The organism is Variovorax sp. PBS-H4, assembly GCF_901827205.1.
Classification (GTDB): Bacteria; Pseudomonadota; Gammaproteobacteria; order Burkholderiales; family Burkholderiaceae_C; genus Variovorax.
On the sequence record NZ_LR594675.1, the window covers coordinates 1,897,157 to 2,009,060 of the forward strand.

General features: G+C 66.7%; 108 protein-coding genes and 2 pseudogenes (2 of these 110 cut by a window edge). 66 read left to right on the plus strand and 44 right to left on the minus strand.

Going from position 1 to position 111,904, the window contains the following annotated elements; genetic code table 11:
* Positions 1–958: the 3' portion of a hypothetical protein gene (locus E5CHR_RS09070; protein WP_162579376.1), read on the plus strand. The gene continues 236 nt to the left of window position 1, outside the view; 958 of the gene's 1,194 nt are visible here — the last part of the coding sequence; the start codon falls outside the window, past its left edge; it ends in the stop codon at positions 956–958.
* 46 nt (positions 959–1,004) lie between these two features.
* Positions 1,005–2,141, plus strand: coding sequence for a zinc-binding dehydrogenase (locus E5CHR_RS09075; protein ID WP_162579377.1), 1,137 nt, complete (start codon positions 1,005–1,007; stop codon positions 2,139–2,141).
* An 85-nt stretch (positions 2,142–2,226) separates the two neighbouring features.
* Here the strand turns inward: E5CHR_RS09075 and E5CHR_RS09080 are convergent, their stop codons facing one another.
* Together E5CHR_RS09080 and E5CHR_RS09085 are read right to left on the minus strand one after the other, a co-directional pair.
* Positions 2,227–2,961 (minus strand): response regulator, encoded by a 735-nt coding sequence (locus tag E5CHR_RS09080; RefSeq protein WP_162579378.1) that lies wholly within the window; start codon positions 2,959–2,961, stop codon positions 2,227–2,229.
* A 159-nt stretch (positions 2,962–3,120) separates the two neighbouring features.
* Positions 3,121–6,093, minus strand: coding sequence for a PAS domain S-box protein (locus tag E5CHR_RS09085; protein ID WP_162579379.1), 2,973 nt, complete (start codon positions 6,091–6,093; stop codon positions 3,121–3,123).
* 205 nt (positions 6,094–6,298) lie between these two features.
* Between E5CHR_RS09085 and E5CHR_RS09090 the strand changes: the two genes are divergently transcribed.
* From E5CHR_RS09090 to E5CHR_RS09140, 11 genes are all read left to right on the plus strand, one after another.
* Positions 6,299–6,805 carry a hypothetical protein gene (locus E5CHR_RS09090; RefSeq protein WP_162579380.1) on the plus strand — a complete coding sequence of 169 codons (507 nt, stop codon included), beginning with the start codon at positions 6,299–6,301 and terminating at the stop codon, positions 6,803–6,805.
* An 18-nt stretch (positions 6,806–6,823) separates the two neighbouring features.
* Positions 6,824–7,018: a hypothetical protein gene (locus E5CHR_RS09095; protein WP_162579381.1), complete on the plus strand. Its 195-nt coding sequence runs from the start codon at positions 6,824–6,826 to the stop codon at positions 7,016–7,018.
* Between the two features lie 319 nt (positions 7,019–7,337).
* Positions 7,338–7,979, plus strand: coding sequence for a hypothetical protein (locus E5CHR_RS09100; protein ID WP_162579382.1), 642 nt, complete (start codon positions 7,338–7,340; stop codon positions 7,977–7,979).
* Positions 7,980–8,045: 66 nt separating this feature from the next.
* The gene (locus E5CHR_RS09105; RefSeq protein ID WP_162579383.1) at positions 8,046–8,963 is read left to right on the plus strand and encodes an NAD(P)/FAD-dependent oxidoreductase; all 918 of its coding nucleotides are present in this window, start codon (positions 8,046–8,048) and stop codon (positions 8,961–8,963) included.
* 192 nt (positions 8,964–9,155) lie between these two features.
* The gene (locus E5CHR_RS09110; RefSeq protein WP_174255708.1) at positions 9,156–9,944 is read left to right on the plus strand and encodes an ABC transporter substrate-binding protein; all 789 of its coding nucleotides are present in this window, start codon (positions 9,156–9,158) and stop codon (positions 9,942–9,944) included.
* A 49-nt stretch (positions 9,945–9,993) separates the two neighbouring features.
* Positions 9,994–10,632 carry an ABC transporter permease gene (locus tag E5CHR_RS09115; RefSeq protein WP_232062010.1) on the plus strand — a complete coding sequence of 213 codons (639 nt, stop codon included), beginning with the start codon at positions 9,994–9,996 and terminating at the stop codon, positions 10,630–10,632.
* A 4-nt stretch (positions 10,633–10,636) separates the two neighbouring features.
* Positions 10,637–11,314 carry an ABC transporter permease gene (locus tag E5CHR_RS09120; protein ID WP_162579385.1) on the plus strand — a complete coding sequence of 226 codons (678 nt, stop codon included), beginning with the start codon at positions 10,637–10,639 and terminating at the stop codon, positions 11,312–11,314.
* Between the two features lie 18 nt (positions 11,315–11,332).
* On the plus strand, positions 11,333–11,920 hold the full coding sequence (locus E5CHR_RS09125) for a hypothetical protein (RefSeq protein ID WP_162579386.1): 588 nt from the start codon (positions 11,333–11,335) through the stop codon (positions 11,918–11,920).
* 59 nt (positions 11,921–11,979) lie between these two features.
* Positions 11,980–12,684: an amino acid ABC transporter ATP-binding protein gene (locus E5CHR_RS09130; protein WP_269474043.1), complete on the plus strand. Its 705-nt coding sequence runs from the start codon at positions 11,980–11,982 to the stop codon at positions 12,682–12,684.
* 151 nt (positions 12,685–12,835) lie between these two features.
* Positions 12,836–13,384 (plus strand): helix-turn-helix domain-containing protein, encoded by a 549-nt coding sequence (locus E5CHR_RS09135; protein WP_269474078.1) that lies wholly within the window; start codon positions 12,836–12,838, stop codon positions 13,382–13,384.
* A gap of 120 nt (positions 13,385–13,504) precedes the next feature.
* Entirely contained in the window at positions 13,505–14,212 is a 708-nt protein-coding gene (locus tag E5CHR_RS09140; protein WP_232062011.1) for a chorismate mutase, read from the plus strand.
* A 14-nt stretch (positions 14,213–14,226) separates the two neighbouring features.
* Here E5CHR_RS09140 and E5CHR_RS09145 read toward each other — a convergent pair whose 3' ends face one another.
* Entirely contained in the window at positions 14,227–14,967 is a 741-nt protein-coding gene (locus E5CHR_RS09145) for a class I SAM-dependent methyltransferase (RefSeq protein ID WP_162579389.1), read from the minus strand.
* A gap of 216 nt (positions 14,968–15,183) precedes the next feature.
* Between E5CHR_RS09145 and E5CHR_RS09150 the strand changes: the two genes are divergently transcribed.
* Positions 15,184–16,089, plus strand: coding sequence for a protein NO VEIN domain-containing protein (locus E5CHR_RS09150; protein ID WP_162579390.1), 906 nt, complete (start codon positions 15,184–15,186; stop codon positions 16,087–16,089).
* Between the two features lie 10 nt (positions 16,090–16,099).
* On the opposite strand, the pseudogene E5CHR_RS09155 reads toward E5CHR_RS09150, so the two are convergent.
* Positions 16,100–17,137: pseudogene (locus E5CHR_RS09155) on the minus strand (VWA domain-containing protein).
* A 183-nt stretch (positions 17,138–17,320) separates the two neighbouring features.
* Complete coding sequence (locus E5CHR_RS09160) at positions 17,321–18,232, minus strand: serine hydrolase domain-containing protein (protein ID WP_232062012.1); 912 nt, start codon at positions 18,230–18,232, stop codon at positions 17,321–17,323.
* Between the two features lie 341 nt (positions 18,233–18,573).
* Here E5CHR_RS09160 and E5CHR_RS09165 point away from each other — a divergent pair, with 341 nt between their 5' ends.
* Both E5CHR_RS09165 and E5CHR_RS09170 read left to right on the plus strand, forming a co-directional pair.
* Positions 18,574–18,873, plus strand: a complete 300-nt coding sequence (locus tag E5CHR_RS09165; protein ID WP_162579392.1) for a hypothetical protein — start codon at positions 18,574–18,576, stop codon at positions 18,871–18,873.
* A gap of 101 nt (positions 18,874–18,974) precedes the next feature.
* Complete coding sequence (locus tag E5CHR_RS09170; RefSeq protein ID WP_162583643.1) at positions 18,975–19,304, plus strand: DUF1090 family protein; 330 nt, start codon at positions 18,975–18,977, stop codon at positions 19,302–19,304.
* Positions 19,305–19,341: 37 nt separating this feature from the next.
* On the opposite strand, the gene E5CHR_RS09175 is transcribed toward E5CHR_RS09170, so the two are convergent.
* The 3 genes from E5CHR_RS09175 to flgA all read right to left on the minus strand — a co-directional run bounded on the left by E5CHR_RS09175 (position 19,342) and on the right by flgA (position 20,890).
* Positions 19,342–19,800: a flagella synthesis protein FlgN gene (locus E5CHR_RS09175; RefSeq protein WP_232062013.1), complete on the minus strand. Its 459-nt coding sequence runs from the start codon at positions 19,798–19,800 to the stop codon at positions 19,342–19,344.
* Between the two features lie 5 nt (positions 19,801–19,805).
* On the minus strand, positions 19,806–20,102 hold the full coding sequence (gene flgM / locus E5CHR_RS09180) for a flagellar biosynthesis anti-sigma factor FlgM (protein WP_162579393.1): 297 nt from the start codon (positions 20,100–20,102) through the stop codon (positions 19,806–19,808).
* 86 nt (positions 20,103–20,188) lie between these two features.
* Positions 20,189–20,890 (minus strand): flagellar basal body P-ring formation chaperone FlgA, encoded by a 702-nt coding sequence (flgA, locus tag E5CHR_RS09185; RefSeq protein ID WP_162579394.1) that lies wholly within the window; start codon positions 20,888–20,890, stop codon positions 20,189–20,191.
* A gap of 161 nt (positions 20,891–21,051) precedes the next feature.
* Here flgA and flgB point away from each other — a divergent pair, with 161 nt between their 5' ends.
* The 17 genes from flgB (at position 21,052) to flgL (ending at position 40,589) form a co-directional block, all read left to right on the plus strand.
* Positions 21,052–21,459, plus strand: a complete 408-nt coding sequence (gene flgB / locus E5CHR_RS09190; protein ID WP_162579395.1) for a flagellar basal body rod protein FlgB — start codon at positions 21,052–21,054, stop codon at positions 21,457–21,459.
* A gap of 9 nt (positions 21,460–21,468) precedes the next feature.
* The gene (gene flgC, locus E5CHR_RS09195; RefSeq protein ID WP_162579396.1) at positions 21,469–21,885 is read left to right on the plus strand and encodes a flagellar basal body rod protein FlgC; all 417 of its coding nucleotides are present in this window, start codon (positions 21,469–21,471) and stop codon (positions 21,883–21,885) included.
* Between the two features lie 16 nt (positions 21,886–21,901).
* Positions 21,902–22,585 carry a flagellar hook assembly protein FlgD gene (locus E5CHR_RS09200; protein WP_162579397.1) on the plus strand — a complete coding sequence of 228 codons (684 nt, stop codon included), beginning with the start codon at positions 21,902–21,904 and terminating at the stop codon, positions 22,583–22,585.
* A gap of 71 nt (positions 22,586–22,656) precedes the next feature.
* A complete protein-coding gene (gene flgE / locus E5CHR_RS09205; protein WP_162579398.1) occupies positions 22,657–23,868 on the plus strand; it encodes a flagellar hook protein FlgE in 1,212 nt (403 codons plus the stop codon).
* 22 nt (positions 23,869–23,890) lie between these two features.
* The gene (locus E5CHR_RS09210) at positions 23,891–24,634 is read left to right on the plus strand and encodes a flagellar basal body rod protein FlgF (protein ID WP_162579399.1); all 744 of its coding nucleotides are present in this window, start codon (positions 23,891–23,893) and stop codon (positions 24,632–24,634) included.
* A 40-nt stretch (positions 24,635–24,674) separates the two neighbouring features.
* Positions 24,675–25,457 carry a flagellar basal-body rod protein FlgG gene (flgG, locus tag E5CHR_RS09215; RefSeq protein WP_162579400.1) on the plus strand — a complete coding sequence of 261 codons (783 nt, stop codon included), beginning with the start codon at positions 24,675–24,677 and terminating at the stop codon, positions 25,455–25,457.
* The gene (locus tag E5CHR_RS09220; protein ID WP_174255709.1) at positions 25,454–26,146 is read left to right on the plus strand and encodes a flagellar basal body L-ring protein FlgH; all 693 of its coding nucleotides are present in this window, start codon (positions 25,454–25,456) and stop codon (positions 26,144–26,146) included. Before flgG ends, E5CHR_RS09220 begins: the two co-directional genes overlap by 4 nt.
* Before the next feature lie 5 nt (positions 26,147–26,151).
* Positions 26,152–27,258, plus strand: coding sequence for a flagellar basal body P-ring protein FlgI (locus E5CHR_RS09225; protein WP_162579401.1), 1,107 nt, complete (start codon positions 26,152–26,154; stop codon positions 27,256–27,258).
* Positions 27,259–27,276: 18 nt separating this feature from the next.
* The gene (gene flgJ / locus E5CHR_RS09230; protein WP_162579402.1) at positions 27,277–28,248 is read left to right on the plus strand and encodes a flagellar assembly peptidoglycan hydrolase FlgJ; all 972 of its coding nucleotides are present in this window, start codon (positions 27,277–27,279) and stop codon (positions 28,246–28,248) included.
* Positions 28,249–28,308: 60 nt separating this feature from the next.
* The gene (locus E5CHR_RS09235) at positions 28,309–29,910 is read left to right on the plus strand and encodes a methyl-accepting chemotaxis protein (protein ID WP_162579403.1); all 1,602 of its coding nucleotides are present in this window, start codon (positions 28,309–28,311) and stop codon (positions 29,908–29,910) included.
* 65 nt (positions 29,911–29,975) lie between these two features.
* Entirely contained in the window at positions 29,976–30,494 is a 519-nt protein-coding gene (locus E5CHR_RS09240; RefSeq protein WP_232062014.1) for a chemotaxis protein CheW, read from the plus strand.
* A 34-nt stretch (positions 30,495–30,528) separates the two neighbouring features.
* A complete protein-coding gene (locus E5CHR_RS09245; protein ID WP_162579404.1) occupies positions 30,529–32,280 on the plus strand; it encodes a methyl-accepting chemotaxis protein in 1,752 nt (583 codons plus the stop codon).
* A 15-nt stretch (positions 32,281–32,295) separates the two neighbouring features.
* A complete protein-coding gene (locus tag E5CHR_RS09250; protein ID WP_162579405.1) occupies positions 32,296–33,861 on the plus strand; it encodes a methyl-accepting chemotaxis protein in 1,566 nt (521 codons plus the stop codon).
* A gap of 27 nt (positions 33,862–33,888) precedes the next feature.
* Positions 33,889–35,613: a methyl-accepting chemotaxis protein gene (locus E5CHR_RS09255; RefSeq protein WP_162579406.1), complete on the plus strand. Its 1,725-nt coding sequence runs from the start codon at positions 33,889–33,891 to the stop codon at positions 35,611–35,613.
* Between the two features lie 89 nt (positions 35,614–35,702).
* Positions 35,703–37,280, plus strand: coding sequence for a methyl-accepting chemotaxis protein (locus E5CHR_RS09260; protein ID WP_162579407.1), 1,578 nt, complete (start codon positions 35,703–35,705; stop codon positions 37,278–37,280).
* Between the two features lie 103 nt (positions 37,281–37,383).
* A complete protein-coding gene (flgK, locus tag E5CHR_RS09265; RefSeq protein WP_162579408.1) occupies positions 37,384–39,342 on the plus strand; it encodes a flagellar hook-associated protein FlgK in 1,959 nt (652 codons plus the stop codon).
* A 35-nt stretch (positions 39,343–39,377) separates the two neighbouring features.
* Positions 39,378–40,589 (plus strand): flagellar hook-associated protein FlgL, encoded by a 1,212-nt coding sequence (gene flgL / locus E5CHR_RS09270; protein WP_162579409.1) that lies wholly within the window; start codon positions 39,378–39,380, stop codon positions 40,587–40,589.
* On the opposite strand, the gene E5CHR_RS09275 is transcribed toward flgL, so the two are convergent.
* Positions 40,576–41,292, minus strand: coding sequence for a hypothetical protein (locus E5CHR_RS09275; protein WP_162579410.1), 717 nt, complete (start codon positions 41,290–41,292; stop codon positions 40,576–40,578). The genes flgL and E5CHR_RS09275 overlap by 14 nt on opposite strands.
* Positions 41,293–43,474: 2,182 nt before the next feature.
* Here E5CHR_RS09275 and E5CHR_RS09280 point away from each other — a divergent pair.
* Complete coding sequence (locus tag E5CHR_RS09280) at positions 43,475–43,843, plus strand: TraR/DksA family transcriptional regulator (RefSeq protein WP_162579411.1); 369 nt, start codon at positions 43,475–43,477, stop codon at positions 43,841–43,843.
* On the opposite strand, the gene mddA is transcribed toward E5CHR_RS09280, so the two are convergent.
* The 5 genes from mddA to E5CHR_RS09305 form a co-directional block, all read right to left on the minus strand.
* Complete coding sequence (gene mddA, locus E5CHR_RS09285) at positions 43,840–44,598, minus strand: methanethiol S-methyltransferase (protein ID WP_162579412.1); 759 nt, start codon at positions 44,596–44,598, stop codon at positions 43,840–43,842. The genes E5CHR_RS09280 and mddA overlap by 4 nt on opposite strands.
* A gap of 155 nt (positions 44,599–44,753) precedes the next feature.
* The gene (locus E5CHR_RS09290) at positions 44,754–46,922 is read right to left on the minus strand and encodes an alpha/beta hydrolase (protein ID WP_162579413.1); all 2,169 of its coding nucleotides are present in this window, start codon (positions 46,920–46,922) and stop codon (positions 44,754–44,756) included.
* The gene (locus tag E5CHR_RS09295) at positions 46,919–47,623 is read right to left on the minus strand and encodes a TetR/AcrR family transcriptional regulator (protein ID WP_162579414.1); all 705 of its coding nucleotides are present in this window, start codon (positions 47,621–47,623) and stop codon (positions 46,919–46,921) included. The genes E5CHR_RS09290 and E5CHR_RS09295 overlap by 4 nt, the downstream gene beginning before the upstream one ends.
* Positions 47,624–47,758: 135 nt before the next feature.
* Positions 47,759–48,112: an HPF/RaiA family ribosome-associated protein gene (locus E5CHR_RS09300; RefSeq protein ID WP_162579415.1), complete on the minus strand. Its 354-nt coding sequence runs from the start codon at positions 48,110–48,112 to the stop codon at positions 47,759–47,761.
* Positions 48,113–48,245: 133 nt separating this feature from the next.
* Positions 48,246–48,668 (minus strand): secondary thiamine-phosphate synthase enzyme YjbQ, encoded by a 423-nt coding sequence (locus E5CHR_RS09305; RefSeq protein WP_162583647.1) that lies wholly within the window; start codon positions 48,666–48,668, stop codon positions 48,246–48,248.
* A 179-nt stretch (positions 48,669–48,847) separates the two neighbouring features.
* Between E5CHR_RS09305 and E5CHR_RS09310 the strand changes: the two genes are divergently transcribed.
* The 3 genes from E5CHR_RS09310 (at position 48,848) to E5CHR_RS09320 (ending at position 50,176) form a co-directional block, all read left to right on the plus strand.
* Complete coding sequence (locus E5CHR_RS09310; protein ID WP_162579416.1) at positions 48,848–49,303, plus strand: beta/gamma crystallin domain-containing protein; 456 nt, start codon at positions 48,848–48,850, stop codon at positions 49,301–49,303.
* A 6-nt stretch (positions 49,304–49,309) separates the two neighbouring features.
* A complete protein-coding gene (locus E5CHR_RS09315) occupies positions 49,310–49,606 on the plus strand; it encodes a hypothetical protein (RefSeq protein ID WP_162579417.1) in 297 nt (98 codons plus the stop codon).
* Between the two features lie 282 nt (positions 49,607–49,888).
* Positions 49,889–50,176 carry a hypothetical protein gene (locus E5CHR_RS09320; RefSeq protein ID WP_162579418.1) on the plus strand — a complete coding sequence of 96 codons (288 nt, stop codon included), beginning with the start codon at positions 49,889–49,891 and terminating at the stop codon, positions 50,174–50,176.
* Positions 50,177–50,311: 135 nt separating this feature from the next.
* On the opposite strand, the pseudogene E5CHR_RS09325 reads toward E5CHR_RS09320, so the two are convergent.
* From E5CHR_RS09325 to E5CHR_RS09345, 5 genes and pseudogenes are all read right to left on the minus strand, one after another.
* Positions 50,312–51,034: pseudogene (locus tag E5CHR_RS09325) on the minus strand (cytochrome c biogenesis CcdA family protein); the annotation flags it as partial.
* Positions 51,031–52,329, minus strand: coding sequence for an ATP-binding protein (locus E5CHR_RS09330; RefSeq protein WP_162579420.1), 1,299 nt, complete (start codon positions 52,327–52,329; stop codon positions 51,031–51,033). The gene E5CHR_RS09330 and the pseudogene E5CHR_RS09325, both read right to left, overlap by 4 nt.
* A complete protein-coding gene (locus tag E5CHR_RS09335) occupies positions 52,326–52,886 on the minus strand; it encodes a thioredoxin family protein (protein ID WP_162579421.1) in 561 nt (186 codons plus the stop codon). Before E5CHR_RS09335 ends, E5CHR_RS09330 begins: the two co-directional genes overlap by 4 nt.
* Positions 52,887–53,362: 476 nt before the next feature.
* Positions 53,363–54,157 (minus strand): DUF899 domain-containing protein, encoded by a 795-nt coding sequence (locus tag E5CHR_RS09340; protein ID WP_162579422.1) that lies wholly within the window; start codon positions 54,155–54,157, stop codon positions 53,363–53,365.
* A 207-nt stretch (positions 54,158–54,364) separates the two neighbouring features.
* Positions 54,365–54,757 (minus strand): hypothetical protein, encoded by a 393-nt coding sequence (locus tag E5CHR_RS09345; protein ID WP_162579423.1) that lies wholly within the window; start codon positions 54,755–54,757, stop codon positions 54,365–54,367.
* 185 nt (positions 54,758–54,942) lie between these two features.
* Between E5CHR_RS09345 and E5CHR_RS09350 the strand changes: the two genes are divergently transcribed.
* Positions 54,943–55,290 carry a hypothetical protein gene (locus E5CHR_RS09350; protein WP_162579424.1) on the plus strand — a complete coding sequence of 116 codons (348 nt, stop codon included), beginning with the start codon at positions 54,943–54,945 and terminating at the stop codon, positions 55,288–55,290.
* Between the two features lie 57 nt (positions 55,291–55,347).
* On the opposite strand, the gene E5CHR_RS09355 is transcribed toward E5CHR_RS09350, so the two are convergent.
* Complete coding sequence (locus E5CHR_RS09355) at positions 55,348–55,848, minus strand: glycine zipper domain-containing protein (RefSeq protein WP_162579425.1); 501 nt, start codon at positions 55,846–55,848, stop codon at positions 55,348–55,350.
* Between the two features lie 269 nt (positions 55,849–56,117).
* On the opposite strand from E5CHR_RS09355, the gene E5CHR_RS09360 reads away from it, so the two are divergent.
* Positions 56,118–58,226, plus strand: a complete 2,109-nt coding sequence (locus tag E5CHR_RS09360; protein WP_162579426.1) for a hypothetical protein — start codon at positions 56,118–56,120, stop codon at positions 58,224–58,226.
* 22 nt (positions 58,227–58,248) lie between these two features.
* On the opposite strand, the gene fliR is transcribed toward E5CHR_RS09360, so the two are convergent.
* From fliR to fliF, 13 genes are all read right to left on the minus strand, one after another.
* Positions 58,249–58,998 carry a flagellar biosynthetic protein FliR gene (fliR, locus tag E5CHR_RS09365; RefSeq protein ID WP_162583648.1) on the minus strand — a complete coding sequence of 250 codons (750 nt, stop codon included), beginning with the start codon at positions 58,996–58,998 and terminating at the stop codon, positions 58,249–58,251.
* Positions 58,999–59,987: 989 nt separating this feature from the next.
* Positions 59,988–60,257 carry a flagellar biosynthesis protein FliQ gene (gene fliQ, locus E5CHR_RS09370; RefSeq protein WP_162579427.1) on the minus strand — a complete coding sequence of 90 codons (270 nt, stop codon included), beginning with the start codon at positions 60,255–60,257 and terminating at the stop codon, positions 59,988–59,990.
* 10 nt (positions 60,258–60,267) lie between these two features.
* On the minus strand, positions 60,268–61,023 hold the full coding sequence (gene fliP, locus E5CHR_RS09375) for a flagellar type III secretion system pore protein FliP (RefSeq protein ID WP_162579428.1): 756 nt from the start codon (positions 61,021–61,023) through the stop codon (positions 60,268–60,270).
* The gene (fliO, locus tag E5CHR_RS09380) at positions 61,023–61,508 is read right to left on the minus strand and encodes a flagellar biosynthetic protein FliO (RefSeq protein ID WP_162579429.1); all 486 of its coding nucleotides are present in this window, start codon (positions 61,506–61,508) and stop codon (positions 61,023–61,025) included. Before fliO ends, fliP begins: the two co-directional genes overlap by 1 nt.
* Positions 61,505–61,948, minus strand: coding sequence for a flagellar motor switch protein FliN (gene fliN / locus E5CHR_RS09385; protein WP_162579430.1), 444 nt, complete (start codon positions 61,946–61,948; stop codon positions 61,505–61,507). Before fliN ends, fliO begins: the two co-directional genes overlap by 4 nt.
* Positions 61,941–62,942: a flagellar motor switch protein FliM gene (gene fliM, locus E5CHR_RS09390; protein ID WP_162579431.1), complete on the minus strand. Its 1,002-nt coding sequence runs from the start codon at positions 62,940–62,942 to the stop codon at positions 61,941–61,943. The genes fliN and fliM overlap by 8 nt, the downstream gene beginning before the upstream one ends.
* An 18-nt stretch (positions 62,943–62,960) precedes the next feature.
* A complete protein-coding gene (fliL, locus tag E5CHR_RS09395) occupies positions 62,961–63,449 on the minus strand; it encodes a flagellar basal body-associated protein FliL (protein WP_162579432.1) in 489 nt (162 codons plus the stop codon).
* 98 nt (positions 63,450–63,547) lie between these two features.
* Positions 63,548–64,891 carry a flagellar hook-length control protein FliK gene (locus E5CHR_RS09400; RefSeq protein ID WP_162579433.1) on the minus strand — a complete coding sequence of 448 codons (1,344 nt, stop codon included), beginning with the start codon at positions 64,889–64,891 and terminating at the stop codon, positions 63,548–63,550.
* A 10-nt stretch (positions 64,892–64,901) separates the two neighbouring features.
* Positions 64,902–65,357 (minus strand): flagellar export protein FliJ, encoded by a 456-nt coding sequence (fliJ, locus tag E5CHR_RS09405; protein ID WP_162579434.1) that lies wholly within the window; start codon positions 65,355–65,357, stop codon positions 64,902–64,904.
* Between the two features lie 16 nt (positions 65,358–65,373).
* Entirely contained in the window at positions 65,374–66,774 is a 1,401-nt protein-coding gene (gene fliI, locus E5CHR_RS09410; protein ID WP_162579435.1) for a flagellar protein export ATPase FliI, read from the minus strand.
* A gap of 133 nt (positions 66,775–66,907) precedes the next feature.
* On the minus strand, positions 66,908–67,678 hold the full coding sequence (gene fliH, locus E5CHR_RS09415; protein WP_232062015.1) for a flagellar assembly protein FliH: 771 nt from the start codon (positions 67,676–67,678) through the stop codon (positions 66,908–66,910).
* The gene (gene fliG, locus E5CHR_RS09420; RefSeq protein WP_162579436.1) at positions 67,665–68,660 is read right to left on the minus strand and encodes a flagellar motor switch protein FliG; all 996 of its coding nucleotides are present in this window, start codon (positions 68,658–68,660) and stop codon (positions 67,665–67,667) included. Before fliG ends, fliH begins: the two co-directional genes overlap by 14 nt.
* A 58-nt stretch (positions 68,661–68,718) precedes the next feature.
* Positions 68,719–70,422: a flagellar basal-body MS-ring/collar protein FliF gene (gene fliF, locus E5CHR_RS09425; protein WP_162579437.1), complete on the minus strand. Its 1,704-nt coding sequence runs from the start codon at positions 70,420–70,422 to the stop codon at positions 68,719–68,721.
* Between the two features lie 265 nt (positions 70,423–70,687).
* On the opposite strand from fliF, the gene fliE reads away from it, so the two are divergent.
* The 18 genes from fliE (at position 70,688) to cheZ (ending at position 87,336) form a co-directional block, all read left to right on the plus strand.
* On the plus strand, positions 70,688–71,008 hold the full coding sequence (gene fliE / locus E5CHR_RS09430; RefSeq protein WP_162579438.1) for a flagellar hook-basal body complex protein FliE: 321 nt from the start codon (positions 70,688–70,690) through the stop codon (positions 71,006–71,008).
* Between the two features lie 169 nt (positions 71,009–71,177).
* Positions 71,178–72,731 (plus strand): flagellin N-terminal helical domain-containing protein, encoded by a 1,554-nt coding sequence (locus tag E5CHR_RS09435; RefSeq protein WP_162579439.1) that lies wholly within the window; start codon positions 71,178–71,180, stop codon positions 72,729–72,731.
* A 155-nt stretch (positions 72,732–72,886) separates the two neighbouring features.
* Positions 72,887–74,335, plus strand: a complete 1,449-nt coding sequence (gene fliD, locus E5CHR_RS09440; protein ID WP_162579440.1) for a flagellar filament capping protein FliD — start codon at positions 72,887–72,889, stop codon at positions 74,333–74,335.
* A 21-nt stretch (positions 74,336–74,356) separates the two neighbouring features.
* Positions 74,357–74,773, plus strand: coding sequence for a flagellar export chaperone FliS (gene fliS / locus E5CHR_RS09445; protein WP_162579441.1), 417 nt, complete (start codon positions 74,357–74,359; stop codon positions 74,771–74,773).
* Positions 74,774–74,810: 37 nt separating this feature from the next.
* A complete protein-coding gene (locus E5CHR_RS09450; protein WP_232062016.1) occupies positions 74,811–75,134 on the plus strand; it encodes a flagellar protein FliT in 324 nt (107 codons plus the stop codon).
* 22 nt (positions 75,135–75,156) lie between these two features.
* A complete protein-coding gene (locus E5CHR_RS09455; protein ID WP_162579442.1) occupies positions 75,157–76,482 on the plus strand; it encodes a flagellar hook-length control protein FliK in 1,326 nt (441 codons plus the stop codon).
* Complete coding sequence (locus E5CHR_RS09460; protein WP_162579443.1) at positions 76,479–76,766, plus strand: EscU/YscU/HrcU family type III secretion system export apparatus switch protein; 288 nt, start codon at positions 76,479–76,481, stop codon at positions 76,764–76,766. Before E5CHR_RS09455 ends, E5CHR_RS09460 begins: the two co-directional genes overlap by 4 nt.
* 294 nt (positions 76,767–77,060) lie before the next feature.
* Positions 77,061–77,411: a flagellar transcriptional regulator FlhD gene (gene flhD / locus E5CHR_RS09465; protein WP_232062282.1), complete on the plus strand. Its 351-nt coding sequence runs from the start codon at positions 77,061–77,063 to the stop codon at positions 77,409–77,411.
* Positions 77,412–77,428: 17 nt separating this feature from the next.
* Positions 77,429–78,058 carry a flagellar transcriptional regulator FlhC gene (flhC, locus tag E5CHR_RS09470; RefSeq protein WP_162583651.1) on the plus strand — a complete coding sequence of 210 codons (630 nt, stop codon included), beginning with the start codon at positions 77,429–77,431 and terminating at the stop codon, positions 78,056–78,058.
* 46 nt (positions 78,059–78,104) lie between these two features.
* A complete protein-coding gene (gene motA, locus E5CHR_RS09475; RefSeq protein WP_162579445.1) occupies positions 78,105–78,968 on the plus strand; it encodes a flagellar motor stator protein MotA in 864 nt (287 codons plus the stop codon).
* Between the two features lie 255 nt (positions 78,969–79,223).
* A complete protein-coding gene (motB, locus tag E5CHR_RS09480) occupies positions 79,224–80,165 on the plus strand; it encodes a flagellar motor protein MotB (protein ID WP_162579446.1) in 942 nt (313 codons plus the stop codon).
* Positions 80,166–80,198: 33 nt separating this feature from the next.
* The gene (cheA, locus tag E5CHR_RS09485; protein WP_162579447.1) at positions 80,199–82,235 is read left to right on the plus strand and encodes a chemotaxis protein CheA; all 2,037 of its coding nucleotides are present in this window, start codon (positions 80,199–80,201) and stop codon (positions 82,233–82,235) included.
* A 20-nt stretch (positions 82,236–82,255) separates the two neighbouring features.
* The gene (locus E5CHR_RS09490) at positions 82,256–83,563 is read left to right on the plus strand and encodes an EAL and HDOD domain-containing protein (RefSeq protein ID WP_162579448.1); all 1,308 of its coding nucleotides are present in this window, start codon (positions 82,256–82,258) and stop codon (positions 83,561–83,563) included.
* 55 nt (positions 83,564–83,618) lie between these two features.
* Positions 83,619–84,476, plus strand: coding sequence for a CheR family methyltransferase (locus tag E5CHR_RS09495; protein ID WP_162579449.1), 858 nt, complete (start codon positions 83,619–83,621; stop codon positions 84,474–84,476).
* Positions 84,477–84,582: 106 nt separating this feature from the next.
* Positions 84,583–85,194 carry a chemoreceptor glutamine deamidase CheD gene (cheD, locus tag E5CHR_RS09500; protein WP_162579450.1) on the plus strand — a complete coding sequence of 204 codons (612 nt, stop codon included), beginning with the start codon at positions 84,583–84,585 and terminating at the stop codon, positions 85,192–85,194.
* Positions 85,191–86,270, plus strand: a complete 1,080-nt coding sequence (locus tag E5CHR_RS09505; RefSeq protein WP_174255710.1) for a protein-glutamate methylesterase/protein-glutamine glutaminase — start codon at positions 85,191–85,193, stop codon at positions 86,268–86,270. Before cheD ends, E5CHR_RS09505 begins: the two co-directional genes overlap by 4 nt.
* 27 nt (positions 86,271–86,297) lie before the next feature.
* A complete protein-coding gene (cheY, locus tag E5CHR_RS09510) occupies positions 86,298–86,696 on the plus strand; it encodes a chemotaxis response regulator CheY (protein WP_162579451.1) in 399 nt (132 codons plus the stop codon).
* Between the two features lies 1 nt (position 86,697).
* Positions 86,698–87,336, plus strand: coding sequence for a protein phosphatase CheZ (gene cheZ / locus E5CHR_RS09515; RefSeq protein WP_162579452.1), 639 nt, complete (start codon positions 86,698–86,700; stop codon positions 87,334–87,336).
* Between the two features lie 40 nt (positions 87,337–87,376).
* Here cheZ and E5CHR_RS09520 read toward each other — a convergent pair whose 3' ends face one another.
* Both E5CHR_RS09520 and E5CHR_RS09525 read right to left on the minus strand, forming a co-directional pair.
* The gene (locus E5CHR_RS09520; RefSeq protein ID WP_162579453.1) at positions 87,377–87,748 is read right to left on the minus strand and encodes a type II toxin-antitoxin system VapC family toxin; all 372 of its coding nucleotides are present in this window, start codon (positions 87,746–87,748) and stop codon (positions 87,377–87,379) included.
* The gene (locus tag E5CHR_RS09525; protein ID WP_162579454.1) at positions 87,735–87,944 is read right to left on the minus strand and encodes a type II toxin-antitoxin system VapB family antitoxin; all 210 of its coding nucleotides are present in this window, start codon (positions 87,942–87,944) and stop codon (positions 87,735–87,737) included. Before E5CHR_RS09525 ends, E5CHR_RS09520 begins: the two co-directional genes overlap by 14 nt.
* Before the next feature lie 190 nt (positions 87,945–88,134).
* Between E5CHR_RS09525 and flhB the strand changes: the two genes are divergently transcribed.
* The 8 genes from flhB (at position 88,135) to E5CHR_RS09565 (ending at position 98,257) form a co-directional block, all read left to right on the plus strand.
* The gene (gene flhB / locus E5CHR_RS09530) at positions 88,135–89,280 is read left to right on the plus strand and encodes a flagellar biosynthesis protein FlhB (protein WP_162579455.1); all 1,146 of its coding nucleotides are present in this window, start codon (positions 88,135–88,137) and stop codon (positions 89,278–89,280) included.
* Positions 89,277–91,373: a flagellar biosynthesis protein FlhA gene (flhA, locus tag E5CHR_RS09535; RefSeq protein WP_162579456.1), complete on the plus strand. Its 2,097-nt coding sequence runs from the start codon at positions 89,277–89,279 to the stop codon at positions 91,371–91,373. The genes flhB and flhA overlap by 4 nt, the downstream gene beginning before the upstream one ends.
* Complete coding sequence (gene flhF / locus E5CHR_RS09540; RefSeq protein WP_162579457.1) at positions 91,370–93,937, plus strand: flagellar biosynthesis protein FlhF; 2,568 nt, start codon at positions 91,370–91,372, stop codon at positions 93,935–93,937. The genes flhA and flhF overlap by 4 nt, the downstream gene beginning before the upstream one ends.
* A gap of 16 nt (positions 93,938–93,953) precedes the next feature.
* Positions 93,954–94,790, plus strand: coding sequence for a flagellar biosynthesis protein FlhG (locus tag E5CHR_RS09545; RefSeq protein ID WP_197893844.1), 837 nt, complete (start codon positions 93,954–93,956; stop codon positions 94,788–94,790).
* A gap of 33 nt (positions 94,791–94,823) precedes the next feature.
* Complete coding sequence (locus E5CHR_RS09550; protein WP_162579458.1) at positions 94,824–95,564, plus strand: RNA polymerase sigma factor FliA; 741 nt, start codon at positions 94,824–94,826, stop codon at positions 95,562–95,564.
* Positions 95,565–95,708: 144 nt separating this feature from the next.
* On the plus strand, positions 95,709–96,884 hold the full coding sequence (locus E5CHR_RS09555) for a DUF3182 family protein (protein WP_162579459.1): 1,176 nt from the start codon (positions 95,709–95,711) through the stop codon (positions 96,882–96,884).
* Positions 96,884–97,684 carry an alpha/beta hydrolase family protein gene (locus E5CHR_RS09560; protein WP_174255711.1) on the plus strand — a complete coding sequence of 267 codons (801 nt, stop codon included), beginning with the start codon at positions 96,884–96,886 and terminating at the stop codon, positions 97,682–97,684. The genes E5CHR_RS09555 and E5CHR_RS09560 overlap by 1 nt, the downstream gene beginning before the upstream one ends.
* Before the next feature lie 129 nt (positions 97,685–97,813).
* Complete coding sequence (locus E5CHR_RS09565) at positions 97,814–98,257, plus strand: FHA domain-containing protein (protein ID WP_162579460.1); 444 nt, start codon at positions 97,814–97,816, stop codon at positions 98,255–98,257.
* A gap of 69 nt (positions 98,258–98,326) precedes the next feature.
* Here the strand turns inward: E5CHR_RS09565 and E5CHR_RS09570 are convergent, their stop codons facing one another.
* A complete protein-coding gene (locus E5CHR_RS09570; protein WP_162579461.1) occupies positions 98,327–99,850 on the minus strand; it encodes a sensor histidine kinase in 1,524 nt (507 codons plus the stop codon).
* Between the two features lie 192 nt (positions 99,851–100,042).
* On the opposite strand from E5CHR_RS09570, the gene E5CHR_RS09575 reads away from it, so the two are divergent.
* Positions 100,043–101,230: a sensor histidine kinase gene (locus E5CHR_RS09575; protein ID WP_162579462.1), complete on the plus strand. Its 1,188-nt coding sequence runs from the start codon at positions 100,043–100,045 to the stop codon at positions 101,228–101,230.
* Between the two features lie 133 nt (positions 101,231–101,363).
* Here the strand turns inward: E5CHR_RS09575 and E5CHR_RS09580 are convergent, their stop codons facing one another.
* The 8 genes from E5CHR_RS09580 to E5CHR_RS09615 form a co-directional block, all read right to left on the minus strand.
* Positions 101,364–102,347, minus strand: coding sequence for a hypothetical protein (locus E5CHR_RS09580; protein ID WP_162579463.1), 984 nt, complete (start codon positions 102,345–102,347; stop codon positions 101,364–101,366).
* A 231-nt stretch (positions 102,348–102,578) separates the two neighbouring features.
* The gene (gene istB / locus E5CHR_RS09585) at positions 102,579–103,349 is read right to left on the minus strand and encodes an IS21-like element helper ATPase IstB (protein WP_068682752.1); all 771 of its coding nucleotides are present in this window, start codon (positions 103,347–103,349) and stop codon (positions 102,579–102,581) included.
* Positions 103,346–104,911, minus strand: coding sequence for an IS21 family transposase (istA, locus tag E5CHR_RS09590; protein ID WP_068682754.1), 1,566 nt, complete (start codon positions 104,909–104,911; stop codon positions 103,346–103,348). The genes istB and istA overlap by 4 nt, the downstream gene beginning before the upstream one ends.
* Positions 104,912–104,998: 87 nt before the next feature.
* On the minus strand, positions 104,999–108,817 hold the full coding sequence (locus E5CHR_RS09595) for a hypothetical protein (protein ID WP_162579464.1): 3,819 nt from the start codon (positions 108,815–108,817) through the stop codon (positions 104,999–105,001).
* Positions 108,818–109,082: 265 nt separating this feature from the next.
* The gene (locus E5CHR_RS09600) at positions 109,083–109,607 is read right to left on the minus strand and encodes a CesT family type III secretion system chaperone (protein ID WP_162579465.1); all 525 of its coding nucleotides are present in this window, start codon (positions 109,605–109,607) and stop codon (positions 109,083–109,085) included.
* Positions 109,608–109,646: 39 nt separating this feature from the next.
* Positions 109,647–110,093, minus strand: coding sequence for a CesT family type III secretion system chaperone (locus E5CHR_RS09605; protein WP_162579466.1), 447 nt, complete (start codon positions 110,091–110,093; stop codon positions 109,647–109,649).
* Positions 110,094–110,264: 171 nt separating this feature from the next.
* Complete coding sequence (gene sctN / locus E5CHR_RS09610) at positions 110,265–111,578, minus strand: type III secretion system ATPase SctN (RefSeq protein ID WP_162583653.1); 1,314 nt, start codon at positions 111,576–111,578, stop codon at positions 110,265–110,267.
* Between the two features lie 59 nt (positions 111,579–111,637).
* Positions 111,638–111,904 carry the end of an HrpE/YscL family type III secretion apparatus protein gene (locus E5CHR_RS09615; RefSeq protein WP_162579467.1) on the minus strand. It continues 471 nt past the right edge of the window, so 267 of the gene's 738 nt are visible here — the last part of the coding sequence; the start codon falls outside the window, past its right edge — the gene reads right to left on this strand; the stop codon is at positions 111,638–111,640.

The following is a 111,904-nucleotide window of genomic DNA, read 5'->3' on the forward strand; positions in this document are numbered from 1 at the left end:
TTATAGACCAACGCCGGGGATATCAGGACGCATTGCCCTGGAGGAAATGCGTGCAAAAGGTATTCCCGCCACGCCCCTTTCGGCAACGTTGGCTCTCCGGTTTTCGCGTAGCGGCCGGTTGAGCGACGAGGAAAAAATCGCCATGCCTTCCATCCTTTTCTCGCTCTATAACCGCGAGAATACATCCGGCGCAAACCAGGACATCGCGCTCGAATTAAAAATTCTCGCTGCCGACTCGAACAAGCAGGTCGCAGCTTATGCGGCAACGGATTACGCGAGATTGGGCTATCTCCCAGACACCAAGTACGTACTCGATCAGGCCCTTCAAAGCGGCGCCCTGCCTACCGATGCCTACTTTCGGGAGATGGCGCACTTGATTCCCAGTGCGCCACTGGAAAAGCAAAAGGAATTCATGGCGGAAATCAGAGCATCCTCCAATCGACTCGCTTCCGACATCCTGGCAGACGCACTCAACAGCGGCCAAGACTTCAGTGCCGCGCCTTTCCTGAAGTCCTCGGAGGACATGGCCAAGTTGTTGCGCGCTACCGAACCCGACTTCGGTCAGGAGGTCGGCCAGTACGGCGGGACGGACGGCCTGCGCTACGAAACCTGGCTACGCGCGAGTGCCACCATCGAGAGCGCGAAGACGGGTCGCAGCATGAACGAGATCATCGTTGCGAAGCTGAGCGAGCCAGGCACCGATCCGCGCAAGGTCTTGGCATATCTCTCGTCGTGGGAAGCGATGCCGCTGCTCACGGAGGCAGCGCCGGATTCGCAGGTGCAGAAGCTGGCGGCCATCGCACGGCGTCACTCCGATCAGAATCCTGGCAACAGCTATATGCGTTTTCTTGCAGAGACGATCGAGGTGCGGATGAAGCACCCGCCGCCTGCCGCTCCAAAGCCCGTGTTCACGATGCCCACCGGACCTGCCGTGCCCCCGGCGCCGAAGCCTCCTTGAACGAAGCGACTCCTATACTGGCCGCCCTCAACCCGGAGACACCCACATGACCCAGCCCCATACCGCCCTCCAGCTCCGCTCGCTGATCAAGCGCGGCGGCGAACTCGAGCTTTCGCTGGTCGAGGAGCCGATTGCCGAACCCAAGCCCCACGAAGTCGTCGTGCGCGTTGAGGCCTCGCCGATGAACCCTTCCGACCTCGGCCTCCTGTTCGGCGCAGCCGACATGAAGACCGCCAAGGCGAGCGGGACGCCCGAGCGCCCCGTGATCACGGCGACCGTTCCCGAAGCCGCCATGAAAGCCATGGCCGGTCGGCTCGACCAGTCGATGCCGATCGGCAACGAAGGCGCCGGTGTGGTGGTGGCGGCCGGCAGCTCGCCCGAGGCGCAGGCGTTGCTGGGCAAGACGGTCGCGATGCTCGGCGGCGCGATGTACACGCAATACCGCTGCCTGCCGGCGGCGCAATGCATGCCGCTGCCCGAAGGCACGACGCCTGCCGAGGGCGCGTCGGCCTTCGTCAATCCGCTCACGGCGCTGGGCATGGTCGAGACCATGAAGCGCGAAGGCCACAAGGCGCTGGTGCACACCGCCGCGGCCTCCAGCCTCGGCCAGATGCTCAACCGCATCTGCCTCGCCGACGGTATCGAACTGGTGAACATCGTGCGCCGGAAGGAGCAGGGGGACATCCTGCGCGCCATCGGCGCCAAGCATGTGTGCGATGCCAGCGCCCCGAGCTTCATGGAGGATCTGACCGATGCCCTGGCCGCCACCGGCGCCACGCTGGCCTTCGACGCGATCGGCGGGGGCAAGCTGGCCGGGCAGATCCTCAACGCGATGGAGGCCGCCCTGCTGCGCAAGGCGACCGAGTACAGCCGCTACGGGACGCCGATCCACAAGCAGGTCTACATCTATGGCGGCCTGGACCGCGGCCCGACCGAGTTCACTCGCGGTTTCGGCATGACCTGGGGCATGGGCGGCTGGTTGCTCTTCAACTTCCTGCAGAAGGTCGGCGCCCAGGACGCGGCGCGCCTCAAGGCGCGCGTGGCGGCGGAGCTCAAGACCACCTTCGCGAGCCGCTACACCAAGGAGGTGTCCCTGCGCGAGGCGCTGCAGCCGGACGAAATCGCCGTGTACGCGAAGCAGGCGACGGGCGAGAAGTACCTGCTCAACCCGAATCGCGCTTGAACCACGTCCGAGACGTGCCGCAGGGCATTGGCCGGCCTCCCGGGCGCATCCGGGCCCGCATCATCGCGCCGAAGCTGGGCCGCGATCAGGCGTCCGGCACGTACATGTAGCCCGCGTTGCGCACCGTCCTGATGCAGCGCGGTTCGCCCGCAGGGTCGGGCTCCACCTTGCGCCGCAGCCGGCCGATGCGGATGTCGATCGAGCGATCGAAGGGCTCCCACTCGCGGTTGCGGGTGTGCACCAGCAGCTGGTCGCGCGAGAGCACGCGGTTGGGATTGGCCAGGAAGACGCGCAGCAGCTCGAACTCCATTGCCGTCAGGGCGAGCTCGGTGCCGCCCTGTTCGAAGAGGCGGCGCGCCTCCATGTCCACCTCGCAGCGGCCGAAGCGTTGGCGGCCGCCGCCGAGCGGCGCGGGCGCGGAGGCCGGCGGCTCGGGCGCGCCGGTCCGCGCCCGGGTGCGACGCAGCACGCTCTTCAGTCGCGCCAGCAACTCGCGGGGATCGAAGGGCTTGGCGATGTAGTCGTCGGCGCCGATCTCCAGGCCGACCACGCGGTCGATCACGTCGCCCGATGCAGTCACCATGATGATCGCCACGTCGTGACGCTCGCGCAGGTACTTGGCCAGGCTCAGGCCATCCTCGCCGGGCAGCCGGATGTCGAGCAGCACAAGGTGCGGGGGCTCGCGCTCGAGGCATTCGCGCATCTGCGCGCCGCTGGAGGCCTCGCTCATCGCGAAGCCGTGCCCACCGAGGTATTCGCGCAGCATGGCGCGAACCGACGCTTCGTCGTCGACGATGAGGACGCGGGTGGGCTCTTCCATCCGCGGGATTCTGCGCGACAGCCAAGGGCTGTACAACCACACCTAGGCCATAGGCCGAAGCGCACTCGTTTCCGTTGGTTTCAGCGCGCCCCACCGTCCTGAGCCCGTCCCAGCCTGTGCTCGCCCGTGCAGGACGTCCCGGATCGGCAGCCCGTCTCTTCACCTGGCGCCGCCGAGCACCTCCCGCAGCACCGCACGCAGGCGCTCGGCATCGATCGGCTTGCGCAGCAGCGCATGCACGCCGCAGCGCGCCAGCTCCTGCGCGTCGAAGCCGCCGGCGTTGCCGCTGATCAGCACCACGGGCAGGTCCGCGCGCAGCGCGCGGGCGTGGGCCGCCAGCTGCAGGCCGGTCATGTGCGGCATGGTCTGGTCGGTGACCAGCAGGTCGGTCTCGTGCGCCGGCTCCTGCAGCCAGGCCGCTGCGGTCTGCGGCTCGCGCTGCAGCCGCACGCGCAGTCCCCAACTGGCCAGCCGCTCCACCAGGAAGTCGCCGACCATCGGATCGTCCTCCACCACGAGCACGCTGCCGCGCAGGGCGGGTGCACCGCCCGCGTGGCGCGGCGGCGGAACGGGGGCGGCGGCCGGGGCGGTCGCCGCCCGCGGCAGCATGACGGAGAACACCGAGCCGACGCCGCGCGCGGTGCGCAAGCGCAGGTGGCCGCCATGGCCGTGCACGATGCCATGCACCATCGCCAGGCCCATGCCCGATCCGCTGCCCGGCGCCTTGGTGGAGAAGAAGGGGTCGAAGATGCGCTCCTGCAGCTCCGGCGCAATGCCGCTGCCGCTGTCGACCACGCTCAGCTCGACCCAGGGGCCGCCGTCCACCGGCGCGCGGCAGGAGGCGCACTGCCAGCGCTCCTGCGCATGCGACAGCAGGTGCACGCTGATGCGGCCGGCACCGTCCAGCGCGTCCCGCGCGTTGATGCACAGGTTGAAGAGCACCTGCTCCAGTTGCACCGGATCGATGGCCACGCACAGCGGCGAGGTCGGCACGTCGTCCACCCCGGCATTGCCGTCCAGCGTGACCGAGGAGGGCAGGGTCGCGCGCAGCAGGCGCAGCGTCTGGTGCACCAGCGGCGCCATGTCGAGCACGCGGGCCTCGCCGCGCTGCCGCCGCGCGAAGGCCAGCATCTGCGCGATCAGATCACGCGCGCGCTGGGCCGCGAGGTGGGCCTGGCCCAGCTGGCGCAGCAACACCGCGTCGCCGGTGGCCTCAGCGCGCTCCTCGCCCAGCACCAGGTAGCCGATGACGCTGGTCAGGATGTTGTTGAAGTCGTGCGCGATACCGCCGGTGAGCTGGCCGATGGCCTCCATCTTCTGCGCCTGGCGCAGCTGGGCCTCCAGGGCAAGCCGGGCCGCTTCGGCCTCGCGCCGGGCGCTGATGTCTCGCACGTGGCCCACGAAGATGTTGCCTTCGGGCGCCTCGGCCACGCTCACCGCGAGCTCGACCGGGATTTCCGCGCCGCTGGCGGTCAGCGCGGTCGACTCGACCAGCCGGCCCAGCATGGGGCTGCTGCCGGTGATCGGGAACTCGCGCAGCCAGCGCATGTGCGCCTGGCGCCGGCGCTCGGGCACGATCATGTCGGCCACCTGGCGGCCCATCACCGCCTCTCGCCGGTAGCCGAATACGCGCTCGGCCGCCGCATTGAACTCGACGATGCGGCCGTCCGCGTCCATGCCGATCACGCAGTCGAAAGCCGCTTCGACGGTGGCGCGCAGCCGCGCCTCGCTGCGCTGCAACGCACGTTCTCGCTCGCGGCGCTCGGTGATGTCGCGGCTGAAGGCCAGGATGTGGCGCCGACCGTTGAAGGTCGCCTGCTTCAGCCGGACCTCGTCCCAGTGCAGGCTGCCGTCCTTGTTGCGCCGTTGCCATTCGAACGAGGGGCAGTGGCCCTGCTTGGCCAGCTCGATCCAGCGCAGCGCGTCTTCGGCGGTGTAGGGCGGCACGCCCGAACTGACGTCGCCCACCGACAGGCGGGTCAGTTCGTCGTGGGTGTAGCCGTAGGTCTCGCAGGCCCGGCTGTTGACGTCGATGAAGCGGTCCGAGTCCCAGTCGTGGACGAAGATCGCATCTTCCGCGGTTTCGAAGATGGTGCGGTAGCTCGCTTCGGAATGCTGCAGTGCCTCGCTGGCGGCCAGCCGCTCGACCTCGGCCGCGGCGCGCATGGCGAAAATCTTGAGCATGGACTCCACACGGTCCATTTGCGTCAGCGGGCGGCGCGACGCCACCGACACCACCCCCAGCGGCGTGCCGTCCAGCGCGGTGAGCGGATAGCCTGCGTAGCTCACGGCACCTTGTACCTTCGCGACCTCGTTATCGGGAAACAGCGTCTGCAGATCGTTGGGGAAGGCGCGAAATTGCTGCCCCAGCACCGTCGCGCACGGCGAGCCTGCAATCGCGAAGCGAGCGTCGTGCAGCACCTGCCCGTCGCACTCCATGGCGAGCATGATCAGCTGATCGGGGTCGTCCTCGGCACGGCGGGCGATGATGGCCATCTCCACGCGCAGGATGGTCGCCAGCAACCGCACCAGCTCGTCGAACACGGTGCCGCTGCGGGCGCCCGACACCGCTAATGCCGCCGAGCGCAGCGCCTCGTCGGTGCGGGTGCGCTCGACCTCGGCGGCGGCGCGGCCGGCGACGATCTTCAGCATCGCTTCGGCATGGTCGGCATCGCCGCCGGCGATCGGCACGCGGTCCATGGCCACCAGCAGGCCCAGCGCTTCGCCCTGGCTGTTGCGCATCGGGAAGGCGGCATACGAATCCATGCCCTTGGCGGCAAACAGCGAGCCGCGCGGGAACTCCGCCGCCACGCCGCTGGCCACGTACCGGAACTCGCGCCCGATGACCTGCGCACAGGGCGTGCCCTGGAGGACATAGTCGAAGTTCTTGAGGGCCTTGCCGTCGAGCCGCACCGCCACCGTCTTCATCAGGCTGCAGACCTCGTCGGAGAACACGGCGATGAAGACGGTGGGCACGGCCAGCGCCTCCGCCAGCTCGCGCACGAGCACATCGAACAGCCCCGGTCCGCCGGGATGCGCGACGGCCAACGCCACCCGTCGCAGCGATTGGAGTTGCGCCGAGAGACCGGCGAGCGTGGTGCCCTCGCTGGGGGTCGGTGCGATGGCTTGCATGGCGCCAGTCTAGGACGGCTTGCCGCGCGGTGGCCTTCATTGCCTGCTCGATACACGCCGGATACATGGCGATTGCAGTGGCCGGGCCGCGCAGCGAAACGGCTACGGATGCGCAGGCGTGGGATATCAGGCAAATACCGGCGGCGGCGATTCTCGGGGCATCGGCCTTGCCATGAGGCCGCCGTTGAGCACCTGAGGAGTTGTGATGTTCGAGCCGCCCCTTGCCCCGTCCGTTGCCCGCGCCGCCGCCTGCCTGGTCTGCCTCCACGAGCGGCTGCAGGGGCTGCTGGTGCTGCTGCACTGGCAGATGCGCGGGCCACTGGCACGCGAGCTGCGTCGGCTGCGGCCCGGCCCGGCCTCCCTGCTGGGACACGCCCTGGCGGCCCTGCTGAGCACCGGCTGCGCCAGCCTGCCGCCGCCGGAAGCCGCGCGTGCGCCCTCGACGGCGCTGGAGGAGGTGGCCCATGCCCGCCTGGCCCAGGTGGCACGCGCTTCGGCCGCGGGCGTCGACCCGGCGCTGTCCGGCGTTCGCCTGCGGGCCGACGGCGACCAAGTCTCGCTCGACGTCCAGTACTACTGCATCAACGGCAGCTGCCGCCCCAAAGACCGTTGCGACGCCCAATTGGCCGCTCAAAGTGTGGCGTTTGCCCGCATGCCGCACTCCTCCGGTGTTCCAGGTTCAACTGAGCTGAGTACCTTCGGTAACATTTGAGGGCCACAGAGGGACACCATGAATACCTACCGCACGCTCAACCAGGCCATCGGCGTTGCCCGCACGCTCAGTGCGCAAGACCGCACCGTGGTCGTGTACCGGACCTCCGATGAGCGATACGTGACGGCTTCACCCAAGGACCGCGTCGCGGGCACGATCGAGGGCGTGTACCGCAACGGCTACGCAGTCCGGACCGTGCTGACGCGGGGGTAGGTCCCTTTCTGGTTCGTGGCCACTCGCCTTGTGCAAGCGTGGTCCCGGTATCGCCTCAGCGAGATCCTCGTCCGGTCGCTGCAGCGCAACGTACTGCATCGGCGCCTTCCTACATCGCCTGTCCGCCCACTCCGATCAGCCATTTGCCATCCAGGCTTTTTGATCGACGCTCGATCCAGGCTTCGGACGGGAGCAACCCATGGCGCAGACCTGTGGCGCATGCCAGACCCTCAACAGGGATGCAGCGATCTACTGTCGCTGCTGTGCCAGAAAGCTTTCAACCTCTTTTTGTGATCCGGGCGCGCACACTGAGACGCCCATGCCGCGCCCGGTGATGCAGGCGGCGCAGCACCCCGGGCCGCGTGCAGGCTTGAGCCTTGCTTCGTTGGCGAAGTGGCTGGACCCTCCCGCGATGTGGGTATCGCTCCTACTGCTCCTGTGGTCCGCCGCTTTCGTGCTTTGGCATGTGAGCCGGACCCATGCGCAACGCCCTGTACCGGCGCGACCGGCAGCGGTCACCGTCGCGCACCCGCCGGCCGAGCCCCAGGTTGCGGCCGTGGCAATGCAGGCGCCGCCTCGCCGCGATGCCATCGGCATCACCATCGCCGCAGAGCCCGCGAACATCGCTGCGGTGCCGGCGAAGGAGGCGGGCGATGTTTCCCTGCAAACTGTGGCGAAGTTCTACCGGGCGCTTTCCGCCGGCGACGGCCATGCTGCAGCGGCGCTGGTGACGCCGGCCAAGCGAGGGGTCGGGGCGTTCGACGAAGCCAGCATGTCCAGGTTCTACGGGTCGCTGCGGCAGCCGCTCGTGCTCCGATCCGTTCGCCGCCTCGATGGCAGCCGCATCGAGGCCCGCTACAGCTACAAGGCCAGTGCCGCACGGTGTGAAGCGACTGCGATCGTGGAGACCGAACGCGTCCGCGATGCGGCAGTCATCCGCAGCATTCGCGCCAACTGCTAGCGGCCGTCGTGCAGGCACGCCGCGTGCCGTGCATGGAGCATCCTCGTTGTCATTCCAGGAGCTCCGATGGCTACCCGAACGTCCCTGCCGGCGGTAGACGCCGCAATCATCGGCGGCGGCCCCGCCGGTCTTGTTGCCGCCGTCTATCTCGCCCGGCTGCGGCGATCCGTGGCGATCGTGGATGCGAGCCAGAGTCGGCTGGCCACGATTCCGCGCGCCCGCAACTACCCCGGCTTTCCGGACGGCATCCCTGGCGCGGCGCTGCTGGGGGCCTTGCGCGAGCAGGCCGACCGATACCCGATCGAACGCGGCGCTGGCCACGTCGATGCGCTGGAGCGCATCGAGAACGGCTTTCGCCTCGCCTGGGAGGGCGGCGATCTGACGGCGCGCCTGGTGCTGCTCGCGTCCGGCACCAGCGACGTCGTGCCTGCAATGCCGCACCTGTCGCATTCGCTGCGCAAGGGACTGCTGCGCTACTGCCCCGTGTGCGACGGCTACGAGGTCATCGACCGCAAGGTCGGCGTGCTCGCCAACGGGCCGACAGGCGTGCAGGAGGCCCTCTACCTGCGGCATTTCACGCCGGACCTCACTCTCTTCATGACGCCTGACGCGCAGGCGCTTGCGCCGGCCGAGCGCGAGCGGCTGGCACGGGCCGGCATCCGGCTTGCCGTCGGAGCCGTCGAAAGCATCCGGGATTGGAACGGGCGCATCAGCGTGCGCCATGGCGGCGCGGACACCGCCTGCGAATCGCTCTACAGCGCGCTCGGGCTCGAGGTTCATTCGACGCTCGCCAAGCAAGTTGGCGCGCGCACCGACGAGAGCGGCTATGTGCTGACGGACCGGCACCAGGAGACCGATGTTCCCGGCCTGTATGCGGCGGGCGATGTGGTGCTCGGGCTGAATCAGATCGCCGTCGCTGCGGGCACGGCGGCCATCGCCGGTGCGGCCATGCACTTGGCGCTGCACCGGCGCGAGCCGCGTTGAGCGCTGGTGGTCGCGGCCGCTCGTGTGCCTGCCACGGACTTTTTTGCTTCTCGCGCAACAATTTCATCCTTGGCCCGCAGCCAGGAGAGCACCGCGGAAGTTGCGGTTTGCGTGTGGATCAACGCTTGTCACGCAGGTGAAATGCGCAAATCATCCGTCCCGCCGCACCTCGATCCACTCCACACAAACGCGATGCCGAACACGATCCTCTCGTTCAAGAACGCATGCATGCTGGCCTGTGCCTTGTTGCTTGCTGCCGCAGTCACTGCCACTGCCTCCGCGGAGCCCGCGAGCTTGCGCATTGCGACCGAGGGCACGTACCCGCCATGGAGCTTCAAGGATGCGCAAGGCGCCCTGCAGGGTTGGGACGTCGACATTGCCAATGCCATCTGCGAGAAGATGAAGGCCCGGTGCGAGATCGTCGCGCAAGACTGGGACGGCATCATCCCCGGCCTCATGGCGCGCAAGTTCGACCTGATCGTTGCAAGCATGGCCATCACGGAGCAGCGCCGTCAGCGCGTGGACTTCTCGGACAAGTACAAGGAGACCATCTCGCGCTTCATCGCAAAAAAGGGAACACCGGACGACGTCTCACCTGCGGCGCTGAAGGGAAAGACCATCGGCGTGCAACGAGGGTCGATCCAGGCGAGCTACCTGACGCAGAACTACAAGGAGTCCGAGATCAAGTTCTACGACACGCCGCAGGCCGTCGAACTGGACCTGGTCGCAGGACGCGTGGACTACGCAATGGGCAACATGGTCACGTACTTCGTCGGCTTCCTCAAGACACCTGCATCGGCCAGCTTCGGCTTCGTCGGCCCCGAGCTCAAGGGCGGCTTGCTGGGCGATGGCAACGGCATTGCAGTGCGCAAGGGCGATGCCGACATGCTGCGCAGGGTGAACGCTGCGCTTGCTGCCATCCGCGCGGACGGGACCTACGACAGGATCACCGCGAAGTACTTCCCTTTCAAGCTCATGTAGTCCGCTGGCAACTGCAATGACGCTTCTTCAGGGATTCGGGAGGCAGCTGATGGTCGGCGCGCTCTTCACGCTCCAACTCGCTGCCGTCTCCCTGGTGCTGGGCTCGGTCTTCGGTGCCCTTGGCTGCTGGCTGCAGCTCTGCAAGAACCGCCTGCTGCGCGGAATCGGGTATCTCTATGCGGCGGTGATCCGGGGCATTCCCGATCTGCTGGTGGTCTTTGCCGTCTACTTCGGCGGCGCGCTTGCCTTGGGCAGCATCACCGGAGCCTATGTAGAGGTGAACGCCTTCGCTGCCGGTGTGTTTGCACTGTCGCTGTCGTTCGGCGCGTATGCCGCCGAGATCGCGCGCGGGGCCTTGCTTGCCGTACCGCAATCGCAGCGGGAGGCCGCCACCACGCTGGGCCTCTCGAGGCCGCAGGCCCTGTGGACCGTGGTCGCGCCCCAGGCAGCGAGGACTGCGCTTGCGCCGTTCGGCAATCAGGCGATCGTTCTCGTGAAGCAGACTTCGATCGTTTCGATCGTGGGCTGCGACGAGCTCATGCGCAAGGCCGCCGAGGCATCGGGCGCCACCCGCCAGCCGTTCACGATGTATCTGGCGGCGGCCTGCATCTATCTCGTGCTGACCGGCATCGCCGCATTGCTGCTGGAGCGAGCCGAACGCCGCTCCTGCCGGCATCTGGCCGGCTGAGCCGATGTTCGATCTTTCCATCGTCTGGTCTTCGCTTCCACTGCTTGGGAGGGGAGCCGTTCTGACCCTCGAGCTGACAGCCATCATCGTGCTGCTCGGATCTGCCCTTGCGCTCCCGTTGGCCTTGGCCAGGAACGCACGCAGCGCACTGCTGCACCTGCCTGCGCATGCTTACATCCTCTTCTTCCGGGGCACGCCGTCGCTGGTCCAGGTGTTTCTGCTTTACTACGGCGCAGGCCAGTTCGAGCTGATCCAGCGCTCGTTCCTCTGGCCGGTACTGCGGGATCCGTTCTGGTGTGTCGTGATCGCGCTCGCATTGAATTCGGCCTCCTACACCGGCAAGACGCTGGCTGCTGCTTTGGCGGCCGTGCCGAAGGGTGTGCGGGAAGCTGCGTTTTCGCTCGGCCTGGCGCGCTATCAATCGTTCATCACCATCGACCTGCCGCTCGCGGTTCGCACGGCGATGCCCGCCTTCGGCAACGAGATCATCCTTACCTGCAAGGCCACGTCGCTGGCGAGCACCGTGACGCTCATGGAACTGACCGGCAGCGCCCGTCTGCTGAGCTCGGAGACCTATGCACCGTACGAAGTGTTCCTGAGCGCCGGGCTCATGTATCTCGCCATCAACTACGGCCTCATGTTTGTCATGCGACGGGTCGAACTCTCTTACAGCCATCGTTGAATCATCGGACCCACTGAAATGAAGTTCATCACCCTCGGCCCTCCGGGAAGCAATCATGAATACGTGATGCGCAACTACCTCGCCTTCCACGGCATCACCGGCAAGTCGACCATCGGACTGGCGGTGGACTTCGAAGCGGGCGCACAGGCCATCCTGCGCGGCGAAGGCGACTTTCTGTTGCAGTGTGCGGTGCACCCGGCCACCATGGCAACGGTCGCCAAGTATCTCGAGGGCCTCTTCGTGGTCGATACCTTCATCGCTCCGAGCCAGGACCTCGCAGTGATCCGCCGCAGGGGTGTGGCGAAGCCGACAACGCTCGCGGTGATGCGGCCCACCCTCGACTACATCGACGCAGCCCGCTGGGAAAACATCGAGTACGTCGACACGGTGGCCGAAGTCACGGCCGGCCTGGTCAGCGGCAGATTCGACGCGGGTCTGGGCTTCGTCTCTGCAGCGGAGGCGCATCCCGAAAGCCTCGAGATCGAAGCCTTCATCGGCACGGTCGATGACGCGTGGATCGTCTATGGCCGGGAACAGGTGAGCAATGGCAAGTTGCTCGCCTGGCGCGAGAGCCCGGCTGCAGCGCTCTACCACGCGAGAGACTGAGCGTGGCCGGGAACGCACCCGCCCCATCGCGGCGGCAGGCTGTCGTGGCGGTCGATTCGGTGTCCAAGCACTTCGGAGCGCTGCAGGTGCTCAAGAATGTGAGCCTCGACGTCCACGCATCGGAGCGCATCGTCGTCTGCGGCCCATCAGGCTCGGGCAAGTCCACGCTGGCACGCTGCATCAGCGGGCTCGAGCCCTATCAGAGTGGAAGCGTGACGGTCAACGGCGTGCGGATCTCCCCGGACACGCGGCACGCCGAACGCGTGCGCGCGAGCATCGGCATGGTGTTCCAGCAGTTCAACCTGTTTCCTCATCTGACGGCATTGCAGAATTGCACCTTGGCGCAGCGCTGGGTGCTCAGGCGATCGAAGGCAGAAGCCGAGGCAACGGCGATGGCGCACCTCGCGAAGGTCCGCATGGCAGACAAGGTTTTGTCGTATCCGTCCCAGCTGTCGGGCGGACAGTTGCAGCGCGTTGCCATCGCACGCGCGCTTTGCCTCGGCCCTTCGGTGATGCTGTTCGACGAAGCCACGTCGGCACTGGATCCCGAGATGGTCAAGGAGGTGCTCGACATCATGCTCATGCTGGCACGCGACGGGATGACAATGGTCTGCATCACGCACGAGATGGGCTTTGCCAAGGCCGTGGCAGACAAGGTTGTCTTCATGGAGGCCGGCGAGATCGTCGAAGTCGCGCCACCCTCGGAATTTTTTGGCCCGCGAGGGGATGGGCGAGTCCGGCGGTTCCTGAGCCAGGTGTTCTGACTCGCTGCACGATCCCGTACCTCACGGGCCAACGCAGAACATGGTCAAACCCAAGGTCGCATCCCCTTTCCCTACCGCCGGCAAGACGCGCGCCCCGCGACTTGTGAGAAAGGTAGAGGCCAAGCCGCAGCGCAGCACGACCTCCGCCCGCGTGGGTGCGCAGATCCAGTCTCAGCGAATCGCCATCGACTTGTCCGCCGGCGCGCTGGCGACGGCTGCTGGAATCTCACGATCCATGATGTCCCGCATCGAACGTGGGCTGGTTTCGCCGTCGATCGAAGTGCTGGACAGCATCGCGACCGCGCTCGACGTACCGATGTCCCGCTTCTTCGTCGATCAGGTCCGGCGTCTCGACATCTCCTTCGTGCCCGCCGGCAAGGGCCTCAAGGTGGAACGCGAGGATGCGGTCAAGGGCTACCACTACGAGCTCGTCGGCCATCTGCTTTCCGGGAATCTGTTCGTCGAGCCCTACCTGGTCACGCTCGCAGCGGACGCGAAGCCCTACACCGCGTTCCAGCATCCCGGCACGAAGCTCATCTACATGCTGAGCGGGCGCATGAAGTACCGCTACGGCAACCAGACGCTCGACGTTCGTCCGGGCGACACCCTGCTCTTCGACGCGCTTGCGCTTCATGGCGCGGAGGCCTTTCGTGAAGGGCCGATCTCGTACCTGTCCATCATCTTCACGCTTCGCGAATAGCCCTCGCGGAGTCGCGCCGGGTCCGCTGCCGCGTTGTGTTGCATGGCATGCAGCAATGGCGGCTGCCGTGAGTGGTGTGCGAAGCAGGTGACACCCCCGGATTTGCGCGGCGAGCAAGACTTGTTCGTCGCAGACAACGCCGATAGCCTACGGCGCAGGGGAGTCATGGCGAGTGAATCGCAGGTCGCTGCAAACGGACGATCTGCCGATGACGGGATCTGGAAGATCGAATTGAAAAGCAAACTCTTGAAACTATGTCAGGCCGCGGTTCCGGTCGCAGTGAGCGCGCTCGGTGGCCTTCCCTTGGCGGTCGCCCATGCCGCCGGAGCCGACGCGAAGGACTTCTCGCGGCTCGTCGAGCTGAGCGCGACACGGCTGGAGATTTCCCGCAAGGTCGCGCTCACGAAGTGGGACACGAAGATGCCCATCGCCGATCCGCCGAACGATCCTCGCGAGAAGCAGGTGATCGACGCGGCGTCGGCGGAAGCAAAGGGCGTCGGCCTCTCCAGCGACCTCGCATCGGCGTTCTTTTCGGACCAGATCGAGGCCAGCAAGCTGATCCAGTTCGTGCTCATGTCCGACTGGGCACGCAGTGGCAAGGTGCCGACGGAACATCGCGCGGACCTCAAGGCCGAACTGCGGCCCGCGTTGGACCGGCTCAGGACGCAGTTCATCCAGGAACTGATCGCGACGCACAAGCTGCGCGAAGCGCCGGACTGCAAGGCGCAGCTCGTCAAGGCGTCAGGGGCTTATGGAGCGCGCCAGAAGTTGTCCCCGCTCTACACGATCGCGCTGGACCGCGGACTCGCGCGCGTGTGCGGCGATTGAGGTGGCGGGTTGCACTACCTGAATCGGTAGAGGAGGGTCCGGATGGCCCCGCCCCATTCCTCCACCTCGCACAGAACGGATGCTTCGATCGCTTCCATGCCGAACGGCGGGCTCGTGAGCACGATGCCGCTCTTGATCGCCAGCCTGTTGTCAGGCCCAGAGGACTTGTCGAGGTTGTGTACGAATGGCTCGTGCGGGACATGCTCGGTCAAAACGAGGTAGCGGTACTGCGCCGGGATCCTCGCGACTGCGCGCGCAATGGCAGCATTGGACAGGTGCTGAAGAACCTGCCGCACGAAGACCACTTCACCGGGCGGCAGCTCGTCCTGCGAGAGGTCCAGCGTCCTGAATTCGACGTCCATCGCCTTGTACCTCTCGGCGTTGGAGGCGATCAGGGCGTCAACGATGTCGCAGGCGATGTAGCGGTTGCACAAGGGGCGGATCCTGGAGCCCACGTGGAAATCGCCACATCCGAGATCGACGGCATCGGGCTTGTGGCCGAGCGTTCGCACGAACCTCTCCACCGCGGCGACATAGGTCTCGACCGGGGCGGCGCGCGATCCGGTTCCGGAGTAGAAGCCCTGCTCGGCGTCGTCGGCACTGCCCCAGACGCCTTCCTCGTAGATCTTGGTGAAAACGTCCTTCGTCGAAAGATCCGAAAAAGCCTTCAGCCTGGCGCGGCCCCGATAAGCGCGCACGGCGTTGAGGAGGGGGTCCGGAAGATGTTGCTTGATCGCATCCGTCACTCTTGACATGGGCTCCTCGCGAACGTTGCAACCCCGAAGCCAGCGGGGTAATTCCGACTACAGCCAAGCTCCTTGCGCATTGTCCGCACGGCTTTTTCCCCCGAGCCCGGAGGTGTCATTGGCCGCGGCCGGTCGCTGGAGGCGCGGCGCGGAGGCGCTGGCGTTGTGACGCGCGTGCAACGCGGGGCATACTCGAAAAGTTAACAACTCGCCTGATCACTTCGAATGGACAAGGAAGTCGACCCCAACGTACTCGCGGTCATCAATGAAAAGCGCCTGACGGGGGAGAAGCGCACGCCCGTCGACATCATCGCCAGGATGGGCGTGCCGGACGCGCGCCCGAAGGCCGCGGACCAGGCCTGGCTTGGAACGGGCGACAAGGTCATCGCCACGATCTGGGCGGAGCTCGTGAGCATCGGCGCGGACGGGCGATGGTTCTGCCTCGAGTCCCTGGATGCGGAGCGCCGGATCGGGGGCGGCGAGCGGAGCGCGACGCAGGCCCAGCGCGCCGGCAACCGTTTGGACCTGCTCAAGCGTTCGCTGGACGCCGGCCAGGGTTTCCGGGCCGTGCTGCAGACGAATCGCGTCCCCATCCTCGAACTTGAGACCGACAGGTCGGCCAAGGTGTCGATACGCGTGCCGGACGACCAAGAGTGGCATGTTGCATCGTGGGATGCCGACGCGAAACTGGCGGTGCTGGTCCGCGGTCCGGGCGAGTGGCTTCCCGGCGAGGAAGACATGCAGGCCGCACGCGCGCGCGGCAACGTGCCGGCGCCGCCGGCCCCGTCCGGCCCGGTGTCGCTCGACGAAATCCACGCAGCCGCGATGGACTACCTGACGCGCCATTTTTCCGGCTACGGGTACAAGACCGAGAACGTTACTGGCCAGGCGCTCGGCTATGACATCGAGGTCTCGGACAAGAAGGGCGCCACCTTGCTCAAGCTAGCAGTGAAAGGCACCGCCCCCGGCATGACCGCCTTTCAGCTCACGCCGCAGGAGCGCGCGTGTGCGAAGCAGGGCGATCCCTGGCGCCTCGCGGTGGTCACCGATGCCCTCGGCCCCGCGCTGCAGCACAAGCTCTACAAGCCCGCCGAGATCGACCAGGCACCCGGACTCACGCCCGCGGGCTGAAGGACGTCGTTCAGGCGATTCGCCCGAACCAGAGCAGCGACAGCGTCGCCGCCACCATCGCCACCAGCGCGGAAATCAGCGCCAGCACGCCGGCGAGCTCGGTTTCGCGCGTCAGCACCTGGACACGGGAGCCGAGGTTTTCATAGACGCTGCGCAGCTTCTCGGCGGTGCCGGCGTGGTGGTACTAGCCGCCGGTCATCCGCGCCACCTCGCGCAGGGTCGGCTCGTCCAGCTTCATGTAGATCGCCATGCCGTCGGGCGTCGACGCGTCGCCTTCGACCGTCCCCAGCCCCACCACGTGGACGCGGACGCCGCGGTCTGCGGCCATCTTCGCCGCGGCCAGCGTATCGACACCGGTGGTCCGGCGGCCATCGCTCAGCAGGATGATCGCGGCCGAAGCGTACGAGCCCGGCGCCACCGGCGTGAAAGGGCGGGGCGGCGGCTTCGCCTTGTCGTCCAGGCTGCGGCCCTGCGGCTTGCTGCCGAAGTTCATGTCGCCGAGTTCGATGCCCTGCTCCGGGAACAGCTCGGCCAGGCACAGCACGATGGCATTGCCGACGGCCGTGCCCATCTGCATCTGGAAGCCGTCGATACCCGCGATCACGGAGGCGCGGTCCAGCGTGGCGCGCTGGGCGACCTGGCTGCTGCCGGCGAAGGTGACGAGCCCGACTTCGATCTGCTTGGGCAGGTCGCGCAGGAACAGCTTGGCGGCTTCCTGCGCAGCCACCAGCCGGTTGGGCTTGACGTCGGTCACCCGCATGCTCAGGGACACGTCCATGGCCAGCATGATCGATGAGCGCGCCCAGGGCAGGGGCACCCGCGCCACGGGTCGCGCCGCGGCGATCAGCAACCCCGAGCAGGCCAGCAGGAGCAGCGCAGGCGGGAGGTGGCGCCGCCATTGGCGTCCGGCTGCCGCCTCGCGCACGATGCCCACGCTGCTGTAGCGCAGGGCCCCGCGGTCCCGCCGCTTCAGGAGCCAGATGTACACCGCAGGCAGCAGTGCAAGCGCCAGCAGGAACCAGAGGTACTCGGGCCAGAGAAAGAACATGATGCAGCCGGAATCCGGCGCCGGAATGCGGACGCCCGGGAATTCTCCGCAGTACGGCAGCATCGTGCCTGCGACGGATCGATTTCGCAACCGCCGGCAGCGCAGCGCGCGTGGCCGCGCAATGGGCCGGCAAACGGCGTCGGCGCAGTGGCGCAGCCCTGCCGACGGCGCCCCCGGGACGGCTTACCGGTCGCCGGCCGCCAGGCGCTGCTGCGCTGCGTTGAAGATGACGTTCCGCATCAGCTGCAGCGCCTGGCCTCTGCCTTGCGCCGCCGGAGACACGGTCGACGTGACTGCGACAACCAGCTCCGTCCGGGGAAAGACCCAGATGAACTGGCCGCTGTACCCACTGGCCAGAAACGTCTGCCGCTGCGCCTTCGAGGGCACCACCCACCAGCCGTACCCGTAGGACAGCCCGACCGGAGGACCGCCTGCGTTCTGGGCCGCGGTTGCCTCGGAGACGAAGGACGCCGGGAGCAGCTGCCGTCCGTCCCACACGCCCTCCTGGAGGAACAGCTGTCCGAGCTTTGCCATGTCTTCGGTGCGCAAGCCCAAGCCACGCTGGTACAAGGGCTCCTTCATGCCGAGCGGCTTCACCAGCTGCTCACGCGCGTAGTCCACCAAGCCGGTGCCGGTTGCCCTGTGAAGAATCTCGAACACGATGGGCTGCAGTGCGTTGTCGTACGCAAAGCTCTGCCCGGGCGCACTGGCCATGGGACGCGCCCAGGCATCCACCGCACGGCCTGCAAGGGCGGTACCCGTGGGGTCGTTCACCTGGAAACCGGCAGTCATCGTCAGCAGGTGGCGCAGGGTGATGTCTTTCGCGCGGGGGTCGGGATTGAGCGCGTCCCACTCGGGCATCAATGCCGTGACCCGCTCGTCCAGGCTCGCGATCCGGCCTTGCCCGATGGCAATGCCCACCAGCGCGAAGAGGGCGCTCTTCGCGACAGACTGCACATCGCGCAGCTCCTCGGGGTCGCCGTCGCGGTAGTACTGAAAGACCAGGCGGCCGTGCAGTGCGACCGCGGCACTCTGCACATCCGCGAACTGTTCGCCGATGGCGAGCGCGACGCTGTCGAACGCGGCCGCATCCAATGCCTGTTCCTGCGGTGTCGAGCTTCTCCATTGGGCGAGAACCGTCGCGGAGAAAAGCAACAGCGTGCCTGCCAGCACCAGCGAACCGAACTGGCGTGGACCCAGCCTTCCAGCAGATGGGCGAGGGGTCGTGTTGCCGCAGACTGGTTTCATTGAGAGCCCGGTGCGTTGAATGCCGAAGATGTCGATCTTAGGCGCGGGGGATGCGGCAAAAGCCTTTTGCCGGCAACGACGGCACCGGGCCTGCGGAAGAGTTCATCCAACTTCGCCGCCGCCTTACACGCGCTTCACCTTCGGCCTGCAGTATCGGGGCTCCTGAACAACTCCTCGAAGGAGCCGCCATGAAGAAGATGTTTTTTGCACTGGGCACGGCCACCGTGGTCGCATTGGCCGCATTGAGCGCTCCCGCACAGGCCCAGGTTCACCATGGGGACCGCGGCTATCGCCCGCAGGTGATCGTCGTTCCGCCGGCGCCCCCGCGGCCCATCGTCAGGCATGGCTACCACCCGCGTCATGACTATCGTGCCGACTATGGCCGCTACGACCGCCGTGCCGCCTACCGCCATGCCCGCCGCGACAGCGACGGTGACGGCGTGCCCAACCGCTACGACCGCAATCCACACAATCCGTATCGCCGCTGAGCGGAACGGGCCACCCATTCCAGGGCGAACCCCCGGCATGGAGGCCGTGAGCAGGGAAGTTGCTGGCAAACTCGGCCTTCCCTTTCATCACCGGTACCGGCATGCGCGTGAAATCCTCTTTCCTGGCCATCGCGCTGGTGGCAGCAACGCCTGCAATCGCGCAGCCGGTGGTCCAGGGCGATGCCGCCGCCTGCAAAGCCGAGGAGGAGGCACTCGAGCAGGACATGGCCGTTGCGCGCTCCAGGGGCCAGATGCTGCGCCGGCAGGAACTTGCCGAGGCGTTGGCCGCACTGCAAGTTCGTTGCAAGACGCTCTCCCCGGCGCAGAGCCGCGCCGCGCGCATCGAAAGGCTGGAGCGGGAGATCAGGGCGTTGCGGCTCGAGCTCGAGCGAGCCGAAGAACAGCTTCGCGAGCTGACGCGCGGCGGGTGACGACCGCTTGCTTGTGCTTGGGGTCTGCGTTGGGTCGCTAGCCCAGCGCGAGTCGCGTACCCGTCCCGCCCACGGCCTTGCGGATCCCGTCCGGCCCGTAGAAGGGCAGGGCCGCCGCCTGCAGGTAGTGCAGCGCATTGCGCGTGAAGTCGAGATGGCCGTGGACCATCGCGCCATTGCGCCGGTTCCCGGCCTTGGCCTGCTCCGCAAGCTGCAGCAGGGCGGCCCAGGCCTCTTGCGCGGTGGTGCCGGTGGCCGCCGCGGCTGCATCGGCACCGGCACGGCCGGGCTCGAAGCCCATCGCCACCTGGGCTGATTCGCGGGCACGGTCGAGCGCCGTCATGCGGTCGAGGAGGGCGGCCTTGCGTTCGGTCAGCGGCGCGAGGTCGGCGAAGAGGCCGTCCTGCATCGCGTGTTCCTCCTGCGCCAGCACGCCCAGCAACTCTTCGACACAGGCCTTCTCGGCCAGCAGGTGGGGCAGCAGCAGGGCGCTCATCTTTTTCAGCCCCCGCTCTTTTCGCCGAGCAGGTCGCGCACGTTCTTCAGCAGGCCGTCGGCGATGCGCTCGGGATGCACCGTGTACTCACCGGCAAGAATGGCCTTGCGGATGTCTGCGACGCGCGCCGCGTCGAAGTCGGTGTTCGGGCCGGTGGGCAGCGAATGAACCTGCGCCGAGGACAGCTGCACCGGGTCCCTGGCGGGCTCGGCGGCGTCGCGGCTGGCAGCCGGCTGGGCCTTGGCGCCCTTGGCCGTACGGGAGATGGAGGTGGCCGAGGCGGCGGGTTGGTCGATTTTCAAGATGATTCCTCAAGGGGCTGATCGCTTTATCGGCAGGCTCGACCCGAACTTTAGGGCCGATCCACGAGAGCGCCCGTCACATTTCCTCATTGCGCCAGCCGGATCTGGCCTTCCTCGTCGGCCACCCCGCTGACGAGGCGGCCGTCGCGGGTCTTGGCCTGGACGGCGGCGCCGATCTCCGCGCGTGTCAGCGCCCGCGCCTCGGTGCTGACGGTGAACCCGGCCCCTTCCGCGACCACCTGCACCGTCTGGCCCTGCTGGATCACGACCGTGCCGCGCAGCTGCTCGCGCCGCAGCGGCGCGCCGGGGGCGATTCGGTTGGCGGCCACCATGCCCTTGAGCTCGGCGGGGTCGACCACGATCGATTTCGGCAACGACGTCAGATCGCCGGTGCGCGCCGCCACGTCGCCGGCGCCCAGCGGCCGCCCGGCCTCGAGGGCGCGCGCGGCCACCAGGTAGCGGCCTTCGAGCGCGACATGCGCCTGTACGTAGCGCGTCCACGGCCGCTCGCCCGGGCAGCGCAGGCCGACGGAGACACGACCCCAGGCCGAGGCGCCGTTCGGCAAGAAGGCCTCGAGCGCCGCGCAGTCGGGCAGGGCCGAGCCCGGCAGCGTCACGCGGATGCGGGCCTGGCCCGGCAGTCCGGCGGTCTGTGTCTTCAGGAATTGCTCGACCACGGTGCGTGCATCGCCGTCTTCCTGCGGCGCGGCCGGGCTGGCGCCGGCGGCAGGCGCGGCGGCCAGAAGGGCAGCGAGAACGCAAGGGAGGAAGCGGGTCTTGTCCATCATCGGTGGATCGGATTCTAGGAACCGGGCGGCCCGCGGCAAGGAGCGAAGTGCATGCCAAATGCCCCTTTGTTCGGCCCATTGCAAAGGCGGGTCGTGCATAGACTCGCTTTCCATCTGTCGCCACGCCTTCCCCTGGCCGCGACGCCAACGATGGAGCCTTCATGATCGACAAGCTGGATGCAGCGCTTCGGTTCAGCCGCGAAGCCCTGAACCTCCGGGCCCAGCGCCAGGAGGTGCTCGCCGCCAACATCGCCCACGCCGACACGCCCAACTACAAGGCGCGCGACTTCGACTTCGCGAGCCGGCTCAGCCAGGCGGTGGAGCAGGGCCGCGGCGGCACGTCGATGAGCATGGCCACCACCTCGGCGCGCCATCTGCAGGGCGAGGCCTCGGCGATGCCTGAGGCCGACCTGCTCTACCGCGTGCCGACGCAGTCCAGCATCGACGGCAACACCGTCGAGATGGATGCCGAGCGCATCGCCTTCGCCGACAACGCGCTGCGCTACGAGGCCAACCTCACGGTGACGAGCGCCAAGATCAAGTCGCTGCTCGCCGCGGCGCAGCAATAAGGAGCCGCCATGCCATTGCCGAGCGCCTCCATGAACATCTTCGACGTCGCGGGCTCCGCGATGGCCGCGCAGTCGCAGCGCATGAACGTGACCGCGAGCAACCTGGCCAACGCCGAGAGCGTGGCCGGCCCCGACGGCCAGCCCTACCGCGCCAAGCAGGTCATGTTCGAGGTCGCGGCCTCCGGCCAGCAGGACATCGGCGGCGTGAAAGTCGCCGGTGTGGTCGAGGACAGCACGCCCCCCAAGTTGGTCTACGACCCCAAGAGCCCGCATGCCAACGCCCAGGGCTACGTGAGCATGCCCAACGTGAACGTGGTCGAGGAAATGACCAACATGATTTCCGCCTCGCGCAGCTACCAGGCCAACGTCGAGGTGCTCAACACCGCCAAGACGCTGATGCTCAAGACGCTGACGGTCGGCCAGTAACCCATCGACAACACACATGGCCATCAACGACGCCCTCTCTTCCCTCAACGGGACCAGCTCCACCGCCCAGGGCAGCAACACCGTGGCCGGTTCCGACGGCGAACAGCGCTTCCTCAAGCTGCTGGTGACGCAGCTCAACAACCAGGACCCTCTCAACCCCATGGAGAACGCCGAGCTCACCTCGCAGCTCGCGCAGATGAGCACGGTCAGCGGCATCGAGAAGCTCAACAGCACGTTGTCGGGCCTGGTCAACCAGACCGGCTCCAACCAGGTGCTGCAGGCCGCCTCGCTGATTGGCTACAACGTGCTGTCGCCCGGCAACCAGATCGGCACCTCCGCACCCAAGGATGGCGAAGAGCCTGCGCCCGTGCCCTTCGCGGTGCAGCTGCCCGGCACCGCCGGCGACGTGCAGGTCAAGATCGTCGATGCCGCGGGCCGCACGGTGCGCACCCTCGACCTGGGCTCCATGGCCGAGGGCGTCAACGCCGTCAGCTGGGACGGCAAGGCCGACGACGGCTCGGCGGTGCCCGCAGGCAACTACAGCTTCTCGGTGGTCGCCACCAACGACGGCACCCATGTCGAAGCCACCGCGCTCACCTTCGCGCAGGTCGCTGCCGTCAAGCAGGGCACCCACGGCGTCACGCTGGAGCTCGCCAACGGCCGCAGCATCAGCCTCGACGACGTGCGCATGTACCTCTGAACTGCTCCCCCGTCGGCCGCCGCGAGCGCCGCGGCCGGCTGCTTTTTCATGCATAGCAACAAGGATCGATCATGAGCTTCTCCCAGGGCATCAGCGGCCTGAACGTGGCCGCCGCCAACCTCGACGTCATCGGCAACAACATCGCCAACTCGGGCACCGTGGGCTACAAGTCCGCGGCCGCCACCTTCCAGGACATCTACGCCGGTTCGCGCATCGGCCTCGGCGCCTCGGTCTCGGGCGTGGTGCAGAACTTCACCCAGGGCGTCACGCAGACCAGCAGCCGGCCGCTGGATGTGGCCATCCTCAACGGCGACGGGTTCTTCCGCCTCTCCAGCCCCAGCGGCGAGGTGATGTACTCGCGCAACGGCCAGTTCACCCGCGACAAGGAAGGCTTCATCGTCAACGGCCAGGGCCTGCGCCTCACCGGCTACGGCGTGACGGCGGCCGGCGGCCTTTCCGGCGGCACGCCCACTGCGCTGCAGGTCGAGACCGCCTCGATGAACCCGAACGCCACCACCAGCGTGGAGGCCGAGTTCAACCTCGACTCGCGCCAGGCCGTGCCCGCCAAGACGCCCTTCGATGCGGCCGACTCCGGCACCTTCAATTACTCCAACTCCATCGGCCCCGTCTACGACTCGCTGGGCAACCCGCACGAGCTCACCGCCTACTTCGTGAAGACCGGCGCCAATGCATGGAATGTCTATGCGCAGGCCGACGGCGCGCCGATCGGCGCCGGCGCCATCACCAATCTCACCTTCGACAGCAACGGCAATCTCACTGCCCCGGCAGGCGGCACCTTCAACATCGCGGGCCTGAACTTCGGCAACGGCTCGGCCGCGGTCAACATGGCCGTGGATCTCTCGGGCACCACGCAGTTCGGCAATGCCAACGGCATGACCAAGCTCAGCCAGGACGGCTACACCTCCGGCACGCTGACCTCGTTCTCGATCAATCCCGACGGCACCATCACCGGCAAGTTCTCGAACGAGCAGACCAAGCTGATGGGCCAGGTCGTGTTGTCCAGCTTCGCCAACCCCAACGGCCTGGAGCCCAAGGGCGGCAATGCCTGGGCCGAGACGCAGGCCTCGGGCCCGGCACTCACCGGCACGCCCGGCGAAGGCACCAAGCAGGGCTCGCTCGAGTCGGGCGCGCTCGAGGCCTCCAACGTGGACCTCACCTCCGAGCTGGTGAACCTGATCGTCGCCCAGCGCAGCTACCAGGCGAACGCGCAGACGGTGAAGACGCAGGACCAGGTGGTCCAGACGCTCATCAACATCCGCTGAGCGGCCACCGGAGTAGCACCCAGTGGACCGCATGCTCTATGTCGCCATGAGCGGCGCCAAGCAGGCCATGGAACAGCAGGCCTCCGTCGCCAACAACATGGCGAACCTCTCGACGCTGGGCTTTCGCGCGCAGGTCAACAGCTTCCGCGCAGTGCCGGTGGTGGGCGAGGAGCCGACCACGCGGGCCTTCGTCGTTGCCACCACGCCGGGCGCCGACTTCAGCCACGGTCCGCTGACGCAGACCGGCCGCGAACTCGATGTCGCGGTGCATGGCGACGGCTGGCTGGTGGTGCAGACGCCCGACGGCGGCGAGGCCTACACCCGCGTGGGCAACCTGCAGGTCGGCGCCGACGGCCAGCTGCTGACCATGGGCGCGCGCCCGGTGGTGGGCGAGGGCGGCGCGCTGGTGGTGCCGCCGGGCTCCAAGGTGCAGATCGCCGCCAACGGCGCCGTCACCGCGCGCGGTGCGGGCGATCCGCTGGTGGGCGTGGCCGAGGTCGGGCGCCTCAAGCTCGTCAACCCGCCGACGGCCGACCTGGTGCGCGGCGACGACGGCCTGTTCCGCATGCGCGACGGCCTGCCACCGGCCGAGGCCGACGCCGCCGTGACCGTGACCAGCGGCGCCGTCGAGGGCAGCAACGTCAATCCGGTCCAGGCCATGGTTTCCATGATCGCTCAGGCCCGCAGCTTCGAGATGCAGATGAAGTCGATGCAGACCGCCAACGAGAACGCGCAGTCGGCCAACAAGCTGCTCGCGTACAGCTGACCCCTCCGACGCAATCCCCCATTCCCAAGGACCCATCGCCATGATGCGCTCGCTCCATATCGCCCAGACCGGCCTCGAAGCCCAGCAGACACAGCTGGACGTGGTCTCCAACAACCTGGCCAACGTCGGCACCACCGGCTTCAAGCGCAGCCGCGCAGTGTTCGAGGACCTGATGTACCAGAACCTGCGCCAGGTCGGCGGCCAGACCTCCGACCAGACGCGCCTGCCCTCGGGCCTGCAGGTCGGCACCGGCGTGAAGGTGGTCGCCAGCGAGCGCATCCATGCGCAGGGCAACATGACCAAGACCGACAACCCGAAGGACGTGGCCATCAACGGCGCGGGCTTCTTCCAGGTGCTGATGCCCGACGGCACCACCTCGTACACGCGCGACGGCTCCTTCCAGACCGACCGCGACGGCCAGTTGGTGACTGCCAGCGGCTTCCCGGTGCAGCCGGCCATCACCATTCCCCAGAACGCCACCAGCCTCACCATCGGCCGCGACGGCATGGTTTCGGTCACGCAGGCAGGCAGCACCGCGACCGTGCAGGTCGGGCAGCTGCAGCTCGCCACCTTCCTCAATCCCGCGGGCCTGCAGAGCCAGGGCGAGAACCTCTATGCCGAGACCGATTCGTCGGGCGCGCCCAACCAGCTGAACCCGGGCCTCGAAGGCGCCGGCATCCTGAGCCAGGGCTATGTGGAGGCTTCCAACGTCAACGTGGTGGAAGAGCTGGTCAACATGATCGCGACGCAGCGCGCGTACGAGATCAACAGCAAGGCGGTGCAGACCTCCGACCAGATGCTGCAGAGGCTCGCCCAGCTGTGACCGACCGCGCACGCCTTCATCGATTCGGCGCCCATGCGCTGGCGGTCCTGCTCGCCACGGGCTGCGCGCAGATCCCGCGCGAGCCGCTGGTGCACCAGCCGATGACGGCGCGCGCCAACGCCTACGCGCCACTGCCGGCGCCGCGCGCCACCGGCGCCATCTTCCGCGACGGGCCGGGCGCCAACGCGCTGTTCGAGGACCGCAGGCCGCGCAACATCGGCGACATCTTGACCATCGTCATCAGCGAGAAGGTCAATGCCAGCAAGAACTCGGGCGCCAATGCCAGCCGCAACGGCAGCCTCAGCGCTGCCTTCCCGACCATCCCGAAGCTGCTCGGCGGACTGCTGGACGACCAGGACGCCAAGCTCTCCGGCAACAACATCCTCACGGCCAAGGGCGGCGCCAACGCCAACAACACCTTCAACGGCGTGATCACCGTCACCGTCGTGGACGTGATGCCCAACGGCAACCTGCTGGTCTCCGGCGAGAAGCAGATGGGCATCAACCAGGGGACCGAGTTCATCCGTTTCTCGGGCGTGGTGAACCCGCGCACCGTGTCCGGCAGCAACACCGTGCCTTCCACGCTGGTGGCCGATGCGCGCATCGAATACACGGCCAAGGGCTACATCGACGAGGCGCAGCACATGGGCTGGATGCAGCGCTTCTTTTTAAATGTCATGCCCTTTTGAATTACATGAAATCCATCCGATCGACCTTCGCCTTCGCGGCCGTGTGCATGGCTGCCCTGTGGATGCCTGCGCATGCCGAGCGCATCAAGGAGCTGGCCAGCATCCAGGGCGTGCGTGACAACCCGCTGATCGGCTACGGCCTGATGGTGGGCCTCGACGGCACGGGCGACCAGACCATGCAGACGCCCTTCACCACGCAGAGCCTGAACAACATGCTGCAGCAACTGGGCATCAGCATCCCGGCCGGCGTGAACATGCAGCTCAAGAACGTGGCGGCGGTGATGGTCACGGCCACGCTGCCGTCCTTTGCGAGGCCGGGGCAGACCATCGACGTCACCGTGTCCTCCATGGGCAACGCCAAGAGCCTGCGCGGCGGCACGCTGCTGATGACGCCGCTCAAGGGCGTGGACGGCGCGACCTATGCCATTGCGCAGGGCAACATGGTGGTCGGCGGCGCCGGCGCCTCGGCCAACGGCAGCAAGGTGCAGATCAACCAGCTGAGCTCGGGCCGCATTCCCGGCGGCGCGCTGGTGGAGCGGCCCGTCGAGGCGCCGGTGGGCGGCGAGGGCATGTTCTCGCTCGAGCTCAACCGCTCCGACTTCGGCACCGCGCAGCGCGTGGTGGAAGCCATCAACCGCCAGCTCGGCCCAGGCATCGCCGATGCGGCCGATGCACGCATGATCCGCGTGCGCGCGCCGGAGGCGCAGGAGCGCGTCGCCTTCCTCGCCCGGCTGGAGAACATCGAGGTGACGCCGATGCAGGCGGTGGCGCGTGTCGTCATCAACGCGCGCACCGGCTCGGTGGTGATGAACCAGGCGGTGCGCGTCAACGACTGCGCCGTGGCGCACGGCAATCTCTCGGTGGTCATCAACACCGAGCCGGTGATCAGCCAGCCCGGGCCGCTCTCGGGCGGCTCCACGGTGGTCGCGCAGACCTCGCAGATCTCGGTGTCGCAGGGTGGCGGCGCGCTGCAGATGGTGCGCGGCGGAGCCTCTCTCTCGGACGTGATCAAGGGCCTGAACAGCCTGGGCGCCAATCCGCAGGACCTCGTCTCCATCCTGCAGGCGATGAAGAGCGCAGGCGCGCTGCGCGCCGAACTCGAGATCATTTAAGAAGGCGGGGACCGCGGCATGGCGATGACCACCGACAACCGCAGCGCCGCGCTCGACCAGCGCTTCGCGCTCGACGTGCAGGGCGTCGACGCGCTGCGGCGCACCGTGCGCAGCTCGCCCGAGGAGGGGCTGAAGCAGGTGTCGCGGCAGTTCGAGGCCCTGTTCATGAACATGGTGCTCAAGAGCATGCGCCAGGCGGTGCCGCAAAGCGGCCTGCTCGACAGCCAGAACGAGAAGCTCTATCTCTCGATGTTCGACCAGCAGCTCACGCAGAACCTCTCGGGGCGCGGCGTGGGGCTCGCCGAGGCGATGCTCGCGCAGCTGAGCCGCAGCCTTCCATCGGCGGTGCCGGAGGGCGATGGCGATCCCGCGGGCATGTCGCTTGCGCCGCCAGGCGGCTTGGCGATCAAGCCGCAGGCGGGCATTCCGCTGGGCTCTTCGCCGATGCCTGCAACGATGCCGGCGGCGCGGCGGTCCGCGGACCTGAGCCTGTACCAGAGCAACGTCGAGCGCGCCCCCGCCACGGTGGATTCGCTGCAGGGCAAGGTCGACGCCTTCGTCGACCGCATGGGCGCGCCGGCGCAGGCCGCCAGCGAAGCCAGCGGCGTGCCCGCGCCGCTGATCCTGGCGCAGGCTGCGCTCGAATCGGGCTGGGGCAAGCGCGAGATCCGCGCCGACGACGGCACCCAGAGCTACAACCTGTTCGGCATCAAGGCCGATCGTGGCTGGAAGGGGCCGACCGTCGAGACCACCACCACCGAATACGTCGACGGCGAGCCGCAGAAGGTGCGCGCGAAGTTCCGCGCCTACGGCTCCTACGAGGAAGCCTTCACCGACTACGCGAAGTTCATCACGCGCAACCCGCGCTACGCCAACGTGCTGGCCACGGACGACCCGGCCGCGGCCGCGCACGGGCTGCAGAAGGCGGGCTACGCCACCGATCCGCAGTACGGGCAGAAGCTCGTTCGCATCATGCAGAAATTCACCTGAATTTGGCTCTAGGGCTGGCTTTGCCGGCCGGTTTTTTTGCAGGACAAGGAGGACAGTGAGATGAAGAACTGGAAGATCGGGACCCGTTTGGGGATCGGCTTTGCGCTGGTGCTGGCATTGCTGGCCGTGGTTGCGGGCATCGGGGTGTTCCGCCTGCAGAACGTGGGCGAGGCCACCGACGAGATGGTGCAGCGCTCGCTGGTGAAGGAGCGCCTGGCCGCGACCTGGCTGCAGAACACCAGCAACAACAGCATCCGCACCTTCGCGCTGCTCAAGAGCAACGACGCCGAGGTGCAGGATTACCTGCAGAAGAACATCACCAAGACCAGCGCGCTCATCTCGGAGACGCAGAAGAAGCTCGAGGCGCTGCTGGACACGCCCGAGGAGCAGGCGATCAGCGCCGAAATCAAGAAGCGGCGCGGCGCGTATGTGGGCCTTCGCAACGGCATCCTCGAGCTCAAGGCCGAAGGCCGGCAGGACGAGGCGGCCCGGATCACCAACGAGAAGCTGATCCCGATGCTCGACGCCTACGACGCCAGCATCCGCAGCATGCTGACGCACCAGGCCGCCCGTATCGACCTCGCCGCCGGTTCCGTCGACGCGCTTTACCGCTCGGGCCGCATTAATGTGATCGTGCTGGCCCTGGTCGCGCTGGCCTCGGGCACGGTGCTGGCCTGGCTGCTGACGCGCAGCATCACGGGCCCCCTCAACGAGGCGGTGCAGGTGGCGCAGACCGTGGCCGCCGGTGACCTGCGCAGCGAGGTGGTAGTGAAGACGCGCGACGAGACCGGCTTGCTCATGCACACGCTCCAGGGCATGAATGCCAACCTGGCGCGGGTCGTGGGCGAAGTGCGCAACGGCACCGACACCATCGCCGCGGCGTCCACGCAGATCGCCTCGGGCAACCAGGATCTGTCCTCGCGCACCGAGGAGCAGGCCAGTTCGCTGCAGCAGACCGCGGCCTCGATGGAGGAGCTGACTTCCACTGTCAAGCAGAACGCCGACAACGCGCGGCAGGCGAATCAACTGGCGCTCTCGGCGTCTGAAGTGGCCGTGAAGGGCGGCAGCGTGGTCGGCCAGGTGGTGGACACCATGGCCTCGATCCATGCCTCGTCCAAGAAGATCGTCGACATCATCGGCGTGATCGACGGCATCGCCTTCCAGACCAACATCCTGGCCTTGAACGCGGCAGTGGAAGCGGCGCGTGCCGGCGAGCAGGGCCGGGGCTTTGCAGTCGTGGCCTCCGAAGTGCGTAACCTCGCCCAGCGCTCCGCTGCAGCGGCCAAGGAGATCAAGGGGTTGATCGACGACTCGGTAGGCAAGGTGGACGCGGGCACCGCGCTGGTGGGCGAAGCCGGCAAGACGATGGAAGAGATCGTGGGCAGCATCCGCCGCGTGACGGACATCGTGGGCGAGATCAGCGCGGCGAGCCACGAGCAGACGCAGGGCATCGAGCAGATCAACCAGGCGATCACGCAGATGGACCAGGTCACGCAGCAGAACGCGGCGCTGGTGGAAGAAGCCGCTGCCGCGGCGCAGTCGATGCAGGAACAGGCCGGCAGTCTGGTGCAGGCCGTCAGCGTGTTCAGGCTGGAAGACCGCGGGTGCGAACCTGTTTTTGAGCGTGAGCCTCAAGACTGGCGCGCAACTGCCGATAACTGATCGAGCACCGCGCCGGCAGCCGGCGAACCCCCCAACCCGCGAATTTTCTTCAAAGAGACCAAGACATGCTGAACAAGACCCACGAATCCGCTCACCAGGCCGTGCACGGCACGGCCGGAGCCCTCGCCTCCGCCCCGCTGGAATTCCTGGCCTTCACGCTGGGCGAAGAGGAATACGGTATCGACATCCAGAAGGTGCAGGAGCTGCGCGGCTACGACGCGGTCACGCGCATCGCCAACGCGCCGGAGTTCATCAAGGGGGTGGTGAACCTGCGCGGGATCATCGTTCCGATCATCGACATGCGCATCAAGTTTGCGCTGGGCACGCCGAGCTACGACCAGTTCACGGTGGTGATCGTGCTGAACATCGGCGGGCGCGTGGTGGGGATGGTGGTGGACAGCGTGTCGGACGTGATCACGCTGAGCGCGGAGCAGATCAAGCCGGCGCCGGAGATGGGTTCGGCGCTCGACACGGACTACCTGATCGGGCTGGGCACGCTGGAGGAGCGGATGCTGATCCTGGTGGACATCGACAAATTGATGTCGAGCGAAGAGATGGGCCTGGTGGAAAGGGTTGTTGCCTGAGGCCCCCGCGGCCCATGTCTCCACGAGAAAAATCATGAAAGCGTTCTACAACCTCAAGCTTGCGAGCAAGCTGCTTGTTTCCTTTGTCGCCGTGCTCGCGCTGACATCTTTCCTCGGCATCTTCGCGGTCGTGCAGCTGGCAAAGGTCAACCGGATGTCGACCGAGATCTCGACCAACTGGATGCCTTCGGCGCAAGCGCTCCTGGACCTCAAGGCGCTCGCGGCGCGCTACCGCTCGGTCGAGATGCAGCACATCATGTCCACCACGGCGGACGACATGGCACGCTACGAGAAGTCGATGACTTCGGTGTGGGACGGCATGCGAACGACGCGCGAGCGCTATGAGCAGCTCATCAGTTCGCCGGCCGAGAAGGCGATGTACCAGAAGGTCGTCGACGCCACGGGCCAGTACGCGCAGGAGCACGAGAAACTGGTCGCCCTGTCGCGGGCACAGAACAACGGCGAGGCCGTGGCCCTGCTGCGCGGCGAATCCCTGCGCGTGAGCACGGAACTGAACAAGGCCATCGACGAGCTGGTGACGCTCAACGTCGAGGGCGGCACGCAGGCCAGCGCCACGGCGGATGACATTTACGCGCAAGGCCGGATGTGGATCCTCGCCGTGCTGGCGGGCTGCATCGTGCTGGGCCTCGGCTTCGCCCTGTGGATCGCACGCATCGTGTCCCGCCCGCTGGGTGAGGCGGTCCAGGTCGCGCAGTCGGTCGCCGCCGGCGACCTCACGAGCCGCATCGAGCCGCGCAGCACGGACGAGACGGGCCAGCTGATGCAGGCCCTGAAGAACATGAACGAGAGCCTGGTCAAGATCGTGGGCCAGGTGCGCACGGGCACCGACACCATTGCCACCGCTTCGGGCCAGATCGCCGTGGGCAACCAGGACCTGTCGTCCCGCACGGAGGAGCAGGCCAGTTCGCTGGAGCAGACAGCAGCCTCGATGGAGGAGCTGACCACCACCGTCAAGCAGAACGCGGACAACGCCCGCCAGGCCAACCAGCTCGCGCTGTCGGCTTCCGAGGTGGCAGTCAGGGGTGGCGAGGTGGTGGGCCAGGTGGTGGACACGATGGGCTCGATCAATGCCTCGTCCAGGAAGATCGTGGACATCATCGCGGTGATCGACGGCATCGCCTTCCAGACCAACATCCTCGCGCTCAACGCCGCGGTGGAAGCGGCGCGCGCCGGCGAACAGGGCCGCGGTTTTGCCGTGGTGGCGTCCGAGGTGCGCAATCTCGCGCAGCGCTCCGCGGCAGCGGCCAAGGAGATCAAGGGCCTGATCGACGACTCGGTGGGCAAGGTGGACGTGGGCACCGCGCTGGTGGGTGAGGCCGGCAAGACCATGGACGAGATCGTCGCCAGCGTCAAGCGCGTGACCGACATCATGGGCGAGATCACCTCGGCCAGCCACGAGCAGACGCAGGGCATCGAGCAGATCAACCAGGCGATCACGCAGATGGACCAGGTCACGCAGCAGAACGCGGCCCTGGTGGAAGAAGCGTCAGCCGCCGCGCAGGCCATGCAGGAGCAGGCCGCCGGCCTGGTCGATTCGGTGCGCGTGTTCCGGCTGGACGCTGCGGCGCAGGAGGCCGCGCTGATGGCCCCCGCGGCCACCGCGGGGCCCAAGGCGATCGCGCGGAAGCCATCCGCGCCGGTACTGAAGGCGGCACCGCGGGCGATGGCGGCGAAAGCCCTGGCGAAACCGGCCGCGAGGCGCGAGCCGGTGGCGCAGTTGAGCTCGGCGGGCACCGCCGCGGCGGGCGACTGGACCGAATTCTGAATCGGGGAACGAACCGTGAGTCTCAAGAACCTGAAAATCGGCACGCGCCTGGGCTTCGGCTTCGCCGCGGTGCTGCTGCTGCTCGCAGCCATCTCGGCGGTCGGAGTGCTGCGCCTGCAGAGCGTGGGCGACGCGACCGACCGGATGGTGCAAGGCGCCTTGGTGAAGGAGCGGCTGGCGAGCGAATGGGCCAAGCTGCTGGGCACGGCGATCGTGCAGACCTTCGCAATGGCCAAGGCCACCGAGCCTGCGACCGAAGCTTATTTTGCCAAGGCGCGGCTCGAGACCTCGCAGCGCATCAACCCGGTGCAGAAGAAGCTGGAGGAATTGCTGAGCGCGCCCGAAGAGAAGAAGCTCTACGGCCAGGTGGCGGATGCGCGCAAGGTCGTGCTGGAGGTGCTGGCCGAGGTTGTCAAGCTCAAGGCCGGCGGCGATGCAGCGGGTGCCAACCAGCTGGCGGACACCCGCTTTTCCGCGGCGCTCAGCGTCTATGAAGAGGCAGTGGCAAGGATTGCCGCGTACGAGCGCGAGCAGATCGACGCCACCACCGGCGCAGTCGCCAAGGACCATCGAGGCGGCCGCATGCTGATGCTGGTGCTGTCGGGCCTGGCGCTGGTGCTGGGTGCCCTGTGCGCATGGTTGACGGCGCGCAGCATCACGCGGCCGTTGGGCGAAGCCGTGAAGGTCGCCGAAACCGTCGCCAACGGCGACCTCAGCGCGCGCATCGAGGTGGACTCACGCGACGAGACCGGCCAGCTCATGAACGCGCTGCGCAACATGAACGCGAGCCTGGCGCGGGTCGTGGGCGAAGTGCGCGACGGCACCGACACCATCGCGACCGCGTCGGGGCAGATCGCCTCGGGCAACCAGGATCTCTCGTCGCGCACCGAGGAGCAGGCCAGCGCGCTGCAGCAGACCGCGGCCTCGATGGAGGAGCTGACTTCCACCGTCAAGCAGAACGCCGACAACGCGCGGCAGGCCAATCAACTGGCGCTCTCGGCGTCTGAAGTGGCCGTGAAGGGCGGCAGCGTGGTCGGCCAGGTGGTGGACACCATGGCCTCCATCCATGCCTCCTCCAGAAAGATCGTCGACATCATCGGCGTGATCGACGGCATCGCCTTCCAGACCAACATCCTGGCCTTGAACGCGGCAGTGGAAGCGGCGCGTGCCGGCGAGCAGGGCCGGGGCTTTGCAGTCGTGGCCTCCGAAGTGCGCAACCTCGCCCAGCGCTCCGCTGCAGCGGCCAAGGAGATCAAGGGGTTGATCGACGACTCGGTGGGCAAGGTGGACGCGGGCACCGCGCTGGTGGGCGAAGCCGGCAAGACGATGGAAGAGATCGTGGGCAGCATCCGCCGCGTGACGGACATCGTGGGCGAGATCAGCGCGGCGAGCCACGAGCAGACGCAGGGCATCGAGCAGATCAACCAGGCGATCACGCAGATGGACCAGGTCACGCAGCAGAACGCGGCGCTGGTGGAAGAGGCCGCTGCCGCGGCGCAGTCGATGCAGGAACAGGCCGGCAGCCTGGTGCAGGCCGTCAGCGTGTTCAGGCTGAAGACCACGGAGCCGAGTCTCGGCTGAATTTATCCCCCAACCCGGAATCGCATCATGAAGTCTCTCTCGAATCTCCGTATCGGACTGCGCCTGGCGCTGGGCTTCGGCCTGGTGCTGGCCCTGACCGTGGCTTCCTCCACTTTCGCGCTGATCAGCGCCAACAAGAACGCCGAGGCCATGCGCCGGATGATGGAGAGCCCGCTGGCCAAGGAGCGGCTCATCTCCGACTGGTACGTGCTGACCTACTCGGCCATCGCGCGCACCGCCATGATCGCCAAGACGACTGACGCGACGCTGCCAGTCACCTTCGCCGACGTGATCTCCGACAGCGTGAAGAAGGGCGCCGAGACGATGGCCAAGGTCGAGGCGCTGTTGGTGACCGACGACGAGAAGGCCGCCTTCAAGACCATCGTGGCTCTGCGGGCCAAGTACCAGTTGGCCAAGGACGCCGTGCAGAAGGCCAAGGCCGGCGGCGACGCGGCCGAGACCGAGCGCGTGTTCAAGGAGGTCTTCCAGCCCGCCGCCCACGCCTACGAGAGCCAGGTGCTGGGACTGCTATCGATGGAGCGCAAGGCGATCGACGACATGAGCCATGCCATCGATGCGTCGAACACGAACGGCTTCAACCTGCGTCTCGCGGGGATGGCGCTGACCGTGCTGGCCGGCGGGCTTTGCGCCTTCCTGATCGCGCGCAGCATCACCCGGCCGCTGGGCCAGGCGGTGAAGGTGGCCGAGACCGTGGCGAGCGGCGATCTCGGCGCGCGCATCGAGGTGCAGTCGCGCGACGAGACCGGGCAGCTCATGAACGCACTCAGGAACATGAACGAGAGCCTGGCCCGCGTGGTGGGCCAGGTGCGCGCCGGCACGGACACCATCGCGACTGCATCGGGCCAGATCGCGGCAGGCAACCACGACCTCTCCGCACGCACCGAGGAGCAGGCCAGCTCGCTGGAAGAGACCGCGGCCTCGATGGAAGAGCTGACCTCCACCGTCAAGCAGAACGCCGACAACGCGCGGCAGGCCAATCAGCTCGCGCTCTCGGCCTCCGAAGTGGCGGTCAAGGGCGGCAGCGTGGTCTCGCAGGTGGTGGGCACCATGGGGTCGATCAATGCGTCGTCGAGGAAGATCGTCGACATCATCGGCGTCATCGATGGCATTGCCTTCCAGACCAACATCCTGGCGCTCAACGCCGCGGTGGAAGCCGCGCGGGCCGGCGAGCAGGGCCGCGGCTTCGCGGTGGTCGCTTCGGAAGTGCGCAATTTGGCGCAGCGTTCGGCTGCCGCGGCGAAGGAGATCAAGGCGCTGATCGACGACTCGGTGGACAAGGTCGAGGAGGGCAGCAGGCAGGTGGCCGAGGCGGGCCGGACCATGGAAGAGATCGTCGACAGCGTCAAACGCGTGACCGACATCATGGGCGAGATCACCTCCGCCAGCCAGGAGCAGACCCAGGGCATCGAGCAGGTCAACCAGGCCATCAGCCAGATGGACCAGGTGACGCAGCAGAACGCGGCGCTGGTGGAAGAGGCCTCGGCTGCTGCGCAGTCCATGCAGGAGCAGGCTGCCAGCCTGGTCGAGGCGGTGAGCGTGTTCAAGCTGGGCCACGACGAGGCAGCGGCCGTGGTCCTGGCACAGGTGCAGGCCAGGAGCCGCGCAGCCCTGCCGGCGAAACCCGGCGCGCCGGCCATCAAGAGCCCGGCACCAGCGCCGGCCCGGGCGGCGCCCAAGGCGCTGCCGCAGGCCGCAAGCACGCCACCGGCCGGCGATTGGACGGAGTTCTAGAACCTGGCAGCGCTCAATTTTTGGCGCAGCCCGCCGATACACCCTGGGTCCGGCCCCGAGTTCATGGGCCTACATGAAGGAAAAGAAAAATGCAGTGGTTCCAGAAGCTTCGTGTCGGCGTCAAGCTGATCCTCGCCTTCCTCGTGGTCGCGGCGCTTGGCGCGGCGGTCAGTGCGCTCGGCATCTTTCACATGAGCCGGATCAGCGCATCGACCGGAAAGCTCTACAACCATGAGATGCGCACGCTGGAGGCGGCGCAGTCGGCCAACATCCACTTGCTGTACGCCAGCCGCGCGCAGATGAGCCTGCTGTCGGCCTCCACCAAGGGCGAACGCAATGCAGGCATCGCCGAACTCAAGAAGGCCGGCGCCGCGTTGGGCGAGCGCATGGCCCAGATCAAGCCCGTGCTGCTCGAGAGCAAGGAGGGCACCAAGCTGCACGAGCGCTACGAGGCACTGGTGCAGCCGCTGCGCAAGCGCATGGGCGAGTTCATCGAGCTCATCTCGAAACAGTCGCTCGACAGCTCGCAGTTCGATGGCCGCGTGGCCGAGGAGAGCACGCAGCTGCTGAAGGAATCACGCGCGGTCGAGGACGTGCTCGACCAGATGGTGAAGCATGCGGACGGCATGGCCAAGGCGAGCATGGAGAGCGCCGAGGGCACCTTCAAGACCTCGCGCCTGCTGATGCTGGCCATGGCCCTGGCGGGCTTGGCGGTCAGCGTGGCGCTGGGCGTGGTGGTGGCGCGCCTGCTGTCGCGCCAGCTCGGCGGCGAGCCGGCCTATGCGGCCGATGTCGTGGGCCGCATCGCGGATGGCGATCTCACCGTGGGCGTGGCGGCGCAGGCCGCCGGCCAAGGCAGCGTGCTGCACTCGATCAAGCAGATGCAGGACCAGTTGACCGACGTGGTGGTCAGGATCAAGCATTCGAGCGACGCCATCGCCACGGCATCCGGCGAGATCGCCTCGGGCAACCAGGACCTGTCCTCGCGCACCGAAGAGCAGGCCAGCTCGCTGCAGCAGACCGCGGCCTCGATGGAGGAGCTGACCTCCACCGTCAAGCAGAACGCCGACAACGCGCGGCAGGCCAATCAACTGGCACTCTCGGCGTCTGAAGTGGCCGTGAAGGGCGGCAGCGTGGTCGGCCAGGTGGTGGACACCATGGCCTCCATCCATGCCTCGTCGAAGAAGATCGTCGACATCATCGGCGTGATCGACGGCATCGCCTTCCAGACCAACATCCTGGCCTTGAACGCGGCAGTGGAAGCGGCCCGTGCCGGCGAGCAGGGCCGGGGCTTTGCAGTCGTGGCCTCCGAAGTGCGCAACCTCGCACAGCGCTCCGCTGCAGCGGCCAAGGAGATCAAGGGGTTGATCGACGACTCGGTGGGCAAGGTGGACGCGGGCACCGCGCTGGTGGGCGAAGCCGGCAAGACGATGGAAGAGATCGTGGGCAGCATCCGGCGCGTGACGGACATCGTGGGCGAGATCAGCGCGGCGAGCCACGAGCAGACGCAGGGCATCGAGCAGATCAACCAGGCGATCACGCAGATGGACCAGGTCACGCAGCAGAACGCGGCGCTGGTGGAAGAGGCCGCTGCCGCGGCGCAGTCGATGCAGGAACAGGCCGGCAGCCTGGTGCAGGCCGTCAGCGTGTTCAGGCTCGCTGCATGAGGCTTGGGCCCGCCTTCATTTTCGGCCGCCGCTGCCGATAAACAGGAAACGGGCCGGCCGCGCGCCCGCCCCCTTCGGAACAGATCTCCCTACAGGTAAAGCAATGTCGATGTTCTATACCGGCCTGACCGGCCTGAGCGTGGCCCGCAGCGCGCTCATGACCACGGCCCACAACACGGCCAACGTCTACACGGCCGGCTACAGCCGCCAGACCTCGATGATCGCCAGCAACGGCGCCGTCGGATTGGCCTCGGGCTTCGTCGGCAGCGGCGCCCGCGTCACCACGGTGGCGCGCAGCTACGACGCCTATCTCAACTCGCAGCTCAATGGCGCCGAAGCCTCGGGCGCGGCGCTGGCCAGCTACGACGCGCAGATCAGCCGCATCGACTCGCTGCTGGCCGACAAGACCTCGGGCCTGTCACCGCTGATGCAAGGCTTCTTTGCCGGCGTGCAGGGCGTGGCCAACACGCCGGCCGACCCGGCGGCGCGCCAGCAGCTGATCAGCGCCGCGCAAGCCTTGGCGAACAAGTTCCGCGCGACCGACCAGTACCTCAGCGACCTCAACACCTCGGTCAACGAGCAGATCCAGGGCAGCGTGGGCGAGATCAACACCTACGCCAAGCAGATCGCCACCCTCAACCACCAGATCGGCCAGATGAGCGCCGTGGCCGGCGGCCAGCCGCCCAACGACCTGCTGGACCAGCGCGACCAGCTGGTCAACCAGCTCGGCAAGCTGGTGGACGTGAAGGTGCTGGAGCAGAACGGCGGCAAGTACAACGTCTTCATCGGCAACGGCCAGTCGCTGGTGTTGGGCGACCAGGCGATGTCGCTCAAGGCCGGCCCTTCGGCGTCGGACCCGACGCGCACGGCGCTTTCGCTGGTGGGCATCAACGGCACGGCCACGGAGCTCGCCGACAGCGTGTTCAGCGGCGGCTCGGTGGGCGGGCTGATGGCCTTCCGCAACGAGACCCTCAACACCTCGCAGAACGCGATCGGCCGCCTGGCCATGGCCCTCACCGATACCTTCAACGACCAGCACAAGCTGGGCGTCGACCTCAACGGCGTGCTGGGTACCGACTTCTTCTCGCAGGCCGCTCCGGGGGTGTTCACCAACGCCCACAACAACGGCGACATGGTGCTCGGCGCCAGCATCACCGACACCTCGCAGCTCAGCATCAGCGACTACTCGGTGGAGGTGAAGGACGTCGCGGGCGTGCTCAACTATTCGGTGACGCGCCTCACCGACAAGCAGGTGATCGGCACCTTCGCAGGCTTTCCGGTCAGCTTCGACGGAGTGCGCCTCGACGTGGCCAGCGGCACGGCGCAGGCAGGCGACCGCTTCCTGGTGCAGCCCACGCGCACCGGCGCACGCGACGTCGACGTGCTGGTGCTCGACCCGGCCAAGGTGGCCGCGGCGTCGCCGCTGATCGCAGGCAACACGGTCGGCAACCAGGGCAGCGGTGCGCTGGGTGCGCCCACGGTCGACGCGGCCTACCCGGCCGCGCCGCTGGCCGCGCCGGTCACCCTGAGCTTCGACGCCGCGACCGGCGAGCTGTCGGGCTTTCCGGCGGGGTCGGCGGTGAACGTGAGCCTCCCCGACGGGACCTCGACCCTCTATGCCGCCGGTGACCCCGTGCCTTACACGGCCGGCGCGACGATGAGCTTCGGCGGCATCACCGTCAAGATGACGGGCGCGCCCGCCGATGGCGACACCTTCACGATCAAGAACAACAGCGGCGGCGTCTCCGACGGCAGCAATGCGCTGCTGCTCGGGGCGCTGCAGAAGAAGACGCTGATGGATGGCGGCACCTCCACCTTCGGCGGCGCTTTCGCGCAGCTGGTGAGCGCGGTGGGCAACCGGACCATGGAGATCCGCACGGCCGAGAAGACGCAGACCAGCGTGACGGAGCAGATCCGCGCCAGCCGCGATTCGATCTCGGGCGTGAACCAGGACGAGGAAACCGCCAACTTGCTGATGTACCAGCAGATGTACCAGGCGAACGCCAAGGTGATCCAGACCGCCTCGACCATGTTCGACGCCATCCTCGGCATCAGCCACTAACCAGGCCCCAGGCCCAGCCACTTCCAGGAATCGCGATGCGCATCAGCACCCAATCCTTTTATGCACGGAGCATGTCCGACATCGGTTCGCAGCAGCAGCAGCTGTTCCGCATCCAGCAGCAGCTCGCCGCCGAAAGCAAGTTCCTGACGCCGGCCGACGACCCAGTGGCATCGGCCCGCGCGCTGGGCGTTTCCGACACGCTCGCGCAGTCTTCGCAGTACGCCGCCAGCCGCAGCCGCGCGACCTTGTCGCTGTCGCGTGAGGAGGACGCGCTGAAGTCCGCCACCGAGATCCTGCAGAACGTCAAGACCATGGTGGTGCAGGCCGGCAACGGTACGCTGTCCGACGCCGACCGCGCCTCGCTGGCCACCGCCATGCAGAGCAATCTCGATCAGTTGGTGAACGTGGCCAATGCCGACGATGGCAATGGACAGTTCCTGTTCGCCGGCTACAAGAGCGCCAACCCGCCCTTCGTGGCGCAGGCCGGAGGCGGCGTGCAGTACATGGGCGACCAGGGGCAGCGCCTGGTCCAGGTCGATGTCGCACGGCAGATGTCCGCTGCGGACGATGGCCGCAGCGTGTTCCAGTCGGTGCAGGGCAGCGCAGGCTATGTCACCAGCGCAAGTGCGGCCAACACCGGCTCGGGCGTGTTCGGCGGCGTCGGCGTGACCGACGCCTCGGCTCCCCTCTACGGCAAGGACTTCAGCATCAGCTTCGCCGGCGGCAACTACACGGTGACGACCAGCGACACGCCGCCGGTGGTAGCGGCCACGGGGCCCTACATGCCCGGAACGCCGATCGCCTTCGGCGGCGTTCAGCTGAGCATGAGCGGCACGCCGGCCGACGGCGACAGCTTTCGCGTGGCGACCGCGAAGAACGCGGGCACGGACGTCTTCGCGGCCATCGGCGATGTGATAAGCGCACTGCGCCAGCCGCTCGCCGCCGGCGGGGCGGGGGCACAGGCCCGTTTGCAGAACGCGCTCTCCACCGCCAATGTGAAGATCACCAACGCGCATGACAACGTGCTGACCATCCGCTCCTCGGTCGGCTCCCGCATGAACGAGATCGATGCCCTCGACGACGCGGGCGCCTCGCGCGACCTGATCGACAAGAGCTATCTGTCCGACCTGCAGGACCTCGACCCCGCGGCTGCCATTTCGGAATTTCTTCAGCGCCAGACCTCGCTGCAGGCAACGCAGCAGACCTTTGCCCGGCTGCACGGGATTTCGTTGTTCAACTATCTGTAGGGATCAGGCGCCGACGCAATTCGGGGCGGAATTGCGAGACGCGAAATCTCGGGTGTGATGCATCACCTTCCCGGGCCGCCACCACCACCACCACCACCACCGGGGCCACCGCCGCCACCAGGACCACCGCCGCCGGGACCGCCGCCGCCAGCTCCACCACCGGGACCGCCGCCGCCAGCTCCGCCGCCGGGACCACCGCCACCGGCTCCGCCGCCGGGACCGCCGCCGCCAGCTCCGCCGCCGGGACCGCCGCCGCCAGCTCCGCCACCGGGACCACCGCCGCCAGCGCCGCCGCCGGGACCACCGCCGCCAGCGCCGCCGCCGGGACCGCCGCCGCCAGCTCCGCCGCCGGGACCACCGCCGCCAGCTCCGCCGCCGGGACCACCGCCGCCAGCGCCGCCACCGGGACCACCGCCGCCAGCGCCGCCGCCAGCACCACCGCCGCCAGCGCCACCGCCGCCAGCACCACCGCCGCCAGCACCACCGCCGCCAGCTCCACCGCCGCCAGCTCCACCGCCGCCAGCACCACCGCCGCCAGCACCACCGCCGCCAGCACCACCGCCACCAGCACCACCGCCACCAGCGCCGCCGCCACCGCCAGCACCGCCGCCACCAGCACCGCCGCCACCAGCACCGGCACCGCCAGCACCGGCACCGCCAGCACCAGCACCGCCAGCACCGCCACCGCCACCGCCCGATCCATCGCCCCCTGCCAACAACCACCTGAGGCTGCCACTGCCATTGCTCTTGGACGGGGCGCCGGTGCCTGTCGTGCGTGGGTCACCGACCCCTTGTGACTGCACCACCCGGCCCGCAGGCGCGGAGCTCACGCATGGCGCTTCACCGTAGGGGTTGAACCTGTCGCACTGGGAGGGCACCACGGCCGGCCGGCGTGCAGCGCTCTGATAAGGATTGCCCTGCACCGGGCTGGAACGCGGCTCGCCAGCCCGGGGCGGGATGCCGGGAACCACCGACGGCTGAGCCGAAGCTGCCGTCGCATTGCCTCCGGGAGTGCCGTTCGCCTTGGCCTCCTCTGTCCGGACAGCCGGAGCGACCTTCGGTGCTTCCGCAGCCTTGGGTTCCTCGACGGCTCTGGTGCTCTCGATGATTCTGGCCGGCCTGGCGGTCCGAGCGAACTCGACAGTCCCCGACCGGGTGCCACTGCGCGGCGGTGTGACAAGCGTGGGCTCTGGCACGCCAGCCGTGACGACGTCGGAAGGGCTGACTTCGTCTTGGGCAACAGGAGCAGCCGGCGTCGGCGCGGGCGCAGTCTCTTGAGCCGGTGGCTGCGACGCGGCTTCTGTCCTCGCTTCCACCGCGGCCGGGGGCGCGGATTCGGGCTGGGCTTGCGTCAAAGGCGCCGGGTCGGGGCGAGGCGGCGAAGTCACAGCGGCGACGCCCTCCGGTGGCCCACTCGGCGCGCTCGCACCGCCTGGCGCGCTTGGGTTCACGAAGACCGGGGCCGGACCCGCGAGCGGGGGAGGCTGCTTCGCGGGGCGGCCGAGATACCACATCACAAAGGCGACGTGCAGCAGCGCCAGAATGATCAACAGCCACACGATCGACACGTCGACGCCACTGGGCACCGGGATTCCCAACACGTGGCGCGATGTCTTGCTCTGGCGCCCCGCACGCACCGGCGGCCACGAATCCAGGGAAGCTGCCGGGCGCTGGTGCGCAGGCGCGTCTTGCGTGGGCGTTGCCGTCGATCCGGGCCCGTCCGGCAGGAGCTTTGCGGCGCAATGGCGGCAATACCGAGCCGTGTCCCTGTTGAGGGTCTGGCAGTGGCTGCAGACGCGGGTCAGATGCTGCGGCTGAATGGCCGGACCGGGGGCCTGCCAGTCGGTCCAATTGGGCTGCCCCGGTCCTTTGGATACCGGTGCTTGCTGCGGCTCGTTCGCTGCGACCTCCGCCACGCGAGCCAACCCCGGCGAGCCTGTCATCGGCTCCCCCAGGTCCCGCGGAGGATGGCGTGCCGGCTCGGTCATCGCGTGCAACCCACGGCGGCCGTTGTGCGATGCCAGCGCGCAGGCTGCCTGCTGAACGGGCCGCGCCTAGGTCCGGCAGAAATTTTCTTAACCGAGACCATGCTAGAGCTCACGGCGGTTCTCGTTCGCAGCCGGCTTTTCGACGGCAAGCCGGCGCCGGAGCCGCTGTTCTGCAACGGCCAACTTGGCGAAAGCCTGCAGATCTGCGTCCGTCGGGCCGACCCCGTCGCTACTTAAATGTTGTCGGAAGGCATCGACGATGCGCGACTGGACTGCTCGCCTCGCGCGCGCCGCTGCCCCGAGATCGATGCGTTCCCGTTCCTTCTTGGCGCAGGCCTCGTCATTCGAAAAGCTCGGGTACCTTGGCGCCGGTGTTGATCGGCACTTCCGCCGCGCGGCTGACCTCTTCTGACGATTGGCGAACCGTGACATTCTTCTTCTCCGATCAAGACCGCTGCGTGTGAAACATTCACACGACTAATGCACTTGTCTTATAGCCAGAGCGTTTTCTTTGTCAGACAGAGGCTGAAGTTGACGTCCTCGTGGCTGTTCCGCCGTCCGCCGTCCAGACGGACGCGGCCATCGAAAGACCGCGCCGGCAGAAATTGCCGCATCCTTTGCGCCCGGAACTGGGCGAGCGACAAGAGTTGGTCGGCCTTGGGACCTCTGGGTGTCGGCTGTTGCGCATCCGATTCATCTCCATCGGCTGGCTTTGAATCGCGCCCTTCTCCGGGTGCCGACCTGCGTGGCGGGAAGGAGATTCAAGCGCATGAAGCAGACCACCTCCGTCGCGCCCGGCAGGCCAGGGGACCGTCCCCGGGCATCCCGGTTGCCGCAGCGGGCCATTGCACTGGGAGATCCCGGATGACTGAATTGAGCGACAAAGAGCTCGCCACGATGAGAGCCAAGTTGGATGCCCGCGAGGCCGAACTCGGCGCGCAGGTGAGAAGCGTGAACGAAGAGGCTGAGGAAGCCCCAAGCCGGTCCCCGCCCGAAAACGTGGGGGACATCGGCGACCAGGGCGAGGAACTGATCCGCGGTGCAGTGCGCCATGCGGAGATGGAGCGCGACCAGATGGAACTGCGCCAGATCGCGGATGCGCGCGAGCGAATGGATCATGGCACCTACGGCACCTGCGTCGATTGCGGCGCGGACATTCCGCTTGCGCGCCTCGAGGTCCTGCCCTTCAGCAACCGCTGCATCAGCTGCCAGGAGAAGTACGAAACGGCGCATCCGGGCGGGGTGCGGATCCCACCCGCGCTCTAAGGCTGGCTGGGGTTCTTGCGGCCGCGTGCGGCAAACCTGGGCAGCAACATGCCGACCTGGTGGCGGTATGCCTGGTAGCGCTGGCCGAACTGTTCGACGAGGTCGCGCTCCTCGAACCAGATGCCGACCAGGATGTAGCCGGTAGAGGCCGCGGCAAACAGCAGGTGGCCCGCCGTCATGGTTGGTGCGGCCCAGAAGGCCAGGATGAAGCCGAGGTAGATCGGGTGCCGCACGTGCCGGTAGAACAGCGGCGTGCGAAAGTCCGCGGCCGGGAGCGCGCGATTGCGCAGCTTCGCCCACACCTGCCGCAGGCCGAAGAGCTCGAAGTGGTTGATCAGGAAAGTGCTGATGAGGAGCACGCCCCATCCCAGCCAGAACACGGCTTGCAAGGCGATGCGCGCAACAGGGTCGTCGACGCTCCAGATGACCGGCTGGGCAAGGGGCCGCCACTGCCACAGCAGCAGGGCCAGCGCCGCGCTGGCTGCGAGCACAAAGGTGCTGCGCTCCACCGACTCCGGAATCAGCCGGGTCCACCAGCGCTTGAATCCGCGTCGCGCCATGACGCTGTGCTGCACTGCAAAGAGGCCCAGCAGCATGACGTCGACGAGCAGCGTCTCGACGAGCGCCACGCTGGCCCCGCTGTCGATGGTCTTCGGCAGCAGCGGCATATTGCCGACGAATCCGATCGCGTAGACGAAGGTGGCGAGAAAGAAGACGTACACCACCAGCCCGTAAATTGCGGCGAGGATTGCCATGACGAATCTCCTGTAGCGATGGTTGAGGACGAGGCGAGCCCGCGCGCCTGCGCGCTGCAGGCACGAAAGGCCATGGGGATGAAAGGATGGGCCCGTCGCGGGCCCCGCTGCGCTGGCGCGCTACGGGACTTCGCAGCCGTGCGGCTTGCGCGGCTTCATCGAGCCCACCCGCGGTTGTCGAGCACTTGGGCGATGCGCATGGCGGCGCGCGCCGCCCCGTCGGTTTCTACCGGGCGATAGCGCACAGGTTCATGCATCGCGGCAAGCGCCCGCCGCGCCAGGGCGTCCGGGTCCAGCGTCGCCGCGTAGTCCATCGAGCGGTCGGCGGCGTAGTTGGCCAGCCGCTGGCGCACGTGCACGCACTGTTCGAAATGGCGCTGCAGCGGAAAGCTCAGGAACGGGCGGCGCGTGGCCACCAGTTCCATCGTGGTCGACAGTCCGCCCTGCACCAGCGCCAGGTCGCAGCAGGCCAGGTGCTCGAAGAGGTTGTGCACGTAGGAGCGCAGCTCCAACCCCGGCTGCGGCTCGAACTCGTCGGTGGACAGCCTGGGACCGGTGACGAGGATCAGGCGCAGTTCGGGCAGTTCCCGCTTCATGCGTGGGAAGGCCTGCGCGATGCGTTGCAGCAGGTGCCGGCCGGTGGACGTGCCGCCCACGGCCGCAATGGCAATCTTCTCATCGCTGCGGTAGCCATGCCGCATGCGCAAGCGTTCGGTATCGGCCAGGGCGTGGGGATCGAATGGCAGGCAGTAGCCGCAGTAGCAGAAATTGCGATCGGTCCAGTCGCGGATGGCCGGCATGCCGGGGCCGAAGGGCTGCTCGGTCACGTCTTCGCGGTTGCCGACGAAGATGGCGGCGTCGCGCAGGTACGGATAGCGCGCCACATGTTCGATGTCATCGGCGTTGCGGTCGGCGCACAGCAGGGCTTCGCGCTCGTTGCCTTCCTCCATGGGCAGGCAGCCGACGAAATCGGTGAGGAACACATAGGGCTGGCGCTTGAGCTCGGGGTTCTCGTGGTAGTGGTAGTCCACCTCCCAAGCCTCGTCGCCGATCACGATGTCGTAGTGCTCGGCCTCGACAAGGTCCACGAAGGTCATGAAGTTGTGGCTCATGACTTCGTCCATCGTGCGCAGCGCGAAGAAGGCCGACAGGTCGTGTTCGCCGGCCATCCCTTCGAAGTGGCGGCTCTCGTTGGCCAGGCGCCGGGTGATCGGGTGCAGGTGTTCGCCTTCGCGCTCGAGGTAGCTGGCCGCGGGGTGGGTGGTGAACCAGTCGATGGCCAGATCCGGCTGCAGCTTGCGCAGCTCGCGCGCGATGGCCAGGTCGCGCTGCACGTGGCCCAGGCCGATGGGACTGGAGATGAACAGCGCGCGGCGAGGGCGCTTCATGGCGCGCGTCCAGGTGCGCTCGCGCGGCTTGCCGCCGATGAACTCTCGCAACGTGCGGTTGAAGACCACGGGGTCGCGTGCCGCCGTCACATGGCCGCCGCCCCCGATGGTGAGGAACTCCGAGCCCGCCACCAGCCCATGGATCTCGCGGCCCTTGGCGTAGGGAACGCGCCCGTCCTCGTCGCCATGGATCACCAGCGTCGGACAGGCCACGCGTCGCGCCAGGTCCCGCACATCGTTGTCCCGCCAGGCGTTGCGGCACCAGGCCAGCCAGTCGGGGCGCGTGGCCCAGGCGTAGTGCGCGCCGTCTTCGTACGGCTTGGTCGAGTGCGGCTCGCTGAAGATGGTGGCCATGAACCAGTCGATGTAGGCCGGCCAGTCGCGCAGCAACTCGCTTTCGATTGCCACGCGTTTCACGAGTCTCGGGTCGTCCACCAACGACTCGGCAAAGCCGCCGGCCGTGACCAGGTGCGTCACGCGCTGCGGCTGTTCGGCCGCCAGCCGCAGCACGGTCATGGCCGCCGCCGAGATGCCGACCAGCGCCACGCGTTCGGCGCCCACTGCATCGAGGACGGCAACGAAGTCGCCGTAGAAATGATCGAAGCTGTAAGCCCCTTGTCCGGCCGGCCGGTCGGAGCGCCCATTGCCGCGGCCATCCACCGTGATGACCCGGAAGTGCCGTGACAGGTAAGGGACGGTCCCCTTGAGCATCTGGCTGTGCACGATCTGGAACGGCGGTGCGAAGGCGATCCACGGGCCGCTCTCGCCCCAGACGGCGTACCAGACCTTGACGCCATTGCGGTCGATGAATCCCTCTTGCACCGGCTGCACGGTTTCGTAAGGCGATGACACGCCGCCCGGCAGCGCGCCCGGCTCTGCCAGGGGACCGGCAATGCGGGACAGGCGCTCCGGCCGCTCGCCATCGGCCGTGTTCATCGCTGGCCCCTGCCGCGCACCGCGGGTGCCTGGGCCGAGCGGGCCGCGGCCTTGGCGTCCAGCGATTCGAGCAACCACTGCACGGCATCCAATGCCGCTCGGTGCTGGGCCTGCTCTTCCTTCACGCCCAGCAGATCCGCGAACTCCATGCCGAGCCAGAACTCCGAGACCCAGCAGGCAATGACCTCGGGCGTGAACGGGGGCGGCAGCTTCGTACCGTCGGCCTCCAGGCCCGCAAGGGCTTCGCGCACGGCCCCCAGCACGAGCTCTTTCCAGGCCAGGAGGCGCGGCAGGAACTTCTCGCGCAGACCGGCGTTCGACAAGCTGGCTGCCCACAGCTCCGCTTGCAAGCGCACGAATCCCGATTTCAGGTCGTCCTGGTAGAAGCGCCGCGCGCTGGCCCACTTCTGCGCAAACCCGACATCGCCCGCGTACATCGACGCCTGCCGCGCCAGCAGGCGTTGATTCGCGGCGTCGAGCACATCGATGACCAATTGGTCCTTGCTGCGGAAGTGGTAATTGATCAGCGCGTGGTTGACGCCTGCGTCCTTGGCGATCTCGCGCACGCTCAACGCTGCGTAACCTTCGGACACCAGGCGCCTGAATGCCGCATCCAGGATGCGCTCCCGCGTGTGGGTCGCGTCACCGTCGTGAAGCTTCGAGGCTACGGATCGGGACCGGCGGGCGGGCGCGTCAGGCATCATCGATTCACCAACTGGTTTAAACAGTCGTTCAATGCTAGTGACTCGATGGGTGCGTGTCAATCGGGGGTTCGGCCCTCCATTCCTTCGAGGCTTGTTCGGCTTGTTCGCCCTGGGGCGACCTCGCTGGGACGGCTAGATGATCTCGGGGTCGGTGCGGATGGTGGTGCGGTCGCGATGCTTTTTCGCCTTGCCCAGCACGCTGTCGAGAGCCCGTAGCGCCTTCGGCTCGGCTCCGCGGAAGGCCTCGTCCAATGTCGGGGCTTGATGCGACACGGCGATGGGCGGGTGCTGTGGCACGTGCGCCTCGATCAGGCAACGCTTGTCATCGGCGCCGCCCTTGTCGCTGTTCACATCGGACAGGTGCACTTCCACGCGCCGGATGTCTTGGGCGAACCGCGAGAGGCTCTGGCGAATCTCCTGGTCCGCCCACCGCTCGAGCGCTTCGCGGTTTTCCATGCCATTGCCTGTGTTGATGTGGATTTCCACGTGTACCTCCGGAAGTAAGTCAAACCTCGAAGCTGCACACGACAGCCACGCTCGGCTGTAGGCGAACGGAGCAAAGCAGGGTATGCCAACCAAGCGCCCGGCTCGCCTTGGCTGCCGGTCACCGCAGCATCACTCAGTCGCCCAGAAGATGCAACACCACGCTGCGGCGGTGGGGGCGCAGGCGGTGCTCCCACACGTAGATGCCCTGCCATGTCCCGAGGGCGAGGCGGCCGTTCAAGACCGGGATCGACAGCTGCACCGCCGTGATCGCTGCGCGGACGTGGGCCGGCATATCGTCAGGGCCTTCGTCGCGATGGCGGAACAGGCGGTCACCATCGGGCACCAGGCGGGCGAGGAAGCGATTCAGGTCGGCCTGCACATCGGGGTCGGCGTTCTCCTGGATCAGGAGGCTGGCGGACGTGTGGCGGATGAAGAGGGTGAGGAGGCCGGTCTGGACACGTTGCGCATCGAGCCATTCGGTCACGGGGCGGGTGATCTCTATGAGCGCGCGGCCTGGCGTATCGATGTCCAGGGATGTGGTGGACTGCGGGTTCATCAGGTCGAGGATACGGCGGTCTATGCGGCAAGCTTCGCCGCTCGCCAGTACCCCGCTCCACGCCATGCCCCTTCCCCACATGTAGGAGCCGCCTGCCGCGACGCCGCGCCGTCGGCGGACCGCTGCGCCGGCGGATGGATGCTGAACTGCCACGTTCCATTCACCCTTACGGACCTCGCATGAACCGAACCCCATCCCTGCCATCTTCCAGGACCTTGCTCCCGCTTTGCGCCGCAGCCTTGCTGGCGCTCGGCGCTTGCAGCAGCACGCCCACGGCGACCACCGCGGCCAACCAGCCCGACCCGACCATCCTGCTGGTGCCGGTGCAAGTGAGCGATCCGGCCCTGAGCTCCGGTTGCTGGGCGCAGTTCTATTCGAAGCGAAACTTCGAGGGCGACATGCTGACGCTCGTCGGGCCCGCCCAGGTGATGAGCATGGACAACGGCACCGCGCGCCAGCTGAAACGCGACATCGACAGTGTGAGCGTCGGTCCGCGTGCCACCTTGCAGGTCTACGAGCACGCCATGTTCCGGGACAAGACGGTCAGCTTTCCGCCAAACAGCCGCGAGGGCGGGTTGATCCGCAAGCTCGGCTTCGGTGGGCGCATCGAAGCGATGAAGCTCAGCTGCAGCTGAAGCGCCATGGTTGCTGATGATTTCGTGCAAGTCCGTCGGGTGCTCGAGTCCGTGGCGTCCAATGGCTCGACGCAGCGTGAGCCCGCCGAGTGCGCCCGGCTCCTCGTCGAGCATGGCTTCATCAGCGGCCGGCCTCCTGCGGCATGCACGTTGACGCCCGACGGAAGCGACCTGCTCGATGCATTGCGCGACGCACGCGCTTGGGCGGCCGTCGAGCGCCTGGCCGGCGAGCACGGCCCGCCGACGTTGGCAACAGTGAAAGCTGCCGTGGCCGCACGCATCAGCGGCGGGTTCAATGCGTGAACAGGCGCGGCGCGGCTGCTGAGCGATGGTTGGCCCGTCCGTTCTCGATGCGGCTCAGTAGGTCTGATAGAACCCACATCGTGAGGTTCCTGCCCTGGCTCGACCCGTATCCAATGAACAACGCCGTCCACCTTCAGCACGAGACTTTCCTCACACGTACACCAAGAATTCACGACCAGCAATGCTTCTTTACGTGACCTTCAGCGACGCTTAAGCATCGACCCAGAGACTGATTCCACAGCAAGGGAAGAAGTCCCGAGCCTACCGAAAGGATCCCACGTCATGAAGCGTTCTGCCGCCCCCCAGCCCCTGACTCCGTCCCAGATCGAGCTTGTTCTCGAGTTGCTCGAGCTGTGCCCGCTGGCGCCGAAGGAGACCGCCGCAAAGTTCAACGAACTGATCCGGGCCGGCACGTTCTCGGAAGCCCAGCAGGAAGCCATCGAAATCCTCTTCGGGCTCGAGGAAGAAGAGATTCCCGACGCGCTCTTCCATTTCGTGGACGAAGATGCCCGGCCCATCGTCCGCGATGCGCTGGCGCACGAGGCGCGACTCAGCTTCGTCGCCGCCTGAGAAGCTCGGGCAAACCGGCCGGCCTTGTGTTCCAGGGACCTGTGCCGGTGCCGGTCCACGCGCCGCAGTGGGCAGCATGACGGGCGCGTCCATGCCGGTGCCTGGGCGGGGGAAGGACTAGATCCGGCCCTGATGCTCGACCTTCTCCAGCAATGCCTTCTCGATCCCCTCGGTGGTCGCGAACGAAAGCCGGCTGAGCAGGCCCGTGTCGAGGCCGAGCGCGATCGCACCGACGCCGACCAGGACTGCCGCCCCCGCGGCACGTCGGACCCATTCGCCGGTCCGCAGCGACCCCTTCAAGGCGGAGAACACGCGCGCACCGAACAACAGCGCGGCGGCCAGCGAGGTGCACGCACCCGCGGCATACGCCAGCAGCAGCAACGAGGTGCCGGCGCTGGCGCCGTTGAGCGCGGCACCGGTCAGGATCAGCCCGAGGATCGGCCCCGCGCAGGGCGCCCACAGCAGGCCCGTGCCGATGCCCAGCAGGAGCGGTGACAGGAAGGACAGGCGCGTGGATGAAGATTCCGCTCCGGTCTGGGACAGCCGCATGCCGAGCGCAACGAACGGCCTGCTCATGCGATCGCCCCACGCGGGCACCAGCAGCGTCAGGCCGAACACGGCGAGCAGGGCCATGGCCGCGACCCGTCCGTATTCGTTGAGCCCGACCACCCAGCCGCCGCCCACTGCGGCAAGTGTGGCAATTGCGGTGAAGGCGAGCGCCATTCCCAGCAGCATCGGCAGGCCGTGCGAACGGAAGGGGCGGTCAGCGCGTGCGAACACGAAGGGGAGCACCGGCAAGATGCACGGGCTCAGGATGGTGAGGACGCCGCCAAGATAGGCAATCGCGAGGATGATCATGATGCGAGGTCCCGTTGGAGAGGCATGGCGACGCGGGCCTCGAGGCCGCCCTCGTCGCGGTTGTGCAGGCTCAGTTGCGCGCCCATCGCGATGGCGAGCTGGTGTGCGATGGCCAGGCCGAGGCCCGTGCCTCCCGTGCTCCGGTTTCGCGAGCCTTCGACCCGGTAGAAGGGCTTGAGAACAGCTTCCAGCTGGTCGGGGGGAATACCGGGCCCGTCGTCGATGACGGCCATGACGAGCCGGTCGGCATCGACGCGCACCTGCATGCGCACGCTGCTTCCGAACTTCAGCGCGTTGTCGACCAGGTTCACGACGATGCGGCGCAGCGCGTTCGGGCGCGTCACGATGGGGCCGCCGATCCGCCCCTCGAGGCGCACCGGCTGGCCCGAGTCCTGGTAGTCGGCAACCATGCTCTCAAGCAGCGCGTCGGCATCGACCCGGCACGGCGGCTCCGTGGCACCGTGCAGTGTCTTCGCATAGGTGACGCCTTCCTTGACGAGGGCGTTCATGGCGTCGAGGTCCTGCCGGAATTTCAGCTGGTCCTTCTCGTTGTCCATCATTTCGGTGCGAAGCCGCATCCGGGTGATGGGCGTCTGCAGGTCGTGGGAAATGGCGGCGAGGATTTCTACGCGCTCGGCCATGTAGCCCGCAATCCGTTGCTGCATGGCATTGAAGGCGCGCGCTGCATGCGCCACTTCGGTCGGGCCTTCCTCGCCGAGCATCCGGCCCTTCAGGTCGGGCCCGAGCTCGTCAGCGGCCGCCGCCAGCCGGGCCAGTGGCCGGGTGACAAGACGCACCGCGAACCAGGCGCAGACGCCGAGCACGAGAAGCTGCAGCAGCAGCACCCACAGGACCCAGTTCGACACCGGCATGCCGACCCGGCGCGCATCGACCACCACCGGGCTGCCATCCGTCAGCCTGACCTGGATGCGGACGTCGCCACCTGCGGCCTGTGCGACCTTCACGACTTCGAAGGGTTGCAGCGCGTGCACGATGGCCGCGGCAAACTCCTGCGACTGCTGCGAGGCGGGCTGCGGGCCCGCCACGCCGCCGCCCAGCATGAAGCGGTAGTTGCGCCGTTCCAGCCGGCCGAGCCAGCCTTCGCGCTCGGCGGCGGGCAGGTGGTCGAGCATGGCGATCGAGCTTGCGATGTCGCGCTCGATGCCGGTCATCATCAGCTCGCGAAGCGCCATGCCGCGCTCGTAGCGAATCGCCGCGAAGGTCAGCAGTTGCGCAATCGCCAGGCCCACCACGATGATGAGCGTCACGCGCGCGAAGAGGGAGCGCGGGGTCATGAGCCCGCGGGAGCTGGCTCTGCCAGAAGGGCCTGGATCTTCTTTTCGGTCATTGCGTAGCTGCCCTCGCCGAAGTGCGAGTAGACGATGCGCCCCTGCTTGTCGATCAGGTAGACGGCGGGCCAGTACTGGTTGCCGAAGGCCTTCCAGGTCGCATAGTTGTTGTCCTGTGCGACGGCGTGCCTGATCTCCAGCTTTTCAATGGCCTTCTGGACATTCTTGGTGGACTTCTCATATGCGAACTCGGGCGTATGCACGCCCACCACGACCAGGCCGCTGTCCTTGTACCTGGCATGCCAGTCCTTCACGTACGGAAGATGGTTCAGGCAGTTGATGCAGGTGTAGGTCCAGAAGTCGACCAGAACCACCTTGCCGCGCAACTCATCCAGCTTCAACGGCTGGGAGTTGAGCCATTTCTCGATGTCGCGAAACTCGGGCGCCGGCTGCTGCGCGGCAACGGTGATGTTGCCGCCCTGCGGGTGGCCTGCAAAGGTCAGGGCTGCAGACGACGCCACGAGGGCGGCGGCGAAAAGGGAGGCACTGAAGCGGATGTTCATGATGACCCGGCGTTGGTAGAGGAACGCTCGGATCTTCAACCTTTTCGCGCTCGATCGGCGTGAACGCGTACATCTCTGTATCGATGCACGACGTCGACACACTACGTTTCACAACGAGAGCGGATGCAGGGCTTGCTGGCGGCCTCGGCTCTAGAAATCCGTCCACTGGGTGGTGTCGTCAGGCTCGGGCACCCGTCCCGCCGACAGTACAAGGGCAGCGGCGGCGAGTGCGCCGGCCGCAACGAGCATTCCGAAGCCGAAGGTATAGACGAGCCATGATGTGCCAAGGGCACAAAGCGAGAGTGCAAATGCTTTGGGCATGCAAGGAGTTTGACCCGAGTGTCTCGAACCCCCGTGTGACCAAACTGGCGAAATCGGCAGATAGCAACGGTTCAGTCCAAACAGACTAGCTGCCGCGCAAACGGTCGTGCGCACCTTCGCGCGGGGGCGGCGCACGCGCCGTTTTCGCCGCGCGATCAGGCCTTGGCGCCCCCGTCGCGGTCCCGGAATGCCGCCTCTCCGGCGTCCGATACTTCGACCCATTTCTTGTCGGGTACTGCATCCGCGGCGTAGTTGTCGTGCCAGTTCCACCATTTGTAGGTCGGCGTCTGGGGGTAGCCTTCGGGCGAGTCTTCCCAGACCTCCTGCCGGCCCAGCGGCGTGATGTCGAGGTAGTTCCAGGTATTCCCCATCTGCTCGTCGCCGCGGTTGTTGATGAAGTAGGTGCGGAACACGCGGTCGCCGTCGCGAAGGAACACGTTCGTGCCATGCCACTCGTCCACGCCGAAGTCGGCGTCGAAGCGGTCGGTGAGGGTGAACCACGGGATGTCCCACCCCATCCGCGCCTTCAGCCGCACGATCTCCGGCTGGGACGCACGCGAGACGAAGACCAGCGTGGTGTCACGGGCGTTCAGGTGGGCCACGTGGGCAACCTGGTCGGCCACCATCGAACACCCGCGGCATGCATGGTCGGGCCAGCCGAAGACGCCCGGTTCGAAGAAGGCGCGGTAGACGATCAACTGGCGCCGGCCATCGAACAGGTCGAGCAGGCTGGCCTTCCCCGCCGGCCCCTCGAAGGCGTAGCGCTTCTCCACGGCCATCCACGGCATGCGCCGGCGCTCGGCGGCCAGCGCGTCGCGGGCGCGGGTGTGGGCCTTTTCCTTGACGAGCAGCTGCTCGCGGGCCGCCTCCCATGCCTGGGGCGACACGATCGGTGGTGTGTGCATGGCAGGCAGGCCGCCTGGCACGGTGTTCTCGCTGGACTGGCTCATGGTGGAATCTCCTGGTTGGGCGAATGCCCGCGCCTCGGGGCTGATGAGCGCTTCCGTTCGGCGCGGTACGTGAGCCAGTTTGGCACCGGGAATCGAGCGAGAGGGAGTAACAAGTTTGGCGGCATTTCCGATTCGGGCTGCTGCGGGCTCGAGCCGCTCTCTCAGCCTGCCGTGCGCAGTTTCGCAGGCCGCTGAGGGCTTCCGCCGCTAGGCAAGAGGCACAGGCCGATCGCCAGCTTGACGGGCGAGTGCGCTTGCCGTTGATTGCAGTTCGGGCACGAAGGTGAGCAGCCGGCGGGTGAGCCAATACAGATGGGACGCATCGATGGGGTCCGGCAGCCTCAGCGTCTTGATCAGCCGTTGTGCGCGCTCGCCGAGACCGAGCGCCACCATCGGTTCGAGGGTCTCGGCCAGCTCGCGTCGGACTTGCTCGTCCACCAGGTCATGCACATCGAGGCTGTGCCAGATGGCCTGCACTGCGCGTTCGCACAATTCAGCGTCCGATGGCGGCGTCTCGACTTCGGCATAGCCCAGCAAGCCCGGGGGCATCGGGTGCACGCCGCGTGCGGGGTGGGACGCGAGGGTCTTTCGTGAAGGCATCGGCTGCTCCTTCCTGCAGAAGACGATACGCCGCGGCGGGCTCGACGGCAATGCTGCAGACCCGGTAGCGGGCGCAGGATGCGATCGATGAGGCGGCGGCTCCCCCGGACAGAGGATTCGCCCTGGCCCGCAGGCGCTTAGAGTGAAGTTGCACGCGATCACGCGCGTGACCGAAAGGGGAGCTCATGGCAACGCACCTGCTACGCTGCGCCGTCGTCGCAGCGCTGACCTTGATGGCGGCTTCGCACGGACGGGCGCCGGCCCAGCCAATGGCGCCGGACCGACGGCACCTGGCTTCGGCCAGCGTGGAGACGCTCCAGCGCGCCTACCTGGACTGCGACTACATCGCGACCCGCACCCTGCTCGACCTCGCCAGCGCGGCGCATTGCTCGTTGGTGGGTGAAGAACTCAAGCAGCGCGCGTTCGGCGGCGACTTCGACCAGCTGGTCGCGTGGTGGCGCGCCAACAAGCGGGTGCACGCGGAGGCAGTGTCGGAGTCGCAGATGCCGGATCATGGGCCGGGCAGTCCTTAGCCGGGTGTGCGACCAAAAACAAAGGCCCCCCACGGGGGCCTTCATTCCCGCCTCGGCTCAGCGTCCGTCGCCGTCGGAGTCGCCAGGAATGGCGCGCTCGGCTTTGTCACTGAGGCGTTGCCATGCGTCTCGCGTCGCATGCTTGGCGCGTTCCCATTCCAGCGAAGAGCTTCCGCGTGCGGTGCTCCAGTCGCGGCTGAGTTCCGGCTCGACATCGTCGAACCTGCGTTCAGGGTAGCGTGAATACGAGTCGACCCCATAGCGGTATGCAGGGGCATATTCGTCGTAGGTCGTCCCGCTTTCCACATAGGGGCGCCCGTTGTAGTTGTCTCGCCAGTACGCATCCTCTTCGACAGGATCCGCCTTGGCCGCGCGTCCGGCGAGGGCCCCAGCCACTGCGCCGACGGCCGCTCCAACCGCCGCGCCAACGGGCCCGGTCATACCGCCGACAGCTGCTCCCGCCGCCGCGCCTCCTGCCACGCCACCGGCGATGCCGCCCACGGCCGCACCAACCCCGGTTGCACCTGCCTTGTCCTTTGTGTCGTTCCGTTCAGCCATCGAAGTCTCCTTAGTCAAATGGGAGCCTTGAAGGTCTGCTCGTCTTGACCGCAGGCACAGGGTCCGCCGACTGATCACGGTGAAGTCTGGAAGCGCTGGGGCATGACGGTGAGTGCCTACAAGGGGCGACGGCGACCATGACGAACGTGGCCACGCTGCTGACGAGATGGAACTGACGCGCGAGTGAGGTTACCTACCTTAACCTCGTGCCCGACTGCAAGGGCTGGCCCATCAAAGTCCTCCATCCAAGCCCTGCAAGAAACCCCTTCATGCGATTTTCAAGTACCGGCAGCCCCCTCTCCCCCATCCAAATCCCGGCAGATCGCTTGCGTGCCCTGCGCCAAGGCCTTCTGAAGAACCCGAGCTTGCTGCAGACGGACCTGCCACCGGCCGTTGGCAACTACTTCGATGACCGGCACCCTGCCGATCTTGCCGCTGTGGCGCAGTGGGCGGTTGACAAAGGCGAGGCAGACCTGCTGCAACAACTTCATCGGGACGGATTCCAGGGTACGGTCTGCATGACTGATCCGGCCCAGCTGCACATGCTGTACCTGGCGACGAAGCTGGAGCTTTCCATCGAGTTGATGCCGAGCGAAATAAACTCCGGGAATGTGGATGAACTCACTTCATTCCTGCAATCACCCAATGCCAAGGTCACGGCGCTTCGGCTGAATCTTTCGTCCACGCTTGCCGAAGAGCCGCTGTTCGACCTGATCTCGGCCGTCGATGCCCTCACCCATCTGGCGAAATTGGAAGTTGAGGTGGACAGCCAGTCCGAAGGGCCGGTCGCCCCTTTCATACGCTTCGCATTGGCCAATTCCTGGATCTGCCTGACGCTTTCCGCGGCCACGCGTTCGTTGATTCTGATCGACTCCCCCCGCCTTCAGCAGATCGCGGACCATGCATTGAATGCTGCCGCAGACATTCAATCCAAGGCTGACGTGTTCCGTGCCCACGCTCAGAACATCGAATCTCAAGCAAGATGGTTGCACTCCCAGTCCGAAGCACTTCCTGATGCCGAAAGATTGGAGCTGGAAGAGGTAGCTGCAGCAGAGCAACGCACGGCTGAAGCGGCAGGATCTGAGGCCACGGGCCTGCAGGCGGATGCAGCTGCAATGCGCAATGCGGTGCCGGCGCTGCAATCATTCATGAGCATGGAAGTGTGCGCAGTGACCGGCAATCGCATCAAGGGTGAGTTCGTCGATGCACTTGCGCGTATTGCGCTGCGCCTTGGAGAGGAGGGCTTGCTGCGAGCAGTTTGCGTGCTGGCGCCGGACTATGTAATGGAACTGCGAGGATCGACGCTGCGCATTGGCGTCATGACTCTTCTCGATCGCTGTAGCGTTCCCTGCGGTTTGCAGCTCAGCGCGGCTCCCGGGATGATCGGGGATTTATCGGCATCGCTGGGACGCTGGGGATCCTTGTTTGTCCGCGTGGACTTGACGATCACTCAGAATCTCGATGCGCGCGAGACCGAGACGCTGCTACTTGGCATCGCGGGCCTGACGTCGCTCGAACACTTCTCTCTCGCCATCCCCTCCGACGTTTCTGTGGACTGTAGTTTCGAGACAGAGGAGGTGGACTTCGAAAGCTGCGTGGATTCCTTGGTCCTCAAGGGTGGTCGGGCAGCGAACCGCGACGAAGATCTTCTTGCCTATCTCATTGCCGGGCTGCGGCCGCGTTCTTTTCGGCTGGGTGTGGGTACGCCGGGCGAGGCGGCTGCCCTGATCGCCCCAATCGGCGAGGGGGAAGCGATAAAGAGGCTGGAAATCCTGGAGATCTCTTGCGACTCGGATGCCATTACGGGAGAACCGTCTCTCGTCCACGCGGTCAGCGGTTTGCTGCAAGTACCGCACAAACTGGTCAATGTCTTCATCCGGTCAAAGGCCCCGCTGCTGGTGGATGAAAAAGAGATGGCCACTCTGATGCAACTTGCTCGGCAAAACCCACCCGCAGGAGATTTCCGAATGGAGAGCTCCGCGGCTGCGAGGGGCGGTTGGGAAGGCTACCTTCACGTCAACTTCCGGCTCCGGGCGATGGCGGAGACATTATTTTCCCACCCTTTCAGCCCGCTGCCACCCGATATAGGGACGCACATGGTCGACATCGGCGCGTTGTCGGCCGACGACATTCCGAAGCTCAGAATGGTGTCAAAAACAATGAACGAGGCATGGGGCCGTCTATCGACAGCTCAATTCGCCAGGTTTATCGTGTTCGACCTGACCAGGGGCTTTCACAACGATTCGAGCCTGCGTGAGTCGTTGAGCTTGCCCGGCGACGGCGGCCTCGATGGAGCCCTGGTGAAGGAGGTTTTGCGCCAATTGGAAGAGCAACGTCCGGTTAACGAGGATGCAGTGGAGAAGCTGAGGAATCTGTAAGGCTCGCTAGCCCCGGCCCTTGTCAAGGCCGCAGCGCCCGGGTCAACTCCATTACCGAGCCGAGTCCCGCCGCGAAGCGCGGCGCCAGGAACGCGCCCAGTTGCGGCATCAGCAGCTGCAGCATCCCGATGCCCGCCAGCAGCGTCAGCGGAAAGCCCACCGCGAAGATGCTGAACTGCGGCGAGGCACGGTTCAGGATGCCCATGGCCAGGTTCAGCGTGAGCAGCGCCGTGATCAGCGGCAGCGCCAGCATGAATCCGGTGGCGAAGATCTGCGCGCCGCCGTGCACCAGCAGCAGCCAGCCTTGCGCAGCCAGTGGTGCGTCGGCGATCGGCAGGACCTGGAAGCTCTCTGCCAGCGCCTCCAGCAGCAGCAGGTGGCCGTCCAGCGCGAGGAAGATCAGCATCGCCAGCATATGCAGCAGGCGCGCCACCACCATCGTCGCGCCGCCGCTCATCGGGTCGAAGAAGGAGGCGAAGGACAGGCCCATCTGCAGGCCCACGTATTCGCCCGCAGCCAGCACGGCGGCGAACATCATCCTTATCGTGAAGCCGATGGCGGCGCCGATCAGCACCTGCTGGATCAGGATCCACACCCCGCCGATGGAGACCACCGGTACTGGCGGCATCGCAGGCAGCGCTGGCGCGAGCGCGATGGCGAGCAGCGCGGCCATCGCGACCTTGAGCTTCCGCGGGACATTGGGCTCGCCGAAGATCGGTGCGGTGCCGATCAGCGCCAGCATGCGCACGAAGGGCCAGAGGAAGGCCACCATCCAGGTGTTGAGCTCTGCGGAAGTGATGGAGAGGATGCTTGGGGTCACTGGGGGGGCTCCGCCGGGCTCGTGTGTTGGTGTGTTGCTTCTTCTCCCTCTCCCTCTTCCTCGTCCTCTTCCTCTGGGAGAGGGCTGGGGTGAGGGCACACCCTGGCTGCTGTCGATTCGTACGTTGTAGTTGTTGTGAGGCTGGAGCCGGGGCGTCGTCCCGGCAGCCGAGTCACTTTCTTTTGCTTCGCCAAAAGAAAGTAACCAAAGAAAAGGCGACCCCACTGGCCGCAGCCCTCCGCTTCGCTACGGGAAGCCTCCGGTGCTCGCTTTTCGCGGGGTCCGCGCAAACTCGCTTCGCTCAAACACGCGCGGCCCTGATCCGCGAAAAGCTCCGCTCCTCGGCTACGGCCAGAGGGGACCTGGAATCCAACGCGCCATGGCGCGTCCTTGTGTGGATTGCAGATGGGCGTGAGTTCCGGGTCCTTGCTCACGCTAGCACTCCGTGCACACGCACACACACATGGACGCACGCGTGCCCGTGCCCGTGCCCGTGCTCGTGCTCGAGTGCGAGCGCATACGCACGCACCTGTTCCAGGCCTCGCGCAGCGAGGCCGTTGGTAGCCGAGCGAAGCGATGGCCCGTCCATATCCCCTCTGCGCGTGCCGAGGAGCGGAGCTTTTCGCGGATCAGGGCCGCGTGTGTTTGAGCCGCAGGCGAGTTTGCGCGGACCCCGCGAAAAGCGAGCACCGCAGGTTGCCCGTAGCGAAGCGAAGGGTCACGCGCAGTGGGGTCGCCTTTTCTTTGGTTACTTTCTTTTGGCGAAGCAAAAGAAAGTGACTCGGCTGCCGGGACGACGCCCCGGCTCCAGCCTCTGACAAAGCACAACATCCCAATCAAAGACCCGGTGCCCTCACCCCGCCCCTCTCCCAGGGGGAGAGCGAGAGGGAGAGGGACAGGGAGAGAAAGCAAATCCCTGCCAAGGATCAACACCGAATGTCTCAACCAACCAACTGCGGAATGCTCGAAAACAGCGTGCGGATGTAATCCAGCATCTGCCCCAGCATCCACGGCCCCGCGATCACCAGCACCGCGAACACGGCCAGCAGCTTGGGGATGAACGACAGCGTCGCCTCGTTGATCTGCGTCGCAGCCTGGAAAATGCTGATGACCAGGCCCACCACCAGCGCCACCAGCAGCAGCGGCGCGCCGAGCAGCAGGGAGACGTGGATGGCCTGGCTGCCGATGGACATGACCGATTCGGGTGTCATTCCGGGTCTCCTAGACGAAGAAGCTTTGGGCCAGTGCGCCGATGAGCAGCTGCCAGCCGTCGGCCATGACGAAGAGCATGAGCTTGAAGGGCAGGGCGATGGAGGCGGGCGGCACCATCATCATCCCCATCGACATCAGCACGCTGGCCACCACCAGGTCGATGATCAGGAAGGGGATGAAGATGGTGAAGCCGATCTGGAACGCAGTCTTGAGCTCGCTGATGACGAAGGAGGGCAGCAGGATGCGCAGCGGCACGTCCTCCGGGCCTTCCATGGCGGGCACCTTGGCCAGCTTGGCGAAGAGCGCAAGATCGTTCTCACGGGTCTGCTTGAGCATGAACGTCTTGAACGGGGCAATGCCGCGCTCGAGCGCGCGCTCGGTGCTGATCTTGTTCTCCGACAGCGGCTTGTAGGCTTCGTCGTAGACCTTGTCGAACACCGGCGCCATCACGAAGAAGGTGAGGAAGAGCGACAGCCCCACCAGGATCTGGTTGGGCGGCGAAGCCTGGGTGCCCAGCGCCGTGCGCAGCAGGCCCAGCACGATCAGGATGCGGGTGAAGCTGGTCATCGACAGCAGCAGCGCCGGCAGGAAGCTCAGCGAGGTCAGCAGCACCAGCGTCTGCACGCTGAGCGACCAGGTCTGGCTGCCGCCCGGGCCGGGCGTGCTGGTCAGGCCCGGCAGCCCTTGCGCAAAGGCCAGCGCGGGCAGGGCCAGCACGAGCATCACGCCCGCGCGGCACAGGTGGCGAAATGGAAGGCGTCGCATCAGGCACCCGGCTTCGGCTGGATGCCGAGCGAATCGCGCAGCTTCTGCGCGAACAGGTCCATCGCCTTGGCGCTGCCGCCCTGTGCCGCAAGCGGCGCCGAGGCCGCCGGCAGGGGCTGCGCCGGCAGCGAATGCAGCGCATTGACCTGGCTCGCGGTGACGCCCAGCACCAGCCAGGTGTCGCCCACCTCGACCAACACCACGCGCTCGCGCTGGCCGACCATGGTGCTGCCCACCACCTTGACGGGGGCGCTGCCGCCGAAGCGGGGCAGGCCGAAGCGGCGCGCCAGCCACGCGCACAGGAAGATCAGGCCCAGCACCAGCACCATGCCGAGCCCGGCCTGCAGGAGGCCGGAGGCACCCAGGGCCGGCGCGGCCTCGGCCGCGGGCGCAGGTACGGTGGGCAGGGCGGCATGCGCGCGGAGCGTGGCCGCGCAGGCTGCCAGCGCGGTTGCCCAGCGCGCAAAAGACCCGGTCAGGTTCATGAACGGCTGAGCTTCTGCATGCGCTCGGACGGCGTGACGATGTCGGTCAGGCGGATGCCGTACTTGTCGTTCACCACCACCACCTCGCCCTGCGCGATCAGGTAGCCGTTGATCAGCACGTCCAGCGGCTGGCCGGCGAGGCCGTCGAGCTCCACCACGGAGCCCTGCGACAGCTGCAGCAGGTTCTTGATGGTGATGCGCGTGCGGCCGATCTCGGCCATCAGCTGCACCGGCACGTCGAGGATGCGCTCGATGTCCACCGTGCCGGCGGCACTGGCAGCGGTGTTGTGCAGCGGCTGGAAGACCTGGGCGCCGGCCGGCGCCGCGGCCGGGGCGGGGGCGCTTGCGGGCTGCGGCGCCGGCGCGGAGGCCGCGGTCTGCTCGGCCAGGGCGCTGGCCCAGTCGTCCATGTCGCCGCCGGAGGAAGTGTTGTCAGTCATGGTCGCTCTTCGGGTCGCTGTCTTGGTGGGAGATCATCTGTTGCACGCGCAGCGCGTAGCGCTCGTTGGAAACGCCGTAGCCGCACTCCATCACGGGAACGCCGTCGACCCGTGCCAGCACGGTTTCGGGCAGCTCGATCGGCAGCACGTCGCCGACCTGCAGGCGCATCAGTTCGCCAATGGTGGTGTCGATGGTCACGAAGTCCGCGGTGAGCGCCACGTCGGCGCTCTGCATCTGCTGGCTCATCTGCTTGACCCAGCGCTTGTCGATCTCGATCTCGTCCTGCACCGGGTTGGACAGCAGGTCGCGGATCGGCTCGATCATCGAGTAGGGAATGCACACGTGCAGGAAGCCGCCCACCGGGCCGAACTCGATCTGCAGCGTGGTGGTGACGACCACTTCGTTGGGTGCCACGATGTTGGCCAGCTTGCCGTGCATCTCGGCTCGGATGTAGTCGAAGGCCAGGGGGAACACCGGCTGCCAGGCCTCGCCGTAGCACTGGAGGCTGAGGTTGAGCAGGCGCTTGATGATGCGCTGCTCGGTGCGCGTGAAGTCGCGGCCTTCCACGCGCACGTGATAGCGCCCGTCGCTGCCGAACAGGTTGTCGACGACCAGGAACACCAGCTTCGGATCGAACACGAACAGCGCCGTGCCGCGCAGCGGCTTCAGGTGCAGCATGTTGATGTTGGTCGGCACCGGCAGGTGGCGCACGAACTCGCCGTACTGCTGGATCTGCACCGGGCCGACGGAGACGTCGGGGCTGCGGCGCATGAAGTTCAGCAACGCGCTGCGCAGGTTGCGCGCGAAGCGCTCGTTGATGACCTCCAGCGTGTGCATGCGGCCGCGCACCACGCGGTCGGGCGCGCCGAGGTCGTACAGCGGCAGGCCGTCGGCCTGGGGCTCGGGCGCTCGGCGCTGGTCGACGGCGCCGCCGGTGACGCCCGACAGCAGCGCATCGACTTCGTCCTGCGAGAGCACCTGTTCATAGGCCATGGGTCGTGCGTTCCTGCGTCACTGCACCACGAAGGTGTTGAAGGAAACGCCGGCGATCGCCTGCGGCGGGGCCTCGGCAGAGAGGGGCCGGTTGAGCTCGGTGCGGATCTCCTCGGCGAGCTTGGCCTTGTCCTGCGTCGACAGCAGCGTTTCGGGCTGGCGGTTCGACAGCAGCAGCAGCAGGCGGCTGCGCAGTTCGGGCATGAACTCGACCAGCTGCGCCTTGGCCTGTTCGTCGTTGACCTTCAAGGCCATGCCGACGTGCAGGAAGCGGCTGCGGCCTTCGGACTGCACGTTGACGGTGAGAGGCTCGAGTGTCACGAAGATCGGCTTGGGCATCGCCTTGGGCGCCGCCGCGGCCGGCGCTTCGTGCGCGAACAGGCTGCTGCGGCTCAATGCGAAGCCGCCGCCGGCCAGCGCGGCCAGGCTGGTGAGGGCCAGCAGCCCGATCAACAGCTTCGAGGAGCGCGGTGCCGCGGGGGTGGGAAGAGAGGGACTGGTGGCCATGGAAAGCAACGTTGGGTGGGTCTTATTCTTGGTCGGGACGCGGCGAAGCGAAGCCCCGATCAAGCGGGGGAAAGGGCCTCAGATCGTGCGTTTCGGATTCAGGCGAAGGTGTCGATCGCGCTGGTGCGCGACGGCGGGCTCGTGCGTGCTGGCAGCGCAATGGCTGCTGCTGCTTCGCTGCGTCCTGCGCCGGGGTTGTTCGTTCCGTTGGCCGACGCGTTCTGGCGCTGTTCCTGCTGCCGGGCGAAATCGCCCGCGCCGGCCCAGGGGCGCGACTCGGCGCCGACCGAGGTCTGGCCCAGGCTGATGCCCTGCTCGGCCAGCGTGCTGCGCAGTTGCGGCAGCGCTGCCTCGACCGCCTTGCGAACGGACTCGTGCGCGGAGACGAACATGGCCTGGGCCTGGTTGTCGCCGAGGCTGAGCGTGATCTTCAGCGGGCCGAGGCCGGCCGGGTTGAGGTTGAGCTCGGCCACCTGCTGCCCGCCGGCCGTCATGCGCAGCACCTGGTGGCCCAGTGCCGGTGCCCACTCGGCGCTGCCCACGGGCGGGGCGAGGGTCTGCGCGGGCGCGGGGCTGGCCGCTGGCTGCGCGCGGTCCAGCGCAGGTTGCATCGGGGAGGCCGAGACGAGCAAGGCCGGTGGCGCCTCGGGCGCGGGCGCGCCTTCGTTGTCTGCCGCCGCTGCGGACATGCCGGATTGCGCTGCGGCGGATGCTGCATCGAGGGCGGTGGACGAGATCGCGCTCGCGGCCTTGGTGTCGTTGGCGGCCGAGGCCGTGGTGGTGCCGGCCTCCGCCGCCGGTTTCGCCGACGGCAGCGCGCCGGCCAACGGCAACGGCGACGCCGCGGCCGTCTGCGCGACGGCATCGCCACCTTCCCTCGCGCTCGATGCAGGCGAAGCGCCCGGCAGCGCAAAGCCCTTGTCTGCAGTGCTGGAGGCGGCGGCACTCGTGGCCGTATCCACGGCAGCACCTTTCAACGGTGCCTTGGCGTCCGGCTGCGCGTCCTGGTCGGTGCTGGCCGACGCATGGGCCGCCGCCGTCGATGCGAGGCTGGCGGTTGCGGCGAGCGACGCGTCCTGCGGCAGGGCAGCGCCGGCGCCTGGCAGCGCCGCGCCGCGCGTGCCCGCGCTCGTGCCGATGGCCGCGGCCGGCGCGGTGGACAGGATCTGTGGCGCAAAAAGGGCGATGGTCAGCAGCTCGGAGCCCGGCTCCTCCTTCCGTCCCAGGGGGCGGTGCGGCTTCTGCGGCGTGGCTGCGGCCTCGTCGCTGGCCGCTTGGGTGCCATCCTGGCCACGGCGTGCGCTGGCGCGCGAGCGCTCCAGCACGGCGCCGAAGCCGCCGCGTGCGTTCTCGTCCGCGGCCGCGCGGCCGCGCGCGGTGGGCTGGGCAGCCGGCTGCGCGGAACTGGCCGGGAGGGAGGCCGGTGGAATGAAGGTAGGCATGACGATTCCTCTAGAAATTCGGTTGGGCAGCGCGGTCGATGAACTTGCGCGCCGCGCGCTCGTCGCTGTCGCGCTGCTCCCGCTTGGCCTGGACGGCGAGCTCCTGGCGGCGCAGGCGATCGGCCAAGGTGTCGAAGGAGTTGAGGCGCCGCGCCTGGTGCTGCCAGTCGCCGCGCCCGCGTTCCAGCCGCAACCCGGCCTGCTTGACGATGGCGCGCTGCTGCTCGATGGCGCCGTCCAGCGTGCCCAGGAAGTTGTTGAAGTTTCGCCACTGCGAGGCAGGCAGCCCGTGCGTCATCAGCGATTGCAGCTGGTTGGCATAGTCCTGGCGGTACTCCAGCAGCAGGTCCAGCTTCTGGTGGGCACTGACCTGTGCGCTCTGCAGCGTGCCCAGGCGGCGCGCCGCGTCTTCCTTCTGCTTGCGGGCCAGTTCCTGCAGGGTGTCGAGGGGGAGCTTCCTTGACATGGCGTGACTCCTTGGGCTATTCGAACAGGCCGGCCATGCGCGCCACCGACGCCGCGTAGTCGGTGCGCTCGTCCATCCCCTGCTGGAGAAAGGCTTCCAGCTTGGGGTACAGGGCAATGGCATGGTCCAGCTGCAGGTCGTGGCCGGCGGCGTAGGCGCCGACGCTGATCAGGTCGCGGTTGCGCTGGTAGCGCGACAGCATCTGCTTGAAGCGGCGCACCGCGTCGAACTGCGAAGGCGGGATCAGTGCGGTCATCGCGCGGCTGATCGAGGCCTCGATGTCGATCGCCGGATAGTGCCCGGCCTCGGCCAGCGTGCGCGACAGCACCACGTGCCCGTCGAGAATGGCGCGCGCCGAGTCGGCGATCGGGTCCTGCTGGTCGTCGCCCTCGGACAGCACGGTATAGAAGGCGGTGATCGAGCCGCCGCGGCCCTGCGCGTCGCGCGCGCCGTTGCCCGCGCGTTCCACCAGCGCCGGCAGCTTGGCGAAGACCGAAGGCGGATAGCCCTTGGTCGCGGGCGGCTCGCCGACCGCGAGCGCGATCTCGCGCTGCGCCATGGCGTAGCGGGTGAGCGAATCCATGATCAGCAGCACGTCCTTGCCCTGGTCGCGGAAATACTCGGCCAGGCAGGTCGCGTAAGCCGCGCCTTGCAGGCGCAGCAGCGGCGAGTTGTCGGCCGGGGCGGCGACCACCACGGCGCGCGCCAGGCCTTCCTCGCCCAGTGTGTTCTCGATGAAGTCCTTGACCTCGCGGCCGCGCTCGCCGATCAGGCCGACCACGATCACCTCGGCGCTGGTGTAGCGCGCCATCATCCCGAGCAGCACGCTCTTGCCGACGCCGGAGCCGGCGAACAGGCCCATGCGCTGGCCGCGGCCGACGGTCAGCATGGCGTTGATGGCGCGCACGCCGGTGTCCAGCACCGAGTCGATGGGCGCGCGGGTGAGGGGGTTGATGGGAGGCGACGACAGCGGCACCTTGCGCGCAATGTCCAACGGGCCGAGGCCGTCGAGCGGGCGCCCGACGGCATCGACCACGCGCCCGAGCATGCCCTCGCCGACCGGAAGCCGCTTGCCGTGGGCTTCGTCGCCGGCCGCGGCCGAGCCCGGGCGCGCGAACACGCGTGCGCCGGGGATGAGGCCGGCCACCTCGCTCTGCGGCATCAGGAACAGGCGGTCCCCTGCGAAGCCGACCACTTCGGCCTCGGCATGGCGCTGCGGGTAGCCGGGCGGCAGCTCGATCAGGCAGTCGCTGCCCACGGGCAGCTGCAGGCCGACGGCCTCCAGCACCAGCCCGACCGCGCGGGTGAGCCGGCCGGAGTGGGTGACGGTGGCGGCGGTGCGGTTGACTTCGACGCGCGCCTGCGCAAGCGTGCCGAGCCAGGATTGCAGATGCGGGTTGGCGCTCGTGGTCGGCATCACGGGAGACTCGCGGCCGGCGAAGCCAGGCCCGTTGGGGGAACACCGCGGAACCGGCTTGGCCGGGCCGCTGGTGTTGCCCCCGGTGAGGGGGTGGGCGGCCACACGAAGTGGGCCAACCTGGGGGAGAGCTTCATTGTGCGTCGACGTCGCGGGTGAGCGCCGCGGTGACGCTCTTCCACCGGGTCTCCAGGCTGGCATCCATCTCGCCGCTGGCGGACTGCACGCGGCAGCCGCCGCGCGCGAGCGTGTCGTCGGGGCGCACCTGCCAGCCCGCGATCTGCAGCTCGTTGCCGAGGCTGTTCTTCACCAGCGCCACATCGTCGGGATGCAGCAGCAGGCGCGGCTCGCCTTGCAGCGCGGGCTCGGCATGCAGCAGGTCCTGCACCAGCGGCAGCACCCATTCGGGCTCCGCGCGCAAGGTGCGGTGCACCACCTGGCGCGCCACGTCGAGCGCGAGCGTGAGGATGGCGTCGGCCAGTTCGCTTTCGGCGCGGCGCAGCGCGGCCGGCAGCGTGGCCGCCAGGGCCCGCAGTTGCTCGGCATGGGCGCTGGCGGCGGCGAAGCCGGTGGCCAGCCCTTCGGCGTGGCCTTCGGCCCGGCCCTTCGCCAGCCCTTCCCGGTGACCTTCGGCGCGGCCCTCGGCACGCGCCAGCAGTCGCAGCCGGGACAGCTCGTTGTCGCGCGCCAGGACTTCCGGGTCCACGCGCGGAACGACCAGGGCATGCACGTTGTCCTGTCCTGCCTCGTCGCCGTCCAGCGTGCCCATCTCCCATCGTTGCCAGGCGGACAGCGAGGGCTTGGCGGACGGCTTCGGCGCGGCGTCCGGCCGTGCGGACGCGTAGGCCGAAGCGAGCCGCGCACGCGATGCGGGGGCGGGGTTCGATTGCTTAAACGAAGTCATCGGTTCCCGGCGCCGCGATCACGACCTCGCCCGCATCGGCGAGGCGGCGCACCACTTGCAGGATGGCCTTCTGCTCGGCTTCGACCTGCGAGACCCGCACCGGGCCGCGCAGCTCGATGTCCTCGCGCAGCGTCTCGGCGGCGCGCTGCGACATGTTCTTGAGGAACTTGTCGCGCAGCTCCTGCGTGGAGCCCTTGAGCGCGACGATGAGCGACTCCGATTCGATGTCCTTGAGCAGGCGCTGCACGAAGCGGTCCTCCAGGTCGAGCAGGTTCTCGAAGACGAACATCTCGTCGACGATGCGCTGCGCCAGGCTCTCGTCGTGCTCGCGCACGTGGGCGATCGCCTCTTCCTCCTGCGCGGTGCTCATGAGGTTGACGATCTCGGCCGCGGTGCGAACGCCGCCCAGGCGGCTGCGCTTGAGGCCTTCGCCCGAGAGCATCTCGGTCAGCACGTCGGTCAGCTCGGCAAGCGCCGCGGGCTGCACGCCGCCGAAGGTGGCGACGCGCATGATCACGTCGTGGCGCAGGCGCACGGGGAGCTTTTCCAGCACTTCGGAAGCCTTCTTGCGGTCCAGGTGGACCAGCAGCGTGGCGAGGATCTGCGGATGCTCGTCCCTGATCAGCTCCACCACCTCGCCAGCCTCCAGGTCGTTGAGCCGCTCGATGCCGCCATGCGGCTCGTCGGGCTGCAGGATGTCTTCGAGCAGGTTGCTCGCGCGGTCGTCGCCCAGCGCCTTGCGCAGCACCGCGCGGATGTAGCTGCCCGAGCCCAGGTGCAGGGCGGAGAGCTGTTCGGTCTCGAGGCGGAATTCTGCGAGGACGGCGGCCAGCTCTTCCTTGGAAACCTGGCTCAGCTGGGCCATGGCGGCACCCAGTGCCTGCACCTCGGTGGTGGGCAGGTGGTGGAGCGTGGCGGCAGCGCGGTCCTCGCCCAGGGACATCAGGAGGATGGCGGCCTTGCGTGTTCCTGCTGTGCTCATTGGGTAACCTCCGCGCTGCGCGCTGCGGTTCTATTCGACTTGGGAGCGGCCCGGGGTCTCATGGATTCATCCAGTGCTTGATCAAGGTGGCCACCAGCCGCGGGTCCTGCTCGGCGGTCTGTTGCACGTAGTCGAGGTCGGCCTGGCGGCGGTCGGCTTCGCGCTGGAGGGCGCTCAGCTGGGCGGCGGAGGCTTCATCCTCCGGATCGATGGCAGCAGCCGCCGGTGCCGGCTCGGGTGCCGCCGCGGGCGGTGGCGCCAGGTGCTTGCGCAGCAGCGGCCGGAGCACCGCGAACCATGCGAAGAGGGCGAGCAGGCCGAGCAGTACATAGAAGCCGATGCTCTTGGCGAGTTCGATCGTGGCAGGGTCCTTCCAAACGGGGAGTTCGGCCTGGGGCTCGTCCTGCCCGTCGCGGGCGAAGGCGCTGTTGAGCACGTTCAGCGAATCGCCGCGCTCCTGGCTGTAGCCCATGGCTTCCTTCACCAGGTTGCGGATCTGGTCAACCTCGGCCGCCGTCAACGCGCGCGCCTTGCCGTCGGTGCCGGCGACGTTGTTCACCACCACCGCCACCGACAGTCGCTTGATGCCGCCGGCGCCCTGCTGCACATGGCGGATGGAGCGGTCGAGCTCGTAGTTGGTGGTCGTGTCCTTGCGCGAGCTGCTGGGCCCCGCCGGCGCGGTGCTGGTGGTTGCCGTGGTCGTTGTTGCGGCGGCGGCGCCCGGTGCCGGTGTGCCGTTGCCGGGTGCGTTGGCCGGGCGCGGTGCATTGATCGGGGCGCTGGGGTTCGTCGGCGGCTGGTTCGACAGCGCGCCCGGCACACCGCCCGGGGGCGTGGCGCCGAGCTGGGTCGACTCGCTCGATTGTTGGCTGCGCACCGCGGCATTGCGCGGGTCCTGGTTGGGCGCGAACTTTTCCTCGGTCCGCTCGACCACCGAGAAGTCGATGTCGGCCGCGACCTGGGCGCGCACATTGCTCGCGCCGAGGACGGGTTGCAGGATGGCCTCGATGCGGCGGATATAGCCCTGCTCGATCTCCTGCGCGTATTTGAGCTGGCTCACGTCCAGCCCGCGCGCGCCGGCGTTGGCGGCCGACAGCAGGTTGCCGCGCTGGTCCACCACGGTCACGCTCTTGGGGTCGAGATCCGGCACGCTGCTGGAGATCATGTGGACGATGGCGCTGACCTGGCCCTCGTCGATGCCGCGGCCGCGATGCAGGCTCAGCACCACGGAGGCGGAAGGCTTCTTCTGCTCGCGCACGAACAGCGAGGGCTTCGGCAGCGCGAGGTGGACGCGGGCCGATTCGACCGTGCCGATCGACTCGATCGATCGAGCCAGTTCGCCCTCCAGCCCGCGCTGGTAGTTCACCTGCTCGGCAAACTGGCTGGTGCCGAACTTCTGGTTGTCCATCAGTTCGAAGCCCACGCCGCCGCCCTTGGGCAGGCCTTGTGCCGCAAGCTTGAGCCGCACCTCGGGGACCTTGTCGCCCGCGATCAGGATCGCGTTGCCGCCCTCGGCGAACTTGTAGGGCACGTTCATCTGCGTGAGCGACGCGATGATCGCGCCGCCGTCGCGGTCGGAGACGTTGGTGTAGAGCACCTTGTAGTCGGGTGCGCGGCTCCACAGCATGAAGGCCGCGGCGGCCGCGACCAGGGCGGCGGCGCCGACGATCAGCGGCAGCTTGGGCTGGGCGCGCAGGCGTTCCAGCAGCGGCGCACCGGCCGTCGCCGGCATGGCGCCTGCGGGCGCTGCCGTGCTGCTCATGCCGAGGCCCTTGCCATGGCGCAAGCCGGGAGGAGCGGGAGAAGTCGTCGAGGTGGAGTCATGCCGTTGAAGTCGCAAGCAGCCTTTTTGTGTCGCGATCGATTCTCGGCAGCACACGCGAATTCGATTGGCCGAACAGCCGGGGTTTTCTCCGTCAGTTGAGCGCATGTCTTCCGGGCCGCCGCGGTTACGCTGAAAACACGCGGGAGCGCCATCGCGCTTCCTTGGCGGCTTCGAGTCTTCATCAACCAAGAAAAAGGTTCTCATGTCCATTTCAGCCATCGAATCCGTCCTGCAGCAGATGCGGGTGACGGCGCTTCAGTCGGGCATCGCATCCGGCCCTGCCGCCGAGCCGGCCGCGCAGGGAGGCTTCGCCGCCGAGCTGAGGCGCTCGCTCGAGGGCATCAGCTCGGCGCAGAACAAGGCCTACGGCCAGGCCGAGGCCTTCGAGCTCGGCAAACCGGGCGTCGCGTTGAACGATGTGATGGTCGACCTGCAGAAGGCCAACGTGGCTTTCCAGACCGGGCTCCAGGTTCGCAACCGCCTGGTGGCGGCCTACCAGGAAGTGATGAGCATGCCGGCCTGATTCATGAGGGGGTGGACCCGGTCGCATCTTTTCGACCACCGGCCTAAATGTTCGGAAAGCCCTGCCGATAACTGAACCAACGATGGCTTGAATCTCACGGTGGGAAGCGGGTCCAGCGTTGCGGCCGGTTTGGCCGGAGTCCACAACCTTTGTTAATCAGGAGTCGAACATGGCGCAAGTCATCAACACCAACAGCCTCTCGCTGGTGGCGCAGAACAACCTCAACAAGTCCCAGAGCTCGTTGAACACGGCCATCGAGCGCCTGTCCTCGGGCATGCGCATCAACAGCGCCAAGGACGACGCTGCCGGCCAGGCCATTGCCAACCGCTTCACCGCCAACGTCAAGGGCCTGACCCAGGCCGCGCGCAATGCCAACGACGGCATTTCGCTCGCCCAGACGACAGAAGGCGCGCTGAACGAAATCAACAACAACCTGCAGCGCGTTCGCGAACTGTCGGTGCAGGCCGCCAACGGCACGAACTCGGGCAGCGACCTCTCGTCGATCCAGGCTGAAATCAAGCAGCGCCTCGACGAAATCGACCGCGTGTCGGCCCAGACCCAGTTCAACGGCGTGAACGTGCTCGCCAAGGACGCCAAGCTGAGCATCCAGGTCGGCGCCAACGACGGCGAGACGATCAACATCGACCTGAAGGAAATCACGTCCAAGACGCTCGGCCTGGGCAACATGGACATCACCAAGAAGTCGCTCGACCTGTCGACCGTCAGCTCCACCGCCACGACCGTCGTGACCCCGGGTTCGACCGGTGCGACCACTTCGGTGAACCTGACGGCCGTCGACAGCGCCGCTGCCAGCTCGTACACCGTGTACGTCGACGACAGCGACGCCGACACGCTCTACGTGTCCGACGACGCCGGCACGACCTTCTATGCTGCCACTTACGACAGCGCCTCCGGCACGCTGAGCTTCGACGGCTCGACCCCGCTGGGCGCCGCCCCGACGGCCACGCTCGCTGCCGCCGGCCAGGAAATCTCCACCGGCACCGGCGCGACCGTCAATGTCGACAACGTGAAGGCCGTGAACACCGACGCGGCTGCGGCCATCGACATGTATGTCGACCAGAACGGCGACTGGTTCGTGTCCAAGGACGGCGGCACGAGCGTCATCTCGGCCACTTTCGACGCAGCGACCGGCCAGGTCGAGTACGACAGCGCCGACTTCGCAACGGCAGCGGCTCCAACTACCGGCATCTCCGACGCGATCACCAGCTACGAAGTGCCCCCGGTTGCGGTCCCCGACGTCACGGCCAACCTGTCCGGCCTGCCGGCAGCTTCGGTGGGCGCATCGCCGACGCTGCACAAGGTCACGAACGCCGACGGCAGCGCCGGCGGCTACGTGGTGAAGGGCCAGAAGAACGGCGCCGACGTGTACTACAAGGCCAACGTGGCCAACGACGGCACCGGCACCGTGACCCTGGGCGAGCAGTACAACCAGGACCCCCTGGCTTCGATCGACAAGGCCCTGGCCGGCGTCGACGAACTGCGCAGCCAGCTCGGTGCGGTCCAGAACCGTTTCGAGTCGACCATCACGAACCTGAACAACACGACCAACAACCTGTCGGCCGCCCGTTCGCGTATCGAGGATGCCGACTACGCGGTCGAAGTGTCGAACATGACGCGCGCCCAGATCCTGCAGCAGGCCGGCACCTCCGTCCTGGCGCAGGCCAACCAGACCACGCAAGGCGTTCTGTCGCTGCTGCGCTGATCGGCAAATCGCGCCCAGGCACTTGCCGCAAGGCAGGTGCGCGCGGCGCAGGCGCGGGCCTTCCCAGGCCGCGCGCCTGCGCTTTTCCCTGCGGCTTTCCGGGCGGAGGCCGCAGGGAAAAGCGAAAACGGCTCAACGGAAGAGGAAAACAGCAAATGGCAGTCAGCAGCATCGGCGTCGGCTCGGGTCTCGACCTCGCGACCTTGCTCTCCAAGCTCGAGACCGCGGAGAGCCAGCCCCTTGCCGCGATCCAGGCCCGGGCAACCAGCTACACGACGAAGCTGTCGGCCTATTCGCAGGTCCAGAGCGCGCTCAACGTGCTGAAGACCGCCGGCGACAAGCTCGCCGATCCGGAGTTCTTCAAGACCGTGAAGGCCGCGAACAGCGACTCGGATGTGCTGAGCGTGACCACCGGAGATACGGCCGTCGCCGGCAGCTATGCGATCGATGTCACGCAGCTCGCCCAGTCGCAGTCGCTGGTGTCGACCGGGCAGGCCAGTGCCAAGACGGCGATCGGCAGCGGCACCATCACCATCAACTTCGGCGCCATTCACGGCGGCTCGCTGGACGCTGCCACCGGCCAGTACACCGGCGCGACCTTCGATGCCGATCCCAAGCGCACACCGGCGCAGATCACCGTCGGGACGGGCACCAACACGCTCGAGGGCATCCGCGATGCGATCAACAAGGCCAACGCGGGCGTCAGCGCCAGCGTGGTGAACGACGGCAGCGGCACGCCCAACCGGCTGGTCCTGGTGTCGACCCAGTCGGGCGAGGCTTCGACCATGCAGATCTCCGTGGCCGGCGATGCCGCCCTGAAGAACCTGCTGGCCTACGACCCGGCCGGCACGCAGACGATGAAGCAGACCACGGTCGGCCAAAACGCCAAGCTGAACATCAATGGCATCGACATCGTCAGTGCCGGCAATACCGTGCAGGAAGGCATTCAGGGCACCACGCTGACGCTGGCGAAGATCGGCGCGAGCAGCCTCAAGCTGACGAGCGACACCGCCGCAGTCTCGACGGCGATCACGGCCTTCGTGAACGCCTACAACGGCCTGCAGAGCACGGCGGCCAAGCTCACGGCCTACGACGCCGACGCGAAGAAGGGTGCCGCCCTGATGGGCGACCAGACGCTGCGGACCCTGCTCACGCGGGTGCGCCAGACCCTCACGGGCGCGCAGGCAGGCGGCCCCGACGACATGAAGGTGCTGTCCGAGATCGGCGTGAGCTTCCAGAAGGACGGCACGCTGGCCGTCGATTCCGCCAAGCTCTCCGGTGCGCTGAGCAAGAACCTGAGCGGCGTGGCCGGCCTGTTCTCCAGCGGCACTGGCAGCACCGCCGGCTACGGCAAGCAACTGAGCGCGCTCGTGACGGAAATGACCTCCAGCGACGGCGCGCTGACGACCGCCACCAACGGCGTGAACACGACCCTGGAAGACCTGAGCGACCAGTACAACGCCGTGCAGGCCCGCGTCGATTCCACAGTGGAGCGCTATCGGGCGCAGTTCACGCAGCTCGACGTGCTGGTGAACAGCCTCAACAACACCATGAACTACCTCACGCAGCAGTTCGACGCCATGAACGGCGTCAGCAAGAAGTAATCAGCCGAACGAAAGCCGTCGATGTACACACCCCATAACCTCAGGACCGGCGCCGGCGCCTACGCGCGCCTGGGCGTCGAAACGCAGGCGATGAGCGCATCGCCGCACCAACTCATCTGCATGCTGTTCGACGGCGCCATCACGGCCATCGGCATGGCGCGGCATCACATCGCAGAGGGCGATGTCGCGGCCAAGGGACAAGCCATCTCGAAGGCCGTCGGCATCGTCGCCAATGGCCTGAAGGCCAGCCTGGATGCCAAGGCGGGCGGCTCCGCCGGCGCGGAACTGGTGGCCAATCTGTCGGCGCTGTACGACTATGTGGTCCGGCGCCTGCTGCAGGCCAACCTGCGCGACGACCTGCGCGCGCTCGATGAGGCCGGGTCGCTGCTGGAAAGCGTCGGGTCCGCATGGCGCGAGATGGGTGGCGGCGAGCGCTGAATCGAAGACGATGGAAAAGGAAAAGGACATGGCCGCCATGAGCGAAGTCGTCCAGTGCTACGACCAGCTGGCTTCGAACCTGTCGTTGATGGCGGCGCTGGCACGCGCGAAGGAATGGGACCGTTTGCCCGAGCTCGAGGTGCAGTGCGTGTCGGTGCTCGAGCGGCTGAGTGTCGTCTCGCCGCAGGAGACGTTGGCACCAGCGCAAGTCGCGCAGGCACGTCGCCTGCTGGAGCGCATCCGCGCCGACCAGCGGGCGGTGTGCGAGCTCGTCAAGCCGCAGCTCGCGCACCTCGTGGCCACGATGGCCGGCCTGCAGAAGCGCAGCGAGCTCGACCGGGCCTACGGCGCGCCGCGCTGAGCGGCGGGGCACAACCACCGGGATGAGCAGGCTCGGCGTACCGCCCGATCACGCGCTGCTGGCCGCCAAGCTTGCGCCGCGGCTGGGACTGGTCGCGCTGCAGCAGGGCCAGGTCGCGAGCGATGCCGAGCCCGGGCCGGTGGTCCAGGTCCAGAAAGTTGCGAACGATGTGCGCCTGCCCTCCCATATCGCGCTGGAGCGCCAGCTGCCGTCCGGCTTGCCCGCTGCGGCGGCTGCGCCGGACGCGACGGCGCCTCCGGCCGCGCGGCTGTCCGCGGCGGCCCGCCTGATCGGTGCACTGCTGGCGGAGTGGCCGGACGCGGGGCCGCTGCGCGCAACCGCGCCGCTGTGGCCTGCGGCGCGGCAGCCGGCCAACGCCGCGACTCTTGCTGCGGCGCTGGGGCAAACGGTGGACCGCAGCGGGCTGTTCTACGAATCGCACCTTCGCGAGTTCGCTTCGGGCGCACGCACGCTGGCGCAACTGGCGCAGGAACCGCAGGCGCGCTGGGCCACGCCCGCCTCGCCAGGTTTCCAGCTGCAGAGAGGCGGTACGGAGACGCGATCGGCTGCTGCGGCGGTGCAGGTACCGTCCGATACCGTGCGAGCCGCCTTGGCCCCTGTGTCCACCTTGCCGACGGCGGCCATGCCGGCGCTGCCGATGGCGCCCGATGCAGTGCCGGCGTTCACGCCGGGCGCTGCGGTGCCCCCCGCGCCGCTACCAGGGCAGGGTGGGCCGAATGCGGCGCTCGTTGCGCATGGGCCGGCGCCGCATATCCCAAGCGGCGCGACCGGTGCACCCCCCTTTGCCGACGCTCAGCGCGTGCGCGCGGCGTACCAAGCGGGCGAGCGCGCATTTGCAACGCCTTTGGACGCGGCTGTCGCGGGGCAGCGCGCGGAAGCGGCGGCCTTGCGCCATGGCGAGGCGCCTGCTGGTCCGAATGCAATGCTGCAGCCAGCCGAATTGATTCACCCCCAGGCCGCCACGGTCGTGCACCAGCAGCTCGACCTGTTGGCCACCGCGGTATTCCGCTGGAGCGGCCAGGCGTGGCCGGAGGTTCCGATGGACTGGTCGATCGAGCAGGACGGCCAGCGGCGGCGTGACGACGACGCCGCGCAGCCCGACGAAGCGCGGCGCTGGAGCACGACGGTATCGCTCGAACTGCCGCGCCTCGGCCTGGTCGAACTGCGCCTGACACTGGGGGGCAGCGCAGTGCAGGCACAGGTCGTGGCAAGCCGTGCCGCCACTGCCGGGCAACTGCGGGCCCACGGCATGGAGCTCCAGCAGCGCTTCGAATCCGCGGGCCTGCGGCTCGAGGGCTTGCGCGTCAGCGACAGGGAGGCCGGATGAACCCCGCCCCGGACGAGCGCCCCAGCGCCGTGGCCCTGTCTTACCTGGACAAGCGCCAGGCCCCGGTCGTGGTGGCCAAGGGCTATGGCGTGGTGGCCGATTCGATCATGCGCGAGGCCCGGAAGAACGGGCTCTACGTTCACGCTTCGCCCGAGCTGGTCGGCCTGCTGATGCAGCTCGACCTCGACCGGCAGATCCCGCCGGAGCTCTACCGTGCCGTGGCCGAAGTCATGGCCTGGATCCATGGCCTCGAGCGCGCCGAGGAGGGGCGCAGTTCGCCCTGAATTGAAAAGGCGGAATGTAATACTTTGGTGGCGCAAATAGCCTGCGGTTTTTGATGCCTTGAACCAACGTTGACCGGGTACTACTTTTTTCTAATCGAATTCAACGAGGACGTACTTATGAAAATGCATGAGTTCTTCTTAAGGCCTCCCTCCCTCTGAAAGCCCCCTGTAGGACAATTCGCACAGACTCTGTAATTTATTCCTCACTTCCCAGAGCCAAACGCTACAAACGTTACATATCTGAAGCGTCCTGCATACACTTGAGGCCTGAATGAACGGAGTGCAAAAGTGGAAATGGACAAGGTGATGAATGGGGCAGGCGGCGACATTTCGAAAGAAATTGGAGACATCAATCTCGCCTATATGCTCCTCGCCCAGAAGCTCGTGAAGCAGGACCGGGCAGCGGCGATGTTCAAGCTCGGCGTCAGCCGCGAACTGGCCGACATGCTCGCCGGCATGTCGCTCGCGCAGATCCTCAAGCTGGCAACCTCCAACTTCCTGCTTTGCAGCTTCCGCATCGACGACCACCCGTCCATGTCGGCGGTCGTGGGTGAAGAAAAAGAGACGACGCTGCAGCAAGCGCACATGTCCATCCTGATGTCGGCGCGGCGCTTGCAGGTGCGTGAAGCCGGCGTTGCGGCGTGAGCGGGGCCACCGGGCCACTGACCCGGAAGAGCGTGCTGCGCGAGGTCCGCGAAGTGCAGCTCGCGATCGAGCTGATCGAGCTGGGCGCCCGGCTGCAATTCCTGGAGGCGGAGGTCGACCTCAGCCGCGAACGCCTGATCCGCCTCTACAAGGAACTCAGGGGCGTTTCGCCACCCAAGGGATTGCTTCCTTTTTCCACGGATTGGTACATGACGTGGCTCGCCAATATTCATTCGTCGATGTTTTACAACATGTATCAATTCATGTTGACGCACGCCGATGAGACTGGTTTGCAAGCACTTATCAAGAGTTATCGGCTCTACGTGGAGCAGATTGAATTGCAGGGCGGCGAAATCGTGCTGGATTTCACGCGCGCCTACACGATGGTGCGGTTTTTCGACAGCGACATGCTGCAGCTGAGCGGCTGCTGCCGGTGCGGCGGCAAGTTCGTCGCGCACGCGCACGACAGCAAGCACGGCTATGTGTGCGTGCTGTGCCGCCCGCCTTCCCGCGCTGGCAAGGCGCGTGGCGCCAAGCGCGTTGCAGCAGGCATCTCCGGCGAATCAGGGCTTCAGAAACCGGCTCCCCCTGCCGATAGACGGGAAGCAGCGCCCGAAGGGAGGGCTCTGCAGGCAACCCTGCCCTGACGGCAGGCACTGGATTCGATGCCTGGAAGGGCAAAAGGGGAAGCGCGTGCTGGTTCTGGTCGGGTATCTGGTGGTAGTGGGGGCCGTCTTCGGCGGCTATGCCTTGATGGGCGGCCACTTCGGCGTCCTGTTCCAGCCGGTGGAGTTGCTGATGATCGGCGGTGCCGCCCTCGGCGCCTTCATCGCGGGCAACAACGGCAAGACCATCAAGGCCACCATCAAGGAGCTGCCGTTGCTCCTGCGTTCCTCCAAGCACAACCGGCAGCTCTACATGGACTTGCTGGCACTGCTCTACGAGCTGCTGGCCAAGGCGCGCAAGGAAGGGATGATGAAGCTCGAGGCCGATGTCGAGGCGCCCGCTTCGAGCGAGATCTTCGCGCGCTACCCCGACATCCTGGCCGACGCCAGCATGATGGAATTCCTTTGCGACTATCTGCGCCTGGTGATCAGCGGCAACACCGATGCCTTCGAGATCGAGGCGCTGATGGACCACGAGATCGAGACCATCCGCCACGAGGCCGAAGTGCCCAGCCACAGCCTCTCGCGCGTTGCCGATGCGCTGCCCGCGCTGGGCATCGTGGCCGCAGTGATGGGCGTGGTGCATGCGCTCGGTTCGGCCGACCTGCCGCCCGCGGAGATGGGCGCGCTGATCGCCCATGCCATGGTCGGTACCTTCCTCGGCGTGCTGCTGGCCTATGGCTTCGTCGCGCCGCTGGCCTCCGTGATCGAGCAGAAGGTGGAAGAGGGCATGAAGATGTACCAGTGCGCCAAGGTCACGCTGCTGGCCAGCCTCAACGGCTACGCGCCGCAGCTGGCGGTGGAGTTCGGCCGAAAGGTCCTGTTCTCGACCGAGCGGCCGACCTTCACCGAGCTCGACAGCCATGTGCGCGAAGTCAAGGCAAAAGTATGACGCTCACCCCCAGGTTGGCCCACTTCGTGTGGCCGCCCACCCCCTCACCGGGGGCAACACCGGCGGCCCGGCAGAGCCGGTTCCGCGGTGGGGATGTTGCTCGCCCCCAGGTTGGCCCACTTCGTGTGGCCGCCCACCCCCTCACCGGGGGCAACACCAGCGGCCCGGCGAAGCCGGTTCCGCGGTGTTCTCCGAACCGCGGGCGCGGGTTCGTGCGTTGCCGGCGTAAAGCACTGATATGGCAAGGGTAGGAGCATGAGCGCGGACAAGGGTCGCATCATCGTCAAGCGCGTCGCGGGTGACGGCGGCGGCGGGCATCATGGCGGCGGCTGGAAGATCGCCTATGCCGACTTCATGACGGCGATGATGGCCTTCTTCCTCGTCATGTGGTTGCTGTCGAACGCGAGCCCCAAGCAGCGCGAAGGCATCGCCGAGCATTTCCGCATGCCGCTCAAGGTCGCGATCAACGGCGGCGAAAAGAGCAGCACCAGCACCAGCGTCATCCCCGGCGGCGGCATGGACCCGACCACGCATGTCGACGGCGAGGTCCGCCTGGCCCAGGCCGACATGGAAGACGCGGCCGACGCGGATCGCCTGGCCAGCATGAAGAGGCGGCTGGACGACCTGATCGAGAACAGCCCGGTCTTCAAGCAGTTCCGTTCGCAGGTCCTGATCGACATCACCACCGAAGGCCTGCGCCTGCAGATCGTGGACAACGAGAACCGCCCGATGTTCGACCTGGCCAGCGCCCGGCTGCTGCCGCACGTGCGCGGCATCCTGCGCGAGATCGGTCCGGTGCTGATGGAGCTGCCCAACAAGATCACGCTGTCCGGCCATACCGACGCCGTCGTCTACACCAACGGCGACCGCTCGTACGGCAACTGGGAGCTGTCGGCCGACCGCGCCAACGCCTCGCGCCGCGAGCTGGTGATGGGCGGCATGGCCGAAGACAAGGTGATGCGAGTGGTCGGCCTGGCCGACAGCATGCACCTGGACAAGGCCGAGCCCCGCAACCCCATCAACCGACGCATCAGCATCATCGTGCTCAACCACCGCACGCAGCAGCGGATCGAGCGCGAGAACAGCGGCGACGGGCCCGGCGGCGCCACGCGCGCCGGACGCGTGCAGCGGCCTTCGCCCTTGCCCGTCGACAACGTCAAGGTGACGGCTTACAAGCCGCCGCCGCAGCAGAACTAACCCGCCCGCAGAAGCCGGATCAAGGAGCAACACATGGACCTCAGTCAATTCACACAAGCATTCTTCGTCGAGGCGGTCGAGCTGCTGGCCGAGATGGAACAGCTGCTGCTCGAACTCGATGTCGCCGCGCCCGATGCCGAGCAGCTCAACGCCATCTTCCGTGCCGCGCACTCCATCAAGGGCGGCGCGGCCACCTTCGGCTTCACCGCCCTGACCGACACCACGCACCTGCTGGAGACCCTCCTGGACCGGGCGCGCCATGGCCAACTGAGCCTGAGCGCTCCGATGATCGATACCTTTTTGGAAACGAAGGACGCCTTGCAAGAACAACTGACGGCCTACCAGGCGGGCAAAGAACCGGAGCCTGAGCGAGTGGCGCAGATCTGCGCCGTGCTGCAACAGCTGGCGATGGAGAACGGCGCCGCCGGGGCTGCGCCCGGGCCCGCTCCGGCGCCTGCACCCGCGCCGGTGGCCGCCGCGCCCGCAGAGCCGGTGCCGCAGGGTGCGCTGCGCATCCGCTTCTCGGGCCTGTCCGACAGCGAATGCGATCTGCTGGCGGACGAGCTCGGCAACCTGGGCAAGCTGATGTCGCGCACGCGCAGCGGCGACCAGTTGACGGCGCTGCTCGAGACCACCTGCAGCCCCGACGACATCATCGCCGTGTGCTGCTTCGTCATCGACGAGTCGCAGATCGACATCGCGCACGAGGCAGTGGCAGGCGAGCCTGCCGATGCCCCCGTCGCGGAGCCATCGGCCGCAGCGCCGAAGGCAGCGCCAGCTGCCGGCGCGTCGACTGCGCAGGCGGCTGCGGCCCTTCCCGCAGCAGCAGCAGCAGCAGGGAATGGCAAGGAGTCCAGCTCGATCCGCGTCGATGTGGAGAAGGTCGACCAGCTCATCAACCTCGTGGGCGAACTCGTCATCACCCAGTCGATGCTGACGCAGGCCGCGACCATGCTCGACCCCGTGGCCTACGAGCGCTTCCTGAGCGGCCTGGGCCACCTGGAGCGCAACGCGCGCGACCTGCAGGAGTCGGTGATGTCGATCCGCATGATGCCGATGGACTACGTGTTCAGCCGTTTCCCGCGCGTGATCCGCGACGTGAGTGCCAAGTTGGGCAAGCAGGTCCGGCTCGACACCTACGGCAAGGAGACCGAGCTGGACAAGGGCCTGATCGAACGCATCGTGGACCCGCTCACGCACCTGGTGCGCAACAGCCTCGACCACGGCATCGAGACGCCCGAGCAGCGACTTGCCAAGGGCAAGGACGCGACAGGCCAGCTGCTGCTGTCGGCGCAGCACCACGGCGGCAACATCGTGATCGAGGTCAGCGACGACGGCGCCGGGCTGAACCGCGGCAAGATCCTGGCCAAGGCGCAGCAGCAGGGCATTCCGGTCAGCGACGGCATGCCGGACGACGAGGTGTGGCAGCTGATCTTCGCGCCCGGCTTTTCTACCGCCGAGCAGGTCACGGACATTTCGGGCCGCGGCGTGGGCATGGACGTGGTCAAGCGCAACATCCAGGAAATGGGCGGCCACGTGGAGATCAGCTCGCGCGAAGGTCGCGGCACCACCACCCGCATCGTGCTGCCGCTGACGCTTGCCATCCTCAACGGCATGTCGGTCAAGGTCGGCGAAGAGGCCTACATCCTGCCGCTGAGCTACGTCATCGAGTCGCTGCAGCCGTTGGCGGAGCACCTGCACTCGATCACCGCCGACGGCCATGTGATCAAGGTGCGCGGCGAATACCTCCCGCTCATCGAGCTTCACCGCGTGTTCGACGTGGCAGGCGCGCAGACCCAGCCAACGCAGGGCATCCTGGTGATCGTGCAGGCGGACGACACGCGCTTCGCGCTGCTGGTCGACGAGCTGCTCGGCCAGCACCAGGTGGTGGTCAAGAACCTCGAGACCAACTACCGCAAGGTGCCCGGCATCTCCGCCGCGACCATCCTGGGCGACGGCAGCGTGGCTTTCATCATCGACGTCAGCGCCATGCCGCGCATCCAGCGGGCCCAGGCCGCCAGTGCCGCCGCACTGGCGGGTGCATCGAGGATGGACGCGATCGCAGCCTGAAGGCAGGGGAGATCCACGCCATGCGCTTCGACTTTTTCCGACGGCAGGAATCCAGCGGCCTCTCGGCCTCCGCCCCGGTGCCCACCGCCGGGGAACGCGACACCAGCGGCTACGTGACCTATGCCCAGCTGCTCGACGCAGGCAAGCGCGTCATGGGCTACAGGCTCGCATGGCGTGCCGCCTCGCGAGACAACGCGGCCGATGCCCTTGCGCAATTCAAGGCGCTGATGACCTGCGTGGGCAGGCACCTCAACGACCCGAAGGCCGGCTGGGCGCTCGGGCGCACCCAGCTGTTCGTCGACGTCACGGCCGAATCGATCGTGGCGAGCGAGCTGCAGCTCCTGCCGCCCGAGAACGTCGTGCTGTGCGTCGGCGCCGACCTCCTCGGGAACGAGGATCTGCGTCCCATCGTGCTGTTCCTGCGCGAGCAGGGCTTCAGCTTCATGCTGTGCGGCGCCGACGCGCTGCCGCAGGAAGAGGAGCTGTGCGGCCTCGTGACCCACTTCGACGTGGGTGCTGGCGACAGCGCGCTGGTGGAGCGCCTGCGCGACGAAGCGCTGCCAGGCCGGCCCCCGCTGCAGCTGATCGTCACGCGCATGGTGGAGTGGGACGACTTCGAGGTCGCTGCCGCGCAGCGCCTGGAGGTGTTCGTCGAGGGACCGCGCCTGCAGCCCGGGGAGCACGATGTGCCCAGCGGTGGCGCCCTGCAGCCCGAGTCGATGCTGATCGTGCAATTGATGCAGATGATCCAGCGCAACCAGGACATTCGCGAGATCGAGGCCGTGCTCAAGCGCGACGCTGCGCTCACCTATCGGCTGCTGCGCTACATCAACTCGCCGGCGATCGGCGCGGGTGTCGAGATCCATTCGCTGCGGCATGCCGTCACCATGCTCGGCTATGCGCCGCTGTTCCGCTGGCTCTCGGTGCTGCTGGCCATGAGCAATGCCAAGGCCAGCCCGCCCTTCATGATGAAGAAGGCCGTCATGCGCGGACGCTTCGTCGAGCTGATGGGCAAGGGCATGCTGCCGGCCTCCGATGCGGACAACCTCTTCGTGGTCGGCATGTTCTCGCTGATCGACCGGCTGCTGGGTGTCCCCATGCGCGAGGTGCTCGGGAAGGTCCAGCTCAGCGAGGCGGTCCAGCAGGCGATCCTGTCACGCGAAGGCGCCTACGGTCCCTTCCTGGCACTCGCGGAGAGCTGCGAGGAAGACGGCGCGCGCGCCGCGGGCTTGGCCGAGGCGCTCTTCATGAGCGCAGACCAGGTCAACGCCGCACACCTGTCGGCACTGGCCTGGGCCCAGGACCTCGGCCCCGCCGAGGCAGCCTGAGGCGAGATGCAGGGCTTTTGGGCGCTTGATCGCCACATTGAAAAAGACATGCGCTATGTACATTGAAAGCCAATCCCCGGCGTCGCTCGTGAACTCCGAATTCCTCTTCACCGACCACGATTTCGCAAAGGTCCGCACGCTGATCCATCGTCGCGCGGGCATTGCCCTGGGCGAGCAGAAGCGCCAGATGGTCTACAGCCGGCTGTCGCGCCGCCTGCGCGAGTTGCGGCTGCCGGAGTTCTCGCGCTATCTCGAGATGCTGGAGTCCAGCCACGACGGCGAGGAGTGGCAGACTTTCATCAATTCGCTCACCACCAACCTGACCTCCTTTTTCCGCGAGGCGCACCATTTTCCCGTGCTGGCCGAGCATGCGAAGCGCGCCCGGCAGCCCATCACCATCTGGTGCGCCGCGGCCTCGACCGGCGAGGAGCCGTACTCGATCGCCATCACGCTGGTCGAGGCCCTGGGCGAGCGGGCCTGCACGGCGCGCGTGATCGCCACCGACATCGACACCGCGGTGCTGGCCAAGGCCTCGGCCGGCGTCTTCACGCTTGAGCAGGTGAAGGGCCTGTCTGCCGAGCGGCTGCGGCGCTTCTTCAACAAGGGGACGGGCAGCAATGCGGGCAAGGTGCGGGTGCGGCCGGAGCTTGCCGCCATGATCCGGTTCGAGCGCCTGAATCTGCTGGACCCGTCGTGGCCCGTGAAGGAGCCGGTGGACGCGATCTTCTGCCGCAACGTGATGATCTACTTCGACAAGCCGACGCAGAAGCGGATCCTGGATCGCTTCGAGCCGCTGCTCAAGCCGGGGGGGGTGCTGTTTGCGGGGCATTCGGAGAATGCGTCGCTGGTGAGTCCCGGGTTCAAGGCGATCGGGCAGACGGTCTATGAAGTGAATCGGAAGGGGAGGGCATGAGTACTGTCTTGCTCCTCGGACAAAGCGCAACGTCCCAACAGAAGCGCCGGTGTCCCCGCCTCGAATTTCCCCGGGTCGGGCAAGCGGCAAGACGAGAGGCTCTGCGATGACCGCAGCCGTCCCGGGCTCGATCGCCAGCCACCACTACTTCGACCGCGACTTCGACTGCATGGCCGTCAAGCTGCTTCCCTCGGAGTACTACGTCACTGCCGCCGACACGGTCATGACCACCGTGCTGGGCTCGTGCGTGGCCGCCTGTGTGGTCGACCGCGATGCAGGCGTTTCGGGCATGAACCACTTCATGCTGCCGGAAGACGCGGAGCCGGGGACTCGCGGGCAGTCCGAGTCGATGCGCTACGGCGCCTACGCCATGGACGTGCTGATCCGCGAGCTGTTGCGCGCCGGCGCGCGGCGCGACCGGCTGCAGGCCAAGGTCTTCGGCGGCGCCGCAGTGCTCGCCAACATGACCACGCTGAACATCGGTGACCGCAATGCCGACTTCGTGCTGCGCTACCTGGAGGCTGAGCGCATCACCGTCGCCGCCCAGGACCTGCGCGGCCCGCATGCACGCCGCGTGTGCCTGCTGCCGCGAAGCGGCAAGGCGGTGGTGCGCAAGCTGCGCGCGCAGGTCGACGTGCAGTCCGTGCAGCGCGACGAGGGCGAGCTGCTGCGCAAGCTCGCCGCAGTCGGCAAGAACAAGGGGAGGTGCCTCTCATGAAGAAGATCAAGGTCCTGTGTGTCGACGATTCCGCGCTGATCCGCAGCGTGATGACCGAGCTCATCAACAGCCAGAGCGACATGACGGTGGTGGGCACCGCTGCCGATCCCCTGGTGGCGCGCGACCTCATCAAGCAGACCCACCCCGACGTGCTCACGCTGGACGTCGAGATGCCTCGCATGGATGGGCTCGAGTTCCTCGAGAAGCTGATGCGCTTGCGGCCGATGCCGGTCGTGATGGTGTCGTCGCTCACCGAGCGTGGCTCCGAGATCGCGCTGCGCGCGCTGGAGCTGGGCGCCATCGACTTCGTCACCAAGCCTCGACTGGGCGTGCGCGACGGCCTGATCCAGTACACCGAGCACATCGCCGGCAAGATCCGCGCAGCGGCGCAGGCGCGGCTGCTGCCGGGCCGCCCGGCGGCGGCGCGGCCGGCCGCCGAGAGCGCCCACGAACCGCTGCTGCGCAGCCCGCTGCTGTCGACCGAAAAGCTGATCATCATCGGCGCCTCCACAGGCGGCACCGAGGCCATCCGCGAGGTACTGCAGCCGCTGCCGCCCGACGCGCCGGCGGTGCTGATCGCACAGCACATGCCGCCCGGCTTCACGCGCTCCTTCGCGCAACGGCTGGACGGGCTGTGTCGCATCCACGTGAAGGAGGCCGAGCACGGCGAGCGCGTGCTGCCGGGCTATGCCTACATCGCGCCCGGCGGCTGGCACCTGGCCCTGGGCCGCAGCGGCGCCAACTACGTGGCCCAGCTGAACCAGGAGCCGCCGGTGAACCGGCATCGGCCCTCGATCGACGTGCTCTTCGACTCGGCAGCCCGGCATGCGGGCAAGAACGCCATCGGGATGATCCTCACCGGCATGGGCCGCGACGGCGCCGAGGGCCTGCTGCGCATGCGGCAGGCGGGCGCCCACACGCTGTCGCAGGACGAGGCGAGCTGCGTCGTCTACGGGATGCCGCGCGAGGCCGTGCTGCTGGGGGCCGTCGATGAGGTTTCGCCCCTGAACGAGATCAGCCGCCGCGTACTCGCGCACCTTCGGCGAACGCACCAACCGTGTGTGACGCCGGTTTGAAACTGAATCATTGAAGCTGGAGAAATCGTGATCGACAAGAGCATCAAAATTTTGGTCGTGGACGACTTCCCGACCATGCGCCGCATCGTGCGCAACCTGTTGAAGGAGCTCGAGTTCCTCAACGTCGACGAGGCCGAGGACGGCGCTGCGGGCATCGAGAAGCTGCGCGGCGGCGATTTCGGATTCGTGGTGTCGGACTGGAACATGCCCAACATGGACGGACTGACCATGCTGAAGACGATCCGCGCCGATCCCGAGCTGGCCAAGCTGCCGGTGCTGATGGTCACCGCCGAGGCCAAGAAGGAAAACATCATCGCCGCGGCGCAGGCCGGCGCCAACGGCTATGTGGTCAAGCCCTTCACCGCTGCCACGCTGGAGGAAAAGCTCAACAAGATCTTCGAGAAGATCCAGAAAGAGACGGCATGAGATGAGCGCAAACATACCGGGCAACAAGCACGACGAACTGCTGGGCCGCATCGGCCAATTGACGCGGCAACTGCGCGAGGGCATGCGCGAGCTGGGATTGGACAAGCAGGTCGAGCGCGCCGCGCAGGCCATTCCCGATGCGCGCGACCGCCTCAACTACGTGGCCGCCATGACCGAGCGCGCCGCCCACCGCGCCTTGAACGCGATCGACGTCGCGCAGCCGATGCAGGAAGCGCTGTCCAGCGGCGCCAAGGACTTGAGCGGGCGCTGGGACCAGTGGTTCGCCAACCCGATCGAGCTCGACCGAGCGCGGGAGCTGGTGATGGACACGCGCGGCTACCTCCAGCAGGTGCCCGAGCGCGCCAGCGCCATCAACTCCCAGCTGATGGAAATCATGATGGCGCAGGACTTCCAGGACCTGACGGGGCAGGTCATCAAGAAGATGATGGAAGTGGTCAACGAGGTCGAGACGCAGCTCTTGCAAGTGCTGATCGACAACTCGCCGATGGAGAAGCGGCCGGAGCTCGCGATCGTCCAGGCCAACGGCTTGATGAATGGGCCGCAGATCAAGGCCGACAACCCGGAGGCGGTGACGGATCAGGCGCAGGTGGACGATCTGCTGGAGAGCCTGGGGTTCTAGGCGCACGAAAGAACCTCATCCTGCGCGGGCTCGTCGAGGCTCAATGTGCGGCGAACGCAGCCAGGTTAAATTTCAGTGCCGCTTGAAGAAGGCGTCGATCGCGTGTCCATAGCTTCGTGCCAACGGCGAGGCGAGTCGCGGCAAGCAAGTGAAGATCGACATAGCCGATCCCGAGGCCGAACAAGCGCTCGTTGCCAAGGAACGCCATGACCTCGTCATGGCGCGCCGCCGGAATCTCGGGCAAGGCCTGCAACGCGCCGACGGTCTCTTTTCGCCGAGTCAGGCTGCCCAAAGCAATCTCCGCGACGATGTATGGATGCATGAGGACTTCACCTTCCTCCAGCAGCGATTGCAATCTTGAATCGCCCCGGGCCAGGTGGTCGATCCATACCGACGTGTCAACGAGGATCATTCGCGCCTTTTCCCCGGCGTCTCGGCGCAGCCTGGAGGCCCGGCGCGCTGCCTCCCAAGCGCGCCAGCCGACGGGCGGCTTCCCTCTGGACAAGGGTTTTGAGCGCCTGTTGGATCAGCGCGGAGTTCTCCTGGATGCCCGTGAATGTCCGAGCTTGAGAGAGCAGCTCGTCGTCCAAGGTGACGGTGGTGCGCATTGCGTTCTCCTGAAGAATACAAAATCGCATCAAATGATGCGGTGGTTGGTGCCAAGTATCGCACAGGAGCGCTGTCTAACGCCCGAGTTGGAGGGCATTCCTGCCCCTCATCGAGGGATTGTCCAGAGAGCCCGAATCCAATAATCAGCCACGACTCGGCGATGTTCGCCGATGCTCTTCCGGAGCATGAATGGCTGAAGAAAGCGATCTCGAAAAGACAGAACCCGCCTCGCCTCGGCGCCTCGAAAAGGCGCGCGAAGAAGGCAATGTGGCCCGCTCCCGCGAGCTGGTCACCTTCGTTCTGCTCGGGACCGCGGTCGGTGGCCTGTGGGCGCTGTCCGGGCCGCTGGGCCGGCACTTCCAGGCGACGTTCAGCCACGGCCTGCGCTTCGAGCGGGCGGCGGCCTTCGACACCTCCTTCATGCTCACGCAGGCCGGTCTGCTCGCGATGCAGGCGCTGGTCGCGACCGCGCCGCTGATGGGCATGCTCGTGCTGGCCGCGCTGGTGGCGCCACTGATGCTCGGCGGCTGGCTGTTCTCGACGCAGGCGCTGGGTCCCAAGTTCGACAAGCTCGATCCCATCGCAGGCGTCAAGCGCCTGTTCTCCACCCAGTCCCTGGCCGAGCTGTTCAAGGCGCTGGCCAAATCGCTGCTGATCGGCGGCGTGGCGTGGATGGTGATCATGGGTGGGATGGACGAGGTCAACGCGCTCATGGCCCAGTCCGAGCGCGCCGCGCTGCCGCAGATGATCATGCTGGTGGCGCACAACTGCGCGCTCATCACCGCCGCGCTGCTTCTGATCGCCTTGGTGGACGTGCCCTGGCAGCTGTGGAGCTACTACCGCAAGCTGCGCATGTCGCGCGAAGACCTGCGCCAGGAGCACAAGGAAAGCGAAGGCGACCCGCACATCAAGGCGCAGATCCGCCGGCAGCAGCAGCAGCAGATGGCCAGGCGCCGCATGATGTCCGAGGTGCCCAAGGCCGACATCGTGGTCACCAATCCCACGCACTTCGCGGTGGCGCTCAAGTACGTCGACGGCGACATGCGCGCGCCGCGCGTGGTGGCCAAGGGCACCGACCATGTGGCCGAACGCATCCGCGAAATCGCCAAGGAGAACAAGGTTGCGATCCTCGAGGCGCCGCCGCTCACGCGCGCGCTCTACAAGCACACCCGCCTGGGCGACGAGATCCCCGCCGGGCTATACACCGCGGTGGCCGAGGTGCTGGCCTGGGTCTACCGGCTCAAGCGCTGGCAGGCCGAGGGCGGCGAGGCGCCGCGCACGCCGGGCGATCTGCCCATTCCCCAGGACCTCGAATACAACCTGCAGAGCGCATGAACGCGATTGCCACTTTCCTGCGCCTGCCGCCGCAGAGCTTCTCCGGCGCCCAGATGAAAGGCCTGGCCGGCCCGATCCTCATCATCATGATCCTGAGCATGATGGTGCTGCCGCTGCCGGCCTTCCTGCTGGACCTGCTGTTCACCTTCAACATCGCGATGTCGGTGATGGTGCTGCTGGTCAGCATGTACACCATGAAGGCGCTGGACTTCGCGGCCTTTCCGGCAGTGCTTCTGTTTTCGACGCTGCTGCGCCTGTCGCTCAACGTGGCCTCCACCCGCGTGGTGCTGATGCACGGCCACACCGGCCCTGATGCGGCCGGCAAGGTGATCGAGGCCTTCGGCCACTTCCTGGTGGGCGGCAATTTCGCGGTCGGCGTGATGGTCTTCATCATCCTGGTGCTGATCAACTTCATGGTCATCACCAAGGGCGCGGGCCGCATTGCCGAGGTCGGCGCGCGCTTCATGCTCGATGCGATGCCCGGCAAGCAGATGGCGATCGACGCCGACCTCAATGCCGGTCTGATCGGCGAGGACGTGGCGCGCAAGCGGCGCACCGAGGTCGGGCAGGAGGCCGATTTCTACGGCTCCATGGACGGTGCCAGCAAGTTCGTGCGCGGGGACGCCATTGCAGGCCTGCTGATCATGGTCATCAACATCATCGGCGGACTGGTGGTGGGCGTGGTGCAGCACGGGCTCGACTTCTCGACCGCGGGCAAGACCTACACGCTGCTGGCCATCGGCGACGGCCTGGTAGCGCAGATCCCGGCGCTGGTGATCTCGACCGCGGCCGGCGTGATCGTCTCGCGCGTGACGACCGACGAAGACGTGGGGCGCCAGCTCACCGGCCAGCTCTTCTCCAACCCGCAGGTGCTGTTCCTCACGGCCGCGATCATCGGCCTGATGGGCATGATCCCCGGCATGCCGAACCTGGCCTTCCTGCTGATCGCGGGCGGCCTGGCCTGGTTCGGACGCCGGCTGCTGCTGCGCGCGCCGCAGAAGGCTGCGGAGCAGGCGGCCGCCGCGAAGGCAGCGGCCACCGTGCCGGCGCCCGAGGCCGCCGAAGCCACCTGGGACGACGTGGCGCTGGTCGACCCGCTGGGCATGGAGGTCGGCTACCGGCTGATCCCGCTGGTGGACCAGTCGCAGCAAGGCGAACTGCTGGGCCGCATCAAGAGCATCCGCAAGAAGATCGCGCAGGAGCTGGGCTTCCTGGTGCCGGTGGTGCACATCCGCGACAACCTCGAGATCCAGCCCAACAGCTACGTCATTCGACTCAAGGGCGTCGAGATCGGGCGTGGCGAGGCGTATCCGAACCAGTGGATGGCGATCAATCCTGGCCAGGTCACGGGGACGCTGCCCGGCACGCCGACGCAGGACCCGGCCTTCGGCCTGCCGGCAGTGTGGATCGACGCCGCGCAGCGCCAGCAGGCGCAGGTGCTCGGCTACACCGTGGTCGATGCCTGCACCGTGATGGCCACGCACCTCAACCACCTGATCCAGATGCATGCTGCCGAGCTGCTGGGCCGCCAGGAAGTGCAGCAGCTGCTCGACCAGGTCGGCAAGACTGCACCCAAGTTGACCGAGGACCTGGTGCCCAAGGTGCTCTCGCTGAGCACGCTGCACAAGGTGCTGCAGAACCTGCTCGAGGAAGAGGTGCCGATCCGCGACATGCGCACCATCCTCGACGTGATGGCCGAGCACGCGCCGACCGTGAAGGACGCCACCGAGCTGACCTCGCTCACGCGGCTGGCCCTGGGCCGCGCCATCGTGCAGCAGCTGTTCCCGGGCGATTCCGAGGTGCAGGCGCTCGGCCTCGATGCCTCGCTCGACGGCGTGCTGCAGCAGGCCATGACCAACAACAGCGGCATCGAGCCGGGCCTGGCCGACAACCTGCTCACGCAGACCCAGGCCGCGATCGCGCGCCAGGAGCAGATGGGCCTGGTGCCGGTCCTGGTCGTGCAGCACTCGCTGCGGGTGCTGCTGTCCCGCTTCCTGCGGCGCAGCCTGCCGCAGCTCAAGGTGCTCTCGCATGCCGAGATCCCTGATTCACGCCGCATCAAGATCACCGCCACCATCGGAGGAAGAGTTTGAACATCATCACGGACGTGCGCACCGCCGCACGCAAGTTCGTCGCCGCCACCAGCCGCGAAGCCCTGCGGCTGGCCCGCGAAGCCCTCGGTTCGGAAGCCATGGTGCTGACCAACCGCGTCGTCGCCGAGGGCGTCGAGATCGTCGCCATGGCGCCGGAGGAAATGGAGCAGGTCGCGGAGCATGCGATGCCTGCCGCGATGGCGGCGCCCCATGCCACGGTGCATGCAACGGTGGCGTCCGCCGACAGGCCCAGGCCCGCACCCGCGCAGTCGCAAGCATTTACGCCCATCGCGGCGCCTGCACCGGCGGCCACCGCCGCGATGCCCGCGCCCATGCCGGTACCGTCGATGCCGCCGATGCCCTTCATGCCTTCGGTGCCAATGCGTCCGGCGGTGCCCGTCACGCCCCTGCTGCAACAGGCCCAGACCGTGGCGCCTGCCATGACGTTCGCGCCGGCGGGTGAAGCCCCGGCCGCCGCCACGCCGCCCCCCGATCCGGTGCTCAGCGAGCTTCACTCCATGCGCGGCATGATCGAGGAACAGCTCGCCACCGTGGTCTGGAACGACCGCCAGCGCCGCGACCCCATGCGCGGGCGCCTGCTGCGCACGCTGCTGGGCGCCGGCTTCAGCGCCCGCCTCGCCAAGGCCATGCTGGAGCACCTGCCGGCCAACCAGAGCTACGCCCAGGGCATGGCCTTCGTGCGCTCGGAGCTGGTTCGTACCGTGCCGGTGATGGAAGACGAGGATGCGCTGCTGGCGCAGGGCGGCGTGTATGCGCTGATGGGCCCCACTGGCGTCGGCAAGACGACCACCACCGCCAAGCTCGCAGCACGTTGCGTGATGCGCTTCGGGGCCGACAAGCTGGCACTGGTGACCACCGACAGCTACCGGATCGGCGCCTACGAGCAGCTGCGCATCTACGGCCAGATCCTCAACGTGCCGGTTTACGCGGTGAAGGATGCGACCGACCTGCAGCTGGTGCTCAACGACCTGCGCAACAAGCACATGGTGCTCATCGACACCGTAGGCATGAGCCAGCGCGACCGCGCCGTCTCCGAGCAGATCGCCATGCTCGGCAGCAGCCCGCGGCCGGTGAAGCGGCTGCTGCTGCTCAACGCCGCCAGCCACGGCGACACCCTCAACGAGGTGGTGCATGCCTACCGGCATGGCGCGAGCGGCAACGAGCTGGCCGGCTGCATCTTCACCAAGGTGGACGAGGCGACGCACCCGGGTGCGCTGATCGACACCGTGATCCGCCACCGCCTGCCGGTGCACTACGTCTCCAGTGGCCAGAAGGTGCCGGAGAACCTGGCGCCGGCCGACCGCGCCGCGCTGGTCGACAGCGTGTTCCAGGCCAAGGCGCCGAGCGCGCTCTTCGTGCCCGGTGAAAGCGACCTGCAGGACAGGCCGGCCGGCGCCGAGGAGGCGTCGGAGGTGGCACAGGCGCAAGCCGAGACCGAGCGCCTGCGCGTCAGGTACCAGCAGCTGATCCATGCCATGGCCCATGACGCGCAGGAGGTGGCCTGGGCCGCCAAGGCCCTGGCCGATGCCGACCTGGGCTTCGATGCGGCGCGCGAGCTGTGGCGCATGGCGGCCGACGAGAACGTGCTGCACAAGACGGTGCTGCAGTCGCTCAAGGCGCATGCGTGGAGCGAGGTTGCCACCGGCTGCGACCACCACGTGCTGGCGCTCGGCGGGCAGCTCGGCCTCAAGTCGAACGAGGGCGGCGACGCCTACGGATGCGAGAGCAGCCTGCTGCTGTCGGATCGCGACGGCAGGCCCGTGGCTGCGCCCAACCAGTGGCTTTCCACCGCCGGTGCCGGTGGGGCAACTGCTGCTGCGGCGCGCAGGGCCGGGCTGCGCCCGCTGCAGTGGGTGGCTCAGCAGGATTTCGGCAAGCCGGTAGTGCATGCGCTGCAGCGCCTGCCCGCTATCGAATTCATGGGTGAGATGCAGGCCCGCGGATTGGCCTGGTTGGCGCGTGCGCCGGGCTCGACCGCCATCGTCGACGCGGCCGGCGCCCGCGGCACGCTGGCGCGGCTCGCGCTGGCGTTCGGCGAGCCGCACCCGGTGCGCTTCAAGGGCAAGCCGGCGCTTCAGGCCGAGGCCCACGCCGAGGTGCTGCTGCGCGGCGAACACGGGCTGCCTGCGCTGCGCTGCGTGGTGACCCGCGTGGTGGAGCCGAAGACCCGCAAGATCCTTGCGCAGGGTTATCTGCTGTCGAACGTCGGCAGCGAAGTCGGCGCCGAACAGCTCGCCCGTTGGCACGGGTGGGCCGCCGAGGCCGAGCCCTGCTTCCGGCTGTTGCGGCAGGGCCTGCAACTGGTGGGCGGCTTGGGCGAGCTGGGCGACCCGCACATGATGAAGCGCGTGCTGATCGCCGGCCAGGCCAGCACCACCGTGTGGCGCCTGCTGCACGCCGAAGGCGAATGGGCGGGCCGCGCACGTTCGCTGTTGAGCCAGCTGACCGGCCGGCGCCTGCGGCCCGACCGCGCGCCTTCGGGCAACGTGCTCTACGAGGGCGTGGCCAAGATGTTCCTGCTGCTGGAGGCGCTGGGTACATGAGCGCGGAGCTTGCGCGATGAGCAAATTGGTACCGGACCAGGCAGACGGGCTGCGCCGCCTGCTGGCGCAGACGCGCACCCGGGTGCTCGCCTTCGCGAGCATGGGTCGCGGGCTGGGCGTGACCACCGTGGCGATGAACCTGGCCGCTGCGTTGGCCTACCAAGGCAAGGAGGTGCTGCTACTGGACGAACATGGCACCCAGGCAGGCACCGCCTCTGCCACCTGGGCCGTCGAGCCGCTGGGCACGCTGGCCGATGTGGCCAACCGCCGCCTCACCGTGCAGGGCGCCGCCGCGCGCGCGCCGTGCGGCGTCTACGTGCTGCCGGCCGTGCCGCGCACGCAGGCCGGCAGCGGCGACCCGCGCACGCTGTGGGAAGGCGACGTGATCCTGGTCGACGCAGCGCTCGACGGCGAAGGCCGTCTCTCGGCACTCGCACAGGCGTCCGATGAGCTGGTGCTGGTGATGCAGCCGCACGCGGCGTCCATCACCGCGACCTACGCGGGCATCAAGCGCCTGCATTACGCGCATGCGCTGCGCCAACTGCGCTTCCTCGTCAACGGCGTGGCCGAGCCCGGGGCCGCGCAGCAGGTCGCGCACAACCTGGCCCAGGCCGGCAGCCGCTACCTCGCGGTCTCGCTGCAGCCGGCCGGATGCGTGCGAGCGGAGATCCATGCGGACGCCGCCGGGCGGCTCGGCCGCACCGTGGTCGAGGCCTATCCCGCCAGCCCGGCGGCGGCGGACTTCCGCCGCATCGCCGACGAGATCGGCCAGTGGCCCTGGCGCCAGGGCACGAGCCTTGCGCCGCTACCTGCGCCCGTGGCGCGGGGCACGAACACCGCCGCGGTCTGCTGAAGCCGCGGCACAGGAGAAGGAAAAAGGACGACCGTGTACACCGCACAGGGAACCATTGAAAAGTCCCATCTGCTCAAGCAGCACCAGCCCATGGTGCGACGCATTGCGCTGCAGATGCTGGCCAAGCTGCCTGCCAGCGTGGAGCTCGACGACCTCATCCAGGCCGGCATGATCGGCCTGCTCGATGCGTCGACGCGCTACCAGGACAACCGCGGCGCGCAGTTCGAAACCTTCGCCAGCCAGCGCATCCGCGGCGCCATGATCGACGAGCTGCGAGCCAACGACTGGGGCTCGCGCGGCCTGCGCCAGTCGGCGCGCAAGGTCGAGAGCGCGATCCAGGCGCTCGAGCACCGGCTGGGCCGCGCTCCCAACGAGGGCGAGATCGCGAAGGAGCTGAAGATGACCCTGGAGGCCTACCAGGGCCTGCTGCAGGAGATCCAGGGCTGCCAGTTGCTCTACGTCGAGGACTTCTCGCAGGACAGCGAGGGCGACAGCCCGTTCCTGGACCGCCATGCGAGCGGGGCGAGGGACGAGCGTGGCAGCGCCAGCGACGACCCGCTCGCCCAGCTGATGGAAAGCGGTTTTCGCCATCAGCTGGTGGCGGCCATCGGCGAGCTCCCCGAACGCGACCGGTTGCTTCTCAATCTCTATTACGAGGAGGAACTCAACCTGCGAGAGATCGGCGCCATTCTCGAGGTGAGCCAGTCGCGCGTGTGCCAGCTGCACAGCCAGGCCATCAGCCGGCTGCGCGGGAAGCTCAAGGATCTTCTGTAGCTCGCCTTGTGTTTCTGTCTTTCGGTGCCGCCCGATGGCGATCGACAGGGCTGCGAGGGGTCGCCCGAGCCAGCGTGTAGGAAAACATCGCCATCCGTGCGGCAAAGTTTGATTTCTGCCGCGCAATCGCCCAGCATGGTCGCCATGGACACACCCACATTCAGCGCGCTGCCCGGTGGAGCCCAGAGACTCGCCGGTGAAGGAACCGAGCTCGCGGAGCCCGGCCTCGAAGGAACCGTGGTCGCGCTGACGGCGGACCACCATGCCTATGCCAGCGAGCACGAGCGCGCCACCCGCGCCCAGCTTGCCTGGCGGCTGGCGCGGCTCAAGAAGTCGCGCTTCGAAGGCGAGTACGACAACGGGCGGACCTATTCGGCGCCCGTCTACTTCGTGCCCAGCGACACCCTCGTCGGAGATGCGCTGCCCAGCTCGCTCGGCATCGCAAGCCATCACGCGCTCTTCGGCGGCGTGGTGCCCCATCCCTTCGTGCTCACGAAGGCGCTGGTGCACCCGCTGATCGATCCGGCCGCCGCGGCGCCGCCCGGATGGAGCCACGGGTTCGCCGGGCAGGTTGCGCATGCAGTGCTGCAGGGCTTTTCGGTTTTTGCGCTGGAAGATGCGAGCCGCGCCGGCATGCGTCTGCTGGAGCATGGCGCGGTGCGCGTCAAGCCCGTGCGCGCGACCGGCGGACGCGGCCAGCAGGTGGTGCGCGATCGGCAAGCGCTGGAGACCTGCATCGGGGCTATGGATGCCGCCGAAATTGCCGAGCACGGCCTGGTGCTGGAAGAGAACCTCGAGCAGCCCGTGACCGTCAGCGTCGGCCAGGTGCATGTAGGCACTGCGATCGCGAGCTACTACGGCTGGCAACGGCTGACCTGCGACAACCGGGGCGAGAAGGTCTACGGCGGCTCGGACCTCACCGTGGCGCGCGGCGACTTCGACGCGCTGCTCCAGCTGAGCTTTCCCGAGGAGATCCGCCTCGCCGTGGAGCAGGCGCGCAGCCTGCACCGCGCGGTCGGGGCCGCATTCCCGGGCTTCTTCGCCTCGCGCATCAACTACGACGTGGCGCAGGGCACGAGCAGCGCCGGGCGCTGGTGCTCGGGCGTGCTGGAGCAGTCGTGGCGCGTCGGTGGGGCGAGCGGCGCGGAAATCGCGGCGCTCGAGGTGTTCGAGGAACAGCCGGAGCGCCGTGCCGTCAACGCTTCCTGTTTCGAGATCTACGGCGACGGCGTCATGCCGCCGCCCAATGCGTGTGTGTACTTCAGCGGCGTGGATCCCAGTGTTGGCCCGATCACGAAGTACACCGTGGTCGAGCCCTGATGCCCACTCGACATGCGTTGATCGACATCCCTGTCGACGGCGTGCGCATTGCCGGCACGCTGGTGGCCGCTTCCACGATGGTGCCCGGCGTGCTGCTGGTGCATGGCTGGGACGGCAGCCAGCAGCAGGACATCGCACTGGCCCACGAGCTCGCGGCTCTGGGCTGCATCTGCCTGACCTTCGACCTGCGCGGCCACGCCCGCCACGTCGCGCAGCGCGAGGCCGTCACGCGCGAGGACAACCTGCGCGACGTGCTGGCCGCCTACGACACGCTGGTCGGCCACCCCGCCGTGGACCCGCAGGCCGTCGCCGTCATCGGCAGCAGCTATGGCGGCTACCTGGCGGCCGTGCTGACCTCGCTGCGCCCGGTGCGCTGGCTGGGCCTGCGCGTGCCCGCCATCTACCGCGACGAAAACTGGGAGCAACCCAAGCGGCGGCTCAATGGCGATGACCTGACGCTGTACCGCCAGACCGCCATCGAGCCCGAAAAAAATCGCGCGCTCGCCGCCTGCGAAGACTTCTTCGGCGACGCGCTCATCGTCGAGTCGGAGAACGACACCATCGTGCCGCACCCCGTCATCGAGAACTACCTGGGCGCCTTCAGGTACGCACGGTCCGTGACCCACCGGGTCATGGCCGGTGTCGATCACGCAATGTCGAAGAAGGCGTGGCGGCAGGCCTATGTGCAGATCGTGGTTGCCTGGATGACCGAGAGGCGGCTGGCAGCAAAGGCCGAGGACAAGGAGCGCCCGCCGCAGCAGGCGCAGCGCTACGAGACCTGGCCCAGCGCGAGCGCTTGAATGCAGCGTGTGCAAGTCGGCCACGCAAGCGAGAAATTTTTAATACGCTTGTTTGCTGCGCACCCTTCAAGAAGCGCAGGACTGAGCCGAAAAGCACTCAGATTCATTCAAACAGAGCATTCAAAAACCATGTCCAGACTCATCATCCTCGCCCGGCACGGCAGCGTCAGGCAAGTCAACATCGATGGCCAGGTCACCTTGATCGGGCGCGACCCGGAGTGCGCCGTGCAGATCGACAGCCTGGGCGTGAGCCGACGCCATGCCACCATCCACTGGACGGGCGACCGCTTCGTGCTGACCGACCTGGAAAGCTTCAACGGCACCTTCGTCAACAACGAGCGCATCTGGGAGCATGCGCTGCAGAACGGCGATGCGATCGCGATGGGCGAGTGCCAGTTGCGCTTCCTGTACAGCTCCAAGGCGCTGCCCAGCGCCGATGCGTTGCGGCTGGTGACGCGGGTTGACGATCTGCACGACTGGCAGACCACGCGGGAGCGCAGCGACTGGGCCGCGTTCTTCAGGCGCAGCAGGAAGACGAGCAGCCGGGGCGGCGCGGTCGCGCGCCATCGTTGACCGCTTGGGAAGAAGGCGGGAGCGCGAACTGCGATGGGGCGGTGGCGAGACGCAAACCGATTCCCGTGCCTACGCTGCCATCTTGGGGATGTGCACCGAGAACGTCGTGCCTTGCCCGGGCGCGGAATCGACCACGATCCGGCCGCCATGCCTTTCGACCACCTTCTTGCAGATCGTGAGGCCGATGCCGGTGCCTTCGTAGACGTCCTGCGCGTGGAGCCTCTGGAAGACGACAAAGATGCGCTCGAAGTACTCGGGCGCGATTCCGATGCCGTTGTCGCTGACGGAGACGATCCAATTCGCCTCGTCCTCGGATGCAGAGACGTAGATCCGCGGCCGGGTGCCGCGCGCGGTGAACTTGATGGCGTTGCCGATGAGGTTCTGGAAGACCTGGGTCAGGCCGCTGGGCTCGCCCATGACTTCAGGAAGCGGACCACGCTCGACCACTGCGCCCGAACGCTCGATCGCATGGGCGAGATTCGCGAGCGCATCGTCGAGAACGCCATCGAGCCGAAGCTGCTTCAAGGGGACCGCCGAGCGTTCCACCCGCGAATACAAAAGCAGGTCGTCGATCAGCCGCTTCATGCGGTCGGCGCCGCTTGCGATGAATCCGATGAAGTCCTGCGCGTCGCTGTCGAGGCGGTCGCCGTAGCGGCGGCGCAGCAGTTCTGAATAGCTGCTCATCATGCGCAAGGGCTCGAAGAGGTCGTGCGAGGTCACGTGGGCGAACTGCCTGAGTTCGTCGTTCGACCGCGTGAGTTCGGCGAGTTGCTGCTGGATCGCGTCGATCTGCGCTTGCTGAGTCGGGCGCTCGCGCACTTCGCGGTTGGTGATGAGCACCACCCACCTGCCTTCCACGCGAATTGCCTGCTGCTGCTCCTCGCTCACGGCCTGGGTGCCCGCGCGCGACCCGGCGGTCGGTGCCATGCGGCGCCTTGGGAGCGGTGACACGGCGATCGCGTCGTCGTATTCGCGTTCCAGGTCTTCGCGCGTCAGCCCGTCCGAGCCGAGTGTCCATGGCGGCACCTGGAGCAAGTCATGCCGCGCCATGCCGTAATAGCGGCAGACTGCGTCGTTGCAGTCGATGCAGCGCATGCTCTCTCGATCGACGATGAGCATGTGGTCGTGGCTCTGGTCGAAGGCGCGGGACAGCAGTGCCGATCGAACCTGCTGCTTCTTCTGGTCAGTGATGTCGCGCGTTGCGACGACCATCAGCCAGCTGTCGCCGATGCGAAGCGCGGTATGCACGACCTCTGCATCCAGGAACCCGCCGCCGGGCAGCCTGCAGCGCCGTTCGCTGACCAGGGGACGCGGGCACGCCTTGATGACTTCGTCGAACAGGGCTTCGTAGGAGGCTTGCGTGCCGCCTTCCATGTGCGACCACGGCGATGTTCCGACCAGTTCGTCCCGCGTTCGGCCGATGCGCTTCGCGGCCGCGGCGTTGAGATCGACCAGGCGCAGCGAAGCACGATCCACGACTTCGATGCCTTCGGCGCGCTGTTCGAGCGCAGCCCTGGCCCAGTCGAGCGGTTCCGCGTGACGAAAACCGTCGTCTACTGAAGGCGTTTCTGCAATCTCGGTATGGTCGTCCATGGAATGGCTGCTGATGCCTTGCCGTGACAGAGGACGCGGACATCATACAGGCGCGTGCTGCCCGCATACTCCGACTTCGGGACTAGGCCTCGAGGCCCTGCGTCATGCCCGGGACCCAGCAAGACCCCGGGCATGCTCGTGCGGGAGGAGGGGTTGTTGACGATCACTTCAACCCCGTGATAAAGCGAAGCCATGAGTTCTCGCCGCCATCCACTCACCACGCGGGCCCCCGGCCTCGACACTTCTCGCGACGCTGCCGAGCGGCTGCGCGAGCAGGCGCGCATGGAGCGCTTCGCCTCCGCGCTCGACCTGAGCGACGATGCCGTCTTCCTGATCGATCGGGCTTCGATGACCTACCTCGAAGTCAACCAGGGCGCGTGCAGGCTGCTCGGAGTGACGCAGGAGGAACTGATCCGGCGGCGTCCCAACGAAACAAGCCCGGCGCTCGGAGACCTGGATGATCTGGGAAAGTTGTACGACGCGGTGATCGCCCAGGCTCCCCGGACGCAGACATCCGAGCTGGTGGTGCACCCCTCAAACGGCCTGCCCTGCATCTGCGAAGTCAGGCGCAAGGCGATCCAGCAGGCGGGCCGGTGGGTCATCGTCGCGACGCTGCGCGACATCACCGAGCACAAGAGAGCCATGGCCAGGATGTTGGAGGCCGAAGAGGAAATCCGCTCCAAGGTCGTGGAGCTGACGCGGTCGAACCAGGAGCTGGAACAGTTCGCCTACATCACCTCGCACGACCTCTCCGAGCCGCTGCGCGCAGTGGCAAGCTACACCCAACTGCTCGAACGGCGCTATTCGCACCAGTTCGACAGCGACGCCCGCGACTTCATGGCGTTCATCGTCGAAGGCGCGCAGCGCATGAGGGCGATGATGGACGCCTTGCTGGTCTACTCGAGGGCGGGCCGCCGCGAGATGGCGAGGCGCCCCGTCGCATTGGATCGCACGCTGGACGATGTGCTGGAACATCTCGCGCCCGTCATTCAACGCTCAGGGGCAACCGTGGAGCGCGAGCCGCTTCCCAGCATCCTCGGCGACGCAGTCGCAATGGCGCAGGTGTTCCAGAACCTGATCGGCAATGCTCTGGCGTTCCATGCCGAAGGGAGGGCCCCGCATGTGAAAGTGTGCGCGAGGGACGAGGGCGCGGAGTGGGTGGTCGAGGTCCAGGACAACGGCATCGGGATCGAGCCGCAGTACTTCCAGAGGATCTTCCTGATCTTCCAGAAGCTCCATGCGCGGGACCGTTCGGAAGGAGCGGGCATCGGCTTGGCGGTCTGCAAGAAGGTGGTGGAGCGCCATGGCGGGCGCATCTCGGTGGCCTCGGAGCTGGGAAGGGGGACGACCTTTGCGATTTGTTTGCCGAAGCTTCCGTGAACTTCGGGTGAAATCGCCTTCGAAATGTCCGCCTCCCCCTGCAAGGGCTGCCGTCGACTCGAACACCGGATGTCCCGATCCACGCCTCGTTGGAAGACGACTTGGGCACATGCCGAGGTGTTCCTCTATTCGTTTACTTGCCTTTCGAGCTTTGCTTCTTGTAGTTTTTTGCGGCTGCGTATGCAGCCTCCAAAGTGCGAAAATGACCGTCAATCTCATTCATGGCCGACTTGGCTGTTGAATGGTTGCCGGGGCTATTAAGCTCGGTGAGGTAGTACGTTTTTTCTGCCTCCAGGGTGTGGCGTGCCCACTCTATCCACTCGATGGCTGCGCCAATGGTTCTGTCCTCACTGATTAGAGCGGCCACGATCGCATCGGCAGCGGCATCGGCTCCACCTGCAGCGTGACCAACCAAGATGACGGCTCGTACCCTCTCAGAGGTACCATCCTTCATTGCACCGCCTACGTGGTGCAAGACATTGAACGACTCAATTGCGTGGTCTTTCGCAGCAATCTCCATGAACTGGCGCAAAGCTTTGTCCGCGTCCTCGACTCCCAGAAGGAGGTGTGTGTCTCTCTTGGGATCAACGGCAATATAGAAGCCCGTTTCGTCCAATGTGAGCATCGCGGCGTTGGTAACAGGCTGGCCGTCCCAGTCACGCCCCGTGTACTGCACTGCAAAGGCGGCGGGCTTGATCAGGGTCGGTGGGATGCCGTTGTACTGCAACGGCATGGGGTCTTCAGCCGCGTAGATGCCTCCTGCGCTCGTCAAGGGCGACCAAGACTGATCGGGACGTTCCAGCGCCATCTGTTGGCTGAAGAGAGCCAGATCGTCGAAGTGCTTATTTGCTATACGGCTCGCCCGATCCGCCGGCCGCGCACCCGGGGCGAGATGGTCATTGACGAACATGGCAAAGTCGATGGTGCTGGCCAATGTGCCCCAGCCCTCGTTGCCACTTAGCCGCATCTGCAACATGTTGGTTGCGTCGAGTGTCGGGTATTTGTCCGAGCAAATATGAAAGATGCTTTGCGAATCCCGTGGCACCCCGTACGCACGAATCGCGTTGGTTCCAATCGGGTTGTGTGAAAAATAAGCGTAACTGGATGTCGTGGCCATAAAAATCCCGGATGGCCACCTCAAACTCCCCCACCTATGGCCGGGCAAATTCCTCCAGGCCAGGACGGGGGGATTCTCGTCTTTTCTTCTTTGACGGCTGTTCGGCAAGCGAAGCGCGTCAGGCCGGAGGCGGCCGCCGGGGAGCGGTGGGCAGGCCACGATCGCCGCAGGGGCCGTCCACAGGCCTGTCCTGTGGACGGGTGGCTTGTCCACGGCGGGCGCGCCTGAGGGTCAGTCCGCCGGCGCCTTGATGGCCAGGCGCTGAGCCGCCTCCTTCAGCCGGTAGCTCTTGCCCTCGAACTCCAGCAGGCGGGAACGGTGCATCAGCCGGTCGAGGATGGTGGATGCCATCGTCATGTCGCCCAGGTAGGTGCCCCAGTCCCGGATCACCCGGTTGGACGTCACCAGCACGCTGGCGCGGCGGCGATGCCGTTGATGGACCAGGGTCTGCAGCAACTCCGCCGCCACCTCCGAGACGCGCTTGGCCAGGAACAGGTCGTCCAGCACCAGGAGGTCGGCCGCCAGCAGCCGCTGCAGCATCAGCTCGCGCTCTCGGGGTTCGGCCAAGGCGTAGCGGCCGAAGTCGGTGTCGGCCTCCAGATAGGCGACCTTCAGCCCCTGCTGCACGGCGTGGTAGGCCACCGCCTTGGCTACATGGCTCTTGCCCGTGCCGGGCTTGCCGATCAACAGGGCGTTGGCGCCCTCGCTGACGAACTTGAGCGTCTGCAGCTCGAAGCAGGCCGCGCGCGGCACCTTCGGGTTGAACGACCAGTCGATCTCGGCCAGCGTGACCTTCTCGTCCAGGTGCGAGTCCTTGTAGCGCTTGTCGATCAGGCGGCTCTGGCGGCGATCGAGTTCGTCTTGCAGCAGCAGCGCCAGCAGCTCCTGCGCCGTCATCTGCGAGGCCTGCGCCTGCTCCAGGCGCGTCTGCAATGTGTCGCGCGCCCCGGACAGGCGAAGCTGCGCCAGGGTGCGTTCAAGTTCGGCGATCGACATGCTCATTGCAGCCACTCCCCGGCCACCGGCACGCCACCGGTCGCGGCGGCGAAGAAGTCCGCGTACGTGGCTGCATCGCGGATCAGCTCGTCGCGCTGCGTCAATGGCGGCGCCACAGGCGACGCGGCGGCTGCCGCCTCGGCTAGCTCGCCCACCATGGCCGTGATGGCCTTCAGCGTGGCGCGCTGCTGCTGCACCGCCAGCGCGCAGGCCTGCTCCACCAGCGCCGCCGGATGGTGACGCGCCAGCCCGACCAGCCCCCACATGCGCCGCTGCCCGACGCGTCCTTCGCGAGCAAACCACTGCTGGCACAGCGCCAGGCAATGGGGGCCGATCTCGCGCGCCAGCTTCCACAGCAGCTCGGTCTGCCGGCTCGGGTTGAACGGCCGCTCGTCCTCGGGCAGCACGGTGGCACCCCGCCGTTCGCTGCGCGCGTGCGTGCGCAACAGCGCGCCGGTCTGCCGGTCCCGGATCTCCACCAGGTGGGCGTACAGGCGCACCGTCACCTTCGCACCGATGGCCGCCGGACGGGCAGCGTAATTGCTGCTGTCCACCCGCACCGTGGTGTCGTCGCACACCGTGCGCACCATCTCGCGGAAGAAGGCGAAGCGGGTGATCGGCAGCGGCAGCAAACTGGCACGCTCCTCCTCGAACATGGCCTGCACCTGGCGCTTCTCGCGCCCGTGAATGCGCTTGGCCGCCCATGTGCTCTCCCAGCGCTCGAGGAACTCATTTTGTGCCTGCAGTGAGTCGAACCGCCGGCCCTTGAGCGCCGTGTCCTGCGTGTGCTGGATCGCGTTTTCCACGCTGCCCTTGCGGTTGGGGTCGCGCACCCGTGCCGGGTCCGCCACGCAGCCGTAATGGGCCAGCAGCGAGGCGTACACCGGGTTGAGCTCCGGCTCGTACAGATCGGGCTTGAGCACACCTTCCTTGAGGTTGTCCAGCACGACATAGCGCACCACCCCGCCGAAGTAGCGAAACGCCTGCTCGTGCAGCTCGGCCCACTCCTGCTGGCCGGATTTCCACACCACCCGGCGGAAGCTGCGACGCGAGTAGCGCAGCGTCATCACGAACAGCCGCGGGCGCTTCCAGCGGCCGCTGACCGGATCCAGCGTCATCGCGCCCTCGCCGTAATCGACCTGCGCCTCCTCGCCGGGGGCGAACTCCAGCCGGTCGAACTGCTCCGGCTCGCGCGAGCGCAGCTGCGCGACGAACCGCTTGACGCTGTTGTAGCCATGGCCGAAGCCGTGGACGTCCACCAGGTCCTGGTAGATCGCCATGGCGTTTCGCTTGAGCAGCAGCTGCGCCTGGATGAACTCGCGCCAGGGTTCGCACGCCGAGGTGTGCGCCGGTGGCCGGGGTGGGGGATTTTGGGCCGCTTTCTCGCCCTCCTTCAGAGGCGCCGAGCCGGTGGCCACCCCGGAGGAATTTGCGCCGGCCATCGCCGCCTGGTACTTGCGGATCGTTTTGCGGTCGATCCCCGTGATGCGGGCAATCTCCCGCTGGCCGGCTCCTCGCGCCAGCAGCGTCTGGATGGTGGTTTTCTTGTTTGGCTTCAAGACGTTCAACTCCACGACCTCCTCGCTCGGGAGGTCAGTTCACGTCCTGTCCAAAGGGGGCCGGTGGCACCGGCCTACAACCCTCTCCCGATCAGTTCAGGTGGAGGAGTTTGAGGTGGCCACGGGTGGGGGATTTTGGGTGGCCATCCGGGTAAAAATCGCCTTGGGGCCATCGCCTTGTTCCAGTGCTTGGCTTCGTTCCAGTGGTTTCCAGTGGAGTTTTTGCATTGCCGGAGAAGGATTGCCCAACTGCGGCTGAGTGACGAAGTAATTCTCGACCGGTGGAGCGTTGTCGGCGCTTGGGGGCAAGTCGTTGTGGGTGTCGAAACGCAGAATGTCGCTCGGATCTGCATCAAGCTGCACACGCTCGATCACGCTTTCACCCCCACCAGGCACCTTCGTTACGCTGATTGCCTTGCCCCTTGCTATCCTGCGCGTCAGCTCGTTTTGTCTGCCCTGTGAACGGTATTCAAGCGGTCGAATAGTTCCAGTTTTCTGGGTCGAAGACGCTTGATTCCTGGGTGTCGTCGGAGGTGACTTTGGGGGTTGTGATGCCTGAGTCCTGGGCGTGGTCGGAAGTGACGGCATTCCCGTTCTGGGCGTCCTCGGCGTATTCACAGGCTCAAACCTAGGCATTGAAATCAGAGGTATGTGCAGCGGAATGAGTGGATGTTCGTCATCATCGATTCTGGTTGGCGCAGCACCGTCGAGATGCTCTTTCTTGGAGGTATTGATCCTCGCTTCCTGGGTCGGCGAGACGCTTTGATCTTCCTCTTCCTCTTCCTCCTCCTGTTCCTGTTTGAGGTAGTGCATGACCTTGTCCAGGTCTTTCTTGATGGCGACTGCGAGTTGGCTCTCCGTCATCTCCGCGAGAGAGCCATGCTCTTCCGTGAAGTAGCCCGACCAGGTTTCCCAGACGTCTTTGAGCTTGCCCCAGGGGCCGAGGTCGGCCGGAGGTGCAAGGTCGGCCGAAAACATCTGCTCCCAAGTTGCCTCCGTAAGCTTTATTTGCCGGGTGAACTTCATCTTTGGAGGGCGGTCGGCTTCGGGTACCTGCCTGCCGGCCAGCGTACTGTAGTCGGTGACCTCTTCGACTCTCGCGTCCGGATACCGCAGAAATGCCAAGAACTCCTGGGGCAGTGCCTTGAACAGGGACGGTGCAGGGGTATTGACGACGGAGAGATTGCTGCCACTAGCTCCTCGCTGCACATTTTTGCAGAGAATGTATTCGTGGTAGGCGTAACCCAAGCCGAGCGAAATCAACGAGCTCACGATGGCCATCAAATTGCCTGTCACTTTGGTCGCGAGGAGCCGACCGGCGAGGGCGGCCAGAGCGTCCTCATCCCGCCCGTACCGATACTCGCGGATGTCCTCACGCGCGATGATGGCCTGCGCCGCAAAGGTGAATAGAGACCTGGCGACCAGAACGCTACCGGTGCCGGCGCCTATCCAGGCGAACTGCTGGCCGAACTTTTGCGCTGCTTGCAGGGTGCCGGCTTCCGAACGCTGCTCCACCGCAGCCATGAGCTTGAACAGTTTGCGGTCTTCGTGTTCCTTTGTCTTGTCCCCAAGCGCAGCAAGCAGCGAATCGCTAAGCATGCCAGCAACATCGGCCGATGGAGCTTCGCGCTTCTTCTCGTACGTTGCGAGGTACTGTTTGATGGCAGCCTTGGCGTTCTCGTCCAGGTGGGGATGCTCGTTCGCGAGATCAATGACAAAGTCTTCTCGTTCTTCGCGATGGCTCAGATTCTGGAACTTGGCTGCCAGGCTTGACAGCTCGGACGGCAGGGTTCTTTGCCGCATGATCTGTTCGTCATGCTCAATGGCGTCAGGTGGGCTTTGTGATAGCACGAAACACCCGAACAGTTCAATGGTTTCGGGCAGTAGTCCGGCCTCACTGGACGAGATCAGCTTTGACAGGAGTGAGTTCAAATCCCCACTCTTTGCAGAGGCGATGTTTGCTTCGTTATCCTCGTAGCACTCCAGGTTTCTCAGCATGGAGCTTCCGATTTCCTCGCCAATCTCGAGTTTCTCGATGAGTTCGATTACAAAACGTTTACGGTAGGAACGGTCGGGAAGGCTATGGAACTCGGCAGCCAGACTCAGGTAGGTGCACGGCACAAGCCTTGGTACCAGCACCAAATTGCCGTCCTCGTCTTTGACTGCCTTGCCATTCTTGTCTTTGGTGGGCAGTTCTAGTACGGCAGCAATGGCCGCCTCGTCATCGAGTGTATGGGGATCGACAACCCACCCGAGTATGCTCTGGGTATAGACCGATCTATCGAAGATGAGAATCGATGCGAAGGTGGTCAGCCTTGTCAAGAGAGGGCCCGTCACCGCTGCGTCGAGCTTTGACGGAACGACTTTCCCCGCCTTGTCAACAAAGCTGCCTGTCCCAGTCATTGCCACGATGTTCCATTGCGTAGCCAGCTTGTTCAGGTAGTCCTCACCGCTCATCTTCGGCTGCTGCCAGGCATAGATGATCGTTTGAGCAAGGCTCGTGGCGAGTTGCCACACATCGGAGGCCGGGCCGAGATCCTTGCCCGCAATATGTTGCGCAAGCTGGAGAATGAGTTGGCCGCTCGCCCCTGTAACGAATAGCCAAGAGCGGACCCATCGGCTATAGCTTTGATTGGTCAGGACGTTCATCGCCCGGTATTGAAGAATCTGGATCTGTTCGAAAGCCCTGTCCGAGTGGACTTTGCGCAGCGCGTCGCTCTTCAAAACGGGGCGTGGGTCCGGGGCTGCGTTTGTTGCGACGGGTGTTGTTTCATTGCTGTCAGAGTAATCTGACATGGAACTCTCGATATCACCAGCAAAGCCATTGCCATCGTCGACTAGATCCTTCTTCGCGCTTTCTAACTTGGCGAGTCGCTGCGCCTTCAACGCGTCACGAGCGGCATCGAGATCCTTGACCAGCAGTTCCCAGTGGTTGATCTGCTCCAAACACCTCTTTGTCTCCAGCTTCAGGGGGCCTGGCAGGGCGGTGGGACCTCTTGATACCTTGCTGAGCAGCTCAGCCCGTTCGCGCTGATCCCTTTTCGGATTCTTGAGTTCTATCTCAATGGCGTTCAGTGCGCGCCCTTGCTGCTGCAGCGTTCCCAGCTTTGCAGTCGCCTTGGAGAGCTGCTTCAGAAGCCTGGCGTCGGCCTCATCGATCTTGCCCGAGTAGAGCAAGCTAGCCGAGGTGAGATCGGCTTCGGTTCCCGAGTCGAGGAGTTTGCTCACCCAGTCGAGATCATTCAAATCCTCCTGCACATGACTCAGCGGTCGCAGCTCGACCGATGTTCCATCAGGCTTCACGATCTTGGTGGAGATGACGTTAGGAACGAACTCGGGGTTCTTTCCTTTCATCTGTTGCACACAATCGCTTTGCTGGTCTGCATTCCACTGGGTAGCGAGCATGGAAACGGGGAGCTGAGCAATCGAAGCGGTGAAGCCGGTCAAGTGCTGGACAACGGTTGCGACCAACGGAGGCGCACCGAGCCCCACTGCGGCCTGTCCTAGGAGATTGAGCATCGATCTCGCCATCCCGGGTGCTTGAGCGTAGGCAAATGCCCAAACCGATGCCCTTGAATACTCGGCACCTGCTCGTGCGCAGGCCTCTTGGGTTGGTTTGGACCATTTGCCGGTCAAGGGATCGACCATTCCAAAGGCATCAGCAAGCATGGAGCCCAGGTTGCAAAAGGCCTGATCGAGTTCCGCAGGCGGTACCTTTCCCTCGTCCTTGAGCTTGATGGCCAGAGCTTGAAAAGTGACGAAATTGTCGATCTTGGTGCGGAATGCCAGGTCATCTTGGTACTTGGACGCCCAGAATGTTTTCTCCTTGTCGGCGCAGCTCTGGAGGAGAGCAATCATCGCCATCGGCGCCGACGGGCGGGACATGTCTATGACAACATCGTTGTCCTCATCCATTGCCGATAGCGTTCGCAGAGAGATCAGCGGAGAGGGAATGTCTATGGTGACATCGCTGTTCTGATCCCTTGTCGATAGGTTTCGCTGGGAAATTAGTTCAATCTCGTAGTCATCAGCAGGAAGGGCTTGATTGCGAATAGGAGGTCGATTGCTCTCGGATCTGAGTACTTGCGTTTTGATGGGCTTTCCGGAGCCCGTGATATACAGGGTCGAAGGAAGATTGGTCAACCTGGGTACTTTTTTGGGTCTCACAAGAGTTGTCTCCTTAGATTTGTAGGGTGAACGGGAAGCTGCTCTCGTTCTGAAGAGCCTCAGAAGCCTGGTCGAACTCCTCTTGCCAACGCATCGCAAGCTGCGCGCCGTCGACGAGTACATTGGCGAGCTTCTCGGCATCGATTGACTCGAGCAGATAGCTTGTGATGTGGACCACTGTCTTCGTCGAGGAATCGAGTGCGTAGGTGGATGGATGCTCCGGAAAGTTTCTGTGGTTCCTGGCCAGCAGCTGGCGGTAGCACTCGATGAGCGAGAACTGCGGCACAGTGCCGTAGCGGCATTCGACGACCAGCCTGGCGCTGCGTTCGGCATCCAGTGAATGCAAGAGAGTGAATTCGCGAGTGCCGATGCGAAGAGTCACCGCGAGTTCCTCCGCGGCACGCCACGCCGGCCAGTCGGGGTAGCTGGCATCGTCAAGGGACCAGGTTCCGCCGAGCTGGCCGGGTAGCAGGCTGAGCAGCGCAATCACCTGTTCGCGCGCCGCCCGGCCGGGCGTGGAGTCGAAATCAGAATTCATGCAGTCTCCAGATTGTTTTTGGTATGAGGCAAGTGGAGGTCAGTGCAGCGTGATCGAGTGCGCCGCCCGCCATTCGTGCGCGAGCTGGGCCAGGTCCCGCAGGGCTTCCGATATGTTTGCGCCTGTCGCGCCATGTAGCGAGACGAAGCAGCTGTAAACCAGGTGGTCGAGGGATTCGTCAATGCCCAGTACGCCCGAACTGGAGCGGGCCATGCCCAGGTTCAGCGAAAGTGCCTGTACGAGCGCTTCGTTCACCCGGTCCATCGCGAGAGGACCGAAGTGGCACTCCAGCAGGAAGCGATCGGCAGCGGTGTTGGCACCCGCCAGATGCGTGACCTGGAACATCACGCCCTCGATATGGAACTTCATCCTGATGGCCGCGTCAGGTGCGTCCTGGAAATGGGTCGCGGGCTTCCCGGCCTGCCGCCGCAGGTCGAGCGCGATATCAATGAACTGGCTGCGCCAGAGGCCGGTTGCTTCGGACATGGAGGCTCCTTGTGAGAGATGCTGTGTGGACGGTTGGGACGGATAGCCCGGCACTCGCAAGACAAGAGCCGTGTTGGGTGGATCAAATCTTGCGCAATTCTGTGTAACGACCGGATCGGCCGGGTTCCCAAGGGCCCATGCAACTTCTCCTCAGCGGCTGGGCCGATGAACTCAGGCGCCCGATGCCAGCGCCTTCAGCCGCTTCAGCGTGTCGCCGTAGTCGGAGTGCTCATCCGTCGGCTGCCGCAGGAAGTCCCGGATCGCATCGTGGCGGTCGATGGCCAGGTCCGCCATGCGGTCAGCCCCCTTCTTGTATTCACCCACTTTCAGCAGCAGTTCGATGTCCTGGTACTTGGCCATCAGCTCGCGCACCTTGCCGGCAGCAGCCTTGTGCTCGGGAGTGATCAGCGCATTCATCACCCGCGACGCGGAAGCCAGCACATCGATCGCCGGATAGTGGTTGGCCGCCGCCAGCTTGCGCGAAAGGATGATGTGGCCGTCGAGGATCGAACGCGTCTCGTCGGCGACCGGCTCCGTCATGTCGTCGCCTTCGACGAGGACCGTGTACATCGCTGTGATCGAGCCCTTCTCGTTGGTGCCGGCGCGTTCCATCAGCTGGGGCAGCGTTGCGAACACGCTGGGCGGGAAGCCTCTTCGTGTGGGCGGCTCCCCGGCGGCCAAGCCGATCTCGCGCTGGGCGCGCGCAAAACGGGTGACCGAATCCATCAGCAGCAGCACCCGCTTGCCCTGGTCGCGGAAATATTCCGCGATGGCGGTGGCCACGTAGGCGGCGCGGGCGCGCTCCATCGATGACTTGTCGGAGGTGGCGCAGACGATCACGGCGCGGGCCATGCCCTCGGGGCCCAGCTCGTGCTCCAGGAATTCGCGTACCTCGCGCCCGCGTTCGCCGATCAGGGCGACCACGATCACATCCACGTCGGCGCCCTTGACGAGCATGGCCATCAGCGTGGACTTTCCGCCGCCGGCCGCCGCGAAGATGCCCATGCGCTGGCCCTCGCCGCAGGTCAGCAGGCCGTCGAGGGCGCGCACGCCCAGCGGGAGCGCCTCGCTGATGACACGGCGCTTCAGCGGGTCGGGGGCGGGGCCGTAGACCGGATACTGTTTGCTGACGAGCAGCGGGCCCTTCTGTTCCACGTCGATGGGTTTGCCCAGCCCATCGAGGACGCGGCCGAGAAGGCCGTTGCCGACGGGGACCATCTGCTCGCGTCCGGTCGGAAAGACTTCGGTGTCGCCGGAGATGCCCTGCGTGCCGGTGGACGGGACGAGGAGGGCGATTCCCTTGGAGAAGCCCACGACTTCCGCTTGCACCTCCAGGTCGCTCCCGGGGTTGCGCAGCAGGCAGACTTCGCCCATGCGCACGGTAGGCACCACGGCCTTGACGATGGTCCCCACGACCTGCACCACCCGTCCTCGGATCTTGACCGTGGCGGCCTGGGCGACGGCTCCGCGCAGTGTTCGGGCGATATAGCCGAGGTCGCCGGGTTTGCGCGCCGGGGGCAGGTGCAGGTACGGGGCGCCGGTGCTCACACGGCGTCCTCTTCATCGGAGGCGAGCTCGTCGGTCTTGTCGGTCTCGGAGAGGTCATCGGAGTCGGCGGCGTCAACGATGCCGTCGGGCTCCCGGTCGAGGTCGGCCGCAAGTTCCGGCTTCGGAGCGAACACGCCGACGAGTGTTTCGCGCAATTTTTCCATCTGGCCGTGGAGGCTCGCCTCGACGATGCCGATGTCGGATTCGACGATGCATGCGTCGAGCGCGACCTTCGCGTCCGGATGCACGTCGATCTGCGCGAC

What these genes read in the sequence shown, in the direction of transcription:
- E5CHR_RS09075 (WP_162579377.1), top strand. Translation starts at nt 1,005, where the DNA reads ATGACCCAGCCCCATACCGCCCTCCAGCTCCGCTCGCTGATCAAGCGC.
- E5CHR_RS09080 (WP_162579378.1), bottom strand. Translation starts at nt 2,961, where the DNA reads ATGGAAGAGCCCACCCGCGTCCTCATCGTCGACGACGAAGCGTCGGTT.
- E5CHR_RS09085 (WP_162579379.1), bottom strand. Translation starts at nt 6,093, where the DNA reads ATGCAAGCCATCGCACCGACCCCCAGCGAGGGCACCACGCTCGCCGGT.
- E5CHR_RS09090 (WP_162579380.1), top strand. Translation starts at nt 6,299, where the DNA reads ATGTTCGAGCCGCCCCTTGCCCCGTCCGTTGCCCGCGCCGCCGCCTGC.
- E5CHR_RS09095 (WP_162579381.1), top strand. Translation starts at nt 6,824, where the DNA reads ATGAATACCTACCGCACGCTCAACCAGGCCATCGGCGTTGCCCGCACG.
- E5CHR_RS09100 (WP_162579382.1), top strand. Translation starts at nt 7,338, where the DNA reads ATGCCGCGCCCGGTGATGCAGGCGGCGCAGCACCCCGGGCCGCGTGCA.
- E5CHR_RS09105 (WP_162579383.1), top strand. Translation starts at nt 8,046, where the DNA reads ATGGCTACCCGAACGTCCCTGCCGGCGGTAGACGCCGCAATCATCGGC.
- E5CHR_RS09110 (WP_174255708.1), top strand. Translation starts at nt 9,156, where the DNA reads ATGCCGAACACGATCCTCTCGTTCAAGAACGCATGCATGCTGGCCTGT.
- E5CHR_RS09115 (WP_232062010.1), top strand. Translation starts at nt 9,994, where the DNA reads ATGGTCGGCGCGCTCTTCACGCTCCAACTCGCTGCCGTCTCCCTGGTG.
- E5CHR_RS09120 (WP_162579385.1), top strand. Translation starts at nt 10,637, where the DNA reads ATGTTCGATCTTTCCATCGTCTGGTCTTCGCTTCCACTGCTTGGGAGG.
- E5CHR_RS09125 (WP_162579386.1), top strand. Translation starts at nt 11,333, where the DNA reads ATGAAGTTCATCACCCTCGGCCCTCCGGGAAGCAATCATGAATACGTG.
- E5CHR_RS09145 (WP_162579389.1), bottom strand. Translation starts at nt 14,967, where the DNA reads ATGTCAAGAGTGACGGATGCGATCAAGCAACATCTTCCGGACCCCCTC.
- E5CHR_RS09150 (WP_162579390.1), top strand. Translation starts at nt 15,184, where the DNA reads ATGGACAAGGAAGTCGACCCCAACGTACTCGCGGTCATCAATGAAAAG.
- E5CHR_RS09165 (WP_162579392.1), top strand. Translation starts at nt 18,574, where the DNA reads ATGAAGAAGATGTTTTTTGCACTGGGCACGGCCACCGTGGTCGCATTG.
- E5CHR_RS09170 (WP_162583643.1), top strand. Translation starts at nt 18,975, where the DNA reads ATGCGCGTGAAATCCTCTTTCCTGGCCATCGCGCTGGTGGCAGCAACG.
- E5CHR_RS09175 (WP_232062013.1), bottom strand. Translation starts at nt 19,800, where the DNA reads ATGAGCGCCCTGCTGCTGCCCCACCTGCTGGCCGAGAAGGCCTGTGTC.
- flgA (WP_162579394.1), bottom strand. Translation starts at nt 20,890, where the DNA reads ATGATGGACAAGACCCGCTTCCTCCCTTGCGTTCTCGCTGCCCTTCTG.
- flgB (WP_162579395.1), top strand. Translation starts at nt 21,052, where the DNA reads ATGATCGACAAGCTGGATGCAGCGCTTCGGTTCAGCCGCGAAGCCCTG.
- flgC (WP_162579396.1), top strand. Translation starts at nt 21,469, where the DNA reads ATGCCATTGCCGAGCGCCTCCATGAACATCTTCGACGTCGCGGGCTCC.
- E5CHR_RS09200 (WP_162579397.1), top strand. Translation starts at nt 21,902, where the DNA reads ATGGCCATCAACGACGCCCTCTCTTCCCTCAACGGGACCAGCTCCACC.
- flgE (WP_162579398.1), top strand. Translation starts at nt 22,657, where the DNA reads ATGAGCTTCTCCCAGGGCATCAGCGGCCTGAACGTGGCCGCCGCCAAC.
- flgG (WP_162579400.1), top strand. Translation starts at nt 24,675, where the DNA reads ATGATGCGCTCGCTCCATATCGCCCAGACCGGCCTCGAAGCCCAGCAG.
- E5CHR_RS09225 (WP_162579401.1), top strand. Translation starts at nt 26,152, where the DNA reads ATGAAATCCATCCGATCGACCTTCGCCTTCGCGGCCGTGTGCATGGCT.
- flgJ (WP_162579402.1), top strand. Translation starts at nt 27,277, where the DNA reads ATGGCGATGACCACCGACAACCGCAGCGCCGCGCTCGACCAGCGCTTC.
- E5CHR_RS09235 (WP_162579403.1), top strand. Translation starts at nt 28,309, where the DNA reads ATGAAGAACTGGAAGATCGGGACCCGTTTGGGGATCGGCTTTGCGCTG.
- E5CHR_RS09240 (WP_232062014.1), top strand. Translation starts at nt 29,976, where the DNA reads ATGCTGAACAAGACCCACGAATCCGCTCACCAGGCCGTGCACGGCACG.
- E5CHR_RS09245 (WP_162579404.1), top strand. Translation starts at nt 30,529, where the DNA reads ATGAAAGCGTTCTACAACCTCAAGCTTGCGAGCAAGCTGCTTGTTTCC.
- E5CHR_RS09255 (WP_162579406.1), top strand. Translation starts at nt 33,889, where the DNA reads ATGAAGTCTCTCTCGAATCTCCGTATCGGACTGCGCCTGGCGCTGGGC.
- E5CHR_RS09260 (WP_162579407.1), top strand. Translation starts at nt 35,703, where the DNA reads ATGCAGTGGTTCCAGAAGCTTCGTGTCGGCGTCAAGCTGATCCTCGCC.
- flgK (WP_162579408.1), top strand. Translation starts at nt 37,384, where the DNA reads ATGTCGATGTTCTATACCGGCCTGACCGGCCTGAGCGTGGCCCGCAGC.
- flgL (WP_162579409.1), top strand. Translation starts at nt 39,378, where the DNA reads ATGCGCATCAGCACCCAATCCTTTTATGCACGGAGCATGTCCGACATC.
- E5CHR_RS09275 (WP_162579410.1), bottom strand. Translation starts at nt 41,292, where the DNA reads ATGGATCGGGCGGTGGCGGTGGCGGTGCTGGCGGTGCTGGTGCTGGCG.
- E5CHR_RS09280 (WP_162579411.1), top strand. Translation starts at nt 43,475, where the DNA reads ATGAGAGCCAAGTTGGATGCCCGCGAGGCCGAACTCGGCGCGCAGGTG.
- mddA (WP_162579412.1), bottom strand. Translation starts at nt 44,598, where the DNA reads ATGGCAATCCTCGCCGCAATTTACGGGCTGGTGGTGTACGTCTTCTTT.
- E5CHR_RS09290 (WP_162579413.1), bottom strand. Translation starts at nt 46,922, where the DNA reads ATGAACACGGCCGATGGCGAGCGGCCGGAGCGCCTGTCCCGCATTGCC.
- E5CHR_RS09295 (WP_162579414.1), bottom strand. Translation starts at nt 47,623, where the DNA reads ATGCCTGACGCGCCCGCCCGCCGGTCCCGATCCGTAGCCTCGAAGCTT.
- E5CHR_RS09305 (WP_162583647.1), bottom strand. Translation starts at nt 48,668, where the DNA reads ATGAACCCGCAGTCCACCACATCCCTGGACATCGATACGCCAGGCCGC.
- E5CHR_RS09310 (WP_162579416.1), top strand. Translation starts at nt 48,848, where the DNA reads ATGAACCGAACCCCATCCCTGCCATCTTCCAGGACCTTGCTCCCGCTT.
- E5CHR_RS09315 (WP_162579417.1), top strand. Translation starts at nt 49,310, where the DNA reads ATGGTTGCTGATGATTTCGTGCAAGTCCGTCGGGTGCTCGAGTCCGTG.
- E5CHR_RS09320 (WP_162579418.1), top strand. Translation starts at nt 49,889, where the DNA reads ATGAAGCGTTCTGCCGCCCCCCAGCCCCTGACTCCGTCCCAGATCGAG.
- E5CHR_RS09330 (WP_162579420.1), bottom strand. Translation starts at nt 52,329, where the DNA reads ATGACCCCGCGCTCCCTCTTCGCGCGCGTGACGCTCATCATCGTGGTG.
- E5CHR_RS09335 (WP_162579421.1), bottom strand. Translation starts at nt 52,886, where the DNA reads ATGAACATCCGCTTCAGTGCCTCCCTTTTCGCCGCCGCCCTCGTGGCG.
- E5CHR_RS09340 (WP_162579422.1), bottom strand. Translation starts at nt 54,157, where the DNA reads ATGAGCCAGTCCAGCGAGAACACCGTGCCAGGCGGCCTGCCTGCCATG.
- E5CHR_RS09345 (WP_162579423.1), bottom strand. Translation starts at nt 54,757, where the DNA reads ATGCCTTCACGAAAGACCCTCGCGTCCCACCCCGCACGCGGCGTGCAC.
- E5CHR_RS09350 (WP_162579424.1), top strand. Translation starts at nt 54,943, where the DNA reads ATGGCAACGCACCTGCTACGCTGCGCCGTCGTCGCAGCGCTGACCTTG.
- E5CHR_RS09355 (WP_162579425.1), bottom strand. Translation starts at nt 55,848, where the DNA reads ATGGCTGAACGGAACGACACAAAGGACAAGGCAGGTGCAACCGGGGTT.
- E5CHR_RS09360 (WP_162579426.1), top strand. Translation starts at nt 56,118, where the DNA reads ATGCGATTTTCAAGTACCGGCAGCCCCCTCTCCCCCATCCAAATCCCG.
- fliR (WP_162583648.1), bottom strand. Translation starts at nt 58,998, where the DNA reads ATGGTGGCCTTCCTCTGGCCCTTCGTGCGCATGCTGGCGCTGATCGGC.
- fliQ (WP_162579427.1), bottom strand. Translation starts at nt 60,257, where the DNA reads ATGACACCCGAATCGGTCATGTCCATCGGCAGCCAGGCCATCCACGTC.
- fliP (WP_162579428.1), bottom strand. Translation starts at nt 61,023, where the DNA reads ATGCGACGCCTTCCATTTCGCCACCTGTGCCGCGCGGGCGTGATGCTC.
- fliO (WP_162579429.1), bottom strand. Translation starts at nt 61,508, where the DNA reads ATGAACCTGACCGGGTCTTTTGCGCGCTGGGCAACCGCGCTGGCAGCC.
- fliN (WP_162579430.1), bottom strand. Translation starts at nt 61,948, where the DNA reads ATGACTGACAACACTTCCTCCGGCGGCGACATGGACGACTGGGCCAGC.
- fliM (WP_162579431.1), bottom strand. Translation starts at nt 62,942, where the DNA reads ATGGCCTATGAACAGGTGCTCTCGCAGGACGAAGTCGATGCGCTGCTG.
- fliL (WP_162579432.1), bottom strand. Translation starts at nt 63,449, where the DNA reads ATGGCCACCAGTCCCTCTCTTCCCACCCCCGCGGCACCGCGCTCCTCG.
- E5CHR_RS09400 (WP_162579433.1), bottom strand. Translation starts at nt 64,891, where the DNA reads ATGCCTACCTTCATTCCACCGGCCTCCCTCCCGGCCAGTTCCGCGCAG.
- fliJ (WP_162579434.1), bottom strand. Translation starts at nt 65,357, where the DNA reads ATGTCAAGGAAGCTCCCCCTCGACACCCTGCAGGAACTGGCCCGCAAG.
- fliI (WP_162579435.1), bottom strand. Translation starts at nt 66,774, where the DNA reads ATGCCGACCACGAGCGCCAACCCGCATCTGCAATCCTGGCTCGGCACG.
- fliH (WP_232062015.1), bottom strand. Translation starts at nt 67,678, where the DNA reads ATGACTTCGTTTAAGCAATCGAACCCCGCCCCCGCATCGCGTGCGCGG.
- fliG (WP_162579436.1), bottom strand. Translation starts at nt 68,660, where the DNA reads ATGAGCACAGCAGGAACACGCAAGGCCGCCATCCTCCTGATGTCCCTG.
- fliF (WP_162579437.1), bottom strand. Translation starts at nt 70,422, where the DNA reads ATGAGCAGCACGGCAGCGCCCGCAGGCGCCATGCCGGCGACGGCCGGT.
- fliE (WP_162579438.1), top strand. Translation starts at nt 70,688, where the DNA reads ATGTCCATTTCAGCCATCGAATCCGTCCTGCAGCAGATGCGGGTGACG.
- E5CHR_RS09435 (WP_162579439.1), top strand. Translation starts at nt 71,178, where the DNA reads ATGGCGCAAGTCATCAACACCAACAGCCTCTCGCTGGTGGCGCAGAAC.
- fliD (WP_162579440.1), top strand. Translation starts at nt 72,887, where the DNA reads ATGGCAGTCAGCAGCATCGGCGTCGGCTCGGGTCTCGACCTCGCGACC.
- fliS (WP_162579441.1), top strand. Translation starts at nt 74,357, where the DNA reads ATGTACACACCCCATAACCTCAGGACCGGCGCCGGCGCCTACGCGCGC.
- E5CHR_RS09450 (WP_232062016.1), top strand. Translation starts at nt 74,811, where the DNA reads ATGAGCGAAGTCGTCCAGTGCTACGACCAGCTGGCTTCGAACCTGTCG.
- E5CHR_RS09455 (WP_162579442.1), top strand. Translation starts at nt 75,157, where the DNA reads ATGAGCAGGCTCGGCGTACCGCCCGATCACGCGCTGCTGGCCGCCAAG.
- E5CHR_RS09460 (WP_162579443.1), top strand. Translation starts at nt 76,479, where the DNA reads ATGAACCCCGCCCCGGACGAGCGCCCCAGCGCCGTGGCCCTGTCTTAC.
- flhD (WP_232062282.1), top strand. Translation starts at nt 77,061, where the DNA reads ATGGACAAGGTGATGAATGGGGCAGGCGGCGACATTTCGAAAGAAATT.
- motB (WP_162579446.1), top strand. Translation starts at nt 79,224, where the DNA reads ATGAGCGCGGACAAGGGTCGCATCATCGTCAAGCGCGTCGCGGGTGAC.
- cheA (WP_162579447.1), top strand. Translation starts at nt 80,199, where the DNA reads ATGGACCTCAGTCAATTCACACAAGCATTCTTCGTCGAGGCGGTCGAG.
- E5CHR_RS09490 (WP_162579448.1), top strand. Translation starts at nt 82,256, where the DNA reads ATGCGCTTCGACTTTTTCCGACGGCAGGAATCCAGCGGCCTCTCGGCC.
- E5CHR_RS09495 (WP_162579449.1), top strand. Translation starts at nt 83,619, where the DNA reads ATGTACATTGAAAGCCAATCCCCGGCGTCGCTCGTGAACTCCGAATTC.
- cheD (WP_162579450.1), top strand. Translation starts at nt 84,583, where the DNA reads ATGACCGCAGCCGTCCCGGGCTCGATCGCCAGCCACCACTACTTCGAC.
- E5CHR_RS09505 (WP_174255710.1), top strand. Translation starts at nt 85,191, where the DNA reads ATGAAGAAGATCAAGGTCCTGTGTGTCGACGATTCCGCGCTGATCCGC.
- cheZ (WP_162579452.1), top strand. Translation starts at nt 86,698, where the DNA reads ATGAGCGCAAACATACCGGGCAACAAGCACGACGAACTGCTGGGCCGC.
- E5CHR_RS09520 (WP_162579453.1), bottom strand. Translation starts at nt 87,748, where the DNA reads ATGATCCTCGTTGACACGTCGGTATGGATCGACCACCTGGCCCGGGGC.
- E5CHR_RS09525 (WP_162579454.1), bottom strand. Translation starts at nt 87,944, where the DNA reads ATGCGCACCACCGTCACCTTGGACGACGAGCTGCTCTCTCAAGCTCGG.
- flhB (WP_162579455.1), top strand. Translation starts at nt 88,135, where the DNA reads ATGGCTGAAGAAAGCGATCTCGAAAAGACAGAACCCGCCTCGCCTCGG.
- flhA (WP_162579456.1), top strand. Translation starts at nt 89,277, where the DNA reads ATGAACGCGATTGCCACTTTCCTGCGCCTGCCGCCGCAGAGCTTCTCC.
- E5CHR_RS09545 (WP_197893844.1), top strand. Translation starts at nt 93,954, where the DNA reads ATGAGCAAATTGGTACCGGACCAGGCAGACGGGCTGCGCCGCCTGCTG.
- E5CHR_RS09555 (WP_162579459.1), top strand. Translation starts at nt 95,709, where the DNA reads ATGGACACACCCACATTCAGCGCGCTGCCCGGTGGAGCCCAGAGACTC.
- E5CHR_RS09560 (WP_174255711.1), top strand. Translation starts at nt 96,884, where the DNA reads ATGCCCACTCGACATGCGTTGATCGACATCCCTGTCGACGGCGTGCGC.
- E5CHR_RS09565 (WP_162579460.1), top strand. Translation starts at nt 97,814, where the DNA reads ATGTCCAGACTCATCATCCTCGCCCGGCACGGCAGCGTCAGGCAAGTC.
- E5CHR_RS09570 (WP_162579461.1), bottom strand. Translation starts at nt 99,850, where the DNA reads ATGGACGACCATACCGAGATTGCAGAAACGCCTTCAGTAGACGACGGT.
- E5CHR_RS09575 (WP_162579462.1), top strand. Translation starts at nt 100,043, where the DNA reads ATGAGTTCTCGCCGCCATCCACTCACCACGCGGGCCCCCGGCCTCGAC.
- E5CHR_RS09580 (WP_162579463.1), bottom strand. Translation starts at nt 102,347, where the DNA reads ATGGCCACGACATCCAGTTACGCTTATTTTTCACACAACCCGATTGGA.
- istB (WP_068682752.1), bottom strand. Translation starts at nt 103,349, where the DNA reads ATGAGCATGTCGATCGCCGAACTTGAACGCACCCTGGCGCAGCTTCGC.
- E5CHR_RS09595 (WP_162579464.1), bottom strand. Translation starts at nt 108,817, where the DNA reads ATGGATGAGGACAACGATGTTGTCATAGACATGTCCCGCCCGTCGGCG.
- E5CHR_RS09600 (WP_162579465.1), bottom strand. Translation starts at nt 109,607, where the DNA reads ATGAATTCTGATTTCGACTCCACGCCCGGCCGGGCGGCGCGCGAACAG.
- E5CHR_RS09605 (WP_162579466.1), bottom strand. Translation starts at nt 110,093, where the DNA reads ATGTCCGAAGCAACCGGCCTCTGGCGCAGCCAGTTCATTGATATCGCG.